General features: G+C 52.3%; 111 protein-coding genes (2 of these 111 only partly in view). 92 read left to right on the top strand and 19 right to left on the bottom strand.

Annotation, left to right across the window (positions count from 1 at the left end):
• The 42 genes from J2Z18_RS18030 to J2Z18_RS17825 form a co-directional block, all read left to right on the top strand.
• Positions 1-555 carry the 3' end of a chemotaxis protein CheA gene (locus J2Z18_RS18030; protein ID WP_007128734.1) on the top strand. The gene continues 1,527 nt to the left of window position 1, outside the view, so the window shows 555 of its 2,082 coding nt (coding positions 1,528-2,082); the start codon falls outside the window, past its left edge; its stop codon occupies positions 553-555.
• A 54-nt stretch (positions 556-609) separates the two neighbouring features.
• A complete protein-coding gene (locus J2Z18_RS18025; RefSeq protein WP_007128733.1) occupies positions 610-1,071 on the top strand; it encodes a chemotaxis protein CheW in 462 nt (153 codons plus the stop codon).
• 2 nt (positions 1,072-1,073) lie between these two features.
• Positions 1,074-1,700, top strand: coding sequence for a chemotaxis protein CheC (locus J2Z18_RS18020; RefSeq protein WP_007128732.1), 627 nt, complete (start codon positions 1,074-1,076; stop codon positions 1,698-1,700).
• Positions 1,693-2,190 (top strand): chemotaxis protein CheD, encoded by a 498-nt coding sequence (locus J2Z18_RS18015; RefSeq protein ID WP_007128731.1) that lies wholly within the window; start codon positions 1,693-1,695, stop codon positions 2,188-2,190. The genes J2Z18_RS18020 and J2Z18_RS18015 overlap by 8 nt, the downstream gene beginning before the upstream one ends.
• 2 nt (positions 2,191-2,192) lie before the next feature.
• Positions 2,193-2,612, top strand: coding sequence for a hypothetical protein (locus tag J2Z18_RS18010; RefSeq protein WP_007128730.1), 420 nt, complete (start codon positions 2,193-2,195; stop codon positions 2,610-2,612).
• Positions 2,613-2,627: 15 nt separating this feature from the next.
• Positions 2,628-3,416, top strand: coding sequence for a FliA/WhiG family RNA polymerase sigma factor (locus tag J2Z18_RS18005; RefSeq protein ID WP_007128729.1), 789 nt, complete (start codon positions 2,628-2,630; stop codon positions 3,414-3,416).
• Between the two features lie 31 nt (positions 3,417-3,447).
• Positions 3,448-4,857 (top strand): flagellar assembly protein A, encoded by a 1,410-nt coding sequence (locus tag J2Z18_RS18000; protein WP_007128728.1) that lies wholly within the window; start codon positions 3,448-3,450, stop codon positions 4,855-4,857.
• A 95-nt stretch (positions 4,858-4,952) separates the two neighbouring features.
• The gene (locus tag J2Z18_RS17995; protein ID WP_007128727.1) at positions 4,953-5,267 is read left to right on the top strand and encodes a hypothetical protein; all 315 of its coding nucleotides are present in this window, start codon (positions 4,953-4,955) and stop codon (positions 5,265-5,267) included.
• 67 nt (positions 5,268-5,334) lie between these two features.
• On the top strand, positions 5,335-5,871 hold the full coding sequence (locus tag J2Z18_RS17990; RefSeq protein WP_007128726.1) for a DUF6115 domain-containing protein: 537 nt from the start codon (positions 5,335-5,337) through the stop codon (positions 5,869-5,871).
• On the top strand, positions 5,868-6,512 hold the full coding sequence (locus J2Z18_RS17985; RefSeq protein WP_007128725.1) for a hypothetical protein: 645 nt from the start codon (positions 5,868-5,870) through the stop codon (positions 6,510-6,512). The genes J2Z18_RS17990 and J2Z18_RS17985 overlap by 4 nt, the downstream gene beginning before the upstream one ends.
• A 245-nt stretch (positions 6,513-6,757) precedes the next feature.
• On the top strand, positions 6,758-7,456 hold the full coding sequence (gene rpsB, locus J2Z18_RS17980; protein WP_007128724.1) for a 30S ribosomal protein S2: 699 nt from the start codon (positions 6,758-6,760) through the stop codon (positions 7,454-7,456).
• A gap of 236 nt (positions 7,457-7,692) precedes the next feature.
• Positions 7,693-8,343 carry a translation elongation factor Ts gene (gene tsf / locus J2Z18_RS17975; RefSeq protein WP_007128723.1) on the top strand — a complete coding sequence of 217 codons (651 nt, stop codon included), beginning with the start codon at positions 7,693-7,695 and terminating at the stop codon, positions 8,341-8,343.
• Between the two features lie 281 nt (positions 8,344-8,624).
• Positions 8,625-9,353, top strand: coding sequence for a UMP kinase (pyrH, locus tag J2Z18_RS17970; protein ID WP_028405670.1), 729 nt, complete (start codon positions 8,625-8,627; stop codon positions 9,351-9,353).
• On the top strand, positions 9,353-9,907 hold the full coding sequence (gene frr, locus J2Z18_RS17965) for a ribosome recycling factor (RefSeq protein WP_007128721.1): 555 nt from the start codon (positions 9,353-9,355) through the stop codon (positions 9,905-9,907). Before pyrH ends, frr begins: the two co-directional genes overlap by 1 nt.
• Before the next feature lie 71 nt (positions 9,908-9,978).
• Positions 9,979-10,746, top strand: a complete 768-nt coding sequence (uppS, locus tag J2Z18_RS17960; RefSeq protein WP_007128720.1) for an undecaprenyl pyrophosphate synthase — start codon at positions 9,979-9,981, stop codon at positions 10,744-10,746.
• Positions 10,747-10,766: 20 nt separating this feature from the next.
• On the top strand, positions 10,767-11,567 hold the full coding sequence (locus J2Z18_RS17955; protein ID WP_007128719.1) for a phosphatidate cytidylyltransferase: 801 nt from the start codon (positions 10,767-10,769) through the stop codon (positions 11,565-11,567).
• Between the two features lie 20 nt (positions 11,568-11,587).
• Positions 11,588-12,727, top strand: coding sequence for a 1-deoxy-D-xylulose-5-phosphate reductoisomerase (locus J2Z18_RS17950; RefSeq protein WP_210095132.1), 1,140 nt, complete (start codon positions 11,588-11,590; stop codon positions 12,725-12,727).
• 130 nt (positions 12,728-12,857) lie between these two features.
• Positions 12,858-14,132 carry an RIP metalloprotease RseP gene (gene rseP, locus J2Z18_RS17945; RefSeq protein WP_007128717.1) on the top strand — a complete coding sequence of 425 codons (1,275 nt, stop codon included), beginning with the start codon at positions 12,858-12,860 and terminating at the stop codon, positions 14,130-14,132.
• Positions 14,133-14,391: 259 nt separating this feature from the next.
• The gene (gene proS / locus J2Z18_RS17940) at positions 14,392-15,849 is read left to right on the top strand and encodes a proline--tRNA ligase (protein WP_007128716.1); all 1,458 of its coding nucleotides are present in this window, start codon (positions 14,392-14,394) and stop codon (positions 15,847-15,849) included.
• Positions 15,850-16,059: 210 nt separating this feature from the next.
• Positions 16,060-20,376 (top strand): PolC-type DNA polymerase III, encoded by a 4,317-nt coding sequence (locus J2Z18_RS17935; protein WP_007128715.1) that lies wholly within the window; start codon positions 16,060-16,062, stop codon positions 20,374-20,376.
• A gap of 197 nt (positions 20,377-20,573) precedes the next feature.
• On the top strand, positions 20,574-21,035 hold the full coding sequence (gene rimP / locus J2Z18_RS17930) for a ribosome maturation factor RimP (RefSeq protein ID WP_007128714.1): 462 nt from the start codon (positions 20,574-20,576) through the stop codon (positions 21,033-21,035).
• 32 nt (positions 21,036-21,067) lie between these two features.
• Positions 21,068-22,165, top strand: coding sequence for a transcription termination factor NusA (gene nusA, locus J2Z18_RS17925; RefSeq protein ID WP_007128713.1), 1,098 nt, complete (start codon positions 21,068-21,070; stop codon positions 22,163-22,165).
• 28 nt (positions 22,166-22,193) lie between these two features.
• On the top strand, positions 22,194-22,505 hold the full coding sequence (rnpM, locus tag J2Z18_RS17920; protein WP_028405665.1) for an RNase P modulator RnpM: 312 nt from the start codon (positions 22,194-22,196) through the stop codon (positions 22,503-22,505).
• Positions 22,498-22,821: a YlxQ family RNA-binding protein gene (locus J2Z18_RS17915; RefSeq protein WP_028405664.1), complete on the top strand. Its 324-nt coding sequence runs from the start codon at positions 22,498-22,500 to the stop codon at positions 22,819-22,821. The genes rnpM and J2Z18_RS17915 overlap by 8 nt, the downstream gene beginning before the upstream one ends.
• On the top strand, positions 22,814-25,420 hold the full coding sequence (infB, locus tag J2Z18_RS17910; RefSeq protein ID WP_210095131.1) for a translation initiation factor IF-2: 2,607 nt from the start codon (positions 22,814-22,816) through the stop codon (positions 25,418-25,420). Before J2Z18_RS17915 ends, infB begins: the two co-directional genes overlap by 8 nt.
• A gap of 18 nt (positions 25,421-25,438) precedes the next feature.
• On the top strand, positions 25,439-25,792 hold the full coding sequence (rbfA, locus tag J2Z18_RS17905; protein WP_007128709.1) for a 30S ribosome-binding factor RbfA: 354 nt from the start codon (positions 25,439-25,441) through the stop codon (positions 25,790-25,792).
• Between the two features lie 29 nt (positions 25,793-25,821).
• Positions 25,822-26,799 carry a DHH family phosphoesterase gene (locus J2Z18_RS17900; protein WP_007128708.1) on the top strand — a complete coding sequence of 326 codons (978 nt, stop codon included), beginning with the start codon at positions 25,822-25,824 and terminating at the stop codon, positions 26,797-26,799.
• Positions 26,796-27,710, top strand: a complete 915-nt coding sequence (truB, locus tag J2Z18_RS17895; protein ID WP_007128707.1) for a tRNA pseudouridine(55) synthase TruB — start codon at positions 26,796-26,798, stop codon at positions 27,708-27,710. Before J2Z18_RS17900 ends, truB begins: the two co-directional genes overlap by 4 nt.
• A gap of 31 nt (positions 27,711-27,741) precedes the next feature.
• Positions 27,742-28,695, top strand: coding sequence for a bifunctional riboflavin kinase/FAD synthetase (locus J2Z18_RS17890; protein WP_007128706.1), 954 nt, complete (start codon positions 27,742-27,744; stop codon positions 28,693-28,695).
• A gap of 169 nt (positions 28,696-28,864) precedes the next feature.
• Positions 28,865-29,134 (top strand): 30S ribosomal protein S15, encoded by a 270-nt coding sequence (gene rpsO / locus J2Z18_RS17885; RefSeq protein ID WP_006211281.1) that lies wholly within the window; start codon positions 28,865-28,867, stop codon positions 29,132-29,134.
• Positions 29,135-29,548: 414 nt separating this feature from the next.
• Entirely contained in the window at positions 29,549-31,642 is a 2,094-nt protein-coding gene (pnp, locus tag J2Z18_RS17880; RefSeq protein ID WP_007128705.1) for a polyribonucleotide nucleotidyltransferase, read from the top strand.
• Between the two features lie 189 nt (positions 31,643-31,831).
• On the top strand, positions 31,832-32,830 hold the full coding sequence (locus tag J2Z18_RS17875; RefSeq protein ID WP_210095130.1) for a polysaccharide deacetylase family protein: 999 nt from the start codon (positions 31,832-31,834) through the stop codon (positions 32,828-32,830).
• Positions 32,831-32,937: 107 nt separating this feature from the next.
• Positions 32,938-34,206 (top strand): M16 family metallopeptidase, encoded by a 1,269-nt coding sequence (locus J2Z18_RS17870; protein WP_210095129.1) that lies wholly within the window; start codon positions 32,938-32,940, stop codon positions 34,204-34,206.
• A complete protein-coding gene (gene dut, locus J2Z18_RS17865; protein WP_208604280.1) occupies positions 34,181-34,627 on the top strand; it encodes a dUTP diphosphatase in 447 nt (148 codons plus the stop codon). Before J2Z18_RS17870 ends, dut begins: the two co-directional genes overlap by 26 nt.
• 258 nt (positions 34,628-34,885) lie before the next feature.
• Entirely contained in the window at positions 34,886-35,785 is a 900-nt protein-coding gene (gene dpsA / locus J2Z18_RS17860; RefSeq protein WP_007128701.1) for a dipicolinate synthase subunit DpsA, read from the top strand.
• A complete protein-coding gene (locus J2Z18_RS17855) occupies positions 35,782-36,372 on the top strand; it encodes a dipicolinate synthase subunit B (RefSeq protein ID WP_007128700.1) in 591 nt (196 codons plus the stop codon). The genes dpsA and J2Z18_RS17855 overlap by 4 nt, the downstream gene beginning before the upstream one ends.
• 167 nt (positions 36,373-36,539) lie before the next feature.
• Positions 36,540-37,754, top strand: coding sequence for an aspartate kinase (dapG, locus tag J2Z18_RS17850; RefSeq protein WP_007128699.1), 1,215 nt, complete (start codon positions 36,540-36,542; stop codon positions 37,752-37,754).
• A gap of 160 nt (positions 37,755-37,914) precedes the next feature.
• Positions 37,915-38,796, top strand: coding sequence for a 4-hydroxy-tetrahydrodipicolinate synthase (gene dapA / locus J2Z18_RS17845; RefSeq protein ID WP_210095128.1), 882 nt, complete (start codon positions 37,915-37,917; stop codon positions 38,794-38,796).
• Positions 38,797-39,027: 231 nt separating this feature from the next.
• Positions 39,028-40,707: a ribonuclease J gene (locus J2Z18_RS17840; RefSeq protein WP_007128697.1), complete on the top strand. Its 1,680-nt coding sequence runs from the start codon at positions 39,028-39,030 to the stop codon at positions 40,705-40,707.
• A 390-nt stretch (positions 40,708-41,097) separates the two neighbouring features.
• Positions 41,098-41,871, top strand: a complete 774-nt coding sequence (locus J2Z18_RS17835) for a ClpP family protease (RefSeq protein ID WP_007128696.1) — start codon at positions 41,098-41,100, stop codon at positions 41,869-41,871.
• A complete protein-coding gene (locus J2Z18_RS17830; RefSeq protein ID WP_007128695.1) occupies positions 41,868-42,125 on the top strand; it encodes a YlzJ-like family protein in 258 nt (85 codons plus the stop codon). The genes J2Z18_RS17835 and J2Z18_RS17830 overlap by 4 nt, the downstream gene beginning before the upstream one ends.
• Positions 42,126-42,186: 61 nt before the next feature.
• Positions 42,187-44,826, top strand: coding sequence for an FtsK/SpoIIIE family DNA translocase (locus J2Z18_RS17825; RefSeq protein ID WP_210095127.1), 2,640 nt, complete (start codon positions 42,187-42,189; stop codon positions 44,824-44,826).
• A gap of 187 nt (positions 44,827-45,013) precedes the next feature.
• Here the strand turns inward: J2Z18_RS17825 and J2Z18_RS17820 are convergent, their stop codons facing one another.
• Positions 45,014-45,871, bottom strand: coding sequence for an AraC family transcriptional regulator (locus tag J2Z18_RS17820; protein ID WP_210095126.1), 858 nt, complete (start codon positions 45,869-45,871; stop codon positions 45,014-45,016).
• A 194-nt stretch (positions 45,872-46,065) separates the two neighbouring features.
• Between J2Z18_RS17820 and uxaC the strand changes: the two genes are divergently transcribed.
• The 29 genes from uxaC to J2Z18_RS17675 all read left to right on the top strand — a co-directional run bounded on the left by uxaC (position 46,066) and on the right by J2Z18_RS17675 (position 76,614).
• Positions 46,066-47,493, top strand: a complete 1,428-nt coding sequence (uxaC, locus tag J2Z18_RS17815) for a glucuronate isomerase (RefSeq protein WP_210095135.1) — start codon at positions 46,066-46,068, stop codon at positions 47,491-47,493.
• A gap of 2 nt (positions 47,494-47,495) precedes the next feature.
• Complete coding sequence (locus tag J2Z18_RS17810; RefSeq protein ID WP_210095125.1) at positions 47,496-49,013, top strand: tagaturonate reductase; 1,518 nt, start codon at positions 47,496-47,498, stop codon at positions 49,011-49,013.
• Positions 49,010-50,533, top strand: a complete 1,524-nt coding sequence (locus J2Z18_RS17805; protein WP_210095124.1) for a UxaA family hydrolase — start codon at positions 49,010-49,012, stop codon at positions 50,531-50,533. The genes J2Z18_RS17810 and J2Z18_RS17805 overlap by 4 nt, the downstream gene beginning before the upstream one ends.
• Positions 50,534-50,714: 181 nt before the next feature.
• Entirely contained in the window at positions 50,715-51,836 is a 1,122-nt protein-coding gene (locus tag J2Z18_RS17800; RefSeq protein ID WP_210095123.1) for a glycoside hydrolase family 88/105 protein, read from the top strand.
• Between the two features lie 239 nt (positions 51,837-52,075).
• Positions 52,076-52,906: a spore cortex-lytic enzyme gene (gene sleB / locus J2Z18_RS17795; protein WP_144866393.1), complete on the top strand. Its 831-nt coding sequence runs from the start codon at positions 52,076-52,078 to the stop codon at positions 52,904-52,906.
• A 125-nt stretch (positions 52,907-53,031) separates the two neighbouring features.
• On the top strand, positions 53,032-54,312 hold the full coding sequence (gene yfmF / locus J2Z18_RS17790) for an EF-P 5-aminopentanol modification-associated protein YfmF (protein WP_210095122.1): 1,281 nt from the start codon (positions 53,032-53,034) through the stop codon (positions 54,310-54,312).
• A gap of 3 nt (positions 54,313-54,315) precedes the next feature.
• On the top strand, positions 54,316-55,596 hold the full coding sequence (yfmH, locus tag J2Z18_RS17785; RefSeq protein WP_210095121.1) for an EF-P 5-aminopentanol modification-associated protein YfmH: 1,281 nt from the start codon (positions 54,316-54,318) through the stop codon (positions 55,594-55,596).
• 3 nt (positions 55,597-55,599) lie between these two features.
• A complete protein-coding gene (ymfI, locus tag J2Z18_RS17780; protein ID WP_007128685.1) occupies positions 55,600-56,367 on the top strand; it encodes an elongation factor P 5-aminopentanone reductase in 768 nt (255 codons plus the stop codon).
• Positions 56,368-56,473: 106 nt separating this feature from the next.
• Complete coding sequence (locus J2Z18_RS17775; RefSeq protein WP_007128684.1) at positions 56,474-56,728, top strand: DUF3243 domain-containing protein; 255 nt, start codon at positions 56,474-56,476, stop codon at positions 56,726-56,728.
• Between the two features lie 201 nt (positions 56,729-56,929).
• A complete protein-coding gene (locus J2Z18_RS17770) occupies positions 56,930-57,697 on the top strand; it encodes a DUF3388 domain-containing protein (protein WP_007128683.1) in 768 nt (255 codons plus the stop codon).
• 44 nt (positions 57,698-57,741) lie between these two features.
• Complete coding sequence (locus J2Z18_RS17765; protein ID WP_210095120.1) at positions 57,742-58,740, top strand: RodZ domain-containing protein; 999 nt, start codon at positions 57,742-57,744, stop codon at positions 58,738-58,740.
• 85 nt (positions 58,741-58,825) lie between these two features.
• The gene (locus J2Z18_RS17760) at positions 58,826-58,999 is read left to right on the top strand and encodes a hypothetical protein (protein WP_007128681.1); all 174 of its coding nucleotides are present in this window, start codon (positions 58,826-58,828) and stop codon (positions 58,997-58,999) included.
• Positions 59,000-59,160: 161 nt separating this feature from the next.
• Positions 59,161-59,652, top strand: coding sequence for a YajQ family cyclic di-GMP-binding protein (locus J2Z18_RS17755; protein WP_007128680.1), 492 nt, complete (start codon positions 59,161-59,163; stop codon positions 59,650-59,652).
• A 259-nt stretch (positions 59,653-59,911) separates the two neighbouring features.
• Positions 59,912-60,499 carry a CDP-diacylglycerol--glycerol-3-phosphate 3-phosphatidyltransferase gene (gene pgsA, locus J2Z18_RS17750; RefSeq protein ID WP_007128679.1) on the top strand — a complete coding sequence of 196 codons (588 nt, stop codon included), beginning with the start codon at positions 59,912-59,914 and terminating at the stop codon, positions 60,497-60,499.
• Positions 60,500-60,607: 108 nt separating this feature from the next.
• On the top strand, positions 60,608-61,876 hold the full coding sequence (locus J2Z18_RS17745) for a competence/damage-inducible protein A (RefSeq protein WP_007128678.1): 1,269 nt from the start codon (positions 60,608-60,610) through the stop codon (positions 61,874-61,876).
• A 288-nt stretch (positions 61,877-62,164) separates the two neighbouring features.
• Positions 62,165-63,226, top strand: a complete 1,062-nt coding sequence (recA, locus tag J2Z18_RS17740) for a recombinase RecA (protein ID WP_007128677.1) — start codon at positions 62,165-62,167, stop codon at positions 63,224-63,226.
• Positions 63,227-63,372: 146 nt separating this feature from the next.
• A complete protein-coding gene (locus tag J2Z18_RS17735) occupies positions 63,373-64,104 on the top strand; it encodes a regulatory protein RecX (RefSeq protein WP_007128676.1) in 732 nt (243 codons plus the stop codon).
• Positions 64,105-64,457: 353 nt separating this feature from the next.
• A complete protein-coding gene (gene rny / locus J2Z18_RS17730; RefSeq protein ID WP_007128675.1) occupies positions 64,458-65,999 on the top strand; it encodes a ribonuclease Y in 1,542 nt (513 codons plus the stop codon).
• Between the two features lie 66 nt (positions 66,000-66,065).
• A complete protein-coding gene (locus J2Z18_RS17725; protein WP_007128674.1) occupies positions 66,066-66,920 on the top strand; it encodes a TIGR00282 family metallophosphoesterase in 855 nt (284 codons plus the stop codon).
• A gap of 130 nt (positions 66,921-67,050) precedes the next feature.
• On the top strand, positions 67,051-67,311 hold the full coding sequence (locus tag J2Z18_RS17720) for a stage V sporulation protein S (protein ID WP_006211249.1): 261 nt from the start codon (positions 67,051-67,053) through the stop codon (positions 67,309-67,311).
• A gap of 92 nt (positions 67,312-67,403) precedes the next feature.
• Positions 67,404-68,366, top strand: coding sequence for a dipeptidase (locus J2Z18_RS17715; protein ID WP_007128673.1), 963 nt, complete (start codon positions 67,404-67,406; stop codon positions 68,364-68,366).
• 179 nt (positions 68,367-68,545) lie between these two features.
• Positions 68,546-69,118 (top strand): phosphate propanoyltransferase, encoded by a 573-nt coding sequence (gene pduL, locus J2Z18_RS17710; RefSeq protein WP_007128672.1) that lies wholly within the window; start codon positions 68,546-68,548, stop codon positions 69,116-69,118.
• Positions 69,119-69,398: 280 nt separating this feature from the next.
• On the top strand, positions 69,399-70,958 hold the full coding sequence (gene miaB, locus J2Z18_RS17705; protein WP_007128671.1) for a tRNA (N6-isopentenyl adenosine(37)-C2)-methylthiotransferase MiaB: 1,560 nt from the start codon (positions 69,399-69,401) through the stop codon (positions 70,956-70,958).
• Positions 70,959-71,048: 90 nt separating this feature from the next.
• Positions 71,049-71,498 carry a YlbF/YmcA family competence regulator gene (locus J2Z18_RS17700; protein ID WP_007128670.1) on the top strand — a complete coding sequence of 150 codons (450 nt, stop codon included), beginning with the start codon at positions 71,049-71,051 and terminating at the stop codon, positions 71,496-71,498.
• 157 nt (positions 71,499-71,655) lie between these two features.
• On the top strand, positions 71,656-72,441 hold the full coding sequence (locus J2Z18_RS17695; RefSeq protein WP_007128669.1) for an NUDIX domain-containing protein: 786 nt from the start codon (positions 71,656-71,658) through the stop codon (positions 72,439-72,441).
• 64 nt (positions 72,442-72,505) lie between these two features.
• Positions 72,506-73,054: a cysteine hydrolase family protein gene (locus tag J2Z18_RS17690; protein WP_007128668.1), complete on the top strand. Its 549-nt coding sequence runs from the start codon at positions 72,506-72,508 to the stop codon at positions 73,052-73,054.
• A gap of 58 nt (positions 73,055-73,112) precedes the next feature.
• Positions 73,113-74,564, top strand: a complete 1,452-nt coding sequence (locus J2Z18_RS17685) for a nicotinate phosphoribosyltransferase (RefSeq protein WP_007128667.1) — start codon at positions 73,113-73,115, stop codon at positions 74,562-74,564.
• Positions 74,565-75,002: 438 nt separating this feature from the next.
• A complete protein-coding gene (locus J2Z18_RS17680) occupies positions 75,003-76,004 on the top strand; it encodes an acrylyl-CoA reductase family protein (protein WP_007128666.1) in 1,002 nt (333 codons plus the stop codon).
• 82 nt (positions 76,005-76,086) lie between these two features.
• Positions 76,087-76,614, top strand: a complete 528-nt coding sequence (locus tag J2Z18_RS17675) for a hypothetical protein (protein ID WP_028405577.1) — start codon at positions 76,087-76,089, stop codon at positions 76,612-76,614.
• Positions 76,615-76,777: 163 nt separating this feature from the next.
• Here J2Z18_RS17675 and J2Z18_RS17670 read toward each other — a convergent pair whose 3' ends face one another.
• Entirely contained in the window at positions 76,778-77,302 is a 525-nt protein-coding gene (locus tag J2Z18_RS17670; RefSeq protein ID WP_007128664.1) for a MogA/MoaB family molybdenum cofactor biosynthesis protein, read from the bottom strand.
• Between the two features lie 113 nt (positions 77,303-77,415).
• On the opposite strand from J2Z18_RS17670, the gene J2Z18_RS17665 reads away from it, so the two are divergent.
• The 9 genes from J2Z18_RS17665 (at position 77,416) to J2Z18_RS17625 (ending at position 86,165) form a co-directional block, all read left to right on the top strand.
• Entirely contained in the window at positions 77,416-78,456 is a 1,041-nt protein-coding gene (locus tag J2Z18_RS17665) for a CobW family GTP-binding protein (RefSeq protein WP_007128663.1), read from the top strand.
• 117 nt (positions 78,457-78,573) lie between these two features.
• Positions 78,574-78,912 (top strand): four-helix bundle copper-binding protein, encoded by a 339-nt coding sequence (locus J2Z18_RS17660; protein WP_007128662.1) that lies wholly within the window; start codon positions 78,574-78,576, stop codon positions 78,910-78,912.
• Positions 78,913-79,139: 227 nt separating this feature from the next.
• Complete coding sequence (locus J2Z18_RS17655) at positions 79,140-80,261, top strand: hypothetical protein (RefSeq protein WP_210095119.1); 1,122 nt, start codon at positions 79,140-79,142, stop codon at positions 80,259-80,261.
• Positions 80,262-80,447: 186 nt separating this feature from the next.
• Positions 80,448-82,370 (top strand): OPT family oligopeptide transporter, encoded by a 1,923-nt coding sequence (locus tag J2Z18_RS17650; RefSeq protein ID WP_210095118.1) that lies wholly within the window; start codon positions 80,448-80,450, stop codon positions 82,368-82,370.
• Between the two features lie 7 nt (positions 82,371-82,377).
• On the top strand, positions 82,378-82,746 hold the full coding sequence (locus J2Z18_RS17645; RefSeq protein WP_007128659.1) for a PqqD family protein: 369 nt from the start codon (positions 82,378-82,380) through the stop codon (positions 82,744-82,746).
• Positions 82,747-83,005: 259 nt separating this feature from the next.
• Entirely contained in the window at positions 83,006-83,893 is an 888-nt protein-coding gene (locus J2Z18_RS17640) for an ATP-binding cassette domain-containing protein (protein WP_210095117.1), read from the top strand.
• Between the two features lies 1 nt (position 83,894).
• Positions 83,895-84,629: a hypothetical protein gene (locus J2Z18_RS17635; protein ID WP_210095116.1), complete on the top strand. Its 735-nt coding sequence runs from the start codon at positions 83,895-83,897 to the stop codon at positions 84,627-84,629.
• Between the two features lie 80 nt (positions 84,630-84,709).
• A complete protein-coding gene (locus tag J2Z18_RS17630; protein WP_028405569.1) occupies positions 84,710-85,174 on the top strand; it encodes a hypothetical protein in 465 nt (154 codons plus the stop codon).
• Positions 85,175-85,238: 64 nt separating this feature from the next.
• The gene (locus J2Z18_RS17625) at positions 85,239-86,165 is read left to right on the top strand and encodes an S-layer homology domain-containing protein (RefSeq protein ID WP_210095115.1); all 927 of its coding nucleotides are present in this window, start codon (positions 85,239-85,241) and stop codon (positions 86,163-86,165) included.
• 200 nt (positions 86,166-86,365) lie between these two features.
• Here the strand turns inward: J2Z18_RS17625 and J2Z18_RS17620 are convergent, their stop codons facing one another.
• Positions 86,366-88,471, bottom strand: coding sequence for an ABC transporter ATP-binding protein (locus tag J2Z18_RS17620; protein WP_210095114.1), 2,106 nt, complete (start codon positions 88,469-88,471; stop codon positions 86,366-86,368).
• Positions 88,472-90,229 carry an ABC transporter ATP-binding protein gene (locus J2Z18_RS17615; protein ID WP_210095113.1) on the bottom strand — a complete coding sequence of 586 codons (1,758 nt, stop codon included), beginning with the start codon at positions 90,227-90,229 and terminating at the stop codon, positions 88,472-88,474.
• A 587-nt stretch (positions 90,230-90,816) separates the two neighbouring features.
• Here J2Z18_RS17615 and J2Z18_RS17610 point away from each other — a divergent pair.
• Together J2Z18_RS17610 and J2Z18_RS17605 are read left to right on the top strand one after the other, a co-directional pair.
• Positions 90,817-91,122 carry a HesB/YadR/YfhF family protein gene (locus J2Z18_RS17610; RefSeq protein WP_007128652.1) on the top strand — a complete coding sequence of 102 codons (306 nt, stop codon included), beginning with the start codon at positions 90,817-90,819 and terminating at the stop codon, positions 91,120-91,122.
• Between the two features lie 49 nt (positions 91,123-91,171).
• Positions 91,172-91,630 carry an NUDIX domain-containing protein gene (locus J2Z18_RS17605; RefSeq protein WP_210095112.1) on the top strand — a complete coding sequence of 153 codons (459 nt, stop codon included), beginning with the start codon at positions 91,172-91,174 and terminating at the stop codon, positions 91,628-91,630.
• 241 nt (positions 91,631-91,871) lie between these two features.
• Here J2Z18_RS17605 and J2Z18_RS17600 read toward each other — a convergent pair whose 3' ends face one another.
• Together J2Z18_RS17600 and J2Z18_RS17595 are read right to left on the bottom strand one after the other, a co-directional pair.
• Positions 91,872-92,501: a UbiX family flavin prenyltransferase gene (locus tag J2Z18_RS17600; RefSeq protein ID WP_487717034.1), complete on the bottom strand. Its 630-nt coding sequence runs from the start codon at positions 92,499-92,501 to the stop codon at positions 91,872-91,874.
• 18 nt (positions 92,502-92,519) lie between these two features.
• Positions 92,520-93,989: a UbiD family decarboxylase gene (locus J2Z18_RS17595; protein WP_210095111.1), complete on the bottom strand. Its 1,470-nt coding sequence runs from the start codon at positions 93,987-93,989 to the stop codon at positions 92,520-92,522.
• A 147-nt stretch (positions 93,990-94,136) separates the two neighbouring features.
• Between J2Z18_RS17595 and J2Z18_RS17590 the strand changes: the two genes are divergently transcribed.
• Complete coding sequence (locus J2Z18_RS17590; protein ID WP_210095110.1) at positions 94,137-95,036, top strand: LysR family transcriptional regulator; 900 nt, start codon at positions 94,137-94,139, stop codon at positions 95,034-95,036.
• Between the two features lie 333 nt (positions 95,037-95,369).
• Here the strand turns inward: J2Z18_RS17590 and J2Z18_RS17585 are convergent, their stop codons facing one another.
• On the bottom strand, positions 95,370-95,873 hold the full coding sequence (locus J2Z18_RS17585) for a hypothetical protein (RefSeq protein ID WP_007128647.1): 504 nt from the start codon (positions 95,871-95,873) through the stop codon (positions 95,370-95,372).
• Positions 95,874-96,005: 132 nt separating this feature from the next.
• Between J2Z18_RS17585 and J2Z18_RS17580 the strand changes: the two genes are divergently transcribed.
• Positions 96,006-97,751: an ABC transporter ATP-binding protein gene (locus tag J2Z18_RS17580; RefSeq protein ID WP_007128646.1), complete on the top strand. Its 1,746-nt coding sequence runs from the start codon at positions 96,006-96,008 to the stop codon at positions 97,749-97,751.
• 116 nt (positions 97,752-97,867) lie between these two features.
• On the opposite strand, the gene J2Z18_RS17575 is transcribed toward J2Z18_RS17580, so the two are convergent.
• From J2Z18_RS17575 to J2Z18_RS17545, 7 genes are all read right to left on the bottom strand, one after another.
• Complete coding sequence (locus tag J2Z18_RS17575) at positions 97,868-99,160, bottom strand: DUF6080 domain-containing protein (protein ID WP_210095109.1); 1,293 nt, start codon at positions 99,158-99,160, stop codon at positions 97,868-97,870.
• Positions 99,161-99,218: 58 nt separating this feature from the next.
• Positions 99,219-99,539 carry an EamA family transporter gene (locus tag J2Z18_RS17570; protein WP_007128644.1) on the bottom strand — a complete coding sequence of 107 codons (321 nt, stop codon included), beginning with the start codon at positions 99,537-99,539 and terminating at the stop codon, positions 99,219-99,221.
• Positions 99,529-99,870, bottom strand: a complete 342-nt coding sequence (locus J2Z18_RS17565; RefSeq protein ID WP_144866416.1) for an EamA family transporter — start codon at positions 99,868-99,870, stop codon at positions 99,529-99,531. The genes J2Z18_RS17570 and J2Z18_RS17565 overlap by 11 nt, the downstream gene beginning before the upstream one ends.
• Positions 99,858-100,490, bottom strand: coding sequence for an HAD family hydrolase (locus J2Z18_RS17560; protein ID WP_007128642.1), 633 nt, complete (start codon positions 100,488-100,490; stop codon positions 99,858-99,860). The genes J2Z18_RS17565 and J2Z18_RS17560 overlap by 13 nt, the downstream gene beginning before the upstream one ends.
• Before the next feature lie 33 nt (positions 100,491-100,523).
• Positions 100,524-101,429, bottom strand: coding sequence for a decaprenyl-phosphate phosphoribosyltransferase (locus J2Z18_RS17555; RefSeq protein WP_007128641.1), 906 nt, complete (start codon positions 101,427-101,429; stop codon positions 100,524-100,526).
• Between the two features lie 212 nt (positions 101,430-101,641).
• Positions 101,642-102,085, bottom strand: coding sequence for a DUF441 domain-containing protein (locus J2Z18_RS17550; protein ID WP_007128640.1), 444 nt, complete (start codon positions 102,083-102,085; stop codon positions 101,642-101,644).
• A 21-nt stretch (positions 102,086-102,106) separates the two neighbouring features.
• A complete protein-coding gene (locus tag J2Z18_RS17545) occupies positions 102,107-103,090 on the bottom strand; it encodes a YpdA family putative bacillithiol disulfide reductase (RefSeq protein WP_007128639.1) in 984 nt (327 codons plus the stop codon).
• A gap of 261 nt (positions 103,091-103,351) precedes the next feature.
• Between J2Z18_RS17545 and J2Z18_RS17540 the strand changes: the two genes are divergently transcribed.
• The gene (locus J2Z18_RS17540; protein ID WP_007128638.1) at positions 103,352-103,657 is read left to right on the top strand and encodes a DUF2087 domain-containing protein; all 306 of its coding nucleotides are present in this window, start codon (positions 103,352-103,354) and stop codon (positions 103,655-103,657) included.
• A 175-nt stretch (positions 103,658-103,832) separates the two neighbouring features.
• On the opposite strand, the gene J2Z18_RS17535 is transcribed toward J2Z18_RS17540, so the two are convergent.
• From J2Z18_RS17535 to J2Z18_RS17520, 4 genes are all read right to left on the bottom strand, one after another.
• Positions 103,833-104,459, bottom strand: a complete 627-nt coding sequence (locus J2Z18_RS17535; protein ID WP_210095108.1) for an FMN-dependent NADH-azoreductase — start codon at positions 104,457-104,459, stop codon at positions 103,833-103,835.
• 177 nt (positions 104,460-104,636) lie between these two features.
• On the bottom strand, positions 104,637-105,383 hold the full coding sequence (locus J2Z18_RS17530; RefSeq protein WP_245256053.1) for a DUF4097 family beta strand repeat-containing protein: 747 nt from the start codon (positions 105,381-105,383) through the stop codon (positions 104,637-104,639).
• Positions 105,380-105,940, bottom strand: a complete 561-nt coding sequence (locus tag J2Z18_RS17525; RefSeq protein WP_210095107.1) for an HAAS signaling domain-containing protein — start codon at positions 105,938-105,940, stop codon at positions 105,380-105,382. The genes J2Z18_RS17530 and J2Z18_RS17525 overlap by 4 nt, the downstream gene beginning before the upstream one ends.
• 1 nt (position 105,941) lies before the next feature.
• Complete coding sequence (locus J2Z18_RS17520; RefSeq protein ID WP_007128634.1) at positions 105,942-106,262, bottom strand: PadR family transcriptional regulator; 321 nt, start codon at positions 106,260-106,262, stop codon at positions 105,942-105,944.
• Between the two features lie 285 nt (positions 106,263-106,547).
• On the opposite strand from J2Z18_RS17520, the gene J2Z18_RS30805 reads away from it, so the two are divergent.
• On the top strand, positions 106,548-106,682 hold the full coding sequence (locus J2Z18_RS30805) for a hypothetical protein (RefSeq protein WP_007128633.1): 135 nt from the start codon (positions 106,548-106,550) through the stop codon (positions 106,680-106,682).
• 26 nt (positions 106,683-106,708) lie between these two features.
• Here the strand turns inward: J2Z18_RS30805 and J2Z18_RS17515 are convergent, their stop codons facing one another.
• Complete coding sequence (locus J2Z18_RS17515) at positions 106,709-106,948, bottom strand: hypothetical protein (protein ID WP_007128632.1); 240 nt, start codon at positions 106,946-106,948, stop codon at positions 106,709-106,711.
• Positions 106,949-107,314: 366 nt separating this feature from the next.
• On the opposite strand from J2Z18_RS17515, the gene J2Z18_RS17510 reads away from it, so the two are divergent.
• The 6 genes from J2Z18_RS17510 to J2Z18_RS17485 all read left to right on the top strand — a co-directional run.
• Positions 107,315-107,626, top strand: coding sequence for a hypothetical protein (locus J2Z18_RS17510; protein ID WP_007128631.1), 312 nt, complete (start codon positions 107,315-107,317; stop codon positions 107,624-107,626).
• Positions 107,627-107,729: 103 nt separating this feature from the next.
• Entirely contained in the window at positions 107,730-111,716 is a 3,987-nt protein-coding gene (essC, locus tag J2Z18_RS17505) for a type VII secretion protein EssC (RefSeq protein ID WP_007128630.1), read from the top strand.
• 16 nt (positions 111,717-111,732) lie between these two features.
• The gene (locus J2Z18_RS17500; RefSeq protein WP_007128629.1) at positions 111,733-112,539 is read left to right on the top strand and encodes a hypothetical protein; all 807 of its coding nucleotides are present in this window, start codon (positions 111,733-111,735) and stop codon (positions 112,537-112,539) included.
• Positions 112,540-112,566: 27 nt separating this feature from the next.
• Positions 112,567-113,073, top strand: a complete 507-nt coding sequence (locus tag J2Z18_RS17495) for a WXG100 family type VII secretion target (protein ID WP_007128628.1) — start codon at positions 112,567-112,569, stop codon at positions 113,071-113,073.
• 155 nt (positions 113,074-113,228) lie between these two features.
• Positions 113,229-113,504, top strand: coding sequence for a WXG100 family type VII secretion target (locus J2Z18_RS17490; protein WP_007128627.1), 276 nt, complete (start codon positions 113,229-113,231; stop codon positions 113,502-113,504).
• Positions 113,505-113,654: 150 nt separating this feature from the next.
• On the top strand, positions 113,655-115,343 hold the 5' portion of the coding sequence (locus J2Z18_RS17485; RefSeq protein ID WP_210095106.1) for a protein kinase family protein. 405 nt of this gene lie beyond the right edge of the window; the window shows 1,689 of its 2,094 coding nt (coding positions 1-1,689); the start codon lies at positions 113,655-113,657; its stop codon lies off the right edge, out of view.

Genomic DNA, 115,343 nt, shown 5'->3' with positions numbered 1-115,343 from the left:
TTCAGCACGGCGGAGAAAATATCCGACGTATCGGGCCGCGGAGTAGGGCTTGACGTCGTCAAATCCAAGATCGTTTCGCTTGGCGGCAACGTGACCATCTATTCGACCCCTGGGAAAGGAACCAACTTCTCTGTACAGCTTCCGCTGACATTGTCGATCATCGCAGCCATGCTGATCAAGATGGGCTCCGAGAAATATGCGATCCCGCTGTCATCCATCGTGGAAACGGCTGTCATCAAACGCGGCCACGTCAAAAATGTGCACGGCAGCCGCATGGTTCACTTCCGCGATTCGATGATACCGATTATTTCGCTCAGCAAGGTGTTCGAGGTGCCGGATTTCGATGATGAGCAGGAAGAAGAAACCGAAATTGTCGTGATTCGAAAAGGCGATCGTCTAGCCGCGCTCGCGATCGATGATTTTATCGGCCAAAGCGAAATCGTTATTAAAAATCTGGGCAAATACTTGCCGGCGATTCAAGGAATTTCCGGGGCAACGATCCTCGGCGACGGACAAGTTGCTCTTATTATCGATGCGAATGCGTTCATTAAGTAAAACAAGTTTCATTCGTATAGCGGCAGGCCACATAATTTAAAGGAGGATTCAGTCATGGGAGAAGAAATCAAGGTTATCGTCTTTAAGCTCGGCACTGAGGAATACGGCATTGAGGTGGATAAGGTTCAAACGATTGAACGGATGATGCCGATTACGCGCGTACCGAAAACCTACGCTTTTGTAAAAGGTGTGATCAACCTTCGCGGCGTAGTCATCCCGGTTATTGATCTGCGGGGGCGCTTCGGATTGGCTGAGGTGGAGCCGACCGATCAAACCCGGATCATCATCGTTGCGGTCAGCGATATGCAGGTCGGCTTTATCGTCGATTCCGCCAGCGACGTCATCGACCTTAATACCGACGACATCGATTCACCGCCAGAAGTTGTCGGCGGGATTAAAGCGAAATATCTTCGCGGCGTCGCGCGGGTAGGAGAGGAGCGCCTTCTGGTCATGCTGAATCTGTCCGAAGTGCTGAACAAGAGCGAAATTATTCAGCTTGAAGGCCTTGAGGATTAATCGTGGAGCTGTTTAAGTATGGCAGGGAAGTCAAGATGGATGTGCTGAAGGAAGTGGGGAACATCGGTGCGGGGAATGCTGCAACGGCATTGTCCCGCTTGCTGGACAAGCCCATCGATATGGCCGTACCGAAAGTGCAGCTGCTTCCTTTTAAAGAAATCGCGGAAAGCGTGGGCGGCAGCGAGCAAGTGGTGCTGGCCGTCTTCCTGCGGGTGGAAGGCAGCGCACCGGGCAATCTGTTCTTTATCATGAGCCCTGAAGCGGGAAAAAATCTGCTCCAGAACCTGGCGGGCATCGAAGTGTCGGAGGACGAACAATTCTCCGAGATGGAGCTGTCGGCATTGTGCGAAATCGGCAACATCCTGGCCGGTTCCTATCTTTCCTCGCTTGCGGATTTTACCAATTTATCCATGACGCCGACCGTTCCGGGACTGGCCATGGACATGGCGGGCGCCATATTAAGCTACGGACTCCTTCAATTCGGAGAAATGGGAGACGATGCGCTCTTGATCAACACGACGTTTCTAGAGGGACAGAATGAAGTGGAAGGCCAGTTTTTTCTCATACCCGATCCACCTTCGTTCGCGCAAATATTCGAAGCCTTGGGAGTGCCTTTAGAGCATGATTGATGAGCAAAGCATCGTGAAGGTGGCCATGGCGGATCTGAACGTCGCAGGTCCAAACGGCATATTGCGCACGACCGGGCTTGGCTCCTGCGTCGGACTGACCTTGTATGATCCGGTTGCGAAGATCGGGGGGCTGGCCCATATCATGCTTCCGTCCTCCTCGATTGCCAGGGAGGGGCAGCTGAATCTGGCGAAGTATGCGGACACGGCCCTTCCGGTCCTTCTGAACAAAATGAAGGGACTGGGCGCCGTTCAAGCCAGGTTGGTTGCAAAAATGGCCGGCGGCGCGCAAATGTTCTCCTTTGCCGGAGCCGGCGATACCATGCGGATCGGCCCTCGGAATGTCGAATCGTGCAAAGAGGGACTCCAGCAGATGGGCATTGCCCTCATTGCGGAGGATACTGGAGAAAATTACGGAAGAACCGTGGAACTGGACTGTTCGACGGGGAAATTTACCGTGCGAAGTGTACAAAAGGGCATAAAGGAACTGTAGAGATGATGGAAAAACTGCGTTTTTATATCCTATCGGGAATTGCCGGATTTATTTTCACTTTTATTTTTTCCATACGCAACAATCTATGGACAACCAGTATGGCCCGGGCGTTCCTCGCCTTCGTGATCTGGTTTGTGCTGGCATTCTTATTGAAAGGGCTGCTGGACATCATCGCCGGCCGAAACGGAAACAGCCCGAAGGCAGGGAAGAGCGCCGATACCGGAACGGCTCAAGAGGATGAACGAGGGGCCGTCCTTGATCTGGCTACGCCGGACGAAGATGAGGAGCTGATGGATATGATCCACTCCGAAAACGGCAGCAAAGGCAAGGGCGGATTCGTTCCGCTCAACCCGCCCAAGCTGGTCTCAACTAAAGATCCCGAGGAACTGGCCAAGGCCGTTCGTCACCTTGCGGAAAAATAAGGAGGGTGAAGGCAATTGGACGAACGTAAGGCTACAATGCTGAATCATGCGGATTTATGGAGTGCATGGAAGGAAGATGGGGACCCGGAAGCGAAAAAGAAATTAATCGAAAATCATTTGCACATCGTTGACTATGTTTCAAGCCGCTTGGCCATCGGCCTTCCCAAGAACGTCTCGAAGGGAGATCTCGCCAGCAACGGCGTTATGGGGCTGATCGATGCCATCGAGAAATTCGACTACAAGCGCGGTCTGCAGTTCGAAACCTATGCCTCCTGGCGGGTTCGGGGCGCAATCCTTGATTCGCTTCGCCAGGGGGATTGGGTGCCTCGTTCCGTCCGAGAGAAGGCGAAGAAGATCGAAACTGCGTACCAGCAACTTGAACAAAAGTATTTGCGCAGCGTTAGCGATTCGGAGATGAGCAGCTACCTGGAGGTGTCCGAGAAGGAATTTCGGCACATGCTGCAGGAGGTGGCGGTGATGACGCTGACATCGCTGGAGGATCCGATTCGCGAGGAGGAGTCGGAGACACGCATGTCGGTTCTGGTTGACGAGAAAGCAAAAAATCCGGATCATAAGGTGCATGAATTTTACCTGCGGGAAGCGCTGAAGAAAGGGATCAGTAAATTAACCCCAAAGGAAAGAACCGTCGTTTCATTATTATATTATGAGGACTTATCACTTAGTGAAATCGCTGAAGTGATGTCGTTATCACCATCGCGTATTTCACAGCTTCACTCCAAGGCGATAATGAGACTACGGGGCGCGCTTGATAAAGATCGGGATTTGCTGATGCAAAACGATTGACGCTTGCCATTTAGGAAGGGGGTTGGCTGGATTGTCTCTAGATTATGCATTGGATCAGTACATGAGCGTCACGTTTTCGGATGACAAGGTTATCGCCTATATTCAGTTCACGAAATGGGAGGACGGGTTCTCCTGCTCGATTGAAGCGCTGGAGCAGTTCTTGCGAAGTCATGGCATTCGTTACGGGATCCAGCGGGATATCCTGCAGCGCATCGCCGGTCATGCGGAGGAATATCAATACAGCAGAACGCCGATAGCCATCGGAACGGAGCCTGTACACGGACAGAACGGAAGAATTGAATTCACCGTCGATTTCGGAGGGCAGACCCATGTAAAGCCGCTCGAGATTGAGGACGGCAAAGTCGATTATAAAGAAATCATTCGTTTAAATAATGTAAAGAAGGGCCAGCTGCTGGCGACCCGAGTCCCACCGACAAAGGGAGAGCCCGGGACGACGGTCACCGGTGAAGAGATCCCGAGCAAGCCGGGAAAGGAAGCTCATTTCAAGATCGGTAAAAACGTAGTGGTAAACGCGGAGAAAACGGCGATGTATGCGGCGATCGATGGTCTGCTTACAAGGACCGACAAGGGAAAAATCAACGTGTTTCCGGTATACGAAATTAATGGGGACGTCGATTACAGCATCGGCAATATCGACTTTGTCGGAACGGTCGTTGTCCGCGGAAATGTCCTGACCGGATTTCGAATCAAGGCGGCCGGCGATATCCGGGTGACGGGTTTTGTGGAAGGCGCCGAGCTTGATGCAGAGGGCTCGATCGATATTTCCGGCGGCATTATCGGCTATAACAAAGGATACGTCAAGGCCGGCCAGGATGTGAAGAGCTCCTTTATCCAGGACGGAAATGTCATTGCCGGAGCGAACGTGATCGTTTCCCAGAGCATTATGCACTCCAACATCCGCGCGGGTCGGAATATCGAATGCAATGGAACGAAAGGCTTGGTCGTCGGCGGCGTTTTGCAAGCCGGAGAGATGGTCGTCGCACGAACTGTCGGCAATAGCATGTCAACGGCGACCGTCATTGAGGTCGGTGTGCTTCCAGACCTGCGCAACGAATTGGCCGAGCTTCGCGCACAGCTGAAGCAGTTGATCGAAAGTGTGGACAAGACGGATAAAGCGCTTTATTTGCTGAATCAATTGGCGTCGACCGGCCAGCTGTCTCCGGACAAGATGGCGATGCGGATCAAGCTGAATGCAACGAGAAAGTCCAATATGGCGGAACAGACGGCAATTAAGGAACGGATGCTGGAAATCGAAAAGACGCTGGAGGATACCGGAAAAGCGAGGGTTAACGTCGTCAAGACCATATACGGCGGAGCCAAAATTGTGATCGGCCGGTATACCCGCTTCATCAAGGATCCCACGCAGCGGGTTTCTTTTTACTATCATGAGGGAGATGTCACGATGGTGCCGTTATTGTAGGAGCTTGTCGCAGAGGAGAGCTGCGTATGAGGCCTATGTAGTTGATCGAGCAGATGCATGTGGGAATGATCCTATTATAATGAGGTGATCTTCACTTGAGTTTGAAATCTGTCGAAATGCAAATTGCCGTACCGAGAACGAATGAGGCTGGAAAATTGCATAATGAACTTCAGCAGCGTCCGCAAAATGACCAAAATCTGCTTGCTGGCGAGCAGATCAAGAACAGCCGGGCCGAAGCCAAGCGGAGCGCCGAGGTCAGCGAGTCGTCTGAAACCGCGGTGCGCGATGATGGCAGCCGCCGGTCGCAAGGACAGCAGGGCCAGAGCGCGGACGGCGACGAATCGAAGGAGGCTGCCGAGCATCCGGCTGAGCATCCCTATAAAGGAAGAAACTTGGATATCTCATTATAGTGGGAGTTCGAGGAGTCGGTCTTTTTGAACAGCCTCTTATATTAAGTACACAAAGGAGTTAATCGTTTTGTATCCATGGATATACATCGTTTTGCTGGGCGCAGCGGCCGTACTGTATGCGTTCATGCTGCCTAAACGCCGGGAGGAGAGCGCATCCGGGGAACAGCTGGTGAAGGAAGTCGAGGCTACGCTCGAAGGATACATGGCCGAAATCCAGCAGGAGAACGAGCAGCTGGTAGAGCTGATCCGGAAGATGAAGGAAGAACAGAGCGCCAAGCTGATCGAGCAGCAGGAGCAGGCGGAGCAATGGAGCGCAAGGATCGTGGAATTGGAGAGGAAGGCAGCCGCATCCGAAGACAGGCTCCGCGCTGCGGAGGACCAGCTTGCGAAGGTGCTGTCATCGGTGACGGAAGATCGCCAGGCGGGCGCTGCTTCGAATAGGGAGGCGGAGCCGCATATGCCTTCAATCAAGGAGCGATACGCCGAACTGTTCGAATGGTATGATCAGGGTAAATCGATCGATATGATTGCCAAGGCTTCGGGTATGCAGCGCGGCGAGGTTCAGCTGATTATTCAACTGGCCAGACAGGAGGAATCCGTATGATCAGGAACCGAACCTTCATGATGGGACTGGGCCTCGGCATCGTGGCAGGAGCCGTGCTGCTTCAGCTTATGCTGATCGGCCAAGGGGCACAGCTGACCAAAGCCTCATTGACCGGGGAGCTGACGAAGGAAGAGCTGCAGGCTGCGGCCGAAGCAATGGATATGCAAGTGCTGGACAAATCCGAGGAGCTTTTGACCGCTGAGCAGTGGAAGCAGAAGCAGCTTAGCGAGGAAACGTCTGAGGGCGGGGAGCAGCCTAAGGCTGATGAACAAGACAAGCCTTCGGAACCGGCTGACAATACCGGGACGGATAAGCGAAAGACGCCGAAGCAGCCTAAACAGCCGGATCAGCCTGAAGCCGCAAAGACCAAGGAGATGCAGCAAGCAGCAGCACCTTCGGAGCCCAAGGCGCCGGCTAAAGCCAATGCTCCGATAACCGTCCGCGTGCCTGCCGGCAACAACCTCAGCGATGTGGCCGACAGTCTGCTTGCAGCCGGGGTGATCAAGGACAGGCAGGGATTCATCGACAAAGCAACCGAGAAGAGGATTAACCGCTTTATCCAGAGCGGAACGTACACGTTCACGGCGGGCGAGGATTACGGCTCGATCATAACGAAAATAACGGCAAAACCGTCCAACTAGACTTCTGGTTGCGAACGGTTTTTTTTGAAGTCATAACCGGGCCTTATTTAGGGGTGAAATGGGCCGTTTAGGACATGCACAAAAGACATTGCAACCTGCCTTCGGTTATGTTATAGTAATTGACGGTGTTAAAACACACGCCAGAGTGATTCCGTAAAGGGTGCTTCTGCGAAGAGCGGGAGTCTTGACGGGAAATGATCTTGGCGGAGGGACACACAAAAACCAAATTTAGGAGGTGCGTGAAGATGGCAGTAATCTCCATGAAGCAGCTTTTGGAAGCTGGCGTTCACTTCGGTCACCAGACTCGTCGCTGGAACCCGAAAATGGATAAATATATCTTCACTGAAAGAAACGGTATCTACATTATCGACCTGCAAAAAACGGTCAAGAAAGTTGAAGAAGCATTCAACTTTGTGAAAAGCATTGCTGCTGAGAACGGAACCATCCTGTTCGTCGGCACGAAGAAGCAAGCTCAAGATTCCGTTAAGGAAGAAGCAGAGCGTTGCGGTATGTACTACATCAACCAACGCTGGCTCGGCGGAACGCTGACAAACTTCGAAACGATCCAGAAGCGTATCAACCGCTTGAAGCAGCTCGAATCTTGGGAAGAAGACGGCACGTTCCAAGTGCTGCCTAAGAAAGAAGTTATCCTTCTCCGCAAAGAGAAAGATCGTCTTGAGAAATTCCTGGGCGGCATCAAGAACATGAAGGGTCTTCCAAGCGCATTGTTCGTAATCGACCCTCGCAAAGAGCGCATCGCTGTTGCGGAAGCCCGCAAATTGGGTATCCCAATCGTAGGCATCGTGGATACGAACTGTGATCCGGATGAAATCGACTACGTAATCCCAGGTAACGATGACGCGATCCGTGCGGTTAAATTGCTGACAGGCAAAATGGCCGACGCTGTTGTTGAAGCTCACCAAGGTGAAGAAACAACCGCTTAATCGGGATTAAACGTATAACCATGAATTAAATGAAAAGGGTGGTTGGTAGGTGGATAACCTCTCACCGCCCTTTTTTTAAGATGTCAGTACATAAGAGTCTGATATCTAAAGATGATTTTGCAAATGATGAATACTTAGAAGGCGAAGCGGCCTTTGGGTTGGACCTCGCCGTTTCCGGCGAATAAAACCTTGACCGAGGCTACCGCTTCATCAATACCAATTTGGAGGGAATTGAAATGGCAGTAACAGCTAGTGCGGTAAAAGAACTTCGCGAAAGAACAGGCGCAGGCATGCTGGATTGCAAAAAAGCGCTGGACGAAACAAACGGTGATATCGATAAAGCGATCGCGGTTCTTCGCGAAAAAGGTTTGGCGGCAGCTGCGAATAAAGCAGGTCGTATCGCAACTGAAGGTGTTGTAGAATCCTACATCCACGGCGGCGGACGCATCGGCGTTCTCGTTGAAATCAACTGCGAAACCGACTTCGTCGGCAAGACCGATCAATTCAAAGAGTTTGCCCGCGATATCGCAATGCACATCGCTGCAGCAAACCCTAAATATGTTCGACGCGAGGAAGTTCCTGCTGAGGAGCTTGAGAAAGAGAAGGAAATTCTCAAGAACCAAGCGCTGAACGAAGGCAAGCCTGAGAAAATCGTTGAAAAAATGGTTGAAGGCCGCATCAACAAATACTATGAAGAGAACTGCTTGATGGAGCAGGCATTCATTAAGGATCCGGACAAAACCATCAATACGCTGCTGAACGAGAAAATCAGCACGATCGGCGAGAACATCTCGATCCGTCGTTTTGCTCGCTTCGAGCTGGGCGAAGGCCTTGAGAAGAAACAAGAAAACTTCGCAGAAGAAGTTATGGCTCAGGTGAATAATTAATTCGAATGAGCTAATATAAGTAAGAGGAAAGAGTGGAACACACCCGTGTTCCTTCTTTTTTAAAGAGAGATAAGAATGCGATGCAGCCCGGAGTAGAGACTACCCTTATCTCGTTAGAGAGAACCGACTATAGTCTGATTAGACGACCAGGATGTTTCTACTTGAGACGGATGTGTTTACCCGATTTTTTTAACCGTCAAGCAGTGCCGGTGTGTCTGTCTGTCGTTTTTCAAACGGGCGTCTGTACAACGAGGCGCCGTCTTAAAGTGGAGGGTTATCATTTGGAACAGCCTGTATATAAACGAGTCATATTGAAAGTTAGCGGGGAATCCCTTGCAGGTCAGAACGGATATGGAATTGATGCGGATACGATCGGTTCAATCGCAGAGCAGGTTCGCGATGTCGTAGAGCTTGGTGTGGAAGTGGCCATCGTCTGCGGCGGCGGAAACATCTGGCGCGGCATTGCCGGCAGCGCGAACGGGATCGACCGAGCGACTGCGGATTATATGGGGATGCTCGCAACCGTGATGAATTCCCTGGCGCTTCAGGATGCATTGGAGCAAATCGGAGTGCCGACCCGTGTGCAAACATCCATCTCCATGCAGCAAATTGCAGAACCGTATATTCGTCGCAGAGCGATAAGACATCTGGAAAAAGGCCGTGTCGTTATTTTCGCGGCGGGAACGGGTAACCCATACTTCTCCACCGATACGACTGCAGCGCTTCGCGCAGCGGAAATCGAAGCAGAAGTGATTTTGATGGCTAAGAACAAAGTGGACGGAGTGTATTCCGCTGATCCATTTAAGGATGAAACTGCTGAGAAATACGAGCAGCTTACGTATCTTGATGTATTGAACAAAAACCTTGGGGTAATGGACTCTACAGCTTCATCGTTATGTATGGACAACAACATTCCGCTCATCGTATTCGCCATAACGGAGCAAGGCAATATCAAGCGTGTCGTTCTGGGTGAGAAAATCGGAACGATTGTCAAAGGGAGTGTAGATTAATGCCGCAATCAGTGAAAAAGAACGCAGAAGAACGCATGGAAAAAGCGATTTTGGCTTTGAGACGCGATCTGGCTACGCTGCGCGCAGGACGGGCAGCGCCAGCCCTTCTCGACCGGATTACGGTTGAGTACTACGGAGCGCCTACGCCGATCAACCAACTGGCAAACATCAGCACGCCGGATTCCCGGACACTGATGATTCAGCCTTGGGATAAGTCGTCTTTGGCAGATATCGAAAAGGCGATCATGAAATCGGATCTCGGATTGACGCCGGCGAACGACGGCATGCAAATCCGCCTGGTGATTCCTGCACTCACGGAAGAGCGCAGAAGCGAATTGGTCAAAATGACCAAGAAATTCGGCGAGGAAGCGAAAGTGGCCATCCGCAACATTCGCCGTGATGCCAACGATGACATCAAAAAGATGGAGAAAACGGATATTTCCGAGGACGAGTCCCGGAGACATCAGGAAGATATCCAGAAAACGACGGATAAATTTATCGCGGAAGTCGACAAAGTCCTCGTTGCCAAAGAAAAAGAGATTATGGAAGTGTAAGAGACTTGCGGCCCCTCCGGTTATGGTGGGGTTTGTCTCTTTTTTGCAGAAAGAAGCCTGGAGGAAATGGAATGATCAAACGGGTTCGATCGTGGTTGAATCAGGAGGACAGTCAGCAGACGCATCAGCTCTCTCCGGACAACATCCCTCATCATGTGGCAATTATTATGGACGGTAACGGACGCTGGGCTAAACGGCGCGGCATGCCGCGAATCGTCGGTCACCAGAACGGCATGAAGGCTGTCAAAAGAGCGGCCATCGCCGCCGATGATTTAGGGATCAAAATATTGACGATGTATGCTTTTTCGACGGAAAACTGGACTCGGCCGAAGGAGGAAGTGGATTTTCTTATGAAGCTTCCCCAGGAGTTCCTGGCCATTGAGCTGGAAGAGCTCATTGAGAAGAATGTCCAGGTCAGAATGATGGGGCATCCGGAGGACCTGCCGTCCCATACGGTGTCCGCGATGGAAGAGGCCGTTGCCAGAACGGCGGACAACACGGGGCTTGTGCTGAATTTTGCGCTTAATTACGGCAGCCGGAAAGAGATCACCGAGAGTTTTAAAGCGCTCGGGCAGGAAGTGCGTGACGGAATTCTTCGTCCTGAAGATATAACCGAGGAACTGATCGGTCAGCGGCTCCTCACAGGCGATTTGCCGGATCCGGATCTGCTTATCCGGACGAGCGGGGAATTGCGTTTGAGCAATTTCATGCTTTGGCAGCTTGCTTATAGCGAATTATGGTTTACCGACATTTATTGGCCGGAGTTTACCAAAGAACATTTGGTCGCGGCAGTTGCCGATTATCAACATAGAACACGGCGCTACGGTGGACTGTCGTAGCCGATGGAGGATGGGTCATATTGAAGCAGCGATTGATTACCGGAATTATAGCGGGCACGGTCTTTTTGGGATTATGTTTCATCGGTGGACTGTCGTACCATCTTCTTATCCTGGCCATGGCACTCATCGGATACTATGAGTTTGTGAAAATGACGAAAACGGCGCCGTTCGGTGGAACGGCGTGGATCGGTTATGCAGGAGTGCTGCTGCTGGTGTTCCCGTGGAATTTGCTGAATATCGATGTTCAGCTCCCTTGGGAACACGCGATATGGCTCCTGCTTCTGCTGTTCCTGCTGGCAACGGTGACCACGAAGAATGCCATTGATATTCAACGGGTCGCTTTGCTGTTCCTGGGTGCAGTCTATGTCGGCATCGGCTTCTCCTTCATCGCCGAGTCGCGGCATGCGGAGGACGGTCACGGCATCTTTTGGACGTTCCTTCTGCTGGGCTCCATCTGGGCGAGCGATGCCGGGGCCTATTTTGTCGGGAAGGCGGCAGGGCGGCATAAGCTGTGGCCTTCCATCAGTCCGAACAAAACGATCGAGGGTGCACTTGGCGGTGTCGTCATCGCTGTGTTCACATCCCTGATCTTTTCCTTTTTCTCGAATGGATTATTATCGGCCGGACAAGCCGTTCTGATCGGTCTGTCTTGTGCCGTCATCGGTCAGCTGGGAGATCTGGTGCAGTCCGCCTACAAGAGGGTGTACGGCATTAAGGATTCAGGCAGCCTGCTGCCCGGGCACGGCGGAATACTGGATCGCTGCGACAGCTGGATCGTCGTATTCCCGTTCGTACATATGCTTGGCCTTCTGCCTTACTGATGGAAAGGAAAGATGTATTTATGAAGAAAATCAGCGTTCTCGGGTCTACCGGCTCGATCGGTACACAGACTTTGGATGTCGCCAGGATGCATCGGGACCAGTTTCAGATCGAAGGTTTGGCTGCTGGGAGCAACGTGGAGCTGCTGCTTCAGCAGGCGAAGGAATTTGGGCCGCGTAAAGTTTCGGTCGCAACCAAGGAGCTCGCGGACCTGGTGAAGCATTCCCTGCCTGCCGGAACGGAAGTGTTCTATGGGCGGGAAGGCTTGATCGAGATCGCCGCCGGAACGGATGCCGAGCTGGTGGTCACGGCGGTCGTGGGAAGCATGGGACTCCCATCCACCCTGGCGGCCATCGAAGCGGGGAAGAACATCGGACTTGCGAATAAGGAGACACTGGTAACGGCAGGGCATCTGGTGACTGCGGCGGCAGCGGCGAAAGGGGTCAAGCTTCTTCCCATCGACAGCGAGCATTCGGCCATATTCCAGTGCTTGAACGGGGAACGGTACGAGGATATCGAGCGGATCACGTTAACGGCGTCCGGCGGATCCTTTCGCGACTACACGCGGGAGCAGCTGGTGAACGTAACGGTTGAGGACGCATTGAAGCATCCGAATTGGTCCATGGGGGCCAAGATCACGATTGATTCGGCAACGATGGTCAACAAGGGGCTTGAGGTGATCGAAGCCCATTGGCTGTATGGACTTCCCTACGAGCAGATTTCCGTATTGCTTCATCCGGAGAGCATTATTCATTCCTTCGTCGAGTTTCGGGATTCCAGCATTATCGCGCAGTTAGGCAACCCGGACATGAGAGTGCCAATCCAGTATGCCCTGACGTATCCGGAACGCTGGAATTCTCCGGCACCAAGGCTTTCGTTGGCGGAAGCGGGCAGGCTGAATTTTCGAGAAATGGATTTTGAACGCTTTCCGTGTTTAAGGCTTGCCTATGAATGTGGTAAAATGGGAGGGACGGCGCCAACCGTATTCAATGCTGCCAACGAGGTGGCGGTTGCCCGGTTCCTGCGCAAGGAAATCTCCTTCCTTCGGATCGAAGAGATCATCGAGCAAGTGCTTGAGCAGCACGAGATCCATTCGGAGCCGACGCTCGAAACGATCGAAGCGAGCGATCAATCCGCGCGCGAGCTTGCTTCCAGACTATAGGATCAGATGTCACATCATAATCTCCCTTGAAAAAAGCTGACAGCTTGTGATTCTCTTGTGGACGACAGGAGAATAATGATAATCTATAGGGACATACTGCGTTCTCAGAGGAAAAGGGGGATGTACGGATTTGGAAATGCTGCGGATCGTTTTTTTAACGGTGCTCATGTTTTTTGTCATTGTCACAGTGCATGAATGGGGGCACTATTACTTTGCCCGGCGTGCGGGGATCTTGGTGCGGGAATTTGCGATCGGCTTTGGACCGAAGCTGTTCTCTTATAAACGCAACGAAACGCAGTTTACGCTTCGCCTGCTGCCTTTCGGCGGATATGCGCGCATGGCGGGCGAAGACCCTGAACTGGTTGAAATTCATCCAGGTCAGACGATTGCGGTCCGATTGAATTCGGACAATCAGGTAAAGAAGATTTATTTAGACCAGCTCGACAACCGGAAGAACGTGATCCGCGGAGAGGTCGAATTCATGGATATGGTGGATCGGCTGTCGGTGCGGCTGGATGTGGACGGCGAGCACCAGCAGTACCAGATTCACCCGCAGGCGATGACCGTGGCCAAAGGCATTGAGACCCAGATCGCGCCAAGAGACCGCCAGTTCGGCAGCAAGACGGTCGGACAGAGAGCCTTGGCCATCTTTGCCGGGCCGGTGATGAACTTTATTCTGGCTTTTGTTCTGTTCGCGCTGCATATTCAGATGGCGGGCATTCCGGTCGAAAATCCGACTTATGTGCAGATCGGAGAGATTACAAAAGGCATGCCGGCCGATGAGGCGAACCTGAAGAAGGGTGACATCATCGAGAGCATTAACGGTGTTGCCATCGGCTCGGATTATCAGAAGATGATCGAATTGATCGCCGCATCCAAGGACAAGCCGATGGATTGGACCGTCCGCCGCGGCGACGAATCCTTCGAGCTGACACTGACGCCGCGCACGATGGAAGGCCAGGAAGGCGGCAAGGTCGGGATCGTTCCTGAGCTTCCGACCAGATCGGCAGGCATCGGTGAGACGATTACGGGCGCGGGTACCGCGATGGTAGACACGACAAGCATTATTTTCCAAGGGTTCAGGCAATTGATCCAGCAATTCTCGATGGATGATCTTGGAGGCCCGGTCCGCACATTCGAAGTGACCGGACAGATCGCGAAGCAAGGAATTGAACAGCTGACCTATTGGGCGGCCATATTGAGCTTGTATCTCGGCATCTTCAATCTGCTGCCGATTCCGGCGCTTGACGGCAGCCGGCTCGTGTTCCTCGGCATAGAGGCATTGCGCGGGAAGCCGATTGATCCGAACCGGGAAGGCATGGTGCATTTTATCGGCTTTGCGATGCTGTTTCTGCTGATGATTGCCGTGACGTACAATGACATACTTCGCTTAATCAACGGATAAAACATCCAGCGGGGTGTACCCGTGCAGCGATCAGCCGTAAGCTCTCTTTGCATAGGAGCGGCTTTACGCTGAAGCTCTCGGATCTTTAGCCTCCTGGGGTTTTCCGTTACCGGCAGGCCTCTTCCCGAATGCACGAGTGATACGAACCGTCATTCGCAGGGCCTGCTTACACATATCGCCAATAGCGCCGCATTCGGAAGCAGGCTTACAGCACAATCGCCCGAAGAAGCGTTTTAATAATGGGAGGAACAGGATTTTTATGTCGAAGGAATCGAAGGATAAACAATTCGTGACGGAGATCACGCCGCAAGGAGAGGACTTCTCCCGCTGGTATATCGATGTCATCAAAAAAGCGGACCTGATGGATTATTCGCCGGTCCGGGGCTGCATCGTGTTCAAGCCGGACGGCTATGAAATTTGGGAGCATATCCAGGAGGAGCTGGATCGCCGTTTCAAGGAAACGGGGCACCGCAATGCGTACTTCCCGCTGTTCATTCCGGAAAGCTTCTTCCAGAAAGAGAAAGAGCATGTAGAAGGCTTCAATCCGGAGCTGCCATGGGTAACCGAGGCGGCAGGAGAAAAGCTGGAGGAACGTCTGGCGATTCGACCGACGTCCGAAACGATGTTCGGGCATATGTACTCCAAATGGATTCAATCCTATCGCGATCTCCCGGTGAAGATCAACCAGTGGGCGAACGTGGTACGTTGGGAGAAGCGAACGCTGCCGTTCCTCCGTACAAGCGAATTCCTGTGGCAGGAGGGCCACACGGCTCATGAAACCGAAGCCGAGGCTCGGGAAGAAACGATGCAAATGCTGGACATCTACCAGGATTTTGTTGAGAACTATTTGGCTATTCCGGTGATTAAAGGACAGAAGACGCCATCGGAGAAGTTCGCCGGAGCCGTCGACACGTTCTCCATCGAAGCTATGATGAAGGACGGACGAGCTGTCCAGGCAGGGACGTCCCATTATATGGGCACCAATTTTGCGGAGGCCTTCGAGATTCAGTATTTGAACCGCGAAAATACGCTGGAGTATGCCCACACCACATCTTGGGGCGTCAGCACGCGTCTGATCGGCTCCTTGATCATGGTTCACGGGGATGACCGAGGATTGGTGCTCCCGCCGAAGGTTGCGCCGACTCAGGTCATTATGATTCCGATCGGTCCTCCGAAGACTCGTGATGCCGTGGTTGGCCGTACGGACGAGCTCTACCGTGAATTGAAAGCGGCCGGTATCCGGGTTCGTGTGGACGATAATCCGGATGTGCGCCCGGGCTGGAAGTTTAATGAGTATGAAATGCGCGGCGTTCCGGTGCGACTGGAGATCGGACCTCGTGATATGGAAAACGGGGTTTGCGTGCTGGTATCCCGAATCACCGGCGAGAAGAAAGTCGTCGAGCAGGCCAATCTGGTCCAAGAGGTTCAGAGCATGCTGGAGCAGGTGCATCAAGAAATGTATAACCGCGCGAAGCAGTTCCGCGAGGATCATTTCTATTCGGTGGATACACTGGACGAGATGAAGGCGAGCATGGAAGAGAAGCGCGGATTTACCCTGGCGGGTTGGTGCGGCTCCGAGGCTTGCGAGGATACCGTAAAGCAGGAGACCGGGGCGACCAGCCGGAACATACCTTTTGAGCCGGGCGAGACGAAGACGAAATGTCTCGTTTGCGGTGATGATGCGAAGCATACCGTACTGTTTGCCAGAGCGTATTAATATACCGATAATTTGATATTCCGGGTAGAGGGAGGAGGGCTACAGATTGCTTCTTCGTTCTCCTGTACCCGGAATATGTGCGTCTGGAGCAAGCTTCCGGATGGCAGTAGACCCATCGCTCTGTTTCGAGGCAGGACGTGTGGATGCTGCCGGCGGAAGCTTCTACTGTTTTTATAAGCAATTCGCGTGAAAACTTAGGGGGAGGGAACCATGGGCACAGCAGAAGATAAAAGGAAACGGCTTGAACTGCTGATGAAGCAGGGCGAAGTTCCGGCCAATCTGGTGGAACCCTATTTCTTGGACGGTATCATCGAGCAGGTGGAGACGAGCCGGGCGAGCAAGGAGTGGAAGATTACGATCCTGAAGGAGACGCTCGTTCCCGCCGAGGTGTATCGGACCTTCTGCCTGAGAATACAGGAGAAGATGAATCATATTGCCCGCATCGTATTTGTATTCCGGTATCAGGGCAATGTGCAGGCTGCCGACATTGTGCAGGAGTACTGGAATTTGTTCCTGGAGTGGGTACACCGTGAGATTCCATCCGTTAACGGCTGGATGACCCGGGCCCGGCACGAGGTGGAGGACGGGCAGCTGCTGCTGACGATGTCGGACGGCATGTCGCTCGAGCTTGCCCGGAAGAAGCAAATCGATACGGCCATCACCCGCTTCTTCAGCCATTACTTCGATCTTCAGCTCCGCGTTAAAATGCAGGTCGGCGATAATGGGCAGGCTGCCTATGAGGAATTTGAGCAGCGCAAGCGGCAGGAAGAGCGGGAGGTTATCGAGCAGCTCATGAGCAGCCTGGAAGCCGAGATGGATGCCGGTGACGAGGATGAGGCTCCGGACCGGCTGCAGGTCGGCTACGACATAAAGGACCAGCCGGTATCTATCCAGGATATCCAGGACGAGGAGAAGAAGATTACGATCCAAGGTACAATCTTTGGCTTGGACCGAAAGGAACTGCGAAACGGCAGCACGCTGTTCACCTTCAATTTGACCGATTTCAGCGATTCCTTGCAGATGAAGATGTTTGCCAAGACGAAGGATGATCTGAAAGTGTTGAGCCTGCTTGCCGACGGCAAATGGGTTAAGGCCAGAGGCCGGGTGGAATATGACCGGTTCATGCAGGTGCCGGAGCTGGTCATGATTCCTACGGATTTGTCCGAGGTGAAAGCTCCGCCATCGCGGAAGGATAATGCGCCTGAAAAGCGGGTCGAATTCCATCTCCACACGACCATGAGCACGATGGATGCCGTTACGCCGATCGACCGCTATATCAAAACGGCGGCGAGCTGGGGACATAAGGCGATTGCCGTCAGCGATCATGGCGGTGTACAGTGCTATCCCGACGCGGCGAAGCATGCGAAGAAGAACGGGATCAAGATGATTTACGGACTCGAGGCGAACGTCGTTAACGATGCGGTGAATATCGTGGAGCAGGCGAAGCCGATCGAGCTGAGCAGCGCAACCTACGTCGTCTTCGATATCGAGACAACGGGTCTGTCGATAACCGCGAACAAAATTATCGAGTTGGCCGCCGTCAAAATGCATGAGGGCAAGGAGGTCGACCGGTACGCGACGTTCGTCAATCCGCATGAGCGGATACCGTACCATATTCAGCAATTGACAAACATCAACGATGATATGGTAAGGGACGCGCCGGAGCTTGAACCGGTTCTGAAGGAGTTCGTCGAATTCGTTGGGGACGCGGTGCTTGTCGCGCACAATGCAAGGTTCGACGTGGGCTTCATTCAGGCATCGCTGCAAAATGCCGGCATGGACACACTGGACAACCCGTATCTGGATACCCTGGAGCTTGCGCGGCTTTTGCATCCGGGGATGAAAAACCACCGGCTCAACACGCTTGCCGATAAATACAAGGTTGCGCTCGAAAGCCATCACCGTGCGATCGATGATACCGTTGCACTCGCGGGCATCCTGAACGGACTGCTTGCGGACGCGGACAAAATGAAGGGGATCAAGATGCTGGACCGGCTGAACGACTACGTCGGCATGGACCTGTCCAATGCGCGTCCGTTCCACTGCGGCATTTATGCCTTGAACATGACGGGCAAGAAGAATCTGTACAAGCTGGTGTCGATGTCGCATACGGAGTATTTTAAGCGCGTGCCTTGCATACCGAAATCCAAGCTTCAGGAGATGCGCGAAGGCTTGCTTGTATTGTCCGGTTGCGAAAAGGGCGAGTTTTTCGAGACGGTGCTCAACAAGACCGAGGAAGAAGCGGAAGAAATTGCGGCCTTCTATGATGTGCTGGAGATCCAGCCGCTGACGATGTATATGCATTTGGTGGATAAAGGCCTGGTCGGCAGTCCCGAAGAAATCAAGACGGCCATATCCAAAGTGGTGCGGATCGGCGAGAAGCTGAACAAGCCGGTGATCGCCACAGGTAACGTGCACTATCTGGAACCGCGGGACAAGCTGTTCAGGGACATTACGATCCATGGTATTACCGGATTCAGTCCGCTGAAGGATATGCGCAAGCCTGATGCGCATTTCCGGACAACGGAGGAGATGCTGGAGGAATTCGAGTTCTTGGGCGAGGATAAGGCTTATGAAGTCGTCGTAACCAATACGTCGGAGCTGGCAGACCGGTTCGAAGAGCTGGAGCTGTTCCCGGATAAGCTGTTCACTCCGATCCTGGAAGGAGCGGACGAAGAGATCCGCAACACCTGCTATGAGACAGCACGGTCGATTTACGGGGACGATCTGCCGGAGGTTGTCGTAGCCCGGCTGGAGAAGGAGCTTGAGCCGATTATCAAATACGGCTTCTCCGCGAACTATCTGATCTCCGAGCGCCTGGTTAAAAAATCGAACCGCGACGGATACTTGGTCGGCTCACGGGGATCCGTCGGCTCTTCGGTCGTTGCCACCTTCCTCGGCATTTCCGAGGTTAACCCGCTGCCGGCGCATTACATCTGCCTGAACAAAGAGTGCAAGCACAGCGAGTGGTTCCTCGACGGCAGCGTGCCGAGCGGCTTCGACTTGCCGGACAAGGCTTGCCCGAACTGCGGCAACATGATGAAAGGCGAAGGACAGGATATTCCGTTTGAGACGTTCCTCGGTTTCAAAGGGGACAAGGTTCCCGATATCGACTTGAACTTCTCGGGGGAATATCAGCCGCATGCCCATAACTTTACGAAGGAAATGTTCGGCGAGAAGAGCGTGTTTCGGGCGGGGACGATCGGTACCGTCGCCGAGAAGACGGCGTTTGGCTTTGCGAAGAAATATGAGGAGCATCATAACAAGCGTTGGCGTGGTGCGGAGCTGAACCGGCTAGCCGCCGGCTGTACCGGCGTGAAACGAAGCACCGGTCAGCATCCCGGCGGTATCGTCGTTGTCCCGGACTATATCGAGGTGGAGGATATCACCCCGGTTCAGTATCCGGCCGACGATGTCAACGCCGAATGGAAGACCACGCATTTCGATTACCACGCCTTTGATGCGAACCTGCTGAAGCTTGATATTCTGGGACACGATGATCCGACGATGATGAGGATGCTGCAGGATCTGACCGGCGTCGATCCGACGACGATTCCGATGAACGATCCGAAGGTAATGAGCATGTTCAACTCCACGGAAGCGCTCGGGGTAACCCCGGAGCAAATCCGTTCTCCGGTGGCGACCTACGGCGTTCCGGAGATGGGAACCAAGTTCGTACGGCAGATGCTTGTGGAATCCCAGCCGTCCAGCTTTGCCGACCTGCTGCAAATTTCCGGCCTCTCACACGGTACCGGCGTATGGCTCGGCAATGCGCAGGAGCTTATCAAGAACGGCACATGCAACATCAAGACGGTTATCGGCTGTCGTGACGATATCATGCTGTTCCTGATCTACAAGGCCGGGATGGATGCAAGCCTCGCCTTCAAGATTACGGAGAGCGTGCGGAAGGGTAAGGGGCTTACCCAGGAATGGATCGACGAGATGAAGCGATGCAAGGTGCCTCAGTGGTACATTGACTCCTGTCTCAAAATCCAGTACATGTTCCCGAAAGCCCACGCGGCTGCATATGTTATCTCGGCAGTGCGTACCGCGTATTTCAAGCTGTATTATCCGATCGAATACTATGCGACGTACTTCTCGGTCCGCGCCGAGGATATTGATATTGAGCTGTGCTGTCAAGGATATGAGGCGATTTACCGCCGAATCGAGGAGATCGAGCAGCTCGGCTTCGGAGCCAGCGCGAAGGAGAAAGGCATGCTGCCGATCCTGGAAATGGCGCTGGAAATGACGGCCAGAGGCTTTACCTTCAAGAGCATCGATCTTTATCGTTCGGATGCAACGAAATTTACGGTTGACGGAAATTCGCTCATCCCGCCGTTCTCGGCCTTGGCCGGTATCGGCGAAAACGCCGCCCGCAACATTGCGGCCGCGCGCGAATTCGGCGAGTTTTTATCGATAGAAGATTTCCAGCAGAAGTCCAAGGCGAGTAAGACGGCGGTGGAACTTCTGACCCAGATGGGCTGCTTCCGCGGTTTGCCGGAGAGCAATCAGCTCTCATTATTCTGATTTCTTCATATCTCTCAGGGCGGGCCCGTTGCTGCTCAGGAGGCTTCCTTGACAGTCAAGGAGTCATACTTGTCACTATTACCAGACTATGTTATAATTTTTTTGGTAATCATGGAGATAAAACCGTTGTGTAAAGAGTGGGGCAACCCACTCTTTACTCTTTGGTATATAGGAAATCAACTTGGAGGTTATGTTCTTTGAGCACATCAAAGATTAAAACGACTGTGGAAGAAATGGTGCAGCCGTATCTGGATGAACACGGCTTCGAACTGGTCGATGTGGAATACGTAAAGGAAGGAAGCAGCTGGTTCCTGCGTGTGTTTGTAGATAAAGAAGGCGGCATTGATATTGACGATTGCGGAGTAATCAGCGAATATCTGAGCCAGAAGCTGGATGAGAACGATCCGATTCCGACCGCTTATTTTCTCGAGGTTTCCTCTCCGGGCGCCGAACGTCCGCTTAAGAAGAAGGAGGACGTCGCCAAGGCTGTCGGCAAGAACGTATTCGTTACGGTATACGAGCCGATCGACGGGCTGAAGGAATTCGAGGGCAAGCTGGAGTCCTTCGAGCAAGAAGAGCTTGTTATTCAAACGGGCAAGAAACAGCACGTTATTCCATATGCAAAAGTAGCCAGCGCCAGATTGGCCATCATTTTTTAGACGGAAGTTTTGAAAGGGGGAACCGATTTTCAATGAGTATGGATTTTATTGAAGCGATGAACGAGCTGGAGAGAGAGAAGGGCATCAGCAAAGATGTGTTGTTTGAAGCCATCGAGGCTGCGCTGATCTCGAGTTACAAGCGTAACTTCAACACTGCGCAAAATGTCCGTGTAGACATGAACCGCAATACCGGCGTCATCAAAGTGTTTGCACGGAAGCTGATCGTTGAAGAGGTTCTGGATCCGCGGACGGAAATTTCGCTGCATGCGGCACGCGAAATCAATCCGCATTTCCAGCTCGAGGATATCGCCGAGATCGAGGTAACGCCTCGCGATTTCGGTCGAATCGCGGCTCAGACGGCGAAGCAGGTCGTTACGCAGCGCATTCGGGAAGCCGAGCGCGGCTTGATCTACAGCGCGTTTATCGACAAGGAAGACGATATCGTCACCGGTACGCTGCAGCGCCAGGACCTTAGAAACATCTACATCGACCTCGGGAAGATCGAAGCCGCGCTTCCGCTTACGGAGCTGATGCCGAACGAGAAGTTCAAGCATGGCGATCGGATCAAGGCGTATATCACGAAGGTCGAGAACACTACGAAAGGTCCGCAAATCATGCTCTCCCGCACGCATCCGGGGCTGCTCAAGCGCCTGTTTGAGCTGGAGGTTCCGGAAATTTTCGACGGCGTCGTCGAGATCCGTTCGGTTGCGCGTGAAGCGGGCTACCGCTCCAAGATTGCGGTTTACTCTCGTAATGAAGAGGTCGATCCGGTAGGCTCCTGCGTTGGCCCGAAAGGGATGCGCGTTCAGACGATCGTGAATGAGCTCCGCGGGGAGAAGATCGACATCGTCCGCTATTCCGATTCGGTTGAGGAGTACGTGGCCAACGCCCTCAGTCCTTCGAAAGTGCTTGAGGTTCAAGTGTTCGAGGATGAGAAGATGGCCCGCGTCATTGTTCCCGACTACCAGCTCTCACTGGCCATTGGCATCAAGGGCCAGAATGCGCGCCTTGCAGCTAAATTGACAGGCTGGAAGATCGATATTAAGAGCGAAAGCCAGGCGGAGCAGGAATTTGGCAGACCAAAATCCCAATCCGGTGAAATGCACCAGGATTCCGTCTCCGTGGATTAATTCCGAAACAAGCGGGGGGGTAAGCGTCTTGAAACAGAGAAAGATACCGCTGCGTAAATGTGTGGCATGTCAGGAAATGATGCCGAAGAAAGAGCTGATCCGGATTGTCAGAACGCCCGACGAGGCGGTCATGATTGATCTGACCGGCAAAAAGTCGGGCCGCGGCGCTTATCTATGCGGCAAAGTTTCCTGCTTCAAGCTTGCACACAAAAATAAAGCTTTGGATCGAGCGTTGAAGCAGCAAGTGAAACCTGAGATCTATGAACAATTGGCCCAGGATTTCATCAAGGTTGAGGATGAATTCCTGGCTGCTAAAGAGCGTGCAGCCGATGATGAATAGGGCGCTTTCTCAGCTCGGCCTGGCCATGCGGGCCGGCAAGGTGGTTACGGGTGATGAGATCGTGCTCAAAGCCATCCGGTCTTCAGAAGCAAAGTTGGTTATTCTTGCGGGTGACGCCTCAGATAATACTAAAAAAAAGTTCCGCGACAAATGCGGTTCTTATAACATCCCTCTGGTAATCGGATTTGACCGGGAAAGTCTGGGCACAAGTGTAGGTAAACCCGAGCGGGTTGTGCTGGCCGTTACGGATCAAGGATTCGCAGAAATGATCTCCAGAACAATGGAGACAATGTCGGAGGTGGAGTATATTGAGTAAACAAGAAAACAAAGACAATAAACTTCGCGTATATGAATACGCGAAATCGCTGAATATGAGCAGTAAAGAAATTATAACGATCCTTAAGCGTTTGAACATTCCGGTTAACAACCACATGAGCGTCATGGAGAACGATACGGTATCCAAAGTTGAGCAGTTCTTTAAGGATATCAAATCGAATGCGGAAGCCAAGCGTGACGGTGCGGACGCTTCCCGCGGCGAGAGCCGCAAGCCGCCCGTGTCGGTTGCTTCCAGCTCTTCCGCTGCTGATGCGAAAGTAAGCAGCGGGCAAGACGGCTCTCGAAATGCAGGTCAGCGCGGTCAAGGTCAAGGTCAAGGTCAACCCAAAAAACAACAGGAAAAGCAGGTAGGTATGAATAGTAGAAATCATCAAAATAACCAGAACACATCCGGTTCCCAGCGTCCACAAGGACAGGGACAGGATTCTCGCAGAAACCAATCAGGCCCGGCTCAAGGAAGCCAGAACCAAAATCGCAGCAACCAGGCACCAAGACAAGGTGGAACAGCAACTGGCTCCCGTCCGCAAGGCGGTACAGCAACCGGCTCCCGTCCGCAAGGCGGAGGTCAAGGCGGTGCTCGTCCGCAGAACAACGGCGCTCAAGGCGCTTCGCGTCCGCAAGGCAGAACGGGACGCAATGACTCCGGCAGCCAGAACAACAGCAACGGTCAAAACAACCGGGGCGGAAGAAACAATAACAACAACAATTCCAAGCGGTTTGATGATAACAACCGCCAGGGCGGTTTCCGCGGCAACAATCGCGGTGGGAAGAATAACCGCGGACGGAACCAGAACAACCAGCAGCCGCCTCGTGAGAAAATCGACAACACGCCGAAGAAAATTATCGTCCGTGGCGACATGACCGTCGGTGAAACGGCGAAGCTGCTTCATAAGGACGCTTCCGAAGTCATCAAGAAGCTGATTTTCCTCGGCGTGATGGCCACGATCAACCAGGAGCTGGACATCGAGACGATTCAGCTGCTTGCAGGGGAGTTCGGTGTCGAGGTTGAAGTGAAGATTCCGGTGGAAGAAGACCGGTTCGAGACAGTCGAAGAGAATGACGCGCCTGAAGATTTGAAGGAGCGCCCTCCGGTCGTTACCATCATGGGTCACGTCGACCACGGTAAAACGACGCTGCTGGATGCGATCCGTTCCACGAACGTGAGCGGCGGCGAAGCCGGCGGCATCACACAGCACATCGGTGCTTATCAAGTTGAAATCAACGGCAAGAAGATCACCTTCCTGGATACGCCGGGCCACGAAGCGTTTACCGCTATGCGTGCACGCGGTGCGCAGGTTACGGATATGACGATTATTGTTGTCGCAGCCGATGACGGCGTGATGCCGCAGACGGTAGAAGCGATCAACCATGCGAAGGCGGCAGGATTGCCGATCATCGTGGCCGTGAACAAAATCGACAAACCGTCTGCCAACCCGGATAAGGTGAAGCAGGAGTTGACCGAATACGAGCTTGTGCCGGAGGAATGGGGCGGAGATACGATCTTCGTTAACGTTTCGGCAAAACAGCGCATGGGTCTCGAGGATCTGCTCGAAATGATTCTGCTTGTTGCCGAAGTGAATGAATACAAAGCCAATCCGGATAAGCGTGCCCGCGGTACGGTTATTGAGGCGGAGCTGGATAAGGGAAGAGGCCCGGTTGCACGTATCCTTGTTCAGCACGGAACGCTGAAAGTCGGCGATGCGTTTGTAGCGGGCAACTGCTTCGGCCGCATCCGGGCGATGGTGAATGATAAAGGGCGCCGCCTGAAAGAAGCCGGTCCATCCACGCCGGTTGAAATTACCGGTCTTACGGAAGTGCCGGGCGCAGGCGATCCGTTCATGGTGTTCGAGGACGAGCGCAAGGCGCGTTCGATCGCCGAGAAGCGTGCGGTCACGCAGCGTCAGTCTGAGCTTAACACGAATACCCGCGTAACCCTCGACGACTTGTTCAAGCATATCAAGGACGGCGAGATCAAGGATCTGAACGTGATCATTAAGGGTGACGTACAGGGCTCGGTTGAAGCCTTGAAGAGCTCGCTTAACAAGATCGAAGTGGAAGGCGTACGCGTAAAAATCATCCACAGCGGCGTCGGAGCGATCACGGAATCCGATATTATTTTGGCGGCTGCTTCCAATGCGATCGTCATCGGCTTTAACGTCCGTCCGGATGTTCAAGCAAAACAGACATCGGAGCAGGAGAAGGTTGACGTGCGTCTGCACCGTGTCATCTATAATGTAATCGAGGAAATTGAGCAAGCTATGAAGGGGATGCTCGATCCGGAATATAAAGAAACCGTGATCGGACATGCGGAAGTCCGCAACACCTTTAAAGTGAGCAAGATTGGTACGATTGCAGGCTGTATGGTTACTTCCGGAAAAATCTCGCGCAATGCCGAAGCCCGCTTGATCCGCGACGGCATCGTCATTCATGAGGGCAAGATCGATTCCCTCAAGCGTTTCAAGGACGACGCGAAGGAAGTGGCACAAGGCTACGAGTGCGGTATTACGTTGGCCAGCTACAGCGATGTGAAAGAAGGAGACGTCATCGAAGCCTTTATCATGGAGACGGTAGAGCGCTAATAAACGAGGTGATCAACGATGGCAAAAATCAGAACAGGGCGCGTAGGCGAGCAGATTAAGAAAGAGCTCAGCCAACTGATTCAGACTGAAATCAAAGATCCGAGAATCGGCTTCATTACCGTGACCGGCGTTGATGTGACGAATGACTTGTCACAAGCCAAGGTGTACTTGAGCGTGCTCGGTGACGAAGAACAGAAGGCAGCTTCCTTGAAAGGTCTGGAAAAGGCCACCGGCTTCCTCCGTTCCGAGCTTGGCAAACGGATCCGTCTCCGGCATGTTCCGGAGCTGATCTTCAAGTTTGACGAATCCATTGCCTATGGCAGCCGGATCGAGAAGCTGCTCAACGAAATCGGAGAGCGCGAAGAGAAATAATGCAAGTTCGTAAATAAAGGAGAGGGCGAATGCAGACCTATGAGCAAGAGCTGCAGCAGGTAAAGTCGTTTCTGCTGGAGCACGATGACTATTTGGTTGTGTCGCATGTTCAGCCCGATGGAGATGCAGTCAGTTCCACCCTTGCGGTGGGCTGGCTTCTCTCATGTCTGGGCAAGAAATTCACGATGATCAATGAAGGGCCGATCCCGAAACGAATGAACATGCTGTGGCATGCCGAGGATATTATCAACGGGTCGGAAGAGCTGCCGGATCGGACGTTTACGCATGTGATCTGCGTGGATTGCGCGGATTTTGCCCGGGTAGGGCACATCCGGACGTTGTTTGCCGAGAATGCCAGAATCGTGAACATCGACCACCACCCTACCAATGACCGGTACGGCTCCGTTAACCTGGTGCTGCCTCAAGCCGCCGCGACGGCAGAAATTCTGTATGACTTGTTGAATGTATGCGGGATCACCTGGGATGCCGAGATTGCTACGTCCGTCTATACGGGGCTTCTTACAGATACCGGAGGTTTCCGTTATACGAACACGTCGCCTAAAGTGATGAGCATTGCCTCAGAGCTGCTAGGTCATGGCGTTAACGGGCCGGAGCTCGCGGAGATCCTGCTGGAAGAGATGACTCTTCCCCAGATGAAAGTGCTTGTCGAAGCGCTGAATACGCTCCAGGTGTCGGAGGATGGAAAAATCGCATGGGTGCACGTTACCCCTGACCATATGGAGCGCTGCGGCGCAGCCAGTGAGGATCTGGAGGGGATTGTCAATTATCCCCGCAATATTCAAGGCGTCGAGGTCGGAATCTTGTTTAAGCTTCTGAAATCCGGTATCGTGAAGGTTAGCCTTCGTTCCGCCGGAAAAGTCGACGTTGCCGCCCTTGCCCAAGGGTTCGGAGGCGGCGGCCATGTCCGGGCTGCAGGCTGCAGTCTGGAGGGCCCTTTGGAGGATGTTATCCCTCGCGTTGTGGAGCAGGTGAGACTACGGTTATGACAGAGTTGGAAGGTATTTTGGCCGTGCATAAGCCCGCCGGCTGGACATCGCATGATGTGGTAGCCAAAGTAAGAGGAATTGTCCGCATGAAACGGATTGGCCATACGGGTACGCTTGATCCGGAGGTTACGGGAGTGCTGCCCCTGTGTTTGGGCAGAGCGACGCGAGTCGTGGAGTATATGCAGGAGCTGCCGAAGGAGTATGAGGCTGTTCTGCGTCTTGGATATGCTACGGATACGGAGGATGTCACAGGTACGGTCATTGAAGAGGCAGAAAGCGTACTGGTGACGAGGGAGGAAGCGGAGGAAGCGCTGCGTTCGTTTGTGGGTGAAATCTCCCAGGTTCCCCCGATGTATTCCGCCGTCAAGGTAAACGGCAAGCGTCTGTATGAGCTTGCGCGGGAAGGGAAGACCGTTGAACGAAAAAGCCGGACCGTCACCATTCATGAGATTGAGATGACCGGCTATGACGCCAGCGGCGCCTATCCCGAAATATCGTTTCGGGTGCTGTGCTCCAAAGGTACATATATCCGCACATTGTGCGTGGATATCGGCCGCAAGCTCGGCGTTCCTTCCGTCATGGTTCGGCTTGTACGCACGATCTCGGCCGGCATTCCGGCAGCCGACTGCCTGACCCTTGAAACCATTGAACAGCTTATGAAGGAAGGACAGCTTCAGAATAAGCTGATTCCGGTCGACCGGGCGGTCTCCCATCTTCCGGCTCATACCGTATCGGATGAGAAAGCGGAAGCTGCCCTGCAAGGACAGCGCTTGTCCGCCAGAGCCGTGGAGCCTCTGGTTGAAGGCGACGAGCCGATCCGGCTCTATGACAGCCAAGGAAGCTTTCTTGGAATCTACAAGCGGCAAGCCGAATCAGGCGCGATCGTGCCAGTGAAGGTATTTTCAAGATAGCGCTTGTTCTAGTTGAATGGAGGTGAGAAACATGAGGATTGTATCGTTGTCCTACCCCATAAATCCGGAGAACGTATTGGAAGCCGGCGTGCCGAAGGTCGCGGCCATCGGACAATTTGACGGTCTGCATCTGGGTCATGAGAGCGTGATTACGACGGCCGTCGGAATTGCGCGGGAGCAAGGGCTTCCTGCCGCTCTCATCACCTTTTATCCCCATCCCAAAGATGTGATCGGCAAAGGAAATTATGAGGGCTACCTTACTCCCCAAGCTGATAAGGAAAAGCTGCTGCAGGAGATGGGAATTGATATCCTGTACGTTGTGGAGTTCAACAAGGCGTTCTCTGAAGTCAGTCCGGACGCGTTCGTATCGGACATGCTGCTCCCGCTCTCGCTGCAGACGGCCGTGGTCGGATTCGATTTCCGTTTTGGTCATAAGGGAGCGGGAGATGCCGTCAAGCTTCAGGCATTAAGCGAAGGGGCGATGTCTGTCGTCACCGTTCCGCCATTCTTAGTGGATGGAGAGAAGGTAGGCAGCTCTTCTATCCGGATTGCCCTGCAGACCGGACAGCTCGCGGATGCTAACCGGTGGCTCGGCAGAAATTACAGCATTCGGGGAACCGTAATCCACGGCGAGAAGCGCGGAAGGCAGATCGGCTTTCCGACGGCGAATCTCGAGCTGACGGATCCGTACGTCATCCCGGCCCTGGGCGTGTACGCCGTGCGTGCCCGTTCGGATCAGGAGGGGGGCTGGATTGCCGGGGTCATGAACGTCGGTGTCAAGCCAACGTTCCATGAAGGCATCACGAAGCCGATCTTCGAGGTGCATCTTTTCGACTACAGCGGCGATTTATACGGTCAGGTCATGACGGTGGAGATGGTTCAATATATTCGGAAAGAGCATAAATTCGAATCGGTGCAGGAGCTTGTCGAGTGGATTCACCGGGATGCGGTCGAAGCCCGCAGGATTCTCAAGGACATGGAATAGGGCAGCACGCTTTTTCGATAAATTAGCGGATCGGATTTTCTTTTTTCGGAAAAGTATGCTATACTCTTAGAGGTTGCCCGGGATTCGGGCAATTTAACCTTGGCTTGGATGTTTGATCTCACCGTCGGTATCTGGGCCAACGGCGATTATGACGAAGGAGGTGAACAGGATGGCATTGACTCAGGAACGTAAACAACAACTGATTGACGAGCACAAAACTCACGAGTCCGATACAGGATCTCCAGAGGTGCAGATCGCTATCCTAACGGAAAACATTACGAACTTGACTGACCACTTGCGTACGCACAAGAAGGATCATCATTCCCGCCGTGGATTGCTGAAAATGGTCGGCCAACGCCGTAAGTTGCTTGCATACTTGAAAAACAAGGATGTAAAACGTTACAGTGCTTTGATCGAGAAGCTTGGATTGCGTCGCTAATCATCCATAGGATTTACCGAAAACAGCCTGGTTGTCCACTGTCCTTCTTGGAACGACAGCGGCACAACCGGGCTCTTTTCTAAGTATTATGGAAATTGCTTTCGTTTGCCCGCTTTCCTGTAAAGCCATGCTGTTATTCATAAGCCGAGGCTTTGCAGCGAAAGATATTCACATAGATATTGATATACCCGATTCGCCTTCCACAAGCTTTAAGCTTCTGCCGGCGTTTCCCGCTTTCGTCATCGAGTGTTCCAAGATGAGTTCGTTGTTTGTCGTACATAAGCTCGAGCAATAGAATCCAGTGAAACACTCCGATCGATCAAACGGGCGGCATTATTAAAGATGATGCTGTTTTTAGGCAATACTGAAAGCTAGAAGACGACAAAAAAATTTATCCCTATGAGGAGGGAATACATGGAAACTAGTGTTGAAATGCAGCTTGGCGGAAGACCTCTCGTACTCGAAACCGGTCGGCTGGCCAAGCAGGCAAATGCGGCTGTTATGGTCCGTTACGGCGACACGGCGGTTCTCTGTACGGTGACGGCTTCAAGTGAGCCGAAGGATTTGGATTTCTTCCCGTTAACGGTGAACTATGAGGAAAGATTGTATGCGGTTGGTAAAATCCCGGGGGGATTCATTAAGCGGGAGGGCAGACCGAGCGAGAAAGCAATCCTTGCAAGCCGCTTGACAGACCGTCCGATCCGGCCGCTGTTCCCGGAAGGCTTCCGCAACGATGTACAGGTCCTTAATCTCGTCATGAGCGTGGATCAGGACTGCGAGCCGGAAATTGCCGCGATGATCGGTACCTCTGCAGCGCTCAGCATTTCCGATGTTCCGTTCAACGGACCGATCGGCGGCGTGGCGGTAGGACGCGTTAACGGCAATTTTGTCGTGAACCCTACAATTGCAGAGCAGGAAGCCAGTGACATTTATCTCGTCGTTGCAGGTACGAAAGACGCGATCATGATGGTTGAGGCCGAAGCGAATGAGGTTCCGGAAGAAGTGATGCTGGAAGCGATCATGTTCGGTCATGAGGAAATCAAGAAGATTGTGGCGAAGATCGAGGAATTGGTGGCCGTTGCCGGCAAGGAAAAGATGGAAGTGAAGCTCCATGCCGTAGACGAAAACGTCAATCGCGAGGTTCGCGAGTTTGCGGAGGCCCGCCTTGTCGAAGCCGTTCGCATTGAAGAGAAGCATGCCCGTCAGGATGCCATCGATGCGATTAATGAAGAGACTTATACCGTATTTGAGGAAAAGTATATTGAAACGCCGGAACTTTTGAAGGATGTTAAAGAGGTTCTTCACGACATCGTGAAGGAGGAAGTCCGTCGTCTCATTACGCATGACAAGGTTCGTCCGGACGGACGCGGCCTGTCCGAGATTCGTCCGATCGAATGCGACACGGGTCTGCTTCCAAGAACCCACGGCTCCGGCTTGTTCACGCGCGGTCAAACGCAAGCGCTCAGCGTATGTACTTTGGGTGCCCTCGGCGATGTGCAGATTCTTGACGGCATCGACCTGGAAGAGACCAAGCGCTTCATGCACCACTATAACTTTCCGCCGTTCAGCGTAGGTGAGGCTCGTCCCCTCCGCGCGCCGGGTCGCCGGGAGATCGGACATGGTGCTTTGGGTGAGCGTGCACTGAGCAAGGTTATTCCTAATGAAGCCGAGTTCCCGTACACGATCCGCCTGGTATCGGAAGTGCTTGAATCGAACGGATCGACTTCCCAGGCGAGCATTTGCGCAAGCACGCTGGCGATGATGGATGCCGGTGTACCGATCAAAGCGCCTGTAGCAGGTGTAGCCATGGGCTTGATTAAGGACGGAGAGCATGTATCCATTCTGACGGACATCCAGGGAATGGAGGACCATCTCGGCGATATGGACTTCAAAGTTGCCGGAACGCCGGATGGGGTTACCGCCATTCAGATGGATATCAAAATCGACGGCATTGACCGCGCGATTTTGCAGGAAGCACTCCAGCAAGCAAAGGAAGGACGCATGCATATCCTCGGCAAAATGATGGAGGTCATCAAAGAACCGAGAGCAAGCTTGTCCCAATATGCGCCTAAGATCATCACGATGCAGATCAATCCGGACAAAATCCGCGATGTCATCGGAGCCGGCGGCAAAATTATCAACAAAATCATTGAGGAAACCGGCGTGAAGATCGATATCGAACAGGATGGACGCGTATTTATCGCTTCTTCGAATGAAGAGATGAACCGCAAAGCCCTTACGATTATCGAAGGCATTGTGAAGGAAGTCGCGGTCGGCGAAATTTATACCGGTACCGTCAAACGGATCGAGAAGTTCGGCGCGTTCGTGGAAATTTTGCCTAATAAAGACGGGCTGGTTCACATTTCCCAGCTGTCGACCGAGCGGGTGGCGAAGGTGGAGGATGTTGTTGCCATTGGTGACGTCATCACCGTTAAGGTCACGGAAATCGATCAGCAAGGACGCATTAACCTGTCGCGCAAAGCGGTATTGACTGCGGAAGCGAAGTAAGCGCGGGCCATGGCCTGAGCGTCCGAAATAGCAAATGAAGAAAGAGGCAGAACCTGATTCTGGCTCTTTTTTTGCGTCTAGCTCGCCATACACCCTCATACCGAGGCCGCAGCTCTACTTTTGGCTCATAATTCCGGAGCCCGGCACATAAAATGGGACAAAGCTGCCTGAGGGGGAGTGGGAGAGCCCATGAAAGATAAGAAAATCGCCGTGCTCCTGACCGGTACCGCATTGGTATCGGCTGCCGCCGTGTTCAGCGGCGCGTGGGGTTATGTGTCCGGACTTGAGCCCGCGGCAAATACAAAGCTCGTGAACAGCAGCAGTCTTACGGGAGCGGTAGTCGACGTGGAGCTGCTCAATCAGATTGAGGCTGCGGCTGCCAAGGAAAGAGTAGAGCCTGTTGACGCGAGAGTGGACAGAGTATGGGAGGCAATCCCCGGCTATAACGGACTTGAGGTCGATGTGGAGGCTACATATAATCTGGCCGTGAAGAACCGGGGGAAGGGAGAGGTCCTCCCGCTCGTATATCGTGAAATTCCGGCCAAAGTAACGCTAAACGACCTGGATCTTGCATCTCACCCGATCTATCGGGGGAACCCGAATAAACCGATGGTGTCGCTCATGATTAATGTTGCCTGGGGCAACGAATTTCTGGAGCCCATGCTGAATACGCTCGATGAGGAAAATATCAAGACCACCTTCTTCCTCGACGGCAGCTGGCTCAAGAAAAATCCGGAGCTTGCAGGCGAGATTGTAAAGCGGGGCCATGAAGTCGAGAATCATGCTTTCACCCATCCCAACATGAGCCGTCTAAGCAGGGAACGCGCCGATCTGGAAATTGCGAAAACGCAGGAGCTGCTTAAGACCAGTTTAGGGGTGGAAAATAAATGGTTTGCGCCCCCTTCCGGCGATTTCAACAAGCAGACGGTAGCGATCGCCCATGCCCGGGGGCTGAAAACGGTGCTGTGGACGCTTGACACCGTGGACTGGCAGCATCCTGCGCCGGAAGCGGTCGTTCAGAAAATAAGCAGCAAAGTCGAACCGGGCTTCCTCATTCTAATGCATCCAACAGACTCCTCGTCGAAAGCGTTGAAGGGCATGATTGACGGGATACGGGCCAAGGGTCTATCGATCGGCACGGTCAGCCAGACGCTTTCGCCTGACCGGATCATGCCGGGTGGAACCTAGAAGTCCAGGGTGTTGTGGCACATGGTAAAGTTTGATAGAATGAATGGATGGCATGAGGCTGTTGGTCAGCTGAAATGAACCTGGATGGACAGTTAGGGGGGCCTTGCGTGAAAAAAATACAATTGTCAAACGGCCTGCGTGTGGTTATGGAGAGCATCCCCACAAGTCGTTCGGTATCCTTCGGCATCTGGGTGAGGACCGGATCCCGCAATGAGACGCCGGAGATCAATGGGATTACGCATTTTATAGAGCATATGATGTTCAAAGGGACGGAGCGGTTTGACGCCCGTGCGATTGCCGAGCAGTTCGATGCGATTGGTGGAAACGTCAACGCGTTCACGGCTAAAGAGTATACCTGCTATTATGCTAAGGTATTGGATGAGCATTTTCCGATTGCTGTCGACGTTCTCTCCGATATGTTCTTCAACTCCAAGCTGGATGCGGAAGAGCTGGCCAAGGAGAAGAATGTAATCCTGGAAGAGATCGCCATGTATGAGGATACGCCGGATGATCTGGTGCACGACCTGATGTCAACGGCCGTTTATGGCGATCACCCGCTCGCATTTCCGATCCTTGGTACGAAGGAACGGCTGGAAGCGATGGATTCCGATGCGCTGCGCGCTTACATGGAACATCACTATACGATCGAGAATACGGTCATTGCGCTTGCCGGAAATATCAATGAAGGAACGATCGAGCTGCTGGAGCGGCACTTCGGCGGATTTTCCAATCGCCGTGCGCCCCAAGCCCTTGAGGTGCCGTCATTTCTGGACGGCGTTCAGTTCCGGAAGAAGAAGACCGAGCAGAATCATATCTGCATGTCGTTCCCGGGCTGCTCGATCGGCGAGGATCTGCAATATGCAATGGTGCTTCTGAACAATGCCATCGGCGGCGGAATGAGCTCGCGGCTGTTCCAGGAAATCCGGGAGAAGCGGGGGCTCGCTTACTCGGTATATTCCTATCACAGCTCCCATGCGGACAGCGGCATGTTCACCATCTATGCGGGCACGGCGCCCAAGCAGACGAAGGATGTGCTGGATTTGACGATCGAGATGCTGCATGATCTGGCAACGAACGGAATGACGGAGCAGGAGCTCAAGAAGGGGAAGGAGCAGCTGAAGGGAAGCCTCATCCTTAGTCTGGAGAGCACCAGCAGCCGCATGAACCGGCTTGGCAAGAACGAGCTGATGCTGGGCCGGCATCACACCCTTGATGAGCTGATCAAGCGCATTGAGCAAGTAAGCATGGAGGATGTGAATGCCGTCCTCGACCGAATGTTTAATACTCCATATGCACTCGCGATGGTTGGAACCTCAGACAAAGCATTGAATGGACTTAGGAGGAATGAATTTGTTGCACTACGTTCAAATCCATAGATTACCCGGTAATGAAGATGTGAAGCTGCCTGTGAAAATGTCCGAGCTCGCTGCAGGCTTCGACCTGCATGCCGCTGTACCGGAGCCGGTCGTTCTGCAGCCCGGCGAGCGCAAGCTGATCCCGGCTGGCTTTGCAATGGCCATGCCGGCAGAGCTGGAGGCCCAAATCCGCCCTCGCAGCGGACTGGCGTTCAAGCACGGGATTACCTGCTTGAATTCGCCGGGCACCATCGATGCCGACTATCGCGGCGAAGTGAAGGTGCTGCTCATCAATTTGGGACAAGAGCCATTTACGATCGAGCGGAACGAGCGGATAGCGCAAATGGTATTTCAGACCGTGCCTGCAGTCGCCTTTGCCGAGGTGGAAGAGCTGTCCGAAACCGTTCGCGGTACGGGCGGATTTGGACACACGGGGAAATAGGCTCGCGTTTACGAGTTCTACACATCGAATTGGAAAGGTCGTTTTGGCTGATTAGCCAAGGCGGCCTTTTTTGACGTTGCCAAGGACATCCCCGGTTTGTCGCGTCTTCCGTGCGACGATGACCATCGGGCCGAAACCTCGCTTCCCGCAGCGTAAGGGGCTATCCAACGCGTTACATGGATAATTCGCTCACCACCTTATGGGCCGCAGCATAAGATGGTCTATACATTGGTTAGAAAGAAAGGAGCGACGCCTTCCATGCTGACTGGAGTCCGGACCGTCTTCGTTGGAGGAGACGCAAGGCAAATTGAAGTGATCCGCAAGTGCGCCGAGATGGATGCTTCCGTCATGATCGCGGGCTTTGAGAAGCTGCAGGATTCATTCCAAGGGGTTACGCGCGAGACGCTTTCCACCGAGCTGATGGCGGATGCCGATGCCCTGATTTTGCCGGTAGTGGGCTGTGATGATGAAGGACGTGTCAGCGCATTGTTTTCGGAAGGTCCATTACGGCTGCAGGAGGATCATATTGCCGCTATGCCGAAGCACGGAGTCGTTTATACCGGCATGGCCAAACCTTATTTACGATCGCTGTGCGACAAATATAACATCAAGCTGGTGGAAATATTTGAGCGGGACGATGTAGCGATCTACAACTCCATCCCGACGGCAGAAGGAGCGCTGATGATGGCGATCCAAAATACCGATTTTACGATTCATGGATCCACGAGCATGGTGCTCGGCATGGGCCGGACGGGATTTACGATGGCGCGGAGCCTGCAGGGGCTCGGTGCGAATGTCATGATGGGCGTACGGAAATCGGAGCATTATGCCAGAGCGGAGGAAATGGGCTGGAAGCCTTTTCTCATAAAGGATTTGGGGACTCACGTAGCCGGCATTGACTTGCTTTTTAACACGATTCCAACTATGATAGTCACAGCACAAATCATCTCGAAAATGCCTCGGGAGGCCGTTATCATCGATCTCGCCTCCGCACCCGGCGGATGCGATTTTCGCTATGCCGAAAAACGGGGTATCAAAGCCATGCTCGCACCCGGACTACCCGGAATCGTGGCTCCTAAGACAGCCGGCATCATTATCGCCAATGCGCTGGTGGAGCTGATTTCTGAAGAAATCAAGATTCGGGGGGATGCGAAATGAATTGGAATGGAAAAACGGTGGGCTATGCCCTGACGGGGTCCCACTGCACGCTGGAAGAAGTGATGCCGCAGATCGAGCGTTTCAAATCGGGCGGAGCGAATGTGATTCCGATTGTATCGAGCACCATCATGACGACGGATACCCGATTTGGGACATCGGAAAATTGGCAGAAACAGTTGAAAGATATAACCGGGAATGATATTATTTCTACGATTGTTGAGGCGGAGCCGCTTGGACCTTCCAAGCTTCTTGATGTGCTGGTCATTGCACCTTGCACAGGGAATACGACCAGCAAGCTGGCGAACGCGATGACGGATAGCCCTGTTCTGATGGCTGCCAAGGCGCAGATGAGAAACTGCAGACCGCTCGTGCTTGCCATTTCAACGAACGATGGACTGGGACTGAATGCAGCCAATATCGCCAAACTATTGGTTACGAAGAATATATATTTCGTTCCGTTCGGCCAGGATAACCCGCAGCAGAAGCCGAACTCGCTCGTGGCGAGAATGGACCTGATACCGGAAGCCTGCTACGCGGCGTTGGAAGGAAAACAGCTGCAGCCGATGCTCGTGGAATACGCTCATTAATACGATAGGCATCATTTAGAACCTTAACATTCGAAAAACAGCAGACCATGGAGTTTTGCTGAAATCAACCTGCACGAACCGAAGCGGCCAGGCTAAATAGCCGGCCGTTTCAGTCGGTCGGCCCCGAGTTTTCACGCTCCCGGGCATAGATAAACGGAGGAATATGCATGCGCATCTTAGTTCAAAAATTCGGAGGCACTTCGTTGTCCACACCGCAAGCGAGAACCCATGTTATCGGACACATCCGGCGCGAGTTGGACAATCAGTATCGATTGGTTGTCGTGGTGTCCGCGATGGGACGACGTGGGGAACCCTACGCAACAGACACCCTGCTTGATTGGATCGAGCATAACGGAAATGCACTACCAAGCAGGGAAAGGGACATGCTGCTGGGCTGTGGAGAAGTGATATCGGCGACAACCCTGTGCAGCCTGCTCCACCATGAGGGCATTACCGCTACGGTTCTGACGGGCGCCCAAGCCGGATTTCTAACCGACAATCATTTCGGCAATGCACGCATCAAGGATGTGAAGCCTGACCGGGTGTTGAAGGAGCTGGAGCAATATCAGGTCGTGATCGTGACGGGCTTTCAGGGGCAGACCGAGTCGGGTGATTTAACGACGCTCGGCAGAGGAGGCAGTGACACCTCCGCAACAGCACTGGGTGCGGCGCTTCGCGCTGAAATGGTGGATATCTATACCGATGTCAACGGCATTTTGACGGCAGATCCCCGGATTGTAGAGGATGCCAAGCCGTTAAGCTATGTAAGCTACACGGAGATTTGCAACATGGCCCATCAGGGGGCCAAGGTCATTCATCCGAGAGCGGTGGAGATCGCGATGCAGTCCCAAATTCCGGTTCGCGTCCGTTCGACCTTCTCGGATAGCGAAGGAACGCTTGTGACCCAGCCTGAAGGATTCAGGGATATCCAATCCGGTATTGTAGACCGTTATGTGACCGGCGTTGCTTATGTGAGCAACATTACCCAAATTTCGGTCGAGTGCGATCGGACCGAAGGCTTGCAGCTGAAGGTATTCAAATCCATGGCTGAGCATTCGATCAGCGTAGACTTTATTAATGTTACCCCGACGGGGGTTGTTTATACCGTATTCGACAGCGATTCGGAAAAAGCGATCGAGGTTCTGCAGAACCTTGGATTGAAGCCAAGAAGCTTATCCGGGTGCGCGAAGGTATCGGTAATCGGAGGCGGCATTAACGGTGTGCCTGGCATTATGGCGAAAATTGTCGAATCGCTGAGCGAGCACGATATTTCGATTTTGCAATCGGCTGACTCCAATACAACGATTTGGGTGCTTGTCAAAAAAGAAGATATGGCTCAGGCGCTGCGCGCGCTGCACAGCAAATTTGAGCTTCATCGATAGATCCGTGTCGTTTTTCCAGGTTTGTGTGACATCATCGTTTATCAATTTATCGGTACGGGATTAAGGTATGGGTAATGCAGATTGCCCTGATTTAGGATATGCTATGTAGAGAATGAAGCAGGTTTTCCCGTATACGGGAAAAAGCTAAGGAGGAATCATTGTGGATTTCGGAAGATTGATTACGGCTATGGTAACCCCGTTCGATCGCAGCGGCGAGATCAATTGGGACGAGACGGCAAGATTAATTGAGCATTTGATTGCGGATCAAAAATCAGACTCCCTCGTGATCGCCGGCACAACCGGCGAGTCTCCCACGCTGAGCGAATCGGAAAAGCTCGAATTGTTCGCATTCGCTGTGAAGCAGGCGGCCGGAAGATGCAAAATTATCGCAGGCACAGGCAGCAACAATACCGCACATTCGGTCGAATTGACGAAGAAAGCGGAAGCTTGCGGGGTCGACGGCATTTTGCTGGTTGCTCCTTATTACAATAAACCGAATCAAGAAGGTCTGTATAAGCATTTTGAGGCAATCGCAGCAGCAACCTCGCTGCCTGTTATGCTATATAACGTGCCGGGACGCACGGGAGTCAGCTTGAGCACCGCCACGACGTTGCGGTTGGCGCAATTGCCGAATATCGTTGCCACGAAGGAATGCGCCTCGATCGATCAGGTGACTGCGATCGCTGCAGGCGCACCGGAAGGATTTATCGTCTATTCCGGCGATGACTCTGCAGCGCTGCCGGCTCTGGCGGTAGGCGCTTATGGTATCGTGAGTGTTGCAAGTCATATTGCCGGTGCACGGATGAAGGATATGATCGATGCATATGTTGCCGGGAATGTGCAGGAAGCTGCAAAGCTTCACCAATCGTTATTCCCGCTGTTCAAGGGACTGTTCGAGTGTCCGGACCCGCTTCCGAACCCGTCCGCCGTTAAGTTCGCCCTGAATGAAAGAGGCTATCAGGTAGGAGATGTCCGTCTGCCGCTCGTCTCGCCGAGTGAAAGCGAAGCATCGTTCATCCGTTCGATGCTGGCGTCATTGTAATATACCTGCTTCAAAACCGAGTAAACGTACAGCCGCTGCCTGAACAAGGCAGCGGCTTCTTTCGTTTTAAACCGCAGCGTTTCGGGCATCCTATGGGACACGTAGGCGGCTGACTTGTGTTTTCACTTTTTCATCATGTATAATGAATTCAAGTGACTGGGTGCGGTATTTTTTTGAAATTTAAATATAACAATGGTACGACGTCCAAAACTATAGGAGGGTTAGATACATTTGTCTAAGAAAATAAGCAGCGATAAACTATCGATTTTTGCCTTGGGCGGCGTCGGTGAGATCGGGAAAAACATGTATGTCATCCAATATGCCAATGACATCGTAGTCGTGGATGCTGGGCTGAAGTTCCCAGAAGAAGATATGCTTGGAATTGATATCGTTATTCCTGATATTAGCTATTTAACGGAAAATCGCGACAAGGTGAGAGGGATTTTGCTGACTCACGGTCACGAGGACCATATCGGCGGACTCCCGTACGTGTTGAAGCACTTGAATGTTCCGGTGTACGGAACGAAATTGACGCTCGGATTGGTGGAGAATAAGCTCAGGGAAGCGAATCTGCTGGGCGAAACGAAACGGATTCTGATTCATGCCGATTCAGAAGTCAAGCTCGGAAACACCATGAAAGCGACCTTCTTCAAGACCAACCACAGTATCCCGGATTCGGTCGGCATCTGCATCGAGACGCCTGAAGGCAATGTGGTGCATACAGGGGACTTTAAATTCGACCATACGCCGGTCAATGACCAATATGCGGATTTGCAGCGGATGGCTGAAATCGGAAGCAAGGGCGTTCTCGCCCTTCTGTCCGACAGCACCAATGCGGAAAGACCCGGCTTTACGCCATCGGAGAAAAATGTGGGCATCGTTCTTGAAGATATTTTCCGCAAGGCCGAGCAGCGTGTGGTGGTGGCTACATTCGCATCGAATGTGCACCGGATCCAGCAAGTGGTGAATGCTGCCGAATCAACCGGCCGCAAGGTTACGGTAATCGGAAGAAGCATGGTGAACGTCGTCTCGATCGCAGCCGAGCTTGGATATCTTCATATCCCGGACGGCATGCTGATCGAGCCGGAAGAGGTTAACAAGATGGCAGCCGACCGCGTGGTCGTATTGTGTACAGGCAGTCAGGGAGAGCCGATGTCTGCGCTTACGCGCATGGCGCGCTCGACCCACCGCAAGGTGGATATTTTGCCTGGCGATACGGTTATCATTGCGGCAACTCCGGTTCCTGGCAATGAGAAGTACGTCGGCCGCACGATCGACGAGCTGTTCCGACTCGGTGCCGATGTGATTTACAGCGGTTCCAATTCCGGTGTGCACGTTTCGGGACACGGAAGCCAGGAAGAGCTGAAGCTGATGCTGAACCTGATGAAACCGCAATTTTTCATCCCTGTTCACGGGGAATACCGGATGCAGCGCCGTCACGCTCTGCTTGCAGAGTCCGTCGGCGTCGACCCGGACAACATCTTCATTACCGATATCGGGGAGATCGTAGAGATTCAAGGCGGTGCCGCCCGCAAGGCCGGCAAGGTAACCGCAGGCAACGTTCTGATTGACGGGCTCGGTGTAGGCGACGTAGGCAACATCGTGCTGCGTGACCGGAAGCTGTTGTCCCAAGACGGCATCCTCGTTGTTGTCGTTACCTTGAGCAAGCAGAACGGCTCCATCGTATCCGGTCCGGATATCATTTCTCGCGGATTCGTTTATGTCCGTGAATCTGAAGGTCTCCTGGATGAGGCCAACCGTATCGTTTCCAGCACGCTTCAGAAGCTGATGAGTGAGAACGTAAACGAGTGGGCGTCACTGAAAACAAGCGTCAAGGACGCTCTCGGACGCTTCTTGTACGAGCAGACGCGCCGCAGACCGATGATCCTGCCGATCATCATGGAAGTGTAATTGTCGTTTTAGCATAACGACCTCAAAAATAATCAGGCACACAGTCGCCTCTCTTTCGCAGGTAATAATTGGACGGTTTCCGCGAAAGAGGGGCTTTTTATGTTGTCTTACAAACCGCAGGGATTCCTTCGACCTACAAGCGAAAATCCAGTTCGTGGCGGATTGACCATCGATCATGTTATCGGAGGGTTTGCCGGGAGAAGGTACTGTCGAGGACCCAGTTGGTGCCGGAATCGGCCGCCTCATGCACGAGGATAACTTGAAACAATATGAAGACTTGCACGCCGATCCCTGCGGTAAGCATAAAACTATGCCGTCGCTTGCCATACTAAGGGTCAGCTATGGATATAGCTGCAGCCCAAGAATAAGCGAAAAGGCAGGGATGGCGTTATGCAAAATGAGCTAGAGTTTACCGGCAGAAAGGGAGCCGGCATTACCGGGGAAACCGAAGCGCCGGCGGCTCCGGCCGAAGAGGGCAAGAAGAGTGCCGTAACAGAAGCGATCACCCAGCTTGGCCAAACCGGAGTGCCGGTCGGCAATGAATCCAATGTATTCTGCATGACTATAATCGGCCAAATCGAGGGGCATTTCGTGCTGCCTCCGCAAAATAAAACAACGAAATACGAGCACATGATCCCGCAGCTCGTGGCAGCCGAGCAGAATCCGAAAATTGAAGGACTTCTCATTATTCTTAATACGGTAGGCGGAGACGTAGAGGCCGGCCTGGCCATCGCCGAGATGATCGCATCGCTGACCAAACCGACCGTCACGGTGGTTATCGGAGGCGGGCACAGCATCGGAGTGCCGATAGCCGTTGCAGCCGATCATTCGTTCATCGCGGAAAGCGCGACAATGACGATCCATCCGATTCGGATGAGCGGCCTTGTGATCGGTGTACCGCAAACGTTCGAGTATATGGAGAAGATGCAGGAGCGAGTCGTCCGGTTTGTCACGAGTCACTCCCGGATCACAGAGGAGCAGTTTAAGGATCTCATGTTCAAGACAGGCGAGCTAAACCGGGACATCGGTACGGCGGTATCGGGCTCCGACGCGGTCGAATACGGGCTGATGGATGAAGTCGGAGGGATCGGTCAAGCACTGCACCGGCTGAATCACATGATTGCCGAGCGTAAAGCAGTCAGCCCGGGGGGGATCACGCAATGAGCTGGTACAGCATTATTCCACTTGAGCGGAGCCTGGCTCCAGGTGCGGACGATATAGAGCCGGGCAGTCGCTTCAGAGAGGTCCGTATCGGAGGCGTCCTGATGGAAGTCGAACCGATGGGAGAGGAGCAGGCCCGGATCGTCCGTCTCCTGGATTGCGGGCTCGAGCATTACTTGAATTCCAGCTATGCTCCGGGCAGTATCGTTCGCTATATTCCGACGATCGCAGCCGATGAAAATGAGGCTAAAGGCTGAAAACAGAACATAGGTACGCCACCGAATTTATGCTATAATATGGTTTCGGGGGTGAGACTTTTTGGCGAAGCGCAGAAAAAAGAAGAAGGCTGCCTTTGCAGCCGTACTGAAGTATGAAATCTACGGGATCGTGCTCATGACCCTCTCGGTGATTGCGTTATCCGGAGAGGCGCCGGTCGGACGTTCCCTGGCCAAGATGTCGGGATATTTGCTTGGCAAATATTATTTCATCATCCCCCTGATCGGTATCTATTACGGATTAATGGTGATGATTCACCGTAAATGGCCGCGTCGTTGGAACAGCAGACGAACCGGCGTTCTTCTTCTGGTCTTAGCGCTCACATTGATGAGCAGCATCGCAGGCTTGGGATCCAAGCTGGCTCCCATCGGGCAGTTGACTGCTTCGAATGTGATGAGCCAGATACATAGCGATTTGCAAGGAGAGCTTCTGCATGGGGAGGTTCGCAGCGATCAACACCCCGTTATGGGCAGAGATATCAGCGGAGGATATGTCGGAGCCTTGCAGTTTGCGCTGTTGATCATGCTGTTTGGCAGCCTTGGCGCAAGACTTATTGTCATCGTCATGCTGTTTATCAGCTTTATGCTGATTACGAACTTGTCTTATGTGGATTTGATGCGAATGTTCCGCGTAAGAGTCGTCAAGGCGGGAGAACGGCTGCAGAAGAAGATGAACAGTCGGCAGACGAAGGCCAAAGCCGCTGCCAGAACAGCCGCGAAGGAAGAGCGGACGCCGCTGCCGGACGATTTTGATGATGATTTGGACGATATGGAGGAGCTGCGGCTGCCGCGTCGTAAAGCCCCGCAGTTTTTCCAGCTGTTTGGCGGCAAGGGTCAGAAAACGGCTCAGGCAGCGCCCGATTTCAACGATGATCATGATGATGACCAAGCACCGGTATTTACGGCCGGGAACGGAGTTCATGATGAAGACGAGAAGGTTCTGTACCGGAATGACGATGAACCGCATTTGTCACCGGAAGCAGCCGAACATTCAGGCGCTCCTTCCTCGCCGATTATCCGTGATTTCTTCGAGCAGGTGAAGCAGGAAGGCAGCCTGCACGAGGAGGCTGATGATTTGGACGGGCCAATCGGCGAACAGGGAATGGACGTATCGCTGCAGCATTCGGAAGCTGCGGTCGATGACGGCCAAGCCGTAGCAGAGGGAGACGGCGCAGCAGCAGGCGCAAACAGCTTGGATGGTGCCGGGAATGGAGCCGAAGAATCCATCCCTGCCGCGCCTCCCGCACCACCGCCTAAGCCTTATAAGTTGCCTCCTTTCCGTTTGCTGTCCAAGCCGAAGAATGGCGGAAAAGGCGGGGATCAGAGCGATTACATGCAGACGGCCCGCAAGCTGGAAGCTACGCTGGAAAGCTTCGGCGTCCGTGCCAAGGTGCTGGAGGTCGTAAGAGGGCCTTCGGTGACCCGCTATGAAATCCAGCCGGATATCGGCGTAAAGGTCAGCCGAATCGTCAACCTGACGGATGACATCGCCCTTGCGCTGGCTGCCAAGGATATTCGGATGGAGGCACCGATTCCGGGCAAATCCGCCATCGGCATCGAAGTGCCGAATAATGAGGTATCCATTGTAACCATGCGTGAGGTTATGGAGACACCGATCTTCCAGGAGGCCGAATCGAAGCTGTCGATCGCCTTTGGCCGGGATATTTCGGGCCAGACGATCGTCGGCAACCTGGCACGGATGCCCCATTTGCTCGTCGCAGGTGCGACAGGGTCGGGTAAATCGGTCTGTATCAACGGGATCATTACGAGCATTCTGTATAAGGCCAAGCCGGATGAGGTCAAGTTCCTGATGGTCGATCCGAAGATGGTCGAGCTGAATGTTTATAACGGGATTCCGCATTTGATGGCACCGGTCGTGACCGATCCGAAGCGGGCGTCGCTCGCCTTGAAGAAAATCGTGGTCGAAATGGAGAAGCGCTACGATCTCTTCTCCAAGTCAGGCACCCGCAATATCGAAGGTTATAACAATCTAATGAAAGATAATCCGGCGGCGGTTTTGCCATATATCGTCGTTATCGTGGACGAGCTCGCAGACTTGATGATGGTAGCGGCTAACGACGTGGAGGATGCTATTACCCGTCTCGCGCAGATGGCCCGTGCCGCGGGCATCCATCTGATCATAGCCACGCAGCGGCCGTCGGTCGATGTCATTACGGGCGTTATCAAAGCGAATATCCCTTCACGGATCGCCTTTGGCGTTTCCTCTCAGGTCGACTCACGGACCATACTCGATATGGCCGGTGCGGAGAAGCTCCTTGGCCGTGGCGACATGCTGTTTATGCCAATGGGGTCATCCAAACCGATTCGCGTACAGGGAGCTTTTATGAGCGACCAGGAGGTTGAGAATATCGTCTCCTTCGTGCGCGATCAGGGGCAGGCGGAATATGACGAATCGCTTGTTCCGGAGATTGAGGAGTCCGGGCAATCCGAGGATGAGGAGCTCGATGAGCTGTACGATCAGGCAGTCACCATCGTCCTTGAAGCGAAGCAGGCCTCCGTTTCCTTGCTGCAGCGGAGAATGCGCGTCGGCTATACCCGAGCGGCGCGGCTCATCGATTCCATGGAAGCCCGCGGGGTTATAGGTCCCTATGAGGGCAGCAAGCCACGCGAAGTGCTGATGTCGATGGAGCAGTATCAGCAGCAGCAAAACCGAATAAGCTGATGAAGTTTAAGCCGATCAGGTCCGGAAAGGGCGTTTCTTATGGATGAAGAAACGCCCTTTCCGGTTTTTTATATATATGGGATGAACGAAAAAAGCGGGTAATAAGCAAGTCGGGGATGGTTTATGAGTTAGCTCCTGATATCATCGCCATCAACTGTGGCCAGGATGAGCTGCCCGTCATGAGTGTTTATACTTGGCTATTCAACTTCCGGTATCGGCTTGCGGTCATGCTGGTCATTTTTTTGAATGTGCGGTCAAAATGGGTCAGGCTTTCAAATCCGACGGTCTCCGCAATATCGACGATCCGCAGGTCGGTGCTGACCAGCAGCCGCTGGGCCTCCCGGATCCGCGTCAGCTGAATATAATTGACGATCGTAAAGCCGGTGATTTCCTTGAATATGCGGCTGAGGTAGAACGGACTGATGTAAAAGGTATCGGAGAGCTGCTTGAGCGTGATTTTGAGCGGATAATGGCTGTTGATAAACTGGACGACATCCGTAATTTTCTGATGCAGCGGGTTCAAGGACGGTGACGCAGGCTTTATGGCGGAAGCGGACAAGCGGTTCGCCTTGATCAGCAGTTCTGTCAGCAGCAGGCGGAGCATATGCTCGAAGGCTGAAGGCCGGTTCAAAATTTCGGCAGCCATGCTGTCGAGAATTTGCATGACGCTGCTCTGCTCGGAAGGACTCAGCCGCAGTACGGGCTGGTCCAGCTCGAACATCGTCAGCAAGCTGGCGGGCAGGAACGGATGACCGCTGCCCAGGAAGGAGTCGCTGAAATTAATGACAATGCGCTCATGCTCGGGATCGCCTTGGCCGGATGTTTTATGAACATCGAATTTGTTGATCAGGATCAGATCTCCGGCTTGGATCGAATATAGCTTTTCTTTAATGAAATAACTGCGTTCACCGGAGATCAGATAATAGATCTCGTACGTTCCGTGATAATGGTTATTCCGCTCGAAGGGCCGCGTTCGATGAATGCGATGATAGTAAAATTCCTCTTCTTCGTTGCCAAAAGAGACAATGTGATGATCGACTGGCATATCGCTGTGCCCTCCTATTGAATATCCGGTCAGTTTTTGGGTTTCATCATCTTAATTCTAATTCTATCAGGCGGGCCGGGAATAAAAAAGCAAGATATGTTGATTTTTAAACGAAGTAAGCAATAAACGTGAAGAAATACAACCGATGATGCCGTATGATTAGAAGTAATCTAAAGAGATGGCAGGTGAACCCATTGAAGGCATTTATGGATGAGCATTTTTTGTTGAACAGCGAGACAGCCCAGAACTTATACCATAATTATGCGAAGAACATGCCGATCATCGACTACCACTGTCACTTAAATCCGCAAATGATTTACGACAACCACAGGTTCGGCAATTTGACCGAGGCATGGATCAACGGAGACCACTACAAATGGCGGGCCATGCGGGCCAATGGCATAGATGAGGCCCATATCACCGGAGGAGAAGGCGTTCAGGACTATGACCGATTCCTTGCCTGGTCGAAAACGGTTCCCAAAACCCTCGGCAATCCGTTATTCCATTGGTCCCATCTGGAGCTGCGGCGGTTGTTCGGGATTCAGGAGATCATCAATGAGCAAAATGCGCCGCGTATATGGGAAGCGGCCAATGCGCGTTTAATGGAGGATGATTTCACGACACGGGGGCTCATCGCTTCAAGTGGGGTGAAAGTGGTGTGCACGACGGATGATCCGGCGGATTCCCTGGAATACCATATCAAGCTAGCGCAAGAAGGGGAAAGCCGGTTTCAGATGCTGCCTTCCTTCCGGCCGGACAAGGCGCTTGAAATCAACCGTCCGACCTTCACGGGCTGGGTGAAGCAGCTGTCGGAGCGGTGCGGGAAGGACATTGGAAGCTACACCGAATTTTTGGAGGCGTTGTCGGATCGGGTACAATTTTTCCATTCGGTTGGGGGACGGGTTTCGGATCATGCCCTCGACTTTGTGCCGTACCGCGAAGCAACGGAGCGTCAAGTCGCAGACATCTTTTTGAAAGCGCTTGAAGGGCGTCCGGTTTCCCGTGAAGAAGAAGAGCAGTTCAAGACCGCAACACTGCTTGAGCTGGGTCGGATGTACGCAAAGCTGGGATGGGCGATGCAATTTCATATTAACGCTCATCGGAACAATAACACCCGGATGTTCCGGCAGCTTGGTCCGGATACCGGTTATGATTCGATACACGACGGCTTGATTGCCGAGCCGCTGGTCCGTTTATTGGACCGCCTGGATCAAGAACAAGCGCTTCCGAGAACGATTCTGTATTCATTGAACCCTAGAGACAACGACATTCTTGCTGCGCTCATCGGAAGCTTCCAGGGAGATGGAATTGCGGGGAAAATCCAGTTCGGATCGGCCTGGTGGTTCAACGATACGAAAGACGGCATGATGGATCAGATGAGCAAGCTCGGAAATATGGGGCTGCTCAGCCGCTTTGTCGGCATGCTGACCGATTCCAGAAGCTTTCTGTCCTATACGCGTCATGAATACTTCCGGCGGGTGCTGTGCGATCTCATCGGAGACTGGGTCACGAAAGGGGAAGCCCCGGCAGATCTGCCATGGCTGGGCGGAATTGTCCAGGATATTTGCTATTACAATGCAGAAGCCTACTTCCGATTCGGACAGTCGAGAGAAGGAGCATGACGATGGATACGATGCGTGAAGATACGCTTCCGCTGCTTAACCGCCATACGCTGGAGCAGCGGGAGGCAGGGAAGCTAAAGCCGGAGACGGATGCCCGCAGTTATCCCGTAAGAGCATTGCAGATTGGAGAAGGCAATTTTTTGAGAGGGTTTATCGATTGGATGCTGTTTGAGTGCAACCGTCAGGGATTGTTCCGGGGCAGCGTGGCCGTCAGCCAGCCGAGGCCGGGTGGTAAATATAAGCTGGACCAGCTACGCGATCAGGACGGAATTTATGGGCTGCTGATCAAAGGAATTCAAAACGGACATGAAATCGAAGAACGGCAGCTGATTTCCATATTTTCAAGATTTATCGATCCTTATTCGGAGTGGGAGACATTCCTGTCGATGGCTGAAAACCCAGAGCTTGATCTCATTGTGTCCAATACGACCGAGGCCGGAATTTGTTATGAGGAGATCCCTTGGACTCCTTCCGAGCCGCCGGCCACTTATCCCGGGAAGCTGACTATGCTTCTGAATCGACGGTTCGAGCATTTCCGGGGAGATCCCGGCAAAGGCCTGATGATCATGCCGTGCGAGCTGCTGGAGCGGAACGGAGACGCCTTGAAGGCGATTGTGCTCCGGCATGCGGACGATTGGGGACTGTCTGACGCATTCAGGAAATGGTTAGACGAATGCAATATGTTTCTGAATTCACTGGTCGATCGAATCGTGACCGGATATCCCGACAATGCGCCGGAATATTTTCGCGAATGGGGCTTTGAGGACCGACTGCTGAATACGGCAGAGCCTTATTACTTCTGGGCGATTGAAGGGGATCCTTCTCTGGACGGGAGGCTGCCGCTGAAAGCAGCTGGACTGCAGGTGGAATGGGTTCCGGATCTGTCTCCCTATCAGATCCGCAAGGTGCGGATTCTGAACGGGACCCATACATTAATGGCGCTGATCGGCCTGCTACACGGTGTAAGCGAGGTCAGGGAGGCAGCTGAGCACCCGATGTGGGGAGCGCGGATTCGAGAAGCCATGCTGAACGAAATCGTCCCGTTGGTCCCGCTGCCTCCAGAATCCGCAAAGCTGTACGCCGATGCGGTTTGGGAGCGGTTCCTTAACCCTTTTATCCGGCATAAGCTGGGCGACATCGCCATGAACAGCGTTTCCAAATTCAGAGTGCGGCTGCTCCCCGGCCTGAAGGGCTATGCGGATCAGTACGGCAAGCTCCCTGACGTAATCACACTGGCGCTGTCGTCGCTAATCAGGCTCTATGAGCCGCATCAGATCGATAATCAGTGGCACGGGACCCGTCTGGATGGCGAACCGGTGCTGCTCCGGGACGATCCGGACGCATTAGCGTTTCTCCATGACGTGTGGCAGAAGGAGCTCCGCGGGGAATGGAGCCGGCTCGAGCGGGTGAATGCCATCTTGGGCTCGGAGCTGCTGTGGGGCGAGAAGCTGAACGATATTCCGGGGCTGGTCCAGAGCGTACACCGAAATCTTCAGGAAATGGAGCGTAAGCAATCATGACCGATTTAATTATCCTTCACCCTAAAGATGATGTAGGGGTTGCGCTCCGTCCTTTAACGGCGGGTGCACATGCCGTAGTCACCATCAATGGGAAAGAGCATGCTATCGAGTTAGCCGAGGATGTGCCGAAGGGACATAAAGTGGCGCTTCGGGTCATCGAGAAGGACCGCTCGGTGTTGAAGTACGGCTATTCCATCGGCAAGGCATCGCAGCTTATTTTACCCGGGGCGTGGGTCCATACGCATAATTTAAAGACGGGACTTGCCGGCGAGGTGGAGTACCAATATACGCCTGGCCGTACAAGCGATCCGCCATTCGTTCCGGCGGGCAATCCGGCCCAAGCGGGGCCAACGTTCCAGGGCTATTTGCGCAGGAATGGCGAAGCCGGCATCCGCAACGAAATTTGGATCATTAATACCGTCGGCTGCATCAATAAAACCTGCGAGCAGCTCGCCCGGATGGCAGACCAGCAGTTTCGCGGTAGAGGAATTGACGGGGTTTACCATTTCCCGCATCCGTACGGTTGTTCCCAGCTCGGGGACGATCTGGCCCATACCCAGCGCCTCCTTGCTTCCTTGGCGCGGCACGGCAATGCCGCAGGCGTGCTGATCGTCGGATTGGGCTGCGAAAACAATCAAATTGACCAGATGCAGGCGTTAATCGGTGAAGACGAGCCGGACAGAGTCCGATACATGCGTGCACAGGACGTAGAAGACGAGCTTGCATCCGGGCTGGCGATGATCGAGGAGCTTGTGAATTATGCCGAGGGCTATCAGCGTTCCGAGCTTCCGTTGTCGCTGCTGAAGATCGGGCTTAAATGCGGCGGTTCCGACGGGCTTTCCGGCATTACCGCCAACCCTCTAGCCGGCCGGATCGCGGATTGGGTAACGGCGGCAGGCGGCACTGCGCTGCTGACGGAGGTGCCCGAAATGTTCGGCGCGGAGACGATCCTGATGGAACGGGCGGAAAATGAGCAGGTATTCCAAGAGATAACGTCGCTCATTAATGATTTCAAGCAGTACTTCATTTCCCATGGCCAGCAAATCTATGAAAATCCTTCCCCTGGTAACAAAGACGGCGGCATAACCACGTTGGAGGAAAAATCACTGGGATGCACGCAGAAGGGGGGAACGGCCATCGTTTCCGCTGTCCTGCCATATGGCGAAAGGTCTAGCCGCCCGGGATTGAACCTGATTCAGGCTCCCGGCAATGATTTGGTGTCCGTTACGGCGCTTGCAGCGGCCGGAGCGCATCTCGTGCTCTTCACGACGGGAAGAGGAACGCCGTTCGGCGGGCCAGTGCCAACGGTAAAGATTTCTACGAATTCGGAGCTCGCCGCCCGTAAGCCCCATTGGATCGATTTCAATGCGGGAACATTGGTGGAAGGAGCCCGTATGGAAGAGCTCGAGGAGGCATTGACCGATCAGATCCTTCAGCTGGCCTCGGGGGTGCGGCGGACACATAACGAAATGGGCGGCTTCCGGGAAATCTCCATCTTCAAGGATGGCGTTATTCTGTAAACCGGTATTCTGATGTTCAGCTCAAGCAGATCATTTAAAGAGCGAGTTCAAAAGTCCGGTTTTTCAACACTGAAGCTTATGCTTCGGCCCGGCTGAATTCAAGATTCGATGCCGGGTTACTTTGATTCGCTTCGTGATCAAAGATGACTTTTTGAACAACCTCTAAAGGGAGGAAGTAGAGATGTCCAATCAAACGCAGCACAAAGCGCCCGCAGACATTACACCACTCCGGCTTGGCATCGAGGCCTGCCGTTCCATCATGGAGACATTTTCCCCTGAGGAGCTCCCGCCTGCCGGGAGATGGCATTACCATCAGGGCGTGTTTCTGACGGGAATGTTCCAGCTCTGGAGGAGATGCGGAGAAGCGCGATATTTGGAATATATAAAAGGTTATGTCGATCATCTCGTCGATACAAACGGGAATGTACTGCTGGACCGCGGCGAGCTGGATTCCGTTCAGGCCGGCCTGCTGCTGCTGGAGCTGGACGCGATCAAGCCAGAGCGCAAATACAAGGCAGCGGCGGATAAGCTGCTTCGCCTGCAGTCTGCCTTGAACCGGACGACCGAGGGAGGATATTGGCATAAGGACCGGTATCCTTACCAGATGTGGCTTGACGGGCTGTACATGGGCGGCGTGTTTACGATGAAATACGGACAGCAATACGGGCAGCCGCATTTGTATGATGAAGTGCTGTATCAGGAGCAGCTGATGCGAAAAAATACGCGGAATGAAGCGAGCGGCTTGTATTACCATGCATGGGATGAGAGCAGGCATATGCCGTGGGCCGATCCGGCCACAGGCCAATCGCCCGAATATTGGGGGCGGTCCGTGGGATGGTATGCGCTATCGCTTGTCGAATTTCTTGATATGCTCCCTGAGGATCATGCGGGAAGGGCAACGCTTATACCGGTGCTGCGCGACTTATGCAAGGCTCTCGTTGGCTGCCAGGACCCGGCGAGCGGACTATGGTATCAGGTGCTGGATAAAGGAGGGGAGCCGGATAATTGGCTGGAAACGTCATGCTCAAGCCTCTTTGTGTATACACTGGCAAAGGGCGTGCGGCTGGGCCATCTGGATTCTTCGTGCCTGGAGCATGCTCGGCGCGGGTACCAGGGACTGGTCGATGCGGTATACTACAATGAACGGGGTCAGCTGATCATGCCCGATATTTGTATCGGGACAGGCGTCGGCGATTACAGGCATTACGTGCAGAGGGACCGCTGCGAAAATGACCTTCACGGGGTAGGCGCTCTTGTCATGGCATGCGTCGAGCTGGATCAAAGCGAATCGCTTCATGGATGAAGCAATGGTCATGATTTGCGTATATGGTGTTAATTTGCGTTAAAAATGGGTGCTCGTAATGATCATTTGATCACGCGGGCACCCTTTTTGTCGTGAAAAAGCATCCTGCTGCACGAAATGTTCCTCCCATCGATACAGCTCCGTGCCCAAGGTTCATCAGGTGCATAGGAACATGGCAGGCTTGTCATAATATACGTTAGCGAGGCTTGTTAAACCATAAGAGAAAGGTAGAGCGCAGCATGAAAAACTCGAGAATCTTGATTATGATAAGCACGGCGATTCTGTTATCAGGCACGGTATTCGCGCAAGGCACCCTTCATGCAGACGACAATCCGGCAGTACAGGATGCGATACCCACTTTCAGCCAGCAAACGATCAAATTCGGCTCCTATGGCGAGGATGTATATGAGCTGCAGGGCCGTCTAAAGCATTTGGGCTTTTATTATGGAAAAATCGACAGCGTATTCGGCTCCAAAACGTTGGGAGCGGTGAAATGGTTCCAATCCGAATTCGGAATGAAGGTAGACGGCATCGTCGGACCGAAGGTCAAGCTGAAGCTGTACAATGCAACGAAGGATTTTAAGCCGACGGAGCCGAAGCTTCATGAAGGGGGCGGCGGCAATGCCGGAGCCGGAGCCGGAGGGAATGCTGGGAATGCAGGGAATGCAGGCGGCGGGGGAGACAACAACCTGGCCTCTTCGAATACGATGGGTTTATCTGAAAATGACATTAAGATCATGGCCAACGCGGTATATGGGGAGGCCCGGGGCGAACCATTCGAGGGCCAGGTTGCCGTTGCAGCCGTTATTTTAAACCGGGTCAAGTCGCCAAGCTTCCCGAATACGCCGCACGGGGTTATTTTTCAGCCGCGGGCATTCACGGCCGTCGCGGACGGGCAAATTTGGCTCGAGCCGAACGAAAATGCCAGAAAAGCGGTGATCCAGGCCATCAACGGTTGGGATCCGACCGGCGGCTGTCTCTATTACTTTAACCCGAAAACGGCGACATCGCCTTGGATCTGGACACGGCCTCAGGTCAAGACCATCGGACAGCATATCTTCTGTATGTAAGCCGTTTTACAAGCAACCGGGGACCTGTCTTCGGTTGCTTCTTCACTTTGCAATGGGTTAGAATGAACGATAAATGATGAGTAAATTATGGCAATGACAATCCACGAAGTAAGGGGATAAGGACCTTGACGAAAACCGAATTTGAACACGGCACAGCCGGTGGAATGCGGATCCACGTGCTGCCTACGCGCCGATTCAAGACATTTGCGATATCGCTTTACGCCGGAAGCCCTTTAGCTGAAGATACCGTCACAACGACCGCGCTGACGCCATTCGTGCTGCGCCGGGGAACCGTATCCTATCCCGAGACCAGAGCGTTCCGGGAACGCCTTGAGCAGCTGTATGGAGCCGGCTTTGGCTTCGATATTTATAAACGGGGCGATTATCAGATCGTTCACTTCCGGATGGACACGATTAACGATTCGTTCGTAAACAGCCCGGAGAGCCTGCTTTCTTCTTCGTTTGCATTTTTAGGCGAGGCGTTTACGGAGCCGGTGCTCGAGAACGGCGCATTCCGCAAAGAATACGTGCAGACCGAGCGCGATACCGTAAGGAAGAAGCTCGAATCCATCGTGAATGATAAAATCCGCTACGCCGCCGAGCGCTGCATCGAGGTAATGTGCAAGGATGAGCCTTACCGTTTGCATCCTTTGGGAGAACGCAAGGATCTCGAAGGAATCACGCCGGATGGGCTTTATCAGGCTTACCGGAAATGGCTGGATGAGTCGGTGCTTGATTTGTACGTGGTTGGCGATACCACCCTTGATGAAGTAAAGAAGCTTGTGGAGGAGCACTTCAAGCTGGACCGGACGCAGACCAAGGATTACAAGCCTTCGGTTACGCGCGCGGCGGCTAGAGATACCCAAACGGTCATCGAGCAGCTGGACATTAACCAGGGCAAGCTGAACATGGGGCTCCGCAGCACCATCACGTACGGGGACGACGAGTATGCCGCAGCCCTTCTTTACAACGGCATTCTTGGCGGATATCCGCATTCGAAGCTGTTCGTCAACGTGCGCGAGAAGGCAAGCCTCGCTTATTACGCCTCTTCCCGCTATGACGGGCTTAAAGGCATCGCCACGATCCAGTCCGGCATTGAGGTTCAAAATTTTGACAAAGCGGTGGATATCATCCGCAAGCAGCTGGATGATATGGCGCAAGGCGCCATTACGGATATCGAGATGTCCCAGACGAAGGCCATGATCCGGAACGTGATCAAGGAAATGCAGGATTCGGCCTTCGAGATGATCGCCTATGATTTCAACCGCCAGCTGTCCGGCAAGGAGCGCACGCCGGATGAGCTTCTCGATCAGGTGGATCGCATGTCCGCGGATGATGTGAAGCAGGCGGCCTCCGCATTTTCACTGGACACGATTTACTTCCTGAAAGGTCAAAAGGAGGAATAGCCCGTGGAACGCATTCATTATGACAACCTGCAGGAGACGCTGTATTACGAGGTGATGGATAACGGGCTGCGCGTCTATGTGCTGCCAAAGCCCGGATTCCAGAAAACCTATGCGACCTTCGCTACCAAATACGGTTCGGTGGACAATCACTTCAAGGTGGAGGGAGCAGCTGAGGTTCGGGTGCCCGACGGGATCGCGCATTTTCTCGAGCACAAAATGTTCGAGGAGCCAGAGGGCGATATCTTTGCGAAATTTGCTTCCAACGGAGCTTCCGCCAACGCCTTCACCAGTTTTGACCAGACCGTGTACCTATTCTCCGCTACGGATCATATCCATGAAAACCTGGAAACCTTGATCGATTTCGTTCAGAACCCTTATTTTACGGACCAGAACGTCGAGAAGGAGAAGGGGATTATCGGCCAAGAAATCAATATGTACCAGGATAACCCGGATTGGCGCGTATATTTCGGGCTGATCGAGGCAATGTTTAAGGTGCATCCCGTTCATATTGATATTGCCGGCACGGTGGAGTCCATCGGAACGATCACGAAGGAAGACCTGTACACCTGTTACAATGCATTCTATCATCCAAGCAATATGCTGCTGTTCGTGGTCGGCGGGGTGGACCCGGAAGAGACGATGAATTTGATCCGTTCCAACCAAGCGCGGAAATCTTATGATCAACAGGGCAAGATTGAGCGTATTTTCGATCCTGAGCCGACGGAGGTCGCCGAGAAGCGGCGCGAGAGCCGGCTTGCGGTATCGCTGCCGAAGTGCCTGTTCGGCTTCAAGGAGAAGGAGACGGGCTTGTCTGGTGAGGAGCAGCTGCGCCGGGATTTGACCACCAAGCTGATGATGGATCTTCTGTTCGGGGCGAGCACCGAGCTGTATCAGAAGCTGTATGAAGACGACCTGATCTCGGACAGCTTCGGGCACGAATACAACAGCTCGCCGGAGTATGCGTTCTCCGCGGTCGGCGGGGATACGAAGGATCCGGACGCCCTGCTTGCCCGCATCCGCGAAGAAGTCGATAAGCTGAAGGCCAGCGGATTCCGGGAGGATGATTTCGAGCGGGCCCGCAAGAAAAAAATGGGCGGTTACCTGCGCATGCTCAATTCCCCTGAGAACATTGCGCATGAATTTACACGTTATCAGTTCCGCGGTGCCGACCTGTTTAAAGTGCTGCCAGTCTATGAATCGATCACGCTTGAAGAAGTAAACCGCCGTCTCCAGGAGCATGTCGATTGGAATCAGCTGGCTGTTTCGATCGTGGTGAGTCCGTAGGTGATGACAGGCATGGGAAAGGAAATGAAGCCGATCGGGGAGATGACGGTGCTTATTACAGGCGCCAGCAGGGGAATCGGAGCGGCGATTGCCGAGCGCTTCGCGTCGGTTCGGATGAATGTGATCATCCACTATATGAATTCGCATGAAGCAGCCAATGAAGTGGCGAGGCGATGCCTTGAGCATGGCGCGCGGGTGCTGACGGTATCGGCCGACCTGCGCGACAAGGAGCAGATTTTGCGGATGAAAGAAAAGCTCCAGAGCCACGGCATGGAGCCTGATATTCTGGTCAACAATGCTGGGGTGTCCCACTATGGGCTGTTGTCCGACGTTACCGAAGCGGAGTGGGATTCCCTCATGTCGATTAATTTAAAAGGCATGTTCCTATGCACCCAGGCTTTCATGGATCGGATGATCTCCCAGCGGTTCGGGAGAATCATCAATGTGTCCTCCGTCTGGGGACTGTCCGGCGCCTCGTGCGAGGTGCTGTACTCCACAAGCAAAGGCGGCGTCAATGCGTTTACGAAGGCGCTGGCGAAGGAGCTAGCCCCTTCGGGCGTCACCGTTAATGCCGTTGCACCCGGCGCGGTGGATACGTCGATGCTGGAGCATTTGGCTTCCGATGAGATTCGGATGCTCGAAGATGAAATTCCGGCGGGCCGGTTGGCGCATCCGGATGAAATATCGTCGCTTGTATATTTTCTGGCGCTGCCCGAATCCGGATACATTACCGGTCAAGTGATCAGTCCGAACGGCGGATGGGTGACGTAGGCGGCAATCGTGGTGTAATTCACCACTCATAAGGGATTGATTACGGGGACATATTACTATTGGTTACTTCAATCTCAATTGCCACAAGCAAAAGGAGGATTTCATCATGTCATCCGTAATCAAGAACTTTGATTCCTGGAAGAAGTTCCTGGGCGAGCGTGTCGTGCAAGCCGAAAAAGCCGGTATGAACGAAGACACCATTTCACAGCTTGCGTACGAAATCGGCGACTTTCTCGACGAGAAGATCGACCCTCAGAATGCTTCCAACCGTGCAATTAAGGAATTGTGGGACGTAGGAAGTGAAGAAGAGCGCCGCGTGATCGCCCGTCTGATGGTGAAATTGGCCAAACACAACGCCTAATACGCTTGCAAAAAGCCCCCTTTACAAGGGGCTTTTTGTCAAGATAAAAGAATGTAATTTTCATGTCACCGTTAATACTTGCCTTTCATTTTTATTTTATATATCATTAACGTGACCCATTAATCATTTGACTCGTTTTTTGTGGAAAATACAGGGGAATTGTCGAATATAGATGGAAAAGAAGTGCAAAGAGGTGTCTTTGTGGAATCGAATCAGTGGTACATGGAGTATAAAATACATAAAAACCGGCCGGGCCTCCTTGGCGACATCGCCTCCGTGCTCGGTATGCTGGAAGTGAACATCCTGACGATCAACGGCGTGGAAGGCCGTACTCGCGGTATGCTCCTAGAGACCGATGATGAAGAAAAAATCATCCTCATGGGTAAAATGTTAAATAAGGTTGCGAATATTACGGTAACAGCCTTAAGACCTCCCAAGCTGGTGGATATTTTGGCTGTCCGGCATGGACGATACATTGACCGGGACTCGGACGATCGTAAAACATTTCGTTTTACGCGCGATGAGCTCGGTTTACTTGTTGACTTTTTGGGTGAAATGTTCAAAAGGGAAGGAAATCAGGTGGTGGGACTTCGGGGCATGCCGCGCGTCGGCAAAACGGAGTCTATTATTGCGGGCAGCGTCTGCGCCATGAAGCGCTGGACCTTCGTTTCGTCCACCCTGCTGCGGCAGACGATCCGCAGTCAGCTCTCCGAGGATGAAATGAACCCGAACAACGTGTTTATCATCGACGGAATCGTCAGCACGATCCGTTCGAATGAGCGTCATTACCAGCTGCTCCAGGACATTATGAGCATGGAGAGCACGAAGGTGATCGAGCATCCGGATATTTTCGTGCGCGAATCCGAATATTCCTATGATGATTTTGACATTATTATTGAATTGCGAAACAATCCGGACGAGGAAATCGTTTATGATACGTTCACAGGTTCTTATAGTGACGATTTATAATATGTTCTTCGGACTACATAGTATTCTAAGTAGGAGGTGATGGCATGTCCGAACTGGGACAGCAATTGAGGGAGGCGCGTCTGCAAAAAGGAATGAGCCTTGATGACGTGCAGGAAATGACAAAAATACGCAAACGATACTTGGAAGCCATCGAGGCAGGGGATTACAAAGTACTTCCCGGCAGTTTTTACGTGCGGGCATTCATCAAAACCTATGCGGAAGCCGTGGGCATCAACCCGGAGGAGCTGCTGGAAGGTCATAAACAGGATGTTCCGAAAACGGAAGCGGAGCCGACGATGGAGCCGGTGATCCAAAAACGCGCCAGCCGGCCTGCAGGCGAACGGAATATGAAATGGCTGCCGACCCTGTTGATGTGGACGTTTCCCATCCTGATCGTCGTGGTGATCTACCTGGTTGCGACCCATTCCAATAAATCGGATGCGCCTCCGGTCAGCCAGAATGACCAGACGCAGACGGATCAGGGCCAGCAACAGACGACCCAAACGCCGGGTGATGGCGATGGCGCCAAGGGCAGCGGGACTACGACAGGCGAAACCGGCGGTGACACGAACGGCGAAGGGACGGATGGCACGGACGGTACGGATGCCGCTGACGGCACGGATACCGCTGACGGCACCGAAGGCACCGATAATACGGACAGCACCGATGGTACGGATGGAACGGGTACGGATAGTCCGGATGACGCGGTTCCAGGTCAAACGACGGTGACGCAGGATCGGACCGAAGGCAAAAACACCATCTTTAAGGTAACGGGATCTAATGTAAAGGTAGAGCTTGTGGCAGGCAGCAATGCCCAGAGCTGGGTTGAAGTATACCGTGGGAAAAATTCGTCCGGGGAGAAGCTGTTTTTCGGGATGCTGGAGAACGGCGCAGCGATCAGCTACGATCTCGACAGTCAGGGCATGTACGTAAAATCCGGCAACTCGACCGCAACAACGATTAAGGTAGGCGGGCAGACGGTGACCGACGGCAAGACGACGTCCCGCATCATTCTCGAGCCGGCCGAAGCCGCTACTGAATAATTGCCTTGCTTCGAGGAAATGATACTAACGGCATGTTTGGATAAAACATGCTGTTATTCACTTCCTGTTTATGAGGTGATGCGGTATGACGGTCAACTGGATCGTGTTCGGATTGGGTGTTATTGTCAGCCTCTTGGGATATTATTTAATTCCAGGCGACTGGGGATACGGCATATTAGGCTTTGGGCTGGCATTTGTCCTGCTCGGAATTCTGAGCATGTTCCGCCGTCCGATGCGTGAGCCGAAATCAAGACATTGACGATGGATGGGCTTCGTGTTCGCCGGGCCGGCGGACAACGGGGTCTTTTTCGTTCCCGAAAATGAAGGGCGCGCCGCCTGTATATGTCATTTACGGATTAGACTTGCGCCTTCGTTTTACCTATAATAGAAGCAGCATAATGCAAGGAGGAAGGATTCACCATGGCTTCGGAAAATTCATTTGATATCGTATCCAAGATGGATATGCAGGAACTGAACAACGCGGTTAATCAGGCTGAACGGGAAATCGAGAACCGTTTTGATTTCAAGGGAAGCAAGAGCAGCCTGAAGCTGGAGAAGGACGCCCTGATCATTACGTCCGACGATGAGTACAAGCTGAATGCGGTCATCGATATTCTGCAAACGAAGATGATCAAGCGCGGCTTGTCGATCAAGAACGTCGAGTACGGCAAAATCGAACCGGCTTCGATGGGAACGGTGAGACAGCGGCTGGCGCTGAAGCAGGGGATCGATCAGGAGAACGCCAAGAAGATCAATATCCTTATCCGGGATTCCAAGCTGAAGGTCAAGAGCCAGATTCAAGGGGACCAAATCCGGGTAACCGGAAAGAGCAAGGACGATCTTCAAGCGATCATGCAGCTGCTGCGCAAAGCGGATCTGCCGCTCGATTTGCAATTCACCAACTTCAAATAATCTATGGACGTTTCATCTGCATTCCTGCCGGCTTGCAGTTTGTCCTTTTGACAGGCTGCAATCGGAAAGATTATACTAAAAAACGATATATAAGAATTAACGTATACATAGATTACTGGGGGATGAATATGACGGAAAGCGTTCAGCGCTTCAGACCTTTTTGGCCCTTGGGAGGGGCGGCCTTGCCGCGAGTGATCCGCTCAGCCGTTTGTGGGGCTGCTGAAATTTCAAGACAACCCGATGCAAGGGAGGTTGCCCTATGAATTTACCCAACCGAATCACGCTTGCCCGTATATGCTTGATCCCTATCATGATGGTATTTTTGCTGGTGGATTTTGATTTTTACCCGGATCCGATTGTGTGGCACGGTTTCGAGCTCCCGTACAATCAGCTGATCGCGGCGCTGATCTTCATCCTTGCTGCAAGCACGGACGGGATTGACGGGTATTTGGCCAGGAAGAACAACATGGTAACGAACCTCGGAAAGCTGCTGGATCCGCTGGCAGACAAGCTGCTCGTGGCGGCTATTCTCATTTCCCTTGTGGAGATGGGCAAATGCGATTCTTGGATTGCGGTTGTCATTATCAGCAGGGAGTTTGCGGTTACCGGATTGCGCCAGATTGCGCTTCTTGACGGCGCGGTCGTCGCGGCCGGGCAGTCCGGCAAGATCAAAACCGTCATTCAGATTGTGGCGATTGTCGCGCTGCTGATTAACAACTTTCCGTTTGTGTTCCTCGGCATCCCATTCGATATCATTGCGATCTGGGCTGCTGCGGCCATTACGATTTATTCGGGAATCGAATACTTTGTCAAGAACAGGCATCTGCTTGACGGTGCAGGAGCATAACAGCAATAGGAGCAATCCTATTGCTTTTTTCTTCCGCGCTCCATTGTTATCACCGTTTGAGCCATATCGAGACCAAACATAAAAGAGTACAGGAGGGGCTATTATCGTATGAAAGCAGAGATCATTGCAGTCGGAACGGAATTGCTGCTGGGGCAGATTGTAAACACCAATGCCCAGTACTTATCCAGAGAGCTTGCAGCCATGGGCATCGACGTATATTACCAAACCGTAGTCGGGGACAACATGGAGCGATTGAAGGAAGCGCTCCGCCTGTCGAGCAGCAGAGCGGACATCGTCATCCTATCGGGCGGGCTCGGTCCTACCCAGGACGACCTGACGAAGGATGCGCTGGCTTCGCTGCTGAACCGGTCGCTGCATATCGACAGGATGGCCATGGACCGCATTGAGCGTTTCTTCCAGGACCGGGGCGTCGTTATGACCGAGAACAATCGCCGCCAGGCGATTGCCATCGAAGGGGGAACGCCGCTGCCGAACGAAACCGGGCTGGCCGTTGGCAATGCGATCACGCAGGACGGGACGCATTACATCGTATTGCCGGGACCGCCGAAGGAATTGATCCCGATGTTCGAGCAGCAAGCCAAGCCTTGGCTGCTCCAGCATGTGCTGACGGATGAGCTTCCGATCTACTCCAAGATGCTGAAGTTTGCCGGAATCGGGGAATCTGCCTTGGATGAGAGGCTTTCGGACCTGATCACCGAGCAGACCGACCCGACGATCGCGCTGTATGCGAAGGACGGTGAGGTGACCGTCCGCATATCCACCAAGGCTGCAAGCGAGTCCGAAGCGATGGTCCGCCTTGATGAGCTGCAAGAGCGGATTCGCGAGCGCGGCCCCGAATTCATGTACGCCAGCGAGGATGTGCCGATCGAGAAGGTGATTGTCGACACGATGGCAGACCGGGGATTGACGCTGAGCGCGGCGGAGAGCTGCACGGGCGGTCTGGTGGCGGAAAGCTTGACCTCCGTACCTGGCAGCGCGACGATGTTCCTTGGAGGGATCGTTTCCTACACGAATGAAATGAAGCGAAAGCTTGTGCATATCCCGCAAGCGTTGCTGGAAGGCGATGATGCGCCCGGCGCAGTGAGCAGGGAGGTCGCTCAGGCCCTCGCGGAGAATGTCCGGCTGATCACCGACAGCGATTTCGGACTGTCCGTTACCGGCGTAGCCGGCCCCGGTTATGCCGAACGCAAGCCGGTGGGGCTTGTATACATCGGATTGTCCCAGCGCGGAAGAGAGACCGAGGTGCACGAGCTTAATCTTCAAGGCAACCGGGAGACGATCCGTTTGCGCGCGACGAAGGCGCTGCTGTACCGCTTATGGCGGCGGCTTGTCTCGGAGGGATCGGAGCAGGCGTAGCAGGAGCCCCAACTTCGTGAATGAATGCGGAGCTGCATGACATAATAATAGTAAATCTTTTACATTGTTCTTGAACTGGAGAATCGATCCAGGTATAATCGGAAGTACGGAAGAACCGTGGCATATCGAAGGATGATGCCGCGGTTTTGCTTGTTTATGGAGACTGCCCGGAATTGAGCAGGGAAGGGGGAGGGTTAAAAAAAACGAATGTATGTTCGAAAAAAAGCTTGGCAAACGTGTCAAAACAAGGTATGATTAGACTATCAACAGTGAAGGGTTGTGGAACAATTGTCAGATCGTCGTGCTGCGCTTGAAATGGCGCTTCGTCAGATAGAGAAACAGTTCGGAAAAGGTTCCATCATGAAATTGGGTGAGTCCACCCATATGCAGGTAGAGATTGTGCCTAGCGGATCGCTGGCATTGGATATAGCACTTGGAACCGGCGGATTGCCTAGAGGCCGGATTATTGAAGTATATGGACCGGAATCCTCCGGTAAAACAACTGTAGCGCTCCATGCGATTGCTGAGGTTCAGAAGACTGGCGGACAAGCTGCGTTTATCGATGCCGAGCACGCACTGGATCCGTCCTATGCGAGCAAATTGGGCGTTAACATCGATGAACTCCTGCTTTCCCAGCCGGATACGGGTGAGCAAGCGCTTGAAATTGCTGAAGCTTTGGTGCGCAGCGGTGCAGTCGATATCATTGTTATCGACTCGGTCGCAGCGCTTGTGCCGAAGGCCGAGATTGAAGGCGACATGGGTGACTCCCATGTGGGTCTGCAGGCTCGTCTGATGTCCCAGGCTCTGCGTAAACTGTCCGGCGCGATCAACAAGTCCAAAACGATTGCCATCTTTATTAACCAGCTTCGTGAGAAGGTCGGCGTTATGTTCGGTAACCCTGAGACGACACCGGGTGGCCGTGCCTTGAAGTTCTACTCCACCGTCCGTTTGGATGTACGCCGTGTAGAGAGCATTAAGATGGGGAATGACGTCGTAGGTAACCGCACACGGATTAAAGTGGTTAAGAACAAAGTTGCGCCTCCGTTTAAACAAGCCGAGCTTGACATTATGTACGGTGAAGGCATCTCCAGAGAGGGAAGCCTGATCGATATCGGTACTGAGCTTGATATTGTGGATAAGAGCGGTGCTTGGTATTCCTTTGGCGGCGATCGTCTTGGCCAGGGACGTGAGAATGCGAAGCAATTCCTTAAGGAGCATCCGGAAGTGGCGAATGTGATCGAGAACAAAATCCGGGAAGCAAGCAACTTGACCACGGTTGTTCCTGAACCGAGCGCAAGCGAGAAGGAGCAAGAGGAGCTGGAAGAGCAAGATCTATTTAAAGTGGAATAATGCCCAGCTATTTCTGATAGTGCTAGGACCGTCCGGTGTTGAGAAGAACGCCTGGACGGTCTTCTTTGCATTATCGTAATGCGGGGATCATAATAGTCATCCATGGTATGGAGTATGTAAAAGCTGCAGAGCGATAAGGAGAAGCTATGAGTGATAATCGTGAAATAACCGAAGAAGCTTCTTCGGGGATCGAGCATTTTCCGGATCAGGAGGATCTGGTGATCACGTCCGTGGAGAAGCTGCGCAAGCCTAGAGGACGTTATAAGATATCGTTCGGTCCTTATGAGATGACGGTTCATGAAGACGTGATGCTGAAATACCGTATGCTGAAGGGGAGCATTTTCCGCAAGGAGGAGCTTCAGGATATCGTAGTCGTGGATGAAAGGCAGCGGGCCTATGTTGAGGCGCTGAATTATCTGTCAAGGAAGCCCCGGACATCGCAGGAAATCGTGCAGCGCCTGCAGCAGAAGGGAGCGGATCCGGATAGCATAGAGGTGACGCTCCGGCGGCTTGAGGCGGAGAAGCTGATCGACGACGCATTATATGCGAGAATGTGGGCGGAGCAGCGGATGACAGGGCATAAGAAGGGCCGCCTGTGGGTAAAGCAGGAGCTGAGGCAGAAAGGGATCCGGACCGAGCTGATATCGGAGGCGCTGAGCGAGGTAAGTGCCGAGGAGGAGCTGGAAAGCGCACTTGTGGTTGCAAGAAAGAAATGGCAGCAGACGAAGGGCGAGCTGCTGGATCGCAAGCGGAAGACGGGAGCGTATTTGATGCGGCGCGGCTTTAGCGGGGAACAGGCGAGGCAGGCGCTAAGGCGTCTAATCGAAGAGGAGCAGGAGTATGGAGCGGACGACCAGGAACTGGAAGAGTTTGAATGAAATGAACGAAAGGTGCCAACCTCTGCATAGATATTGGCACTTGTGACTGAAACTGACGTTTACCCATTGCTTTCCCTTGACAATATCTTTTTATAAATAATAAAATAAACATGAATCTTTTTTTAAATTAGCATCCTTTTTCCTTCCAAAAAAGTGACTACTTTGTGAAAGATTCATTTTATCGCTAATTCATAGTGAAATGAATTCCGCTGGATTCAAGCGGAATATGCGGGCAACCAGATGCACGCAGCATGGACGGCAGGCAGCTGCCGGTATTTTATGTATGAATGAGTAACTGACAATTGCACATTTCCCAAGGAATGCCTTGGAGGAACCAACGAGGAGGTGATCAGATGCATCCAATTTGGTGGATCATAATCGTTCTCGTTGTAGCCGCTATATTCTTTGGGTTCGGTTATTTTATTCGCAAATCCCTTGCAGAAGCTAAAATTTCCAGTGCCGAGCACGCCGCTTTGCAGATTATTGAAAGTGCAAAGAAGGAAGCAGAGGCATTGAAGAAAGAAACGGTTCTTGAGGCTAAAGACGAAGTCCATAGAATCAGAGCCGAAGCTGAAAAAGACACTCGTGAGCGCCGTAATGAAATACAACGGCAGGAGCGCAGATTGTTGCAAAAGGAAGAGTCGCTGGATAAAAAAATAGAATCTTTGGAACGTAAAGAAGAACAGGTGGCGAACAAAGAGAAACGAATTGAAGAGACCCAGCAGCAAATCGATGCGATTTACAAGAAGCAAACAACGGAACTGGAGCGCATCTCCAACCTGACGATGGAGGATGCTCGCAACATTATTCTCAGCAATGTCGAGCAGGAAGTTCGTCACGAAACCGCTCAGATGATCAAAGAGATCGAGCAGCAGGCGAAGGAAGAGGCCGACAAGAAGTCACGCGAGATCATTACGCTGGCGATTCAGCGCTGTGCGGCTGATCACGTGGCTGAAACGACGGTATCTGTAGTTACGCTGCCGAACGAAGAGATGAAGGGCCGGATCATCGGACGTGAAGGCCGGAATATCCGTGCGCTTGAGACCCTCACAGGGATTGACCTTATTATCGATGATACGCCGGAAGCTGTTATATTGTCCGGATTTGATCCAATTCGCCGCGAGATTGCGCGAACAGCGCTCGAGAAGCTGGTGGCGGACGGACGGATTCATCCGGCACGTATCGAGGAAATGGTGGAGAAATCCCGTAAGGAAGTTGACGAACGCATCCGCGAATACGGAGAACAAGCAACCTTTGAGGTTGGCGTACATGGTCTGCACCCGGATTTGATCAAAATTTTGGGACGACTGAAATTCCGTACAAGCTATGGGCAAAACGTGCTGAAGCATTCCATGGAAGTCGCCTATTTGGCTGGTCTGATGGCTGGCGAATTGGGCGAAGACATCGTTCTTGCGAAGCGAGCAGGACTGTTGCATGACATCGGTAAAGCGCTGGATCATGAAGTGGAAGGTTCACACGTTGAAATTGGCGTGGAGCTGGCGAAGAAGTATAAGGAACATCCGGTGGTTATCAACAGTATTGCCTCTCACCACGGGGATTGCGAAGCAACTTCCGTGATTGCGATGCTGGTAGGTGCTGCTGACGCATTGTCCGCGGCCAGACCGGGAGCACGCAGAGAGACGCTGGAGACGTATATTAGACGCCTTGAGAAGCTCGAAGAAATTTCCGAATCGTTTGAAGGCGTGGAGAAATCCTATGCGATTCAAGCAGGCCGTGAAGTTCGCGTCATGGTTCAACCTGAAAAGATCGACGATGCCGAAGCATTCCGCTTGGCACGCGACATCACCAAGACGATTGAGAATGAACTGGATTACCCAGGGCATATCAAGGTCACCGTGATCCGGGAAACCCGAGCGGTGGATTACGCGAAATAATGCATCGAATTTAGAAAGTGGCCGCTATAACGGCCACTTTTTATCTTTACAGAAGAAAAGAACGCAATGGAATCGGAAGCCTATATTCAAGTTTTGCAGAAGCTTCCTGTTAGAGGAGTGATTGACATCAACGTCTTATTTATCGGAGATATCGTTGGCAGCACGGGGCGAAAAGCGTTGAAAGCATCCCTGCCGGAACTGAAGTCGAAGTACAATCCGCATATCATCATTGCTAATGGCGAGAATGCGGCGTCAGGGCGGGGGATCACCTCGGCCATCGCAAACGAGTTTTTCAATTGGGGCATTCACGGCATTACGATGGGCAACCATACGTGGGACAACAAGGACATTTTTGAATTCATTGACGATGAGCCGCGAATGGTTCGGCCGGCGAATTTTCCGCCGGGAACCCCGGGGCAAGGGTATACGGTAATCAAAGCCAACGGCAAGCAGCTGGCGATCGTGAACCTTCAAGGCCGAACGTTTCTGCCGGCGATCGACTGTCCCTTCCGGGCGGCCGATGACATCGTGGACGAGCTCCGTCTGAAGGTGAAGTGCATTCTCGTCGATTTTCACGCCGAAGCTACTTCGGAGAAAATAGCCATGGGCTGGCATATGGACGGACGTGCTTCTATGGTCGTCGGTACCCACACGCATGTACAGAGCAATGATGACACCATTTTGCCTGGTGGAACGGCTTATATCACCGATACCGGTATGGTCGGCTCCAAAGAAGGAATCCTCGGCATGCAGCGCGAGGCGGTGCTGTATAAATTCAAAACCCAGCTTCCTGCCCGCTTCCAGGTCGATGAAGGGAAATGGCAGTTCCATGCCGTATTCGCCGAGCTGGACGAAACGAGCGGCAAAGCGCGCCGGATTGAAAAAATCCGCATGTATGAAGATGAATGGCGAATGGATTAAAAGCGGTGAAATCCGTTTAATGAAAAATAGGAACGAATGGCAAAAAGCAGGAATTTTTTCCCCTCTCACGAATAACATCTAGTAAGCGGAAGCAAACCATCACTCAACATTCCCAGGGGAGGTACTTACCATGGAAGTATTAAAAGTTTCAGCAAAATCCAATCCCAATTCGGTTGCAGGGGCGCTAGCTGGAGTTCTTCGGGAACGTGGGGGAGCAGAGCTGCAGGCGATAGGGGCGGGAGCACTGAACCAGGCCATTAAAGCTGTTGCGATAGCCCGGGGATTTGTAGCACCGAGCGGGGTGGATCTGATCTGTATCCCTGCTTTTACGGATATTGTGATTGATGGCGAAGACCGAACGGCAATTAAATTAATTGTGGAGCCTAGATAGAGTTTAAAGTGAGGTATAGCCTGTTTACCCTTTTTTCGAGTAAGCAGGCTTTTTGCTATGACCAAGCCCTGAAGGGAGAGGCCTGAGCTGTTATGCAGACGGTTGATTTTCACTGTGACGCCTTAAGCAAATTATGGGAGGATTCGAGCGCCTCCTTTAAGAACGATCCGAAGCTGGATGTCAGCCTGGAGCGAATGATTCAAGGTCACGTTGATCTGCAGGTGTTTGCTGTATTCTTATCGGAACAGTACGGCCGGCCGTCGTTTGAACGGGTGCTTGCGCAGATTGAAGTGTTTCGAAGACGCCTTGCGGATCCAGGATTCGTGAAGCCGCTGCTCTGGAAGGAGCAGGTTCAGGCGATTAGGGAAGGGAGCGGGAAGGACCGCTATGGCCTGCTGTCGCTCGAGGGCGTTGACGGGCTGGAAGGGAATCTCCACTATGTGAGGCTGTGTTATGAACTGGGCGTGCGTTGCATGGGGATAACCTGGAATTATGCCAATTGGGCGGCGGATGGAGCGATGGAGTCCCGAAACGGCGGTTTTACGGAGCGGGGCCGTGAGCTGGTAAGGCTGTGCAATGAGATCGGAATGGTGCTGGACGTGTCCCATTTGTCCGAGGCCGGCTTCTGGGAGCTGATGGAGCTGACGAGCCGACCCGTCATCGCTTCCCATTCGAATGCCTATACCATCTGTCCGCATCCGCGTAATTTACGGGACGATCAGATACGAGCGCTTGTTGCCTTGGACGGGCGAATTGGAATAACGTTCGTGCCATGGTTCATACGGAGCGATGGGCAGGGAGTGAAGCCGGAGGATCTGCTTCCGCATATTGAGAAGATTTGCGAGCTTGGCGGAGCAAAGCATTTGATGTTCGGCTCGGATTTCGACGGGATTGACCGGTGGGTTGAAGGACTGGCGCATCCTGGGCACTATCCAGACCTGCAGGAGCTTTTGCTGAAATATTACCCGGAAGATGAGGTGCGGGGATGGATGTCGGGCCATGCGCTTCGTTTCCTGGAGGGCAACCTGCCATCGAAAGCGGAAGATAAGTCGTGATTTAAAAAGCAGCATCAATGCCGGTCCATTCGATAAAACTTTGACAATCTTGTAGCAACCATGCAAATCCATGAGAAGCGGGGGCCGTAAACGAACGGCTCCCTTTTTATTTTTGGGTAATAGAGAGTATAATAGACAATGGCATGTACAGCATATAGAGAAAACAAGGAGTGAGTCAGATGAGTAAAACTGTACCTGTGGGTGTATCCGCCCGCCATATTCATTTAACCCAGGAGCATATCGAGGCATTGTTCGGCCCTGGATATCAATTGACCGAAATGAAGCCATTGTCCCAGCCAGGACAATTCGCAGCGAATGAAACGGTTGCTGTAATTGGTACGAAGGGACAATTCGATAAAGTGAGAATTTTGGGACCTGCCCGTCCTGCGACCCAGCTTGAAATTTCGCGCACCGATTCCTTTGCGATCGGCGTGAAGGCTCCAGTCCGCGAATCCGGCAACATCGCCGGCACGCCGGGCATTACGATTAAGGGCCCTGCCGGAGAAGTCACTGTCGACGAAGGGGTTATCGTTGCAGCCCGTCATATTCACTTCCATACCTCCGATGCGGAAAAATGGGGGATCAAGGATAAAGATATGCTGAAGGTGCGCCTTGGCGGAGAGCGCGGATTGGTTCTGGAAAATGTCATCGCCCGCGTATCCGACAACTATGCGCTGGATATGCACATCGACACGGATGAAGCGAACGCAGCCGGTGCTAAAACAGGCGATACGGCCGAGATTATAGACTAAATCATACTGTGATAAAGAATAAGCCTGAATCGATGGGAGTCGATTCGGGCTTTTTTAACGTTCGCCGTCCACATTTACGGGTATTCCGGTGGTAGCTTCGCTATAAAGATCATGATATAATTTAAAACAGTGCCTATTGAAGTCGTGTTCCGCATTAGCGGCTGCTCGCTCCGCCGTTTTCGAAAGAGCGGGCAGCCAAGGCTGCTTGCGCGAACAGGCTATGATACTGCAGGATGAAATTTGAAACCAGAGATATAGCGGATCTAAGGAGTGACCTAGCATGTCCAAGGAAAGTAAGGACTACTCCAAGTATTTTGATTTTTCAGGCGCGAAGATTCTCTCGGAAGACGAGCATGGCAAGAGAATCCGGATTAACGGCCGGGAAATCAATATTCTATCGGAGCCTAATCATAGACAGGAAAAACAGCGCGGCAAAGAGAGCGTGCAGGTATTGTACGATACGGCGCTGCCGGAAGAATTCAAGCAGCTTGGCGCGGGCAAGCATTACATCGTCTATACTTACGGCTGCCAAATGAACGAGCACGATTCGGAGACGATCAAGGGACTGCTCGAGCAAATGGGGTATCAGTCGACGGAAGACCGTAAAGAGGCGGACATCATTCTGCTCAACACCTGCGCAATCCGGGAGAATGCGGAGGATAAAGTATTCGGCGAGCTCGGCCATTTGAAGCATCTGAAGACCGAGAAGCCGGATATGCTGCTCGGCGTGTGCGGCTGCATGTCGCAGGAAGAGGCTGTGGTGAACCGAATTCTTCAGAAGCATGGCTTCGTGGATCTCATCTTCGGCACGCACAATATTCACCGTCTGCCGCATTTGATTCAAGAAGCGTTGTTCAGCAAGGAAATGGTCGTTGAGGTATGGTCGAAGGAAGGCGATATCGTCGAGAACCTTCCGAAGAAACGGGAAGGACTTCGCGGCTGGGTTAACATTATGTACGGCTGTGACAAATTCTGTACATACTGTATCGTTCCATATACCCGCGGGAAGGAGCGCAGCCGCCGTCCGGAGGACGTGATCGCCGAGGTGCGTGAGCTCGCCCGCCAAGGCTATAAGGAGATTACGCTGCTTGGTCAAAACGTGAATGCCTACGGCAAGGATTTCACCGATATCGAATACCGCTTCGGCGATTTGATGGACGATATCCGCAAAATCGATATCCCCCGCGTCCGGTTTACGACGTCCCACCCGAGAGACTTCGACGATCATCTGATCGAGGTGCTCGCCAAGGGCGGCAACCTGGTGGAGCATATCCATCTGCCTGTGCAATCGGGCAGCTCGCAGGTGCTGAAGCGGATGAGCCGTAAATATACGCGCGAGAGCTACCTGGAGCTCGTTCGGAAGATTAAACAGGCTATCCCTGATGTCGTTCTAACGACGGATATCATCGTAGGCTTCCCTGGGGAGACGGATGAGCAGTTCGAGGAAACCTTATCGCTCGTACGCGAGGTGGGGTATGACTCGGCATTTACCTTCATTTACTCGCCGCGTGAAGGCACGCCGGCAGCCGTCATGGAAGATAACGTTCCGATGGAGGTTAAGAGCCAAAGGCTGCAGCGCTTAAATGAGGTTATTAATGAGTTCAGCCGCAAGAGCAATGACCAGCTGCTTGGAGCCACCGTGGAGGTGCTCGTGGAAGGAATCAGCAAAAATAACGATTCCGTGCTGTCCGGACGGACGCGGAGCAACAAGCTGGTCCATTTCGAAGGCTCCCCTGACCTGATTGGGAGCTTCGTTCAGGTGAAAGTGACCGATACGAAGACCTGGTATATTAAAGGCGATCTCATCGCCGATCCGGTGCCGGCCTCGGATGCTGTATAAGTAATCATGTAATTGTCGATCGCCCGGTTTTCTGAAAGGACATATAAAAATTGGGTTTATATAGATGACAAAGAATTGGAGCGATGAACCTTGGCACACGAACATGGTCGTACGAACACTTATGGTATGAAGACCTATAATACAAGAGAGCTAATTATTCGAGACGATATTTTGGCTAAAGCCGGAGAATTGGCTGAGATGATCTCCACCAGCGAGGAAGTGCAGGTGTTCAAGAAAGCGGAGGAGAAAATCCGCAATCACGAGCGCGTTCAAAGCTTGATCAAGACAATCAAGAAGAAGCAGAAGGAAATTGTAGCATTTGAAACCTTCCAGAACAAGGAAATGGTTGCTAAAATCGAACGCGAGATCGAGGAGCTGCAGGAGGAGATAGACAGCATTCCGCTGGTCGCGGAATTCCAGCAAAGCCAAAGCGATATCAACTACCTGCTTCAGCTGGTCGTGTCGGTCATTCATGACACCGTATCGGAAAAGGTAAATGTGGAAACCGGGAAAGACACGCCGCCAAGCAGCTGCGGATAAACCATTGAGGGTGCGGATATGAACTCCGCACCTTTTATACGTTAAAGAATCGAAAATGCAGCAATTGGGGCATAGTAATCCATATCTGCAATTCCTGGCAAGGAAATCCTTGACATCATTTTTATATATGTCATAATGAAATTATCAAATTAATATTATGGTGATGGATATGACGGATCATGAACAGGCGCCAAGCAGCAGTGCCAAGAAGTACAGAACGCCGGACGGTGTGCCTGCCGACATCGTGATGTTTACGTTGACGAAGCGGGAGCGCAAGACCTTCACCAAGACCCTCCCGATTCGGGAGCTGAAGGTCATGCTCATTCGCCGCAGATCCTGGCCGTGCGCCGGGATGTGGGCGCTGCCCGGAGGTTTTTGCCGGGAGAGCGAGTCCATTTACGATGCTGCCAAGAGAGAACTGAAAGAGGAAACAGGCGTGGACGGCGGCCATCTGGAGTATTTGGGCGTCTACAGCGCACCGGGGCGTGATCCCCGCGGCTGGATTATCAGCCATGCGTTCTATGCGCTGGTGGAGGAATGGATGCTGGAGCACCGGCAAGCAGCCGATGATGCGGAAGAAGTCGGACTGTTTACGATCAACGAGGCGTTGGAGGAGCTCGAGCTTGCCTTTGATCACCGGGATATCATCATGGATGCTTACCGGAAGATTCAGCAGCAGATGCTGCAGACGACGATCGCCCGGCAGTTTCTGCCCGAATTTTTTACGCTGAGCGAGCTGTACCAGGTGATTCAGACGGTTGTGCCTGAGTTTAAGGAGCCGAATTTCATCCGCAAAATTACGTCGACCCGCAGCCGGCAGGGGATTTTGGAAGAGGTACGGGACGATAGCGGCAAACCGCTAAGCTCCAACCAGTATTCCCAGCGGCCGGCGCAGTTGTATCGCTTCACGGATCATGTACCGTTGTTGTCGATTTATACGTAGGATTAAAGAATCAGGTGCAGGTGTGTTTATTCAATGTCATCATTCTGTAGAGGAGTGTGTCATGATGAAGGCTTTGATCGTGATAGATTTCACGAATGATTTCGTGGACGGCAGCTTGCCGGTAGGAGCTCCCGCCGTAGACATTCAAGGAACGATTGCCAAGCTGACGAAGCAGTACTGCGAACGGGGAGACTTTGTAGTGATGGCTGTTGATCTTCATGAAGAGAAGGATCCATACCATCCGGAGACAAAGCTGTTCCCGCCCCATAACATCCGCGGCACCCGCGGGCGTGACCTGTATGGGGAGCTGCAGGAGGTTTATGAGGGTTATAAGGATCGCATTTATTGGATGGATAAAACGCGGTACAGCGCCTTTTGCGGTACGAATCTGAATCAGAAGCTGCGGGAGCGTGGCATTACCGAGGTGCATTTGATCGGGGTTTGCACTGATATTTGCGTACTGCATACGGCAGTGGATGCTTATAATTTCGGATACGCGATTACCGTTTATGAGGATGCGGTGGCAAGCTTTAATCCGCAGGGGCATGAGTGGGCGTTAGGTCATTTTAAAGGCAGTCTCGGAGCGGCAGTCGTACGAAGCGACGCTAAATAATGGACGGCGACATTTTCCCGTCACGGGATAGCCGGGTATTACTTGGAGGATGATGGTTATGCAGACAGCAGGATTGGCTCTTCACACGGACAAATATCAGATTAACATGATGTATGCCCATTGGATCAACGGTTCCCACCGAACCCGTGCGGTCTTTGAAGCGTATTTCCGCAAGCTGCCGTTCGGGAACGGCTATGCGGTATTTGCCGGATTGGAACGTATCGTGAACTACATCGAGTCCTTGCGTTTTTCGGAAGAAGATATCGCTTATCTGGCTAAACAAGAGGAGAACTATAAGCCGGAATTTCTGGATGAGCTGCGCAGCTTCCGGTTTCGCGGAAGCATTCATTCCATGCCCGAAGGTGCGCTTGTGTTCCCGAATGAGCCGCTGATCCGGGTGGAGGGCACCATCTTCGAAACGCAGCTTGTGGAAACGGCAATCTTGAACTTCATGAACTTCCAGACCTTGATCGCAACAAAGGCTTCACGGATTCGTCAGGTTGCCGGCAACGACATCCTGCTGGAGTTCGGCACACGTCGTGCCCAAGAGCTGGACGCGGCCGTTTGGGGCGCACGCGCAGCGTATTTGGCAGGCTTCCATGCAACGTCCAACATGCTTGCCGGGGAGAAATTCGGCATTCCGACGAAAGGCACCCATGCCCATTCCTGGGTACAGACCTTCCGGAGCGAGCAGGAGGCCTTCGACATCTTCGCCCAAGTGATGCCCGATCAAGTCACGCTGCTGGTCGATACGTTCGATACGCTCAAGAGCGGAATCCCGCATGCGATCGCCACGGCCAAGAAACTGGAAGCCCAAGGGAAACGGATGAATGCGATCCGCCTAGATAGCGGCGACCTGGCATATCTGTCGATTCAGGCCCGTAAAATGCTGGATGAAGCCGGGCTGTCGTATGTAGGGATCGTCGCATCCAACGATTTGGATGAAGGGACGATTATGGATTTGAAAGCGCAGGGAGCCAAGGTGGATACTTGGGGGGTAGGAACCCAGCTTATCACTGCAGCGGACCAGCCCGCGCTCGGGGGCGTATATAAGCTTGTCGAGCGGGAGGTTGACGGCAAGATGGTGCCGACCATCAAAATCTCCGGCAATCCCGAGAAGGTTTCGACCCCTGGCAAGAAGGACGTGTACCGGATTATTTCCCGGGGAAGCGGGAAAGCAATCGCCGATTATATTTGCTTTCCGGATGAGCCGATGCCGCCGGAGAGCGGCAAGCTGAAGCTGTTCAATCCGCTTCATCCTTACATGCGCAAAAATGTGCGGAATTTTGATGCGATCCCGATGCTTACGCAGATCTTTAAGGACGGCGAGCTCGTCTACGAGCTGCCGAAGCTGGAGGAGATCCGCAGCTTTCATAATGCACAGCTGGATCAGTTCTGGCCTGAGTATTTGCGGAAGCTGAACCCGGAGATTTATCGGGTTAATCTGAGTGAAGAGGTCTGGGATGTCAAGCAGCGGATGATGGCTGAGTTTATGGAGCATGATGAATAACATTTGCGGATATGATAATGACGCTCCCTTCGAAGCACTGCTTCCGAGGGAGCGTCTTTTTCGTGCCCCCGCGCACATTCGCTCTAAAAACTTCAAAGGTAATCCACTAAAAGTTATTTGTTAACCGGCTTTTTTCATCCAGGATAAAGCGGTTATCAGGCTATTTCTCGGGAAAGCGCAGGAATCGCCATCGTCCGTGAATTTATACATGTTCTCGACAATTTGGATTCACTTGCGGCAGGCAAGAAACCGGGATACGTTAATGATATGAATGAAATAAATCATGGTGCGATGACAGGTTTTTCGATTACGATGCAGAAGGGAAAAAAGGTATACGCGTTTAAATGTTTAGGAAGCAAGAGGAAGAGCCCGGGTCCACCCTCGGAAGCGGATGTACCATGTTCTCGGGCAAGAATCAGGAGAAGGAGCGATATACAGATGAACACGAATCTGCAGTTTCAGGCCTTTGTCCTCCGTCAGGACGATCAAGGCGGGGTACAAAGTGCTGTAGAAAGCTTAAGGCTGGATCAACTGCCGGAGGGAGATGTGCTCGTGCAGGTGAGCCACAGCGGCGTGAATTATAAGGATGGGCTGGCCAGCATCCCGAACAGCTCGATCGTCCGCAGGTATCCGTTTATTCCCGGAATCGACCTGGCCGGAAAGGTCGTTGAATCCACGCATCCCGGCTTCAAGCCTGGGGATGGGGTGCTGTGCACGGGGTATGAGCTCGGCGTTTCGCATGAGGGCGGCTTCAGCCAGTATGCCAGGGTCAAAGGGGACTGGCTGCTTCATCTACCGGACGGACTGTCTCCGAGGGATGCCATGGCGATCGGGACGGCCGGCTTTACCGCGGCGTTGTCGATCGCTGCCTTGATCCGGAACGGCTTGTCGAATGATCAAGGTCCTGTGCTGGTGACCGGTGCCACTGGCGGGGTAGGAAGCTTCGCCGTATCCATCCTTAGCCGGCTTGGCTACAGCGTGACAGCATCAACGGGTAAGACCAGCCATGCCGAGTGGTTAAAGCGGCTTGGCGCAGAGGACGTCCTGTCGCGGGAAGAGACGGCAGCCGATTCCGGAAAAGCGTTGTCGAGCCAAAAATGGGCGGCTGTCGTGGATCCGGTCGGAGGAAGCCAGCTCGGCTCGCTGCTCAAGAGCGTCCGGTACGGCGGCAGCATTGCCGTGTCCGGCATGACGGGCGGCGGGGCATTTGAAACGACCGTCTTTCCGTTCATCCTGCGCGGGATCAACCTGCTTGGGATCGATTCGGTATTTTGTCCGCTGGATGTACGAACCTCGATTTGGGAAAAGCTTGCGGACGAGTGGAAGCCCGAAACCGTCCTTGCCGAAGGCATTACGGAATACGGCTTGACCGATTTGCCGGGGCTGCTGCAGACCATACTGGCAGGAGAAGCGGTCGGAAGGAGCGTCGTTCGATTATAATGGCGGCCGGCCGCATAATGTTGCTCATCCGCAGGCATCCTATTGGAAGGAAGCCTTTGACCTAATGAAAGGGTGAGTGAACATGATGGTCCAACGATATGTTGCCGCGCTTATCATCTGTATGATTTTATCGATGACACTTGGCTGCTCCAAGCAGGTCGCGAAGGAAGAAGCACGCTTGTACAGCATGCAGGCCTATGAAGAAGGGTCGAGGGAAGCAAGGAATGCGGGGCGCGGCCGAAACGGCAGATTGCTTGAAGATCTTCAAGCCGCTTTCAGCCAAGAGCATATCCGGCTGACCAACGAAACGTTTACTGAAGATGACATCGGCAACCTGACGTATCAATATCGAATCAACAATGATGCCAGTCAGTTTATTACGGTATATATTTATCAGAGCCCGGAAGCCAGACGAAAAGGGATGGACGAAATCTACGGTGCACAAGAGGGGGATGTCAACGTAGGAGGGGGCCATAACCTGATCTACAGCGACAAGGAGACATCGATCGTTTATACGTCCACAGGAGATAAGACCGATAACTACTACAGCCTGTTCAAAAAAATAGCGCCTCAATTGCTTAATGAGCATGACGGTCGTGCAGGCAGTTAATAAATGTCCTGAACCGCGAGGGGCATCCTTAAGGTCCGAAATTGGACGCTGGGATGCCCCTTGCTATGTCCTTAACGCGTGCTTCGCTTGTTCTTTAGCCCAGAATCTTAGAGGAAAGCATGACGGAAGCTTTCATTGCGTTAAGGGCTATAAACCGCTCGTATCAGCGTTTGGGCTCGTGCTTGATTAATTCCTGCTTAATATGCGTCAGCTCCGGCAGCAGCAAGCGATTCATCGCCAGCTTTACGGCGCCGGTGGAACCAGGCATCGAGAATACGGCCGTATTTTGGATCGTCCCGCCAATCGCACGGCTCAAGATGGCAGCGGTTCCGATGTCCTCGGCAAAGCTGAGGTAACGGAAAATTTCCCCGAAGCCGGGAAGCTCCTTCTCCAGCATAGAGGAGACGGCTTCATAGGTCGTATCCCGGCTGGAAATGCCCGTCCCTCCCGTTAGGAGTACGATATCGATATCCGGCCGGCTAACGCCCGTACGTACGGTCTCCCGGATCTGCTCATAATCGTCCTTGACGATCGTGTATGCAGCGATCCGATGTCCCGCCTCTTCCAGGAGGCGGATCATCAGCTGTCCGCTCTTGTCATTGTCTGTGGTCCGGGTATCCGAGACGGTGACAACCATGCACTGCACGATGGCAGGAGCTTGCTCTTTATGCTCTTGAACTGAGTTCATGTTATCACTACTCCTCTTAAAGATGTAAGCGGCGGCGAAGCTTGCGATCGATCACCGAAATGTAGTACACTCGCTAGCATAATGATAAGTTGATCAAGAAGGAGTACATATTCGTGGAACATGTGACACCCATATATATTTTATCAGGTTTTCTTGGCAGCGGGAAAACAACCTTGCTATCACGTATGATCGCTTACTGGAAGGCTCAGGGCTTGCGGCCTGCGATCGTTATGAATGAGATCGGGGAAGTGAATATCGATGGTCTGATCGCCGGGGAAAATGTGCCGACAGCCGAAATGCTGAGCGGCTGCATTTGCTGCTCCATCCGTGCTGATCTGACATCGGAGATCGCCATGCTTGTCCAGAACGAAAAGCCGGATGTCATCGTGATCGAGGCAACGGGCATCGCCAATCCGATGGAAATTTTGGATGCGGTAGCCGAGGCTTCCCTCTACATGCGAATGGACGTAAAAAAGCTGATAACCGTTGTGGATACCGCTCATCTGCTCCACCTCAGCGTCGAGCAAAAAGGGAAGACGTACCGCTTGATGCAGGAGCAGATTCGCTCGGCCTCCGTGCTCTTGTTAAATAAAACGGATCGGGTGAGCGCGGCGGAGAAGGATGCGATGGAGCGATTCGTGCACCGCTGGAACCCGTACGCGCCGATTTTGCCGACCGAACGCTGCGACGTGAATCTGGATGAGCTCCTAGGCAGCCTTCCGGACCACGAGAATCATCCGGTGATGCCGCGGCATTCAGCCGAGCAAGAAGCGGATGAACCGCAGGGCAGGGCCGTACCTGAAGGGGTCGAGGATCAAATTCAGCCGGAATCGAGTCACGCCGAGCATTCCCACCATTCCCATGATCATGTGATGTCTTATACATATTACTTCAGCCGCCCTGTCAACAGTGAGGAATTCGAGAACTTCATAGCGGGGCTTCCACGGGATGTGTACCGTGCCAAGGGGGTACTGACCTTCAGCGATACGAACAGCCGATTCCTGTTCCAGTATGCATTTCGCGAATCGGATTTCATGAAGATCACGCCTCAAGGTCGTGTTCCGGATGTCGTGGTGTTTATCGGAGAGCATTTCAACAAGTCCGTGCTGCAAGCGGAGCTTGAAGCGCTCGAAGGAAAGCGTACATCCGTCTAGGAACGGCAGGCGCAGATCAATCGTGTCCCTGCCTCGCGTGACGCAGCGCGTGATTCAACCGGTGTTCGGCAGTTTAATACAAGGGCATAGCGTTATAATTACAAGGAGGATATATCCATGATCAATGAACTCAAGTATAAAGAATGCATCGAAGCATGTCTCCAATGTATGAACGCTTGCAACGTCTGTTATGTATCCTGCCTGAAAGAATACGAGCTCGCGATGCTGCGGGATTGTATCGCGCTGGATCGCGAATGTGCCGATATTTGCGCCTTTGCCGCACAGGCAATGTCACGCAACAGCCCCTTCGTTAAGGAAATATGCGAGCTGTGCATCCAAGCATGTCTGGCATGCGCGGAAGAATGCGAGAAGCATGATCATGACCACTGCCGGCAATGTGCCGAGGCATGCCGCCGCTGTGCGGACGTATGCCGCGAGATGGTCGGCCAGCTTTAAGTCAAAGACCATGTTAATTTCCCGAAAGCCCAATCTTCTGATATCGAAGATCGGGCTTTTTGATTTCATGGAATGATAAGACAGCAACATTTTCACATCCCGCTGATTTTTTTTGTTTCATCGGATCGAAATATAGTGTATAAAAGATGAAGGTCTGCCAATTTTCAAATATTTAGGAGGTACAGGCAGACGTTAACAATTTAGGTCGAAGGGAAGAGGTTAGGAAGATGAATCGCAAGGGATGGCTGGCTTTGCTGCTGTCTGTCCTGCTCGTGCTGGCAGGCTGCAGCGGAGGTGGCAAAACGCCGACAGGGGAGCAAACCGATGCTCCCAAGGAAGAAACCAAGCAGGAGGACGCGGTATCGCCTGGAACGGGCGAACAGGCGGAGACGACTTCCGGCGAAGAAAATGAAGGCGGAGAGCCGTCTGATGCCGAGGTAGCAGGCGGTTCAGAGACAGCGGATGCGGAGGTTGTCGCTGATGCAGAAATTGTAGAGGGCGTAAGCGCAGATGGCGATGTTACACTGGATCCGAATATATGGATCAAAGGGGATGTTCAGGTAGAGGACAGTCAGGTGATTGTTGAAGGAACCAGCAATCTTCCGGCGGGCATTGAAATTAATGGGGAAATTACGGCTAGAGGATATACGATGTTCGGTTATAAGGATGATGCCCTTACGGAGAATGACGGCAGCTACCGGCTTGAAATCAAGCGGCCGGATATTACGAAGGACCCGCTGGATCTCACGGTGAATATTCAGCCGGAGGATCTGTCCGAGCCGATTCAGAAGATTCTCGGCACGAAGGGCGAGCTTCTGACCGGTCCGTATGTGCACCAATATGTTTCCGGCGACGATGAAATCTATTATGAAATCCGTGCGGCGGCGCGTATCAAGCCCGGAGCTGAACGGGCACAGCTGGAGGAGCCAGCCGGAGAAAAGCCGGACGATCAAGGCAATCCCGAGGTATGGATCAAGCCTTTGATTACCCTGGATGACAGAAATTATTATGTCAGCGGGGAGAGCAATCTACTGGAAGGCACGGAGGTACAGCTCGATATCGATATTCCGGGCAAAATACATACCGGTTATTTCGATCGCAGCCAGGTCGGCCCCGATGGCCGTTTCTTGCTGCTGATCGCAAAGCCGAAAAATGTCGGCGAGTTCTATATGATGATCCGGGTCAAGCCGGATGAGGATATGTGGCCGACGGTCAAAGAGGCTTACGGCGAGCATGGCGAGAAATTGAAAGGCAAGCATGTGAAGTCGGAGGTTGGCGACTCCGGCAATGTAAAGTATGTTGAAGTCAAAGTCAAGGTCAACGGAAAGCAAGACACTTCCGGGAAATAAAGCAGCGGTTATCATATTGATCATTCAAGAAGCCCGGAGTATCAAACTTGTTTTGATGCTCCGGGCTTTTTCGTTCTTTCCGAAGAAACATGCCCACACGTTTAGGATTGGCAGAAGAGGGCAATATAAGGGATGCTTTACGACTCGACCCCATACCTTCATACAGCTTAGAAAGGAGACATGCGCATGCAAGATGGAAAACAAGCGCAAGCGAGCAAGGGGACCGGATTCGTTCCTTACATACCCGCTTCCAAGTCGATGGCTGAGCTGACGGTATTTGCCATCATCCTGGGCATCGTGCTGGCCGTTGTATTTGCTGCCGCCAATGCATATTTGGGGCTGAAAATCGGCTTGACGGTCAGCGCCTCCATTCCCGCTGCGGTTATATCGTTAGGGGTATTAAGGGGAATATTCCGAAGGCAATCCATACTGGAGAACAACATTGTACAGACGATGACCACAGCCGGCGAAGCTGTTGCCGCCGGCACCATCTTTACACTGCCTGCGCTGTATATGTGGGATCATATTCCTTCCATGGCGACCGTAAGCTTCATTGTGCTTGTCGGCGGCTTTCTTGGCGTGGCGATGATGGTACCGCTGCGGCGGCTTCTGATCGTCAATGAACATGCCACGCTCCCTTATCCGGAGGGAATGGCTTGTGCGGAAGTGCTTAAATCCGGCGACCGGGGCGGCCGCAGCGCCCTTTTCGTCGTGCACGGCTTTTTGATTGGCGGTGTCGTCAAGGCGATGGGTGACGGCTTTAAATGGTTTAGAACCGAGATTGAGACCTATATCTACCGGTTTAAAAATGCCCTGATCGGCATGGATATTTATCCGGCTTTGCTCGGCGTCGGATACATTATCGGACCGAGGATATCCGGCCAGATGCTCGCCGGAGGGGCACTCGCCTGGCTGGTCCTCATTCCGACCATCGGTTATATCGGTGCGGGTGGACAAAGTGTCATTGCCCCGTCCGCAGCCCCGATCGGGGAGCTGACGGCCTGGGGATTGTGGGAGGATTATATCCGTTACATCGGTGCAGGCGCGGTGGCGGCAGGCGGATTAATTACGCTGGTTAAAACCTTGCCGATGCTGTTCGGATCACTCTTTGCCACCCTTGGCGGCCTTCGGAGCCGGGAACATGGGAAGGTAACGCTGGATCGTACCAACAAGGACATTCCTGCGTTCTGGGTCTTTGTGATGATCGCAATCTTGATCGTCATCATCGCATTCGCCCCGTTAACCGATGTGGGCATCATCGGGGCCATAGCGATCGCCGTGTTCGGTTTCTTGTTCGTGACCGTCGCCTCCCGAATCGTCGGGCTCGTCGGGAGCTCCTCCTCGCCGGTATCGGGCATGACCATTGCGACGTTATTGTTCGTCACGTTTATATTCAAAATGACGGGTTTAACGGGGATGACCGGCATGATCGCCTCGCTGACCGTCGGAGCAATCGTATGCGTAGCGCTTGCCGTATCCAGCGATATTTCCCAGGATCTGAAAACCGGATATCTGGTAGGGGGAACCCCTTGGAAGCAGCAGGTAGCGATGATGATCGGCGTCCTTGTTTCGGGACTTGTGATCGGATTCATTCTTTCCGTGTTGAATGAGAGCTACGGACTTGGTTCCGAACAGCTTCCTGCCCCGAAAGCCGTTCTGATGCGGATCATTGTTGAAGGGATTATGGCCGGCAGTTTGCCGTGGGATCTCGTGTTTATCGGCGTGGCTGCTGCTGTCGTCATCGAGCTTCTCGGCTTGAACTCGCTCACGGTTGCCGTCGGGATCTATCTTCCCATTCATGTCAGCGTGCCGATTATGATCGGAGGCGTGGTTCGCTGGCTTATCGAGATTGCTTCGCGCAAAAATGAGCAATTAAAGGCCGCCAGGGTCGAGAAAGGAACGCTGCTCGCCTCCGGCTTGATCGCTGGTGAATCTCTGATCGGCGTCATTATCGCCGTATTGATCTGGATGAATGTCGACATACCGGGCGATGTGCTGATTGCGAATAATGTGGTGCCGCTCCTTGTATTTTTGGTCGTAACCCTTATTTTGATAGGCGGCTCGTTGAGTGGGAAGCAGGAACGGTTAACCGAGGATCAGGAGGGGTGATACCGGTATGAAGCTTCGTCATAAGAAGCGGCACACTCGGCTCAATCTGTTAGAGATGAAGCCGCTGCTTAAGCCGGGGCTCCGATTCGAGCCGGGAGACGAAGGGGCGCGGGTGCATGTGCCAAGGACCTCTTGGCTGGAGCGGCAGGCTGTCCGTTTCCTAAACCAGCCCGAAGTCATCCGGGTCCGTCTGGATCGTCTTGGCGCAGCCGTCATCCGAAAATGTGACGGCGAGCATACCTTATCCGAAATCGCGCAAATGATCCATGCCGAATTTGGGGAGCAGGCCGAACCGCTGATTCCCCGGCTGGCCGCTTTCATTAAGATGGTGGAGGCGAATGGCTGGCTGGACTGGGAGCTCGCCGCAGATGAATGATCCGTCTGGGCGCAGAATGTATAATGGCCTTTACACGAGGTAAGGCTCGACGCTCGGACGGGGGCCTTTCCCATGCCGCATGCCGCATGCCGTGCCTGAAGGCAATACAGTCCCAATTTCAGAAAAATGGCAAAAAAGCGAATAGGGCAACGTTCGCACCCACCTCCGCCTAAACCGTACAGGCGGAGGTTGTTTTTGGCATGTAAAAGGTACTACAATACATACTAGAAGCCATTTTATGGAACGGGAGCTGAGAGATTTGCAGAAGCTGCTTTCTTTGCAGGAGGTCGGCAAACGGTTTGGAAAGGCAATTGTGCTGTCCGACGTATCCTGGAGCATCGCACGCGGGGAATGCGTCGCAATTACGGGAGGAAATGGTGCCGGAAAGAGCACCTTGCTCTGTCTTGTCGCCGGACTGGCCAATCCTTCAAGCGGTGCCAGAAGGGAACATATTAAGCCGTTAATCATTGGTTACGTACACGATCGTTTCCCGCCGCTTCGGTTCCGACCTTCGGAATACTTGCGATATATCGCCCGCATACAGGGTATAGACAAGGAGAGCGCGATCAAACGAATTGATGCCATGATGAATATATTTCAGCTGCCTGATACCATGATGAACTTATGCTCTAAGGGAATGCTCCAGAAGGTGAATGTGATGCAGGCTCTGCTTCGGCAGCCCGATTTGCTCGTCCTGGACGAGCCTCTCTCCGGATTGGATGAGCCCTCGCAGCTGGAGATGATCGGAATGCTAAGCGAGATTAAGAGGCAGGGGACATCGATCGCCATGTCCGTCCATGAGCCGCTTCTGATCGCCTCGCTGGCCGATCGGGTGACGTCTGTTGAAGGTGGAACCATTACGCGAGACGGCATCCTTGGGCAGCGGGAAGAAGCGGCGAGAATGCGGCTGGAATTCTCCCGCGTACGGCCGGACGTCATGCAGCAATTGGAGAGCAGACAGGGCTTTTTATATTGGATATCAAGAGGCAGCCCTGCTGTCATGGTCGTAGCCCAGCCGTTTACGGACGAGATGCTGGTCGAGATTCTGCGCAGCGGAGGGACGATCAGCAGATTGGAGCCCCATGGGAAAGATACGTCCGAAACGGATATATCCGAATATAATGACGTTTCGGAGAGGGGAGCATAGCATGAGATCTGCTGCTTTAATGACATACATGCTGGCCAGCTATACGAGATCCTACCGGTATTTTGCTCCGCTGGCTTTCACAATCATCTCGGTGATGCTAATCTATTCCTATCGGCCGAATCCCATCATGGACAGCTATGCTGTGACGGCGGCGCTGCTGTTTATCGGCTCCACCTGGCTCGGGATGAATTTTTTGAACCATGACCAGGGGCGTCAATCCATGCTGCTGATCATTCATGCCGGCAGCGCGAGGCGGTATTATGCCGCCCAATACGGAGCAGCCGCGATCATCGGATTCATGCTGTGCATTTTCGCCGTGGTCTATCCGGTTGCCTTCGGGATGTTCGGAGAACCGATGTCAGCGCCTATCCTCGCGCTCGGCTTTGCCGGACATTTCGGTTTGTCGCTGATCGGAATATCGCTGTCGTTATTCTTTCAGCCCGGCTGGATCGAGAACCAGGGGAGGGCGGCCGGCTGTTTGATCATTCTGATCATCCTGTCTTTGGCGGGTAAATCGCTCGTTCATTCGCTTCCTGCCTTTTACAGCTTCATCCCCTATGTCCTGCCGCCGGTTTCCGTGATGGTCGATGTACTGATGAATGCCAGGGAGCTGTCAACGCTGCGGATTTCCGGAACCGTGCTCTACCTGCTTGTTTATACGCTTGTCATGTTTGCTATCTATTTGCGGATTGCATGTAACAAGGATGCCGCAAGCTTGTCGCGAAAATCAGGTTGAAGTGGGTGAGGTCTTCCATTACCATAGGGATATCGTTTTTAACGAAACGGTAAAGACAGCCTATATCAGAGGAGGTAACGATGAAACAAACTCGACTGCTGGACAGTGACCACTCCAAAGAGCTGTTTGCCTATTTCGGATTAGCCGTATATTATTCACAGGCGCTTGAGCAGCAGCTGGCGAATTTGTTGATGCTGATTAAGCTGTCCCAAGGAAATGTGCCGTCGGAGGAGGATTTTGCGGAGCTGTACCAACGGAAACTGAGCAGCTCGCTCGGTCAGCTGGTGCATGAAATTCAGCATTACTTTCCTTTCTCCGAAGAAGAGACGGTTCAATTGAAGAAAGTGTGGAAGCAGCGCAATTATATTGTTCATGACTATTTTAAAGAACGGATTCATGAAACCTTTAGCCCGGCCGGACGTTCCCGCATGATCCGCGAGCTGACCGCCTTTAAAGACCAGGCGCAGGCCCTCGAACAGAAGCTGCAAGGCTACTCGAAGGAAATGTATGTGAAGCTCGGTCTGGACGGCGAAAAAAGCGTATAGAAAAATACGCAGATATGAAACATATTCCAACGCCCCTGCGTCAGAAATGATAGGAGGTGTTATGATGAAGAAAACAACAAAATGGTTATCTGCGATTCTGGTGGCATCCTCACTCCTAGGCGCTGGCGCTGCTTCGGCTTTTACCGATATCCAGGGAGAGAAGCAGCTGCAAATGGTGAAGGAGCTGCAAGCGAAAGGAGTTATTCAAGGCGTGAGTGCTGACCGGTTCGCTCCTGGCAAGCCTCTAACGTATGCACAGGCTGTGCAGTTGATCGTCAATGCGGTCGATTTGAAGGTGATGCCGAACTTTACGGGCCGTTCCTTCGAGAGCGTTCCGAAAGATGCCTGGTTCGCGGATGCGGTCAATATTGCGGCCCAGAACGGACTGTCCGTAACGGCGGATATGGAGTGGAATAAGCCGATCACCCGCGAGGACTTTGCGACATTGCTGGTTGAAGCGATCGGGAAAACCGGCAATTACCCGGTCGTGATGATGTACGTGAATGTGGCGGATGAGGACCAAATCAAGCAGGAAAGCAAAAGCGCGGTTCAATTTCTGCTGCTGACGAAAATCGCGAAGCTGGACGCTAACGACAAATTCCATCCGGATCAAAAGCTGAAACGGATCGAAGCGGCCGAGCTGGTGTACAACGCGGTTCAATTTATTGAAGAGCATCAGAAGAATGCCCTTCCTGCCGAGCCAGGCGAATCCGACCCAAGCGTAACGACCCGTATCGAAAAAGCGGACGAGAAGCAGAACAAAGTCACGGTAACGAAGGATGATCTGCCGCATCCGGGGTATTCCATCAAGATTACCTCGGTGGATTACGCAAGCAGCACGGAAGCGGTGATCTACTACCGAATCGTACAACCTGACCCGGACAAATTTTATCCGCAAGTGATTTCTTCATCTTCGGATGATGTGCTCATTCCGGCCAAGTATTCGAAAATTACAGTCAAAATCGATGATAAGCTTGAATTGTCGAAGTAATGCTTCAGCTGGGCCGGCATATTCGGCTGTACAAACAAGCATAAACAAGAAGGCTGCCTCACGCGTTTGAATACGCGAAAGGGCAGCCTTCTTGCATGGTTGTCTTTAATCAATGGATGTACCCGGGCGGCAAATGGGATAATGCGTTAAGCGCCGCCACTGCCGCTAGGGTCCAGGGACACAGTTTTTGGCCCTATAATTTATAGATGACTACCTGCAGGTTTGGCAGCTAGCTGAGCTCCTACCGGCTCTTTATGCTCGGTTTGGCCGGAATTGCCTCCTTGCTGCAGCTGATACATCTTATAGTACCTTCCTTCAAGGGCCATCAATTCATCATGCGAGCCTCGCTCAACGATTTCGCCCCGGTGCAGAACAAGAATCTGGTCTGCGCTGCGAATGGTCGACAGCCGGTGCGCGATGATGAAGGTCGTGCGGCCACGCTTCAGAACCTCAAGCGCATCCTGGATCAGCGCTTCGGTCTCCGTATCGATGTTGGCTGTAGCCTCATCGAGAATGAGGATAGCCGGATTGAATGCGAGTGCGCGCGCGAACGAGATCAATTGACGCTGACCCGCGGAGAGCGTGCTGCCTTTCTCGATCACGGGCTCATCGAATCCTTGAGGGAGATGGGCCAGCAGCCGATCTGCGCCAACATCACGAAGCGCCTGCTCGACCTGCTCCCGCGTAATTTCGGGATCGCCAAGGCTTACGTTCGAGGCAATCGTTCCGGTGAATAAATACGGATCCTGAAGCACGATGCCCATATGCTTCCGCAGCCACTGCTTCGGAATATCGGTCACCGGCTTCCCGTCGATCGTAATGGTGCCTTGCTGCGGATCGTAGAAGCGGAACAACAGGTTGATGATGGAGCTTTTGCCTGAGCCGGTGTGGCCGACAAGGGCTACCGTCTGGCCCTGCTTAGCTTCGAAGGATATATTTTTGAGCACCCAGTCCTTCTTGTACGCAAAGGAAACGTCCTTAAATTCCACATTCCCCAAATATCGAGGCATTGAGCCGTCCGTTACGTTCTCGCCGGTTTCGTCCATCAGCTCGAACACGCGCTTCGCGGATACGATGGAGGTATCCAGCGCTGCCAGCTGATTCACCATGCCGGTAATCGGCTGGAACATCCGGCCGAGCAGGTCAACGAAGGCGTAGAGAACCCCGATCGATACGATGCCGGCCCCATTCAGCGAAGCAGAGCCGAAGTACCACAGCACGACAACGAAGCTTACGTTACGCAGTACGTTAACAAGGTTATGCGTGGTGAAGGAGTTTAGATTCAGCATCTTGTTCTGATGCGCCATGTAATCGGCGTTCAGTGCTTCAAATTCCTCCTGGGTCGCTTTCTGGCGGCGGAATACGCGAATAATGGCCATACCCTGAATGGATTCGTTGATAATGGCGTTAATTTCACTGAGACGTGACCGGATGACCGTATTGTATTTCGTCGCGAATTTGCGGTATAGAATCGTCCATACGATCAGCATCGGAATAACAAACAGGCTGATTAATCCGAGACGAACATCCAGAAGGAACAAGGCGACATAGATCCCGGTAATGTAGACTGCGCCAGAGCTAAAGTTGGATAACACGGCTACGAACAGGTCTTTGACCGCCTCGGTATCGTTGGTAACCCGGGATACGACCTTGCCCGCCGGAAGATTATCGAAGAAGTGCACCGGCAGCCGCTGAATGTGCGCGTACACATCGGTTCTCAGCTTCTGGATGACCCGGTTGGCTGCCGATTGCAGCCAGTAGGTTCTGCCGAACACCGTAACCATGGACACCAGCAAGCAGATCAGGAACAGGCCGACCAGCTTGTAGATGCTGGGGAGCTCCGGCTTGTAAAACTCGAATAATTCACTTGTGGACAAGGGGACTGCCGGATACCGGAGCTGCTCCTGCCCAGCGGTGATCGTCAGCATTCCGTTCTCATAAGAGCGCGTACCGTCAACCCGCGTCACCGGTTCATGGATAAAATAGAAGCTGCGTCCAACCTGGAGGATCCGCACCTCCTGTCCGCGTGCTTCCCCCGAGGCAAATCGGTCCTCACGCTTGTAATAGGTCCCTTTATATTGTGCGGCGCCATCCGCTTCCTTGCTCTCATAATACGGCTTCTCAATGGCAAGGATATGGTCGTCAATCATCGTTTTGGCGATGAACGGGCCGGCGAGCTCGGCAGCCACCCCGAGCGCAAGCAGGAGCAGCGCCGCAATGAAGGTGCCTTTGGCCGTTAATGCATATCGGAACAGCCTCTTGGCGATTCCGGAATCATTGGATATCGTTGTTTCATTTGGAGTCAATTACGACACCTCCTCGGAGGTCAGATTGTTTTCGACCTGCTGGCGTTCATATTGCTCGCGGTACCAACCGCCAAGCGCCAGCAATTCGTCATGGGTCCCCTGCTCGATGATCCGGCCGTCCTCAAGCACAACGATGAAATCCGCGTGCTGTACCGCCGACAAGCGATGGGTCGAGATCAGTGTTGTTTTGCCCGCCCGCTTGCTTCGGATATTCTCGATAATTCTCGCCTCGGTTCTGGCATCGACTGCCGAGAGGGAGTCATCCAGAATCAGAATTTCAGGGTCGCCGATAAAGGCACGGGCAAGGGAGACGCGCTGTTTCTGGCCGCCGGATAGGGCAACGCCCTTCTCGCCGACGAGCGTGTCAAGTCCATCGGACAGCGTGACCAAGTCCTTATCGAATGCAGCAGTGGTGATCGCTTCCATAATGAGCTCGTCACTGGCGTCCTTTTTGCCGAATTGGATGTTCTGCCTCACGGTTTTGGAGAACAGAATTTGCTCTTGGGGAACATACCCGATCCAGCTGTGCAGTTTGTCGGCAGCCAGCCTCTCGATCGGAACGCCTCCGATCAGAATATCTCCGGTTCCGGTCGGATATTCATGCAGAAGCTGCTTCAGCAGCGTGGATTTACCGCTTCCCGTTCGTCCGACAACGCCGAGCGTCTGGCCTTTTTGCAGCGTAAAGCTGACATTTTTCAGATTATCGACGGATGAGGTCGGATAGCGGAACGTGACGTCCCGAAAATGGATCGAATCCGGTTGATCCAGGTCGACGGGCTGTTCCGGGTCTGCGACGTCCGGCGGCGTATGGAGTGTATCATTGACACGGTCCAAGGACGCATTGCCCCGCTGCATGATATTGATCAGCTCGCCGATCGCGAACATCGGCCAAATCATCATCCCCAGGTACATATTGAACGATACGAGATCCCCAAGGGTGATTTGGTTATGAAAGACCAGATATACGCCGTAGGCCAAGCTGATCACATAGCTCAGCCCAATGGAAAAATTAATCGTCGGCTCGAATAGAGCGTCGACTTTGGCTACGGCCAGGTTTTTGCGGTAGACATCGTCCGTGATATCCTGAAACCGCTTCTGGTCGGCACGTTCCTGTACATAAGCCCGGACGACCCGCACGCCGGCAACGGATTCCAGCACCTGGTCGTTCATATCTCCGAATGCGTCCTGCGCTAGCGTATAGCGCTTATGGATCGCTCTTCCATAGATCACCATGCCGATGGCGATGATGGGAAGCGGGAGAATCGCCGCGAGCGTCAGCTTCCAGCTGACGATAAAGCCCATTGCAAACAGAACAACGATCAAATAGATCGTGGAGTCGGTCATGACGAGCATGCCGAATCCGGCCGTGGCCGCAACGGATCGCAGATCGTTCGTTGCCTTGGCCATCAAGTCCCCGGTCCGGTTCCGTTCGAAGAACGGCGGCAGCATTCGCAGCAAGTGATTCATATAGCGGGTCCGAAGCAGGCGCTCCACGAGATTTGCGCCTCCGAACAGGCGGTGCATCCATATGTAGGTCGCGCCGTAAACGATTGCAACGATCCCGAGAATCATCAGGATATATCTGGCCAGGGAGGCCCAGGTAATGGAGCTGCTGACGATATCGTCAATCGCGTCTCCGAGCAGCAGCGGCGGCAGGAGCTCGATGAGCCCGCAAAAAATGAGGAAAAATAATCCGATTAAGTATCGTTTCCGTTCTCGCTTGAAAAACCATCCTAAATTTCGAAGTACGGCAAACATGGTATCCCTTCCTTTCGTATGCAGGTTTTCTGCAGCCGATCATCTCTGAAAACCAAAAAAAGCACATCATCCGGCGACGGACGATATGCTTATTCAATCTTTAACCTATCATACGCACGGTGATCGAGGCCTTTCGCGCGCGGTTATGCCAGTTCACCCAGCGGACTTGGAATCCGTATGAACATGGCTTCATGATGACGATGCAGCACGAACGGGGAGCCGAATCATATTCAATTGTAGGATCTTCAGATCAAACAAGACATCCATGCCAATTGGATTCAACATGAGGCTCACCCTTTCTTCGTAATTTTACAATAAATTCAAATCGATCTCGTATGGAGTGAATTGTAACACCAGATTCTGAAGTGTGTCAAACCTAAATTTTGAGGAATCCGCACAAGGGATCAAGCTCAATCCGTCATGAATATGTTATCAAAATGGATTTGTAACCTAATGTATGTTTGCGTTATTATGTTAATACGTACATGGAATTTACATCAAAAGACCAGAAACTTCGGCCTTTCTATTGAGAGATGCTTTAGCCGGAGGCTGTCGGAAATTGACTTCTTGAGAAGGGGGCACAACAAATGCAGATTCAAGTCAGCGATGAGGCGGCGCGTTGGTACAGAAAGGAACTGGACCTTCAACCAGGCACGTATGTGCGCTTCTTCCCACGGTATAGCTCAGGCGGCGGGCTGCATCCCGGATTTTCGCTTGGCATTTCCGTCGAGGAGCCAAGATCCCCGGGACTGACCGAGCGGTCGGAAGAAGTCACGTTCTATATGGAGGAGCAGGACCTCTGGTATTTGAAGGGCTATACACTGCACGTCACTTATGAGGAATCACTGGATGACATTTCGTATATTTATGAAGAAGAGGGCGCAGTGAATTGATCGCATAGGAATATACTGCAGCGCTGTCTAGGGAAAGGAGGTTCCCGGGATGAACGTATATCACCGCGATATTCGCCAATATATCGGCAAGCGTTCGGTGGTCCGCGTAAAGGCGGCTGTGCTCGTACTGAACGAGCATGGAGAGCTCCTGCTTCTGAAGCGGCAGAACAGGAACGTATGGGGACTTCCAATGGGGAACCTGAAGCCTGGCGAAGCCCTTGAAGATACCGCTTCCAGAGAGCTGTGGGAAGAAACCGGGCTTACCGCGGATGAGATGCGGCTGCTGGAGCTGGTATCCGGTCCGGAGTACATGAAGAAGCATCTTGGCGGAGACGAGGAATACTATGTCATCGGCCTTTATGAGGCAACGGGTCTGCGCAGCGCGATTCAACTGTCGATGGATGCGGAAATCTCGTTGAAGTTTTTTAACCCTGAGGATTTGCCCAAGATGGATAAGATCACCGTCCATTTACTTGAGAAAGCCCAAAAGGCGAAGGAAGCTCCATAGCGGCTGCAGCAAGAAAAAGCGGGTTGTTCTGCAAAAGCAAGAGGGGACGGCCCCGCAGGGGACCGTGCCTCTTGTCTGTTTATATGAAGATTGCCGCTGTGTCAGCGGCAATTGACCAGGCGAACATTTGGATAGCTCGAATTCAAAAATTCCCCTTACGGGGAATTTTTTTCAGTCAGGATAAACTGCTACATCCTCTTTTAGTAAAATTAGAGCTGCTCTTATAAATTCAGGTCAAATGTTAATTAGGCAACATCCCTCCCCAGCGTTTTTCTTCTGCTTCTGGCATATGAATCCCGAATTGATCCAACGTTCGAAATACAATGTGATTCACTACATCATCCAATGATTGTGGATGGTTATAGAACGCCGGCATTGGAGGGAGAATAACCGTTCCCATACGAGATAAAAACAGCATATTTTCAAGATGAATATCATTGAGTGGGGTTTCACGTGTGACCAATACCAACTTTTTACGTTCTTTTAATATGACATCTGCTGCTCGCGCAATCAGATTATCCCCTAAGCCTATTCGAATGGAAGCCAGTGTTTTCATTGTACAGGGAATAACGATCATCCCGTCGACCTGAAAGGAGCCGCTTGAAATCCTGGATCCCAGATCTTTGTTGGAATACGAATAGTCTGCCATCTTTGAAACTTCCTTCGCTGTAAACGGCGTTTCACTTTGTATGGTTGCAGCCGCCCATGAGGATAATACCAAATGTGTTTCAACGTCAGTAGATTTAAGAAATTGCAGAAGGCGGACACCAAACATGGCTCCTGTTGCTCCCGTTATTGCTACAATTAACTTCATCTTGTGTAACTTCCTTTGTATTAAATTGCTTGCTGTAATTACTGTGAAGTCATTCATAATTTCGATGAAAATCATTTAAAATCCGTAGTTTTCCCAATTCTTAACGATATGATTTCGTAATTTCTCAGGATAACTTCTAAACGATGCTTCGATGGGTTGCTTATCTGCCGAGGTGTCATTCCATGGCATCAAGCAATTGTAAATGACCTTTGTAGTAACTCCTGTGCTTTTTTCTTTTTCATCCAGGTAAGCAACAAGGGGAAGTACGTTTTGGTCGGTCATGGTTATTCTTTGATCTGGACGATGTCGAGTTGCCAAAGCCCACACCACTTGTTTGATATCACTTGGATCGATATCGTCATCTGTGACAATAACTTTTGGCACATAAGAACCGGCTCTGGTTGCAAAAACGGCTTCGCCGATTCTATAAGCCAGCCCTTCATGATCTTCTCTTTGACGGCTGCGATCTACGGTGACAACAAGCCAATGCACCGCAGACTCTAATGGAATAAAGCATTCCTTTACAGGCAGTCCTTGTTTTCTCAGCGCATGTTGAATGCTTGCAGCAATAGCGATGCCCCAGTTGGTGTGATTTTCTTCAGGTGGGATACCTGCTGCAGTTACCGGCATTATTGGATGATTTCTATAAGTCATAGCGGTCACATGAAAGCGTGGAGCTTGTTTTTCATGCCCGACCCATGTATAACCGGCATATTCACCCATTGGGCCTTCTGGAATCATCTCTTCAAAGGATGCGGTACCTTCGATCACAATTTCACTTGTAGCCGGGACTTCCAAATCGTTGGTCTCGCATTTAACAACATCAATGGCCTCACCATACCACCCTCCAATCATCTCTCCTTCGTTAACATGGTCGGGAAGAGGATACCCTGCAATCATGGAGATACCGGGATCGACACCCAAGCATAAGGCAAACGGCATTTCTTTCCCTTCCTTTTTCCATTCTCCATATATTTTTCCGAGGTGCTGAGAGGCTATAACAACACCGGCCATTGAACGGGGACCCTCCAGCATTACACGTGATATGGACCAGTTAACCCAAGATCCATCAGGTGTGCGGACAATCAAAATTCCGTAAGTATTAATGTAACGTCCTCCATCACCAACATGAATATACGGTACAGGAAGTTTTGTCAGATCAATGTCGTCATTAAATAATTTGTTTTCTTTACATTCACCATTCGTAACCAAGCGAGGGGGAATGGGGTGAACGTCGGGAAGTTTAGACCACTCTTTAACCAGCTCAGGGGCAGGCGTGTTAATCGGAAGCCCAAGGGAAAGCGCTACTCGAATAAATGGATGCTCCTTATTGGGGCTAATACCTACAGGTGCACCTAATACCTCAAATCCTGGTCTACTGTCTTTAATATTTTTAAAAAGTGGTGCCGGTGACGGCAGTTCATAAGCACGACGAATGATGGCACTCATCTCTAAGTTCCAATCGATCTCCTGATGGATCGGAACGATTTCGTTATATTCTTTTAGGATTTCCACATATTCACGGAAGCTTTTTAGTGGTTTCATATCTATGGTCCTCTCCTCAAATAAACTATTCCTTGCTGTCTTTCGGCTACTGTTTTATTTTAGGATGTAGTAAATACATATGTAAAATATATATAATAGTAAGTAAGTATATATAAAATATATGATGGAAAGGGCGCTTTGGAGATCATGGATTTAAAGAAACTGGTTTACTTTATAACGATTGCAGAAGAAGGGCAGATAACACGTGCAGCTAACCGGTTACATATTGGCCAGCCCCCGTTAAGTATGCAACTAAAGGCATTAGAAGATGAACTGGGAGTAATGCTTATTAAACGTAATAATAAGATATTTGAATTAACTCCTGCCGGAGAGACTTTTTATAAAAGAGCGAAGGAAGTTATAAATTCAATTGATGGGATGATTGCAGAAGTTAAGGAACAGCAGGAAGGAATAAGAGGGAAACTTTCATTAGGGACAGTAATGTCATGCGTACCCTACCTTCCTCCACTTTTAAAATTATTTAAAGAGAAATATCCACTTATTTCGTTTCAACTTTGGGAGGAAGATTCACAAAGAATTGAAGAGCTTCTTCTAAATAAAGACATTGAATTAGGCATTGTAAGGTTACCATTCCAATCTAAAGAAATGACCGAAATGAGAAATCTTTCAATCCACCATATACAATCTGAACCACTCGTAGCTCTACAACCTTCTAATGGCACTCTTTTTAAGGGAACAACGATTCCGATACAAGAATTGAAGGATCAGCCGCTTTTAGTATTACATGGCCAGGGCGATTACAATGTTTTTCACAAGTTTATTGAAACATGTAACAGTTTTGGATTTAATCCAAACATTACATGCGAAAGTCCTGATGTGACAACATTAATGACTTTAGCCGATTCAGGACTAGGAATTGCAATTGTTCCTAAAATCGCTTTACAGATAAAAATGTGCAACACCTTGTCTTATGCCGAGATCATACCAAGCATAAACTCTGAAACTGCCCTCATATGGATAGAGCATGGATATTTGTCAAAAGCTGCACAAAATTTTAAAGACATTCTAATCCATCATTTAAAATAATATGCTTTGTCCTAATGTCCTTCTTATGAACCTGCCGATAGCATAAATAAGCAGCCGGGTTTGAAGGTGCATCCCAATTGTTAGAACCAACGAACAATGGAAGTGCAGTATTATATACATATTCATAAACGTATAAAAAATAAAAAGGGCATGAGTCCGGTCCACTACCGGAATTATGCCCAACAGGTTGTTTTATAAATACGTGTCTCCCAATAAGGCGGCGCTTCATGCTGGTGAACGGCTGCCTGTGCGTATTTATTGGATTAAACCGCGTTTAACGCTTCGAATATCATGAATACGATCTGTTGGCGAAGCGCCGTCCGCAGCGATCGTTTAAGACATCGGTATTTCGAGGGCGAAATCGAAGTCGTCGATATCATACACTTGAACGGGGAGAGCGCTTTCCACGATACGCTGAATCAGCTCGTATTGGTCGGTCAGGATCGGTGCTTCGGCCTTTTGGGAAGCGAGCAGAAGCTCGGTTTCGATCGGATCGAAGGCCTCTCCGTAGGTTGCGGTATCCAAGGTATTCATCACCGTTACGGTTGTGGATTCCCCCACAGGAATCATCGGGCTCTTGGCCCAAGGGACCTGAAGGGCGCGATCGATCTTCTTCTTATTGAGCGGCTCCTCGAAATAGGAGATGAGCTCACGGATCTTCATCTTGACGTGCTGATCATCTGCGGTATTGTTCATGAGCTGCTCCTCGCTGGCATGGAGCTCGTACAATTCCAATATGGTTGTATACGGAACAATGTATTCGACGGGCGTCGGCGGTACCAACAATTGGCCATATATGGCCAGCATAACCGCTTCCGTCACGAAAATCCTGGTCATGAAAGAAATCCTCCTGCGTGATATGATACAATAATTGAGTTTAGAACTAATAAATCATTGAAGGGTTTAATTGTCAACCGCTCTTTATAGAACAACCGGGTGGATTGCATAGGAAAGGGGCTGTTATCTCACTTGAAATCATGGAAAATTTACTATCCATTCGTTAAGCCTTATATGAAGTGGATCATTCTGACCCTCGCGATCGGGATGATTAAATTCGGGATCCCGCTGCTGCTCCCGATGATCATGAAGTATGTCGTGGATGACCTTCTGATCAACCAACAGCTGTCCGTCGCACAGAAGATCGAGCAGCTCATGTGGATTCTCGGCGGTACTCTGGTGGTGTTTGTCATCATCCGGGGACCGGTCGAGTATTTCCGGCAGTATTTCGCGCAGTTCATTACAAGCCGGATTCTCTTCGATATGCGAAACCGGCTGTACGCTCATCTTCAGCGCCTGTCGCTGCGCTATTATCAGAACACGAAGGTGGGGGAGGCAATCTCCCGCTTTATTAATGATGTGGAGCAGTCCAAGAACCTGGTGGAAGTCGGCATGATGAACATTTGGCTGGACATTTTCACACTGCTCTTCGTTCTGGTCATCATGTTTGTCATGAATCCGGTGCTGACCCTGGTATCCATTGCGGTGCTTCCACTGTACGGATTGGCGGTCAACCTGCTGTACAAGCGGCTGAAGAAGCTCACGAAGGATCGGTCCCAGGCGCTGGCCGGCATTCAAGCGTACCTGCATGAGCGCATTCAGGGGATCTCCGTTATTCGGAGCTTTACGCTGGAGCGTTACGATCAGAAGAAATTCGAAGGCATCAACGGAAATTTCCTGAAAAAGGCGATGGCCCAGACGCGCTGGAACGCGCTTACCTTCTCGGTGATCAACACGCTGACCGACATCGCGCCGATCCTGGTGATCGGCTACGGGGGGTACCGGGTTATCCAGGGGGATCTAACGCTGGGGACATTTGTTGCCTTCTTTGGTTACCTGGACAGGCTGTATGCGCCGCTGCGGCGTCTGATTAACTCGTCGACGGTGTTGACACAAGCCTCTGCATCGCTGGAGCGCGTAAAGGAATTAATGGACGAGCCCTATGATATCGTGGACCGGCCGGATGCCAAGGAGCTGAAGCAGGCGGGGCAGATCGAATTCGACCGGGTGTGGTTTCAGTATAACGACAATGCGGGTTGGGTGCTGAAAGACATCAATTTGACGATTAAGCAGGGGCAGACGATCGCCTTCGTCGGGATGAGCGGCGGGGGGAAATCCTCGCTAATCGGTTTGATTCCAAGATTCTACGACGTTCAGCAGGGCGCGGTCAAAATCAACGGACATGATGTTCGCAGCTTAACGCTGGACAGCCTGCGCGGATCGATCGGCATGGTGCTTCAGGATAATTTCCTGTTCAGCGGCACGGTCCGGGAGAATATCCTGTTCGGCAACCCGGAGGCAGGCGAAGAGGAGATCATCGCCGCGGCGAAGGCTGCCAACGCCCATGATTTTATCACCCAGCTGCCGCAGGGATATGAGACGGAGGTTGGCGAGAGGGGCGTCAAGCTGTCCGGCGGACAGAAGCAGCGGCTTGCCATTGCCCGCGTCTTTCTTAAGGATCCGGACATTCTTGTGCTCGACGAGGCGACCTCAGCGCTGGATCTGGAATCCGAGCATCTTATTCAGCAGGCGCTGCAATCGCTGACCCATAATCGGACCACGCTCATTGTCGCGCACCGTTTGTCAACGATTACGCACGCCGATCAGATCGTCGTGCTGGAGAACGGCCGGATTACCGAGCAGGGCACGCATGCCGAGCTGATGAACCTGGACGGCAGCTATGCCCGGCTGTACAATGTGCAGCATCTTGAAGCTTAGAAGCAGAACTTGAATAAGACCCGTTTCCATGGCCTGCGCGGCCTGGAAGCGGGTCTTTGATGTTTATGGTTGACTCTATTGGCTTTATTGCCGGTGTGCTTGCCTGTTTGAATTCCTCAGGGCTCAGGCGTCTGGAGCACCGTCTCATACGTGGTCTGGATGTAGTCCAGCGTTTGATGATGCAAGACGATGTTATGGACGAGGGTGACAAGCATAAATACGATCATGACACCGGTCAGCAGCTGTTTGACCAGGCCTTGGTGCAGCTTCGAGATCAGCATGGCCGCCAGGACGAATATAGCAAACAGGTAATGGCCTGCATACAGATACAAATCATAGGAGTAGGTTGCGAGCCCGAAGCCGACAACGACATGCAGCAGAATCCCGAACATAATGTACACGATGAAGGCCCAGGCATTCCACGTTCTCAAGCCGCTTACAAAAGCCAGGATGGCGAGCGCAAGCAGCCCGAATCCGATGATGTTGATATAGACCGGGTAAGGCTTGGTTAAATCCGTCGCGAAAGCGGCGATGCCGGGATCGATCATGGCCATCTCAGGGGAAAGGATCGGGCTCACCAGCAGCATATGAAAAACACGGGAATGGTGCGAAAACGAGAAGGGCGCCACGTAGCTGAAAGCGCCGCTTTGCATGCTCGAGAATACATTTCCAATCCATGTCTTTCCCGAGAAGACGAAATACTGAATCAGCGTCGCACCTGCGACCAACGCGGCAAATACGAGCAGGGTGTACAGGAGCCGGCCCCAAATCGAATGGCGTCGCCGGTCAAACAAGCTGATGAAGAATGCGCCGAAGAAGGTTGCCACATTCGTCGAGGTAATTCCGAAATTAAGCAGTCCAAAGGCAGCGTTAGCCGGCACGCTGAAGCGATCCTGGGCCCGGCAATAGTGCAGATAAGCCGCTGAAAGGATGATGACAAACTGTGCATAAGCATAGGAGTCAGGAATCAGTGCGGTGAAAATCGTATACGAGCTGATGCCAAAGAAGATTGCCATAATGAAGGCTAGCAGCCAGCCGGCACCGATCCGGCGGATGAGATAATACAGAATCGCCGCACTGCAAGCATTCAAGATCGATTGAATGATCAGAAAGGGCAAATTCGATTTGCCGAACAGAAGGGTCAGCGTACTGGTTAAGAAATTGATAAGCGGGTGAATAATCGTGACATTTTCGGGCCCGTATTGCATGGAAGGGTCAAAGTTGAACAAATTCAACTGAAACGGCGCTCCGTAAAAAGGGTTATGAGGGGCAAGCAAGGCCGCGTTGTCCCTTATGTATGAAATAAACGGGATGTTCATATAGAAATACAGCACCGCAAGGCAGACAGCCAGTCCGATGGCCGTGTAATTGTCGCGTTTGTTTCGAAACAAATAGCTTAGAAAAGACATGTTCACATTCCACCAATCCATCAATAGTTAAGATTTGTTCTCACAAGCGTACTCACCGTCACCATACGAGGAGCAATAATCCGGAGATGATAAAAGCTACGCCCGCTATTTTTCCGATGCCGACGGTCTCTTTGAACACAAGCTTGGCAAAGATCAGCGCCCACAGAAAGGTCAGAGCGTTGGCCGGCATGACAAGCGTGTAAGGCAGCTGACCAAGCAAATAGATGTTAAGCAGCGCACCCAAGCCATAGCTGATAAACCCGGCCAGGAGCAGCTTGAGCTGCTTGTTCGCCGTGAAGGCTTTGAACAGCACGCTCCCCAAGGAGCCGAAGAGAGTCATAACAAGCAGCAGCGCATACAGGATCCATTCATTTTTCATAGGAGGTTAAGGTCACCCCGATTCCGAGCAAAGCAACAGCTGCCAATTTTTTGATGCTTAAGGGCTCATCCAGGAAAAACTCGCCGTAAAACAGCGCCACGATGTAGCTGATGGACATCAGCGGGTAGGCAACCGACAGCTTTTCCAAGGAAAAGGACTTGATCATGAGCAAGGCGCCAAGCCCGTAACAAATAAATCCGATGGCCATGTACCACAGATTCGTATGCCCCCACTTCCAGAACAATTGACCAGTCGCTGTCAGAAAGGCCGACAGGATCATCAGCCCCTTGCCGAGATGACGCGGCGCTCCCTTCGCTTTTATTTGTTCCATATTAATCCCTCGCATCCATGGGCGGAATTGTGATTGATCAAGTATTTATGCTTGACCAAGCCCAGCATGGGCAAATCGGACAGCGAATCGGAATACGCGCAGGACTGTTCGTAATCAATGACGAGGCCGGTATCCTCTAAATATTGCCGGATTCGAAGGACCTTCTCTTCCCCTTTGCAATTTTTCCCCTCAATCATCGAGGTGAAGCGTCCGTTTCGGGACGTTAGCTTTGTGGCGATCACATGGTCGACATACGGCAATTCGGTAAAAAATCTCATATAAGCATCAGGCGATGCGGTCACGAGCAGGACATGGAAGCCTTGATTTTTCTTGTCCTTCATGACGTTGACCGCTTCCGGATACATAGCAGGCAAAATTTTAGTCCGATAGAAATGCTCAAGGTCCGAATCGTCCATATGGCGAATGGCATGAAAATATGCGCTCTTGGCCTGCTCTGCCGGCATCACCCCCGCTTTATACAGGGCGGAATGCAGCGCAACCTTAAATAGGTGCGGAGCCGAGGACGGTCGCTTCTTCCACCCGTAGATTAGAAACTGGAACATGGAGTCCGTGCGGATCACCGTTTTATCAACATCAAAAATCGCGAATTTTTGCTTCATAGTTCATTCCTTCTATAATAAGACGTTTAGATGCTATTCAAAGTTCACTAAAATTACGACGACGCTGACCACGTATAAGATCACGGTGATCAAGATGTGGCGATCCTCCAAGAGAACCTTGTCCGGGGCGCCGCCTTTCTTCTCGATGTGGATCAGGTACAGATAACGGAACATGCCGTATATGACGAACGGAATCGTCCACATGAGGTGGACGGTTCGGCCCGAAGTAAAGGTGAACAGCGAGTAGCTGATGATCGTCGCCGTTGTCACGATACTGCTCATCTGGTCCAGCAGGTCAAACGAATAATGATCCAGCACTTTACGATGGGAGCCTACGTCGCTTTGCAGCAAATAAAGCTCGTGGCGCCGTTTCCCGATTGCAAGGAACAGGGAGAGAAGCATCGTGCACAAGAGAAACCACGGCGTAAACGGCACGTGGATGACAAGGCCGCCCGCAATCGCCCGAAGCACGAACCCGGCCGCAATGATCATAATATCAATGATAACGACGTGTTTCAGCCGGAAAGAGTAGGCGACATTCATCGCAAAATAGAGCAGCAGCAGACCTGTGAACAACGGGTTCAAAAGGTAAGAAACCGCTAGGGAAGCGATGAGCAGCAGGGCGCCAAAAACAAGCGCCAAATTTGGCGGAAGTTCGCCGGAAGCCATAGGGCGGAATTTCTTGACCGGGTGGTTCCGATCCGCCTCGCGGTCCGCATAGTCGTTGACAATATAAACGCAGCCGGATACAAAGGATAGCAGAAAAAAGCCGATCACGGTATCGAGCAGCGTGCGGGCATGTACCGTTTCAAAGGAGAATAAAGGAGCTGCAAAAATGAGTAAATTCTTAGTCCATTGCTTCGGTCGGAGCTGCCTGAAGAGCAGCAGGGGAAGCCTTCTCATAGGAGCAGCGGACGATTCCGTATTAGTTGACGACAATGGGATTACCTCCTGGATCTAACGTTGTACATAAGCTCAAAGAAGAAGAGACTTCATAAAATACGATAGCTATCATACCATAAATTTGACTTTGAATGGAAATGATAGGTTTGCATAAATACAAAATCGAAAAAGCCTCCCTACGTATAGTAAGACGTTCAGGAGGCAGAACTTGTTTCATGAAAGGATCTGTAATCAAACGGTAATGCCATTCAGGACTTGCCGATCAACAGGGACAATAGTCCGGCTGCAATTAGCGGACCGACCGGGACCCCGCGGAATAACGCGACACCGAGCACGGTCCCGATCAGCAAACCTGCGACGACGGTCGGGTTGCTCCCCATCAGGGTAGCTCCCCTGCCCCCAAGGTAAGCGACAAGCATGCCTACGGCGATGGCGAGAAGCGACTTCCAGTTCAGGAACGATTGGCCGATCGACGCAAGACTCATCTTCCCGCTAGCCAGCGGGGACATGACGCCAACGGTCAATATGATGATCCCGATGGTGAGGCCGTATTTCTCAAGCCATGGGAAGGCTTGGTGAAAGCCGGTCACCCGGATCAGCAAAAGGGCGAGCATCGCGATGGTTACGGCCGAGTTGCTGCTGATAATCCCGAGCGCAGCCATGGCAAGCAGGATGAGGGAGGTTACATCCATACGGAATCACTCCTTATTAGCTTAGCTTTGTGCTGTAGCATTCAAGTGCTGTGCGATTAACCGCCCATGATAACGGCCGGTCTCGATAAAGACCTCGTTCGCGTTGCGTCCGGAAGCGATTACCCCTGCGACATACAATCCGGGCACGTTCGTTTCCATCGTCTCCGGGTTATACAGCGGCTTCTCCATGTCCTGGTCCAGTTGAACGCCGGAGGAGGAGAGGAGCTTGCGGTCCGGTCGGAATCCCGTCAAGGCGAGGACAAAGTCGTTATCGAGCTGCAGCTCTTCGCCTTTGGTGGATTCGATTCGGACCGAATTCTCCGTGATTTCAACGACACGGGACTGCAGATAGAGCTGGATATGCCCTTTCTGCACCATGCTGTCGAACAGCGGACGAACCCAAGGCTTGATGTTTTCGGATACGGCATCGCCCCGGTAAACCATCGTGACCTCCGCACCGACGCGGATCAACTCCATAGCCGCATCCACGGCCGAGTTGCTGCCGCCGATGATGACGGTCTTCATACCGGCATAAGGATGGGCCTCGCGGAAATAATGGGTGACTTTCTCCAAGTCTTCTCCGGGGATGCCAATATAATTCGGATGATCGAAATATCCGGTTGCAATGACGACGTGACGGGCCAGCCGCACGTTCTCTTCGCCGTTTCGCCGGCGGGTGCGGACAGTGAAACTGCCGTCTTGCTGCTTCGTAATTGTAAGGGCCTCTTCGTATGGAGATATTTTCAGACCAAAATGTTTGGCGACGCGACGGTAATAGGCGAGCGCCTCGTGCCGGTATGGTTTGTCATTCGATATGGCAAACGGAATATCTCCGATTTCGAGCATTTCAGCCGTACTGAAAAATTGCATATGCGTCGGGTAGAGATAGATGGAATGAACGACATTATGCTTATCAATAATTTCGCAGTCCAGTCCCTGGCGGCCGCATTCGATAGCTGCTGCCAGACCGCAGGGACCTGCACCGATTACAAGAACATCTAGCATGGTGATCCTCCTTATGTATATACCTTGCGCTTTTCATCAGCATTATAATCCTACAGCAAATGCAGGGATAAATCCAGATTTGACGCCGGGAACGAACCCGGCAGAAAGGCTTTAGACGGATGGACAAGCCCCCGTTGGAAAGGTGTGGCGAGGGCGGATGGAGGGTTGAAAAACAAAACAAATTAGATTAATATTAAATTAGATGAATATTAAATTTAGTATTTGTTAAATTCATTCTCAATGAATGAGGAGGGGAAGGAAATGAAATCATCAACGAACGAAGCATATAAGGCTTCCGTCATCAACAACTTCATGACCCGCGAAGGGAGGCTCCGGCACATCCCGGCGCAATACAAGAAGAAGCTGGTTATTTTGGAGCATCTTGTCGAGCAGCTGGAAGAAGGGAGAGTCTATCCCGAGAAGGAAATCAATGCTTATATTCAAACGTATCATGAGGATTTTGCCACGATCCGCCGCGAATTCATCATTCATGAGTACATGAGCAGGGACAGGGAAATGTATGTGCGAAATCCTCGGGAGCGCTGGACCAAGTGGGAAGAGGTGTAGGGTGGCCAAACAGCATAACAAACAGCATCTGGGTCATGCACAGCATTTCCCGTTCATGTGAAGCGGCTGGGCATGGCGGGATGCTGCGAAAAAAACCACCTTCATGGCAAGACGCGCCTAATGAAGGTGGTTTCCGTTATATAGTAAGGGAATGTTATAAAGGGTATAAGTTCGTTTAGAAGCCGGCAGCCGCTTTTTTCACGAGCTCCAAGCCGGATTGCACGATAGCTTCCGCTTCTTGAGGGAATTGGTTATGGCCCTCGATGATGAGGGTTTCGATATCCTGCACGCCCCATTGGCGAAGGTTGCGGATCACGAAGTTCACAGCCATTTCGGCAGCGGCCATCGGCCCTTCGGAATAGTTGCCGCCGCGTGCGTTAAGCAGGACTACTTTCTTGCCTGTCACAAGTCCTACGACACCTTCCGGCGTATATTTAAATGTTTTGCCAGCCTGGTTCAAGTAGTCGATATAAGTATGCAGCACGGCAGGCACGGTCATATTCCACAGCGGGAAGGCAAACACGATTTTGTCAGCGGCGAGAAATTGATCGATATATTTCGTAACATTGGCAGCAGCAGCTTGTTCTTCCGGCGTTGCCTCGATTCCGCGGGAAGCCTTGAACATCCCGTTGATGGCGGTGCTGTCATAGTATGGAAGATTCTCGGCGAAAAGGTCAAGCTCCGTAATTTGGTCCTCCGGATGATTCGCCTTGTAGGCGTCCAAAAACTCGTGGTACATCTTCACGCTTACCGATTGATCGATAGCTCTGTTGTTGGCTTTGATGAATAGTACGTTTGACATGTATGAAAACTCTCCTTGTTGTAGTTTGACTTTATAAAGTATAGTATATTACCTTTATATCGTTTGTCAATGACGCCTACTGGAGAATGCGAATGTCTCCGGAATGAGTTTCCACATGAATCGTATCGTTCGTTTCCCCTGGAGAATCCGGGGCATCCACAGACCCGGAGCGAGTCGTCAGTCATAGACGCCCCTGAATGATGCATCCGGCCGAACGATTACATCGCCTGATCTGCATATAATGCTGACGGGAGAGCTTCCAATCAGTCCCAAATGGATATCGCCTGAAGTCAGGCTGACGTCGGCGGGACCTTCCAGATCTTTCAACCGGATGTTGCCCGTTCGATTCGTGATGGAGGTTTCTGCCTGTATTCCAGTGCCCTTGATGTCTCCGGATATGTTCTCGATCATAAGCTGCTCGGCGTTCACCTGATTCAGAACGATATCGCCTGAAGTCAGTGAGATGTCGATTCGCTTGGATGAGGCGCCATTCAAGCGGATGTTGTTCGATAATGAGGATACCATCAGTTCTTCAAGCTCCTTGTCAGCGGGGAGAGAGACCGTCAGCTTCCCTTTAGGGAACCGGAAGTTGATGCCCAGAAACTCGATGGCCTGCGGCGTAGTCAAATCGAGATCGATTTCGGAGCCTGCCGGATCGAAAGCATTAAGGATATCCGCATGCTCTTGCTTAATCGTTCCTTCAAATGAAATGGAACTGGTATTATCGCTGCTTGTTTCAAATGCGATCTCCGTCGCGAACCCGCTGGAAAGCCTGAACTGCTTGAGTGCTTCAGTGTCTTCAAGCTCCCATCGTTTCTCGTAGGCAACCAGATCCTCGCCGAATTTGAATTTGTTTACGGCCATCCCGGCGATGCCAATGAGGATCAGTACCGCCGCGAAGGCAAATAGTAATTTCTTGATCATCGCATGTCACTTCCTTTCATCACCCGGACATTCCAGCTAGAGTAGCCCCGGGTAAGACAGGAGAGCCACCGAAAGATTGAACGAGCGCCATACACAAGCAGGATGCCGACACCGACCAGGGATACCGACAGAAACAATTTAGCCGGATAAAAGCTGCCGTTGATGATATATTCCACAAGCACAAGCGCCGGGCTGACCAAGCATGCAAGCACCAAGGTTGCAACGGCTATCCCAAAAGACCACAGGGCGGCAATGAGCGGATACGCAATCATGCCGCAGAAAACGAGGCCGGTGCAAGCGGCTATTTTTCCAATGGACGTTGGTTTCTTCCTTGCTGCCGAAGGCAGCCCGATATCTTCAATATATCCGCCGCTAAGCGCATCCCGCGCAATTTCAAACGGATCGCCAAGCTCGCGGGCAATCTCCTCTTCGGTGCGGCCGTTCTGCAAGCCGAATATAAAGTGGGATTCCACGTCTTGAATCAGCTCCCGCCGTTCATCGGGAGGGAGTGCGGCTAGCCGAGATTCCAAAATCGAAATGAACTGTTGTCTTGTCATACTAATTTCCTTCCTCGATCAGATTGGTCACATTACTCACAAAAGCCTTCCATTCCTTCACCATAGCCTCCATATAATTCACTCCGCTGTCGGTAAGCCTGTAATATTTACGGGGCGGCCCCTCGCTGGATTCCTGAAGATAGGTCGTGCAATAGCCTTCATTCACAAGGCGGCGAAGCAGCGGGTAGAGGGCGCCTTCGGCCACCTCGATGTGCCGCGAAACGGCCTGCGCCAGCTCATAGCCGTATTGATCCTTGCGGTTGATGAGCACAAGGACGCAGAGCTCGAGAACTCCTTTTTTGAATTGGACGCTCACATCCATGCGAATAGAGCCTCCTTTCTATTGAATGAATGTCTGTGATGCCCATCGGTAGTGATTATTGTTCAGTAGCTGACAACAATAAGATATCATTAGGTACTGAATAATGCAAGATACTGATCAAAAAATAGGCTGAATATGATCAAAGTCAAAAACGGTCGAACCCTGGGAAGCTTTGTTTTAAGCGGAAAAAGCCGTTTGAGCTTGAAAATGGGGGGTTAATAGAAGTTAACAGGGCATAATTGCAAACGTTCGTTGTTCCAAATCAATCATGGAGGGATGGGTTGTATGTCAATCGATCGTTTTATCCTCATGAAGCTGGCGAGCTGCAAAGAGAAGACAACGAGAATGAACCTTGTCAAACTGTTTCAAATTCGAATTCAGAGAGCACAGATGGCGGAGGAGCGCCATTTGAGGTTATAATAGAAGAAAAAAAGGGGCTACCCCTCTTAAAAGAGGGATAGCGCAAGAGAGTCGTTTTCACTTTTGCTGTGAAGAATTGCCTCGGATCCTTCGATCTCAATGCTGATGAGGGAGTTGAGGCATTTTTTCAGCGCTTTTTTTCCATTGCGGATTTTATTGTCAAGGGCGCTAGTCAGCAGTTTAAGCACCTTCTGTACCGGCTGCTTGCTATCTGTCGTAAAATAGACGGGAACCGGTCTGTTTTGGAACATAATCAGTGTTCTCATATCAATCACCTCACGAAAACTTATTTCATGATATTTGCATTATAATTTGCCAATCTTAAAATAACCTTAAATTCATAGAATTAATCAGCATCAATTTTATGAGATTGACAGTTTTGTGAACAGTCCGATCTGGCCCCATTGGAGGCGGAAATCCATTATAATTGATACACAATTAGTTCATAGGGAGCATGCATAACCACCCAAAAATAGGAAATGGGGATTATGTCACAAATTGACAGAGCGAACCCCAGAATGATATAGTTACAATAATGTAACTATTTTTTATATCTTATGATATAGGTGTTTCGGCTTTACGCATGGAATATTCAAGGAATGATGTTGAATTTGAAAGGCAGGGTTGACCGGATGATTCTTACCGTAATCAGCGGGCGTAACGAAGAAGAATGGTTTGATATCGATGTTCCAGACGAATGCTCCATCGAACGGCTGGTCGAGCTGCTGGGCTTGCGTTTGTTTCATGGACCGTCGGGGGACGGAATTCAATATATATTGGAAGCGAAGTTTCCTGAAGGCTTGTGGTTCAAGGTTGAAGGCCGTTCAAGCCTTGTCGAGGCAGGATTGAGAGAAGGTTCTTACATCCGCCTGCAGCGGGCATATTCCACCACCACGGAGGAGGCGCCCGTCTATGGCAGAAGATCGTTGTTTCAAGAAGGCTGAATTTGGGTAAATAACCCCTTGGTTTTGGTTGAAACATGCTAGATCAACAACATACATAATTAATGAACCTACCAGATGCTCTCGATTAGGAGGAAAGTGACATATGAACGTGTTATATCAACGTTCGCCGCGTATTAAACCGGCTTTACCCGATGAAGACATGGAGATTTTGAGGCCGCCGTCCGAGCCCAGCAAGCCTTCCTTCTCCTTGATCTCGATCATAATTCCGATCATAATGACGGCTGCGACGATCGGATTCTATGTATATATCAGCATGAGTGGGAAAATGGGGGCTGGGAGTCCTTATATCGTGCTGTCCATTATGATGATGCTGACCTCATATACCCTTCCGTTCTTTATGTACCTGAGCAACAAGAAGTCGTATCAGAAGAAGCTTGAGGAGCGCAATCAGAAGTATCGGGCCCAGCTCGAGCTTCATCGCGAGGAGCTTAAGGAGCGGCAGAAAGAACAGGTTGAGACGCTGTTCGATATTCACGGCGATCCCGACGTGTGCTTTCACGTTGTGAAGAACCGCAGCAGCAATCTGTGGGAGCGTTCCCCGGAGGATTCGGATTTTCTTGAAGTGTGCGCCGGCAAAGGGCAAGTGCCGTTCCGCATCCGGGTCAAGACGCCCCGTGCCGACGGGTATGACAAAGACCCGCTGATTGAAGCTGCAGAAGGCTTGGCCTCCGAGTTTCAAACCGTCGAGGATGCTTCGATCGCGCTTCCGTTATTCGAGTCGAAGGTGATCGGAATCGTAGGAGGAAGAGACCAGGTCTTGAACATGCTGAGGGTTCTTATGGCACAGTCAGCTGTAAGGCACTCACCTGATGAAGTAAAAATTGCAGCCTTTTATGAAGAAAAGGAGTCCACCGAGTGGCAATGGCTGCGGTGGCTTCCGCATACATGGGACGATGACCGGTCAAGCCGCTATTTGGCGGACCGCCGGAGCAGCGCCCACCAGCTGGCCGACGAAATCTTCACGCAGCTGCATCGCCGCAAGAACAATCGGTCTGAATACGGTAACAAGTCGATCGTGACACCGGCCTATGTCGTCATTTTGTCCGGCACTCACCTTATCGAGGAAGAGCCGCTTTTGCCATTGCTCATGGAGGATGGCGAAGCCATCGATGCGGTAACGATTGTCCTGTCCGACCGCAAGGAAAGCCTGCCGATGCACTGCCAGCTGATCGTGGAGGTGGGACGCGACCAAGCGGAATATACGGTGAAGAAACCGGACGGCACGGTGTCCCGTCAAGCCTTCCAGCCCCATCATATCAGCCGTGAACAGATGGAGGCCTTGGCGCGTTATATGGCGCCTATCCGGCTGAAGCGCTCCTCTGCATCGGATATTCCGAGCATCCTGCCTCTGTTTGAAATGATGGACATTCAGTGCATCGGGGATTTCGATGTTTACCGTCGCTGGCAGCAAAACCGCTACCCGGACACGCTGCCGGTTCCAATGGGCGTCCGCGCCGGAGGCAAGAAGATTAATTTGAATCTTCATGATAAAATAGAGCGTCAGGGACATGGGCCCCACGGATTGATTGCCGGAACGACAGGGTCGGGGAAGAGTGAGGTCATTCAATCGATCGTGGCTTCGCTGGCCGCTGAATTCCACCCGCATGATCTTGCGTTCATGCTGATCGACTACAAGGGCGGGGGCATGTCCAATACGTTCGTGAACCTGCCGCATGTCGTGGGTACCATTACGAATCTGGACAACAATCTGATCGAGCGCGCAAAGGTATCTCTTAAGGCCGAGCTGGTGCGGCGTCAGAAAATATTAAATGATGCGGGCAATCTCCAGCATATCGACGAATATTATAAGCATCTCCGCAACCGTCCGGGCGAACCGCTGCCGCATCTGGTCATCATTATTGACGAATTCGCGCAATTAAAGAAGGATCAGCCTGAATTCATGGACGAGCTTATCAGTATCGCTGCGATCGGGCGGACGCTCGGCGTCCATCTGATTCTTGCGACCCAGAAGCCGGCAGGTGTCGTGGATGACAAAATCTGGAGCAACTCCCGTTTCCGTATCTGTCTCCGTGTTCAAAGCGAGGGGGACAGCCGGGATATGCTGAAAATACCGAACGCAGCCTGGATCAACAAGCCGGGTCGGGGGTATTTTCAGGTCGGAAGCGACGAGGTATTCGAGGAGATGCAATTCGCTTGGAGCGGTGCTCCTTATGTAGAGGAGATGGACTCCGATGGCGCGATCGTGATCCGCGAGGTGCGCCTGAACGGAAAAACCGAACCGCTGCTTGCTTCCGAACACAGCGCGGGAGCTCAACAGGAGCAGCCGAAGCAGCTCCAAGTATTTATCGACCATTTGGCCCAAGTGGCCGAGCGGCAAGGAATTGAACGGCTGCAGGGCCCATGGCTGCCCCCGCTGCCTGAGACTCTGGACCTCGACACGGTCATGGCTGACGTGGAGGAGCCGATGCTGGGCGCAGCGATTGGCCGCAGACCGCTTGAGTCTTATGTAGGAACGGTGGACGATTTACCTAATCAATGCCAGCGTCCGCTGGTCCTCAATTTGGAGCAGGGGCATTGGGCCGTATACGGCATGCCTGGACTTGGGAAGACCACCTTTATTCAGACGATGCTGATGTCGCTGGCTCGGCGCTATACGCCTGACGATTGGCATGGCTACGTTGTCGACATGGGCCGTATGATGCGGGACTTCACCGTGCTGCCTCATGTCGGTGCGGTTATGACGGCGGAGGAAGAGGACCGGATTAAACGCCTGTTCCGTTATCTTGCCAAAATCGCGGGTCAGCGCAAGGATATGATCGCGGAAGCCGGGGTGAAGACGGTCGCTGCATACCGCAGAGCGTCGTCCGAGCCCGTGCCTCAGCTGATCGTTGTCATCGACGGGTATTTGAATTTCCGCAATACGTACACGGAAGAGAACGATATGCTCGAGTATTTGCTGCGTGAAGGCGGCAGTCTTGGCATTACGTTTGTTATGACGGCAAACCGGGTGTCGGATATGTTCGAAAAGGTGCGGAGCAATATTGCCCATGCGGTTTCTTACGAACTGGCCGATCCGGCTGATTATTACTATGCCGTAGGCCGGCCGGCGAAAGCGCCAAGCCAGCTTCCGCCAGGCAGGGGGCTTGTGAAAGGCCAGGTTCCGCCGCTGGAATTCCAGACGGCTCTGCCGGCTCCGGGACAGGAGGAGGGAGACCGCTCTTCGGCGCTTCGCCAGCTCATCCGTGACATCGCGAAGTCCTGGCAAGGCGAGGAAGCACCTCCGATTGAATCCCTGCCGGAACAGATCCCGCTCCATCAGCTGCTGAAGGTGGACGAGCCGTTCGAACGCGGCGGGATGGATCCATATGAGGTTCCGGTCGGCGTTGCAACGGACGACTTGTCGCCATTTACGATCAACCTATCGGACGGACCTCATTTCATCGTCGCAAGTCCGATGGAGGGCGGCAAAACTTCATTCCTGCTCAGCTGGATGCTGGCGCTTGCCTACTATACGCCGCCGGAGGCTCTCGAAATATATACCGTGGATACACGGTACGGGAGCAGCGGCCTGAGCCGGTTGAATCATCTGCCGCATGTCCGCGGTCATGCCGAGAATGAAGAGGAGCTTGCTTCCGTGATCTCCGGCCTGCATGAGCGGATTCAGGGCAGGTCCAAGGACAGCGAAGATCCAGCCATCGTGCTTCTTATTGACGATGCCGACGTGCTGAGCAAGCAGCTTAACGATTTTACTTTGAAGGATCAGTTGTCAGCCATTGTAAGGCAAGGGCGGGACCGGAATGTCCATGTTATCGTGGCCGGCGTGCCTGCTGACTTTCCGACATACGGCGTCGACTGGTTTACCGATATAAAAGCGGCGCAAAATGGGTTTTTATTCGGAACCCTGGATTCGAACGATTTATCCTTCTTTAGAATTCCTTTTTCCGAATCTGCGAATAGTCCTGGAGGACTAAAGATTCTTCCTCCGGGACAAGGGTACTATGTAAAACGCAAATTTTCCAGAATAAAAGGCGCAATTCCGTTTCATGAAGAGTGGAATGCCCAGAGATGGGTCTCAGAAATTCGCGACCGATGGCATGTTGTAGTTTGAGGGGAGGTGGCTCATAATGTTGACAATTCATGCTTCCAAACAAGAAACAATCACTCTGAACGATAAGGAATTTTTCTTCTTGGCTGGAATTATCGGATCGGACAGATTGCTTGGCGTTGAGGATCCCTTTGTCGGGTACTTAACCGAAGAAATTGCAGAGGAATGGGAAAATGCCAAACAATCTTTGTTAAGCAAGCAATACTTGATACAAGAAGAGGGCGGGGAATTGTCAATTCCTCCTGAAGTGTTTTCGAGAGTTGCTATTGCGGGACTTGCGGAGCGTGCATGCTGGTTGAAATACGAAACTCAGGTTAAGTCATTTGAAGGATATCTGCATGTTACCGACGAACGAGTAATACAAGTGTGCAGAAGCAGCGAAGACAACCGGTGTTATATGCTTAGCGAGCTCGGTACGATTGAACAGGCTTGTGATCAGTTGGTCGAGGATCTTGCGCTCAGCGATCACAACTGGGGAGATATCCCCGCACTCCTGTTAAGCCGGAAGGAGTTCGGCGACATCTATACCTCGGCACCCCTGCACAGCGGGGAAGAAATCGGTGATCGGCTGGCCCGGTTAACCGATGATGCGGAAGGATCGATCGCACTGGCCAAATGCATGAAGAACAAAATTTCCTCGGGGGAGCTCCAGCTGTCGATTTGGAACGGAACCAGCTGGGAGAGTCAAAATGCAGCGTTTATTGTGAATGAGTCCATGAATTGGCTTCTGCGAATGAGCCTGGAGGGAGACCAGGACTGGCTTACCGCAGCGCCAGCAACCAAAGAGCAGTTTCGTCATATGCTTCTCATGTGGCTGAAACAGTAACAGAGCCCGTATGAAAGGTGAGGACCAATGCGTATTTCTGTCGAGCCGGAATCACTCCGGACGTTAAGCCGTCAGCTGCAACTCAGTGGCGAAGAATACTTTGCGATGACGAGAAGATTGGGTCAGGCGATGAATTCGCTGATATGGGAAACTTCTCTCAAAGCGGCGGTTATCGATGAGTGGCAGTCTGCCCAGAAGCTGGGGGAGCATCTGGGAGCCCTTCTAGTTCAGCTGGGCAAGCATCTTCAAAACAAAGCGGATCAATTTCAAGAAACGGATCACCAGTACCACAGCATTTTGGAGCATGCGATCATCACGGTATCCCCTACGGCGCTGTTCTCTGCTTCCGGTATGGAAGACCGTGTCTCCATACTGCCCGAGCATAGCTCGGTCTCGGTCATTTCGAATCCGAGCTCGGTGGCAGCCGCTGTCGGGATGACGAGCGAAGAGAAGGGGAATTCGGTGAAGCAGGCCGCACTGGCAGGTCAAAGCTGGACTTTTACCGATCCTTCTTCCCTCAGCATAGCCAATTGATTTCCAAAACTTAGGACGAACGGATAAAGATTAGGTTTCAACTTGGGACGTATAGGGTAACTGGAAATTAGGTCTGAGGACATTTTGATAAACCTAGGCCTGTAGGCTAAGATGTCAAGTGTCACCAGAAATTGAATTTCAAGGAGGTTACATACATGGCAGGTCGTATTTTAATTACGCCAGAACAGGTAGAACAAGTAGCAAATCAATTTAAGCAGAGCGGTGAGCAAAGTCAGCAGATCGTTAACAGTCTGACCCAATCCATCAACGGAATGGAAGGACAATGGGACGGTATGACAAAGCAGCGCTTCTTCCAAGAATTCCAGGAAGCAAGCCGTCTGATGCAATCCTTTGTTCAGACTCTTGACAGCATCAGCAACGAGCTGAGAGCGATCGCTCAGAAATTCCGTATGGCTGACGAATCTCGTTAATCCATACAAGGATCTTTTGTTTTATAATAGATTCATAGGGCAGATAAACCGGGTGCCAGACAGCCCGGTTTTCTTGCAATCCAGGATCTTTATATAGTGAAACCCGCCTTCAGAAGGCGGGTGATGGTGTTTAAGAGAGGGTGATTGTTCGTGACTTTTCAGCCTAACCCTGGCGACGGAATCGTAATCAATGGTACGGCCTATACGGTAGGACAGCATCCTGCCGCTCCCGGCGTAGCCTATGCCCAAGCAGGAAGGCAGGGAATTGTATACCAGCTGATTCCTGTTGACGGTGAGATTTATCAAGCCAAAGCGCTCAAAGTCTTTTTTCCTAAATTCAGAATTCCCGCGATGGTATATCAATCCGAGCATCTGGGCAGCTATCAAGAAATGCCGGGTTTGCGGGTATGCAACCGTGAGGTGCTCACTCCCGAAAGAAACGGAGATTTGATAGCAGAATACCCTGATTTGCTGTATGCGGTCATTATGCCCTGGGTCCATGGATGCACCTGGTTCGATGTGATCAGTGATCAGCGGAATATCGGGCGTTCTGAAAGTCTTATGCTTGCCAAGGCGCTGGCCGCTATCGGCTCAAGCATGGAGCAGCGCGGATTGGCGCATTGTGATCTGTCTGCGCCTAATGTCATGCTTCCGTTTTTTTCGGAAGTGAAGCTGCCGGAAGGAGCAGCCGCCGTAGAGCTTGTGGACGTGGAGCAAATGTACAGCCCCAAGATGGACCGCCCGGACGTCCTGCTTGCAGGGTCCCCGGGTTATGCCGCTCACCGGACGGTGCACAGCGGTTTGTGGAGCGCGTATGCGGACCGGTTCGCAGGCGCTGTCATTATCGCGGAGATGCTGGGATGGAGCGATCCGGCGATCGTCAACCGTGCCTGGGGCGAAAGTTACTTCGACCAGCATGAAATGCAGACGCCGTGCGAGCGATATTTCCTGTTGAAAAAATCGCTCGGTCAACGCTGGGGCTCCCGGATCGCCGACCTGTTCGGCAGAGCTTGGGACAGCCAGGACCTGAGCAGCTGCCCGACGTTCGGCGAGTGGCTGATCGCCTTGTCCTCCGTAAGCGAGGAGGAGGTGCAGGAAGCCCCGCCGGCTGCTGCGGCCGTTGAGGTTGCAGATACGAATACGCAAGAAAAGCCAGCCGAATCGCCTTCCGGAAGTCCTGCAGAAGTGCCTGCTGAATTGATGGAATCGCTGGGCATCCAGCCTGGAACCCGGGAAGTTAACGACAATGTGGTTTCCCGCCTGTTTCATCAGGCCCGGGACTTGGAGGCTGCGGGCAATTTGTCCGGGGCGCTCGAAATATTTCGTTCGGCCTATCATTTTGTTAAGAAGGACAGTCCGCTTGAGGTGGAGCTTGCTGCAGCGATCGCAGGTCTGGAGAAGGAGCTGTTTCCTCCGGAGGACCCTGGTAAAAAAGGGCTAAAGGCGCTGCTGACCTCCCGCAAGTTCATGATCTCCGCGGCTGCGGCGATTGTTATCCTGGCCGGGTCGGCCTTGACGGTTAACCAGATCCTGGCGGAGAAGGCGGAGAGCAAGCAGCTTGAGGCTCAGCGTCTGGCCGAGCAGCAGGCCAAGGAACAGGCGGAAGCTGCACGCAAGCAGCAGGAAGAGGAAGCGGCGAAGAAAGCCGAGGAAGCTCGGAAGGCCGAAGAAGCGAAAAAGGCCGCGGAAGAAGCGAAGAAGGCAGAAGAAGCCAAGAGGGCGGAAGAAGCCGCGAAGAAGGCGGAAGAAGCCCGCAAAGCCAAAGAAAAAGCGGAGCTTCAGGCCAAATACGAGAGGCAGGCAAAGTATGAGGCCTACCTCACATCGCTGGAGGAGAAG

The sequence above is a fragment of the Paenibacillus lactis genome (assembly GCF_017873605.1).
Classification (GTDB): Bacteria; Bacillota; Bacilli; order Paenibacillales; family Paenibacillaceae; genus Paenibacillus_AQ; species Paenibacillus_AQ lactis.
The sequence above is the reverse complement of the archived record's forward strand: the minus strand, read 5'-3'. Positions and strand labels throughout refer to the sequence as shown.

Coding starts and splice junctions, on each gene's coding strand:
- J2Z18_RS17660 (WP_007128662.1), top strand. CDS start 78,574: ATGATCAATGAACTCAAGTATAAAGAATGCATCGAAGCATGTCTCCAA.
- J2Z18_RS17605 (WP_210095112.1), top strand. CDS start 91,172: ATGAACGTATATCACCGCGATATTCGCCAATATATCGGCAAGCGTTCG.
- J2Z18_RS17550 (WP_007128640.1), bottom strand. CDS start 102,085: ATGGATGTAACCTCCCTCATCCTGCTTGCCATGGCTGCGCTCGGGATT.
- J2Z18_RS17805 (WP_210095124.1), top strand. CDS start 49,010: ATGACCGATTTAATTATCCTTCACCCTAAAGATGATGTAGGGGTTGCG.
- J2Z18_RS17695 (WP_007128669.1), top strand. CDS start 71,656: ATGGTGATGGATATGACGGATCATGAACAGGCGCCAAGCAGCAGTGCC.
- frr (WP_007128721.1), top strand. CDS start 9,353: ATGCCGCAATCAGTGAAAAAGAACGCAGAAGAACGCATGGAAAAAGCG.
- uppS (WP_007128720.1), top strand. CDS start 9,979: ATGATCAAACGGGTTCGATCGTGGTTGAATCAGGAGGACAGTCAGCAG.
- J2Z18_RS18015 (WP_007128731.1), top strand. CDS start 1,693: ATGATTGATGAGCAAAGCATCGTGAAGGTGGCCATGGCGGATCTGAAC.
- J2Z18_RS17535 (WP_210095108.1), bottom strand. CDS start 104,459: ATGTCAAACGTACTATTCATCAAAGCCAACAACAGAGCTATCGATCAA.
- J2Z18_RS17655 (WP_210095119.1), top strand. CDS start 79,140: ATGAATCGCAAGGGATGGCTGGCTTTGCTGCTGTCTGTCCTGCTCGTG.
- rpsB (WP_007128724.1), top strand. CDS start 6,758: ATGGCAGTAATCTCCATGAAGCAGCTTTTGGAAGCTGGCGTTCACTTC.
- J2Z18_RS17685 (WP_007128667.1), top strand. CDS start 73,113: ATGCAGACAGCAGGATTGGCTCTTCACACGGACAAATATCAGATTAAC.
- J2Z18_RS17680 (WP_007128666.1), top strand. CDS start 75,003: ATGAACACGAATCTGCAGTTTCAGGCCTTTGTCCTCCGTCAGGACGAT.
- J2Z18_RS30805 (WP_007128633.1), top strand. CDS start 106,548: ATGTCAATCGATCGTTTTATCCTCATGAAGCTGGCGAGCTGCAAAGAG.
- J2Z18_RS17725 (WP_007128674.1), top strand. CDS start 66,066: ATGGAATCGGAAGCCTATATTCAAGTTTTGCAGAAGCTTCCTGTTAGA.
- J2Z18_RS17775 (WP_007128684.1), top strand. CDS start 56,474: ATGTCATCCGTAATCAAGAACTTTGATTCCTGGAAGAAGTTCCTGGGC.
- sleB (WP_144866393.1), top strand. CDS start 52,076: ATGAAAAACTCGAGAATCTTGATTATGATAAGCACGGCGATTCTGTTA.
- J2Z18_RS17630 (WP_028405569.1), top strand. CDS start 84,710: ATGAAACAAACTCGACTGCTGGACAGTGACCACTCCAAAGAGCTGTTT.
- J2Z18_RS17515 (WP_007128632.1), bottom strand. CDS start 106,948: ATGAGAACACTGATTATGTTCCAAAACAGACCGGTTCCCGTCTATTTT.
- J2Z18_RS17900 (WP_007128708.1), top strand. CDS start 25,822: ATGCAGACCTATGAGCAAGAGCTGCAGCAGGTAAAGTCGTTTCTGCTG.
- J2Z18_RS17690 (WP_007128668.1), top strand. CDS start 72,506: ATGAAGGCTTTGATCGTGATAGATTTCACGAATGATTTCGTGGACGGC.
- J2Z18_RS17615 (WP_210095113.1), bottom strand. CDS start 90,229: ATGTTTGCCGTACTTCGAAATTTAGGATGGTTTTTCAAGCGAGAACGG.
- J2Z18_RS17500 (WP_007128629.1), top strand. CDS start 111,733: ATGTTGACAATTCATGCTTCCAAACAAGAAACAATCACTCTGAACGAT.
- J2Z18_RS17600 (WP_487717034.1), bottom strand. CDS start 92,501: ATGAATGACTTCACAGTAATTACAGCAAGCAATTTAATACAAAGGAAG.
- tsf (WP_007128723.1), top strand. CDS start 7,693: ATGGCAGTAACAGCTAGTGCGGTAAAAGAACTTCGCGAAAGAACAGGC.
- J2Z18_RS17755 (WP_007128680.1), top strand. CDS start 59,161: ATGGCTTCGGAAAATTCATTTGATATCGTATCCAAGATGGATATGCAG.
- rpsO (WP_006211281.1), top strand. CDS start 28,865: ATGGCATTGACTCAGGAACGTAAACAACAACTGATTGACGAGCACAAA.
- J2Z18_RS17525 (WP_210095107.1), bottom strand. CDS start 105,940: ATGACAAGACAACAGTTCATTTCGATTTTGGAATCTCGGCTAGCCGCA.
- J2Z18_RS17830 (WP_007128695.1), top strand. CDS start 41,868: ATGAGCTGGTACAGCATTATTCCACTTGAGCGGAGCCTGGCTCCAGGT.
- J2Z18_RS17645 (WP_007128659.1), top strand. CDS start 82,378: ATGAAGCTTCGTCATAAGAAGCGGCACACTCGGCTCAATCTGTTAGAG.
- J2Z18_RS17875 (WP_210095130.1), top strand. CDS start 31,832: ATGAAAGATAAGAAAATCGCCGTGCTCCTGACCGGTACCGCATTGGTA.
- J2Z18_RS17720 (WP_006211249.1), top strand. CDS start 67,051: ATGGAAGTATTAAAAGTTTCAGCAAAATCCAATCCCAATTCGGTTGCA.
- J2Z18_RS17545 (WP_007128639.1), bottom strand. CDS start 103,090: ATGCTAGATGTTCTTGTAATCGGTGCAGGTCCCTGCGGTCTGGCAGCA.
- J2Z18_RS17670 (WP_007128664.1), bottom strand. CDS start 77,302: ATGAACTCAGTTCAAGAGCATAAAGAGCAAGCTCCTGCCATCGTGCAG.
- J2Z18_RS17760 (WP_007128681.1), top strand. CDS start 58,826: ATGACGGTCAACTGGATCGTGTTCGGATTGGGTGTTATTGTCAGCCTC.
- J2Z18_RS17915 (WP_028405664.1), top strand. CDS start 22,498: ATGAATAGGGCGCTTTCTCAGCTCGGCCTGGCCATGCGGGCCGGCAAG.
- dpsA (WP_007128701.1), top strand. CDS start 34,886: ATGCTGACTGGAGTCCGGACCGTCTTCGTTGGAGGAGACGCAAGGCAA.
- J2Z18_RS17985 (WP_007128725.1), top strand. CDS start 5,868: ATGATCAGGAACCGAACCTTCATGATGGGACTGGGCCTCGGCATCGTG.
- pduL (WP_007128672.1), top strand. CDS start 68,546: ATGAGTAAAACTGTACCTGTGGGTGTATCCGCCCGCCATATTCATTTA.
- proS (WP_007128716.1), top strand. CDS start 14,392: ATGTCGAAGGAATCGAAGGATAAACAATTCGTGACGGAGATCACGCCG.
- essC (WP_007128630.1), top strand. CDS start 107,730: ATGAACGTGTTATATCAACGTTCGCCGCGTATTAAACCGGCTTTACCC.
- J2Z18_RS17510 (WP_007128631.1), top strand. CDS start 107,315: ATGATTCTTACCGTAATCAGCGGGCGTAACGAAGAAGAATGGTTTGAT.
- J2Z18_RS17810 (WP_210095125.1), top strand. CDS start 47,496: ATGGATACGATGCGTGAAGATACGCTTCCGCTGCTTAACCGCCATACG.
- J2Z18_RS17635 (WP_210095116.1), top strand. CDS start 83,895: ATGAGATCTGCTGCTTTAATGACATACATGCTGGCCAGCTATACGAGA.
- J2Z18_RS17570 (WP_007128644.1), bottom strand. CDS start 99,539: ATGAAAAATGAATGGATCCTGTATGCGCTGCTGCTTGTTATGACTCTC.
- ymfI (WP_007128685.1), top strand. CDS start 55,600: ATGACAGGCATGGGAAAGGAAATGAAGCCGATCGGGGAGATGACGGTG.
- J2Z18_RS17560 (WP_007128642.1), bottom strand. CDS start 100,490: ATGAAGCAAAAATTCGCGATTTTTGATGTTGATAAAACGGTGATCCGC.
- J2Z18_RS17855 (WP_007128700.1), top strand. CDS start 35,782: ATGAATTGGAATGGAAAAACGGTGGGCTATGCCCTGACGGGGTCCCAC.
- J2Z18_RS17715 (WP_007128673.1), top strand. CDS start 67,404: ATGCAGACGGTTGATTTTCACTGTGACGCCTTAAGCAAATTATGGGAG.
- J2Z18_RS17490 (WP_007128627.1), top strand. CDS start 113,229: ATGGCAGGTCGTATTTTAATTACGCCAGAACAGGTAGAACAAGTAGCA.
- J2Z18_RS17595 (WP_210095111.1), bottom strand. CDS start 93,989: ATGAAACCACTAAAAAGCTTCCGTGAATATGTGGAAATCCTAAAAGAA.
- J2Z18_RS17835 (WP_007128696.1), top strand. CDS start 41,098: ATGCAAAATGAGCTAGAGTTTACCGGCAGAAAGGGAGCCGGCATTACC.
- J2Z18_RS17675 (WP_028405577.1), top strand. CDS start 76,087: ATGATGGTCCAACGATATGTTGCCGCGCTTATCATCTGTATGATTTTA.
- nusA (WP_007128713.1), top strand. CDS start 21,068: ATGAGTATGGATTTTATTGAAGCGATGAACGAGCTGGAGAGAGAGAAG.
- J2Z18_RS17735 (WP_007128676.1), top strand. CDS start 63,373: ATGAGTGATAATCGTGAAATAACCGAAGAAGCTTCTTCGGGGATCGAG.
- J2Z18_RS17565 (WP_144866416.1), bottom strand. CDS start 99,870: ATGGAACAAATAAAAGCGAAGGGAGCGCCGCGTCATCTCGGCAAGGGG.
- J2Z18_RS17820 (WP_210095126.1), bottom strand. CDS start 45,871: ATGCCAGTCGATCATCACATTGTCTCTTTTGGCAACGAAGAAGAGGAA.
- J2Z18_RS17650 (WP_210095118.1), top strand. CDS start 80,448: ATGCAAGATGGAAAACAAGCGCAAGCGAGCAAGGGGACCGGATTCGTT.
- miaB (WP_007128671.1), top strand. CDS start 69,399: ATGTCCAAGGAAAGTAAGGACTACTCCAAGTATTTTGATTTTTCAGGC.
- dapG (WP_007128699.1), top strand. CDS start 36,540: ATGCGCATCTTAGTTCAAAAATTCGGAGGCACTTCGTTGTCCACACCG.
- J2Z18_RS17745 (WP_007128678.1), top strand. CDS start 60,608: ATGAAAGCAGAGATCATTGCAGTCGGAACGGAATTGCTGCTGGGGCAG.
- J2Z18_RS17935 (WP_007128715.1), top strand. CDS start 16,060: ATGGGCACAGCAGAAGATAAAAGGAAACGGCTTGAACTGCTGATGAAG.
- pnp (WP_007128705.1), top strand. CDS start 29,549: ATGGAAACTAGTGTTGAAATGCAGCTTGGCGGAAGACCTCTCGTACTC.
- pgsA (WP_007128679.1), top strand. CDS start 59,912: ATGAATTTACCCAACCGAATCACGCTTGCCCGTATATGCTTGATCCCT.
- rbfA (WP_007128709.1), top strand. CDS start 25,439: ATGGCAAAAATCAGAACAGGGCGCGTAGGCGAGCAGATTAAGAAAGAG.
- J2Z18_RS17950 (WP_210095132.1), top strand. CDS start 11,588: ATGAAGAAAATCAGCGTTCTCGGGTCTACCGGCTCGATCGGTACACAG.
- J2Z18_RS17585 (WP_007128647.1), bottom strand. CDS start 95,873: ATGACCAGGATTTTCGTGACGGAAGCGGTTATGCTGGCCATATATGGC.
- J2Z18_RS17625 (WP_210095115.1), top strand. CDS start 85,239: ATGAAGAAAACAACAAAATGGTTATCTGCGATTCTGGTGGCATCCTCA.
- J2Z18_RS17590 (WP_210095110.1), top strand. CDS start 94,137: ATGGATTTAAAGAAACTGGTTTACTTTATAACGATTGCAGAAGAAGGG.
- J2Z18_RS17890 (WP_007128706.1), top strand. CDS start 27,742: ATGAGGATTGTATCGTTGTCCTACCCCATAAATCCGGAGAACGTATTG.
- J2Z18_RS17575 (WP_210095109.1), bottom strand. CDS start 99,160: ATGTCTTTTCTAAGCTATTTGTTTCGAAACAAACGCGACAATTACACG.
- J2Z18_RS17540 (WP_007128638.1), top strand. CDS start 103,352: ATGAAATCATCAACGAACGAAGCATATAAGGCTTCCGTCATCAACAAC.
- J2Z18_RS18025 (WP_007128733.1), top strand. CDS start 610: ATGGGAGAAGAAATCAAGGTTATCGTCTTTAAGCTCGGCACTGAGGAA.
- J2Z18_RS17800 (WP_210095123.1), top strand. CDS start 50,715: ATGTCCAATCAAACGCAGCACAAAGCGCCCGCAGACATTACACCACTC.
- truB (WP_007128707.1), top strand. CDS start 26,796: ATGACAGAGTTGGAAGGTATTTTGGCCGTGCATAAGCCCGCCGGCTGG.
- J2Z18_RS17530 (WP_245256053.1), bottom strand. CDS start 105,383: ATGATCAAGAAATTACTATTTGCCTTCGCGGCGGTACTGATCCTCATT.
- J2Z18_RS17765 (WP_210095120.1), top strand. CDS start 57,742: ATGTCCGAACTGGGACAGCAATTGAGGGAGGCGCGTCTGCAAAAAGGA.
- J2Z18_RS18010 (WP_007128730.1), top strand. CDS start 2,193: ATGATGGAAAAACTGCGTTTTTATATCCTATCGGGAATTGCCGGATTT.
- J2Z18_RS17520 (WP_007128634.1), bottom strand. CDS start 106,262: ATGGATGTGAGCGTCCAATTCAAAAAAGGAGTTCTCGAGCTCTGCGTC.
- J2Z18_RS17495 (WP_007128628.1), top strand. CDS start 112,567: ATGCGTATTTCTGTCGAGCCGGAATCACTCCGGACGTTAAGCCGTCAG.
- rny (WP_007128675.1), top strand. CDS start 64,458: ATGCATCCAATTTGGTGGATCATAATCGTTCTCGTTGTAGCCGCTATA.
- J2Z18_RS17610 (WP_007128652.1), top strand. CDS start 90,817: ATGCAGATTCAAGTCAGCGATGAGGCGGCGCGTTGGTACAGAAAGGAA.